Here is a 103,273-nt window from a genome sequence, read left to right as displayed (position 1 = left end):
AAACGCCCGGTTACATTCCGAACCCGGAAGCTAAGCCTCACAGCGCCGATGGTACTGCAGGGGGGACCCTGTGGGAGAGTAGGACGCCGCCGAACTCCCTTTAGAGCTCCGGCTCCTGGGCAAACAGCCCGGGAGCCGGAGCTTTTTTGCGTTGGGGTAAAGTCAGGAGGCATCGTCGGTATCTTTCCCACAGGAGGCCCCCGGGTGGAGGTCCAGGAGACCCGTGTCCAGACGGACCGGGTCCTCACCATCCCGAACATCCTCAGCATGGCACGGCTCGTAGGCGTACCCCTCTTCCTGTGGCTGATCCTCCGGCCGGAGTTCGGTGGCCCCAAGAGTGACGGCTGGGCCCTGCTGGTGCTCGCGTTCAGTGGCGTCAGCGACTACCTCGACGGCAAGCTCGCCCGACGGTGGAACCAGGTCAGCAGCCTCGGCCGGCTGCTCGACCCCGCGGCTGACCGCCTCTACGTCCTCTCCACGCTCCTCGGCCTCACCTGGCGCGAGATTCTGCCGCTGTGGCTGACCGCTCTCCTCGTGGCACGCGAATTGATGCTCCTGGTGGCCGTCGGTGTCCTCAGGAGGCACGGCTACCCGCCGCCGCAGGTGAACTTCCTGGGTAAGGCGGCGACGTTCAACCTGATGTATGCGTTCCCCTTGTTGCTACTCAGTGACGGCAGCGGATGGATCGCGTCACTCGCGGCCATTTTCGGATGGGCGTTCGCAGGATGGGGTACAACGCTCTACTGGTGGGCAGGAGTCCTCTACGTGGTACAAGTCCGCCGTCTGGTTCGTGCGGACGCCATGGCCGACTGAGTTCCCTCATCGAGGCAGCCGCAGGGGCTCCGATGGCCCGCCTGGGAAAAGTGCGGGACAATCAGAACGGGTGCAGTCGGCTAGATCGTCGTCTCTTTGGAGGAGGACGCTTCCGACATGAAGGCCGTCGTGATGGCCGGAGGCGAAGGCACGCGCCTTCGTCCAATGACCTCGAGCATGCCCAAGCCGCTCCTGCCGGTGGTGAACCGGCCGATCATGGAGCATGTGCTGCGGCTGCTCAAAAGGCATGGGCTGAATGAGACCGTCGTCACAGTCCAGTTCCTGGCCTCGTTGGTCAAGAACTACTTTGGAGATGGTGAAGAGCTCGGAATGGAGCTCACCTATGCCAATGAGGAGAAGCCACTCGGAACCGCCGGAAGCGTCAAGAACGCCGAGGAGGCGTTGAAGGACGACGCCTTCCTCGTCATCTCCGGTGATGCTCTGACCGACTTCGACCTCACCCGGCTGATCGATTTCCACAAGGAAAAGGGCGCGATGGTGACCGTGTGTCTCACGCGCGTGCCCAATCCGCTGGAATTCGGCATCACCATCGTCGACGAAGAGGGCAAGGTCGAGCGCTTCCTGGAGAAGCCGACCTGGGGCCAGGTCTTCTCCGACACCGTGAACACGGGCATCTACGTGATGGAGCCCGAGGTCTTCAACTATGTCGACCCCGATGTTCCGGTCGACTGGTCCGGCGATGTCTTCCCGCAGCTGATGAAGGAAGGCAAGCCGATCTACGGCTATATCGCCGAGGGCTACTGGGAGGACGTCGGCACCCACGAGAGCTATGTGAAGGCGCAGGCGGACGTCCTGGAGGGCAAGGTCGACGTCACGATCGACGGCTTCGAGATCTCCCCGGGAGTCTGGGTCGCGGAGGGCGCCGAGGTGCATCCGGACGCCGTGCTGCGCGGGCCGCTCTACATCGGCGACTACGCCAAGGTGGAGGCGGGCGCGGAGATCCGGGAGCACACAGTCGTCGGCTCCAACGTCGTCGTGAAGAGCGGTGGCTTCCTGCACAAGGCCGTCGTGCACGACAACGTGTACATCGGCCAGCACAGCAACCTGCGCGGCTGTGTCGTCGGCAAGAACACCGACATCATGCGCGCCGCGCGGATCGAGGACGGCGCGGTCATCGGCGACGAGTGCCTGATCGGTGAAGAATCGATCGTGCAGGGCAATGTGCGGGTGTACCCGTTCAAGACCATCGAGGCCGGCGCCTTCGTCAACACCTCGGTCATCTGGGAGTCGCGGGGCCAGGCGCACCTGTTCGGGGCCCGCGGAGTGTCCGGGATCCTGAACGTGGAGATCACCCCGGAGCTCGCCGTACGGCTCGCCGGCGCCTACGCGACCACACTCAAGAAGGGCTCCACCGTCACCACGGCCCGGGACCACTCCCGGGGTGCCCGCGCGCTCAAGCGGGCGGTGATCTCTGCCCTCCAGGCCAGCGCCATCGACGTACGGGACCTGGAGAACGTGCCGCTGCCGGTGGCCCGGCAGCAGACGGCGCGGGGCAGCGCCGGCGGCATCATGATCCGGACCACGCTCGGGGTGCCCGACTCGGTCGACATCATGTTCTTCGACGGACAGGGCGCCGACCTGTCTCAGGGCAGCCAGCGCAAGCTGGACCGGGTCTTCGCGCGCCAGGAGTACCGGCGTGCGTTCCCGGGCGAGATCGGTGACCTGTACTTCCCGTCCAGTGTCTTCGACTCGTACACCGGTTCGCTGCTGCGCAACGTCGACACCACAGGGATCGCCGAGTCGGGTCTCAAGGTCGTCGTGGACGCCTCGAACGGCAGCGCCGGGCTTGTGCTGCCCAGCCTGCTCGGCAAGCTCGGTGTGGACTCGCTGACGATCAACCCGGGGCTGAACGAGGCCCGTCCGACGGAGACCGCCGACATGCGGCGCGCGGGTCTGGTCCGGCTCGGGGAGATAGTGGCGTCCTCCGGAGCCGCGTTCGGCGTGCGGTTCGACCCGGTGGGCGAGCGGCTGTCCCTCGTCGACGAGAGGGGCCGCATCATCGAGGACGACCGCGCCTTGCTGGTGATGCTCGACCTGATCGCCGCCGAGCGGCGCAGCGGCCGGGTCGCGCTCCCCGTCACGACCACGCGGATCGCCGAACAGGTCGCCGCCTACCACGGCACGCAGGTGGAGTGGACGACGACCTCTCCCGACGACCTCACCCGGGTCGGCGGCGAGGAGGGGACGATCTTCGGCGGCGACGGCAAGGGCGGATTCATCGTCCCGGAGTTCAGCAGTGTCTACGACGGGACGGCGGCGTTCGTACGGCTCATCGGGCTGGTCGCGCGCACGCAGCTCACCCTGAGCCAGATCGACTCGCGGATTCCGCGTGCGCACGTCCTCAAGCGCGATCTGGCGACGCCGTGGGCCGTGAAGGGGCTGGTGATGCGCCGCGTCGTCGAGGCGGCCGGAGACCGCTTCGTGGACACCACGGACGGGGTGCGGGTCGTGGAGACCGACGGCCGCTGGGTGATGGTCCTGCCCGACCCGGCCGAGGCCGTCACCCATCTCTGGGCCGAGGGGCCCGACGACGCCTCCGCCCAGGCGCTGCTGGACGAGTGGGCGGCGGTCGTGGACAGCGCCGGCCGGTAGAACAGCAGGTGGATCAGCCGCTGGAGCACGGCTGCGGCCGGTAAAACGGACAGCACGCGCGCGTGCCGGACAAGTGACCTCCAAGGGTGCCTGTCCGGCACGCCGGTGGGCCCATTCGGAGGTCACGGCCACGTCGTGCGACGATGTGCGGCATGCCGCAGCATCCCCCCATTCGGAGCAACCCCGCGCGGCCCTCCCGACCGGACGCCTCCATGTCGTTGATCACCAACGTCATGGACCACAGCCTCGACGACGGTTACGCCGAGGCCGCCGCCCGGAAGAAGGCCGCGGGCGAGAGCGGCATGCCCAAAACCGTCCGGGCGAAGCTCGGCCTGGCGAGCGGGCTGGTGCTGGCCGCGCTCGTGGTCACCCTGGGAGCGGCCCAGGCGCGTGTGGCGGCCCCGGTCGTCGCCAAGGAGCGCCAGGAGCTGATCGACCGCATCGACAAGGAGACCGCGGCGGCCGACGAGCTCGAGGAGACCGTCGACAAGCTGCGTGACGACGTGAGTGCCCGGCAGCGCCAGGCGCTGCGGGACACCGGCGGCAACCCGCAGGCCGACCTGGTGACCATGCTGGCGGGCGCCGGCGAGGTGTACGGCCCCGGTGTGCGGCTCGTGGTGGACGACGCCAAGGAGGCCGGCACGAGCGGCGGCGGGAATCCGCGGGGGACGTCGGGTTTCTCCGACACCGGCCGGGTGCGTGACCGGGACATGCAGCGGGTGGTGAACGGGCTGTGGCAGTCGGGTGCCGAGGCCGTCTCCATCAACGGGCAGCGGCTGACGGCCCTGTCGGCGATCAGGGCCGCGGGTGCCGCGATACTGGTCGACAACAAGCCACTGGTGCCGCCGTACACGGTGCTCGCCGTGGGGGACGGGAAACGGCTCAGCGACCGGTTCCAGGACAGCCCCGACGGGCTGTACCTCCAGGCACTGAAGGACAACTACGGCATCCGGAGCAGCATCTCCGTGGAGAGCGACCTCCGGCTGGCCGCCGCACCGAGTGTGATCGTACGTACAGCACAGCCGAGCACTGAGAAGGGCACACCGTGATCGCCGTACTGGGCCTCGTCGTGGGAGTGGTGGCCGGCCTGTTGGTCCGGCCGGAGGTTCCGGCGGTCGTCGAGCCTTATCTGCCGATCGCCGTCGTCGCGGCGCTGGACGCCGTCTTCGGCGGTCTGCGGGCCATGCTGGACGGCATCTTCGACGACAAGGTCTTCGTCGTGTCGTTCCTGTCCAACGTGGTGGTGGCGGCGCTGATCGTCTTCCTGGGCGACAAGTTGGGCGTGGGCGCCCAGCTGTCCACGGGTGTGGTGGTCGTCCTCGGTATCCGCATCTTCTCCAACGCCGCGGCGATCCGACGGCACGTGTTCCGGGCGTGAGAGCGATGAGCAACCAGGACGAACAGCCCGGGAACGGGCAGCACGGCACTCTCCCCGAGCAGCAGCGGCTGCGTCAGGAACTGCCCGAGGAGGTGCCCGCGCGGACGGCCGCCGGTGAGAGCCGGGGTGCCGAGGAGAGTTCCGAGCCCGCGCTGACCGGTCGCCAGCGGCTGGCCCAGGGGCTGTGGCCGCCGCGCTTCACCCGGGCCCAACTCGTCGTCGCCCTGCTGCTGTTCGGCCTCGGCTTCGGACTCGCCGTCCAGGTCGCGTCCAACAGCAGCGGTGACAACGCGCTCCGCGGCGCCCGGCAGGAGGATCTCGTTCGCATCCTCGATGAACTGGACGACCGTACTCAGCGTCTTGAGGACGAGAAGCAGGGTCTGGAGAAGCAGCGCCAGGAGCTGGAGAACAGCTCGGACCAGGCCGAGGAGGCCCGCAGGCAGACGGCCGAGAAGGAGAAGCAACTCGGCATCCTCGCGGGCACGGTGGCCGCGCAGGGGCCCGGCATCACGATCACGATCGAGGACACGAAGGGAACGGTCCGGCCGGACATGCTGCTCGACGCGATACAGGAGCTGCGCGCGGCCGGTGCGGAGGCGATCGAGGTGAACGGCGTGCGGGTGGTCGCGAACACTTATCTGACCGATTCCGGCAAGGGTGTGGACGTCGACGGGAACAAGATCAACACTCCGTATCGTTTCAAGGTCATCGGCAAGCCGCAGGACCTCGAACCGGCGCTCAACATTCCTGGAGGCGTGGTGCAGACCCTGGAGAAGGAGCAGGCCACGGTGACGATCGACCGTTCGGACAAGATCATCGTGGACGCCTTGCGGGCGGCGAAGACGCCTGACTACGCTCGGTCGTCCTCGCGGTGAACCGGCGGTGCATGGCGGTCGTCCGGCAGGGGCATGAGGTTGCGGGGGGTCGGCGCACCGATTGGGTGGTGCGTGGTGGAAACTGTCTGGTGGATACGGACGTTGTGAGGATGTCCGGGTCGACCGGTGTATGCAGTCAGGGTTCGTCCTGCCCCACGGGCGGGTCTGTTTCGGTCAAGGGGAATCGCCCGTGAAGTTGTTTGCGAAGTTGTTCGGCAAGAGCGCGCGAGAGGGCGGCGAGAACGCGACGGCCCGTCACCGCGCACAGCCCGACGCGGAGGGCCAGCGTCCGCTGTTCAGGGACCAGGTGGCCGGTCAGGGCGCGCCGTCGGTTGACCCTGCCCAGTCGGGCGGCATAGGTTTCGGAGAACCGTCAACCTCAGGTACGGCTGGAGGGTTTGCCGCCGGTCCGTACGCGTCCGATGCCCCCGCGGGGCAGCCGCGGCAGGAGGATCCGTCCATGTCCGTCCTGGTGTGCACGAGGTGCGGTAACCGCAACGCGGAGAACAGCCGTTTCTGTTCGAACTGCGGCGCGCCGCTGCGGCCCGGCGCGACGCCGGAGCGCTCGTCGGAGACGACCTCGACGATCTCCATCTCCGGCCTCGAGGCCTACGACGCGGAGGCCACCGGCCAGACGCCGATGCTGTCTCCGGAGGCGCAGGCGGCCGTCGACGCGCTCCCGCTGGGCTCGGCCCTGCTGGTGGTGCGCCGCGGACCGAACTCCGGCAGCCGTTTCCTCCTGGACGGCGAGCTGACCACGGCCGGGCGTCATCCGCAGAGCGACATCTTCCTGGACGACGTGACGGTCTCGCGTCGCCACGTCGAGTTCCGCCGCAACCCGGACGGTTCGTTCACGGTGGCCGACGTCGGCAGCCTGAACGGCACGTACGTCAACCGGGAGCCGATCGACCAGGTCGCGCTGTCCAACGGCGACGAGGTGCAGATCGGCAAGTACCGGCTGGTCTTCTACTCGAGCCGGCAGGGCATCTGACCCGTCAGGGAAGGTCCATGCGTCAATCACCGAGCGGCGGTGCCGGGCACGGCACCGCCGCCACGGACAGTGGGCTGAAGAGCATCGGCACGGTGCTGAACGTGCTGCGCGGCGAGTTTCCCGAGGTCACCGTCTCCAAGATCCGCTTCCTGGAGTCGGAGGGCCTCGTCGAGCCGCGGCGCACCCCCTCGGGGTACCGCAAGTTCAGCACCGGCGACATCGAGCGGCTGGCCCTGGTCCTGCGGATGCAGCGCGACCACTACCTGCCGTTGAAGGTGATCCGCGAGTACCTGGACGCCATGGAGCGTGGCGAGGCGGTCCATCTGCCGGCGGTGGGCCGGCAGCGTGAGGGCGGATCCGTGCCGCCGCCGGCCGAGGCGCCGGCGGGAGTCCGGATCGGGCGGGACGAGCTGCTCACCGCCGCGGGCATCGAGGAGGCGGAGCTCCAGGAGTGGGAGTCGTACGGGCTGCTCACTCCGTCGGAGGACGGGGCCTACGGCGCCGAGGCGGTGACCGTGGCCTCGCTCGTGTCCGAGCTGGGGCGTTTCGGTATCGAGCCCCGGCATCTGCGGGTGATGAAGGCGGCCGCCGACCGGGAGGCCGGGCTCGTCGACCAGGTGGTGGCGCCGCTCAAGCGGCACCGCAACCCACAGACCAGGGCACATGCCGAGGCCCGCGCCAAGGAGCTCGCCGAGCTCACGGTGCGGCTGCACGCGGTGCTGGTCCAGAGCGCGCTCGGGCTGCGGCTGCCGTGAGCGGGCCGTATACGGCCGGATCCTCCTCCCAGGCCCGGCCCGACTACCCAAACGTCCCGGGCACCGCCTAGGGTTGCTGTGTGAACGAGCTCGATGTCGTAGGTGTCCGGGTCGAGATGCCCTCCAACCAACCGATCGTGCTCCTGCGTGAAGTGGGAGGCGACCGTTACCTCCCCATCTGGATCGGGCCAGGGGAGGCGACGGCGATCGCCTTCGCCCAGCAGGGCATGGCCCCCGCGCGTCCGCTGACCCACGACCTGTTCAAGGACGTGCTGGAGGCGGTCGGCCAGGAACTCACGGAAGTGCGCATCACGGACCTGCGTGAAGGCGTCTTCTACGCCGAGCTGGTGTTCGCCAGCGGTGTCGAGGTGAGCGCCCGGCCGTCCGACGCCATAGCGCTGGCCCTGCGCACCGGGACGCCGATCTTCGGCAGTGACACGGTGCTGGACGACGCGGGGATCGCGATCCCGGACGAGCAGGAGGACGAGGTGGAGAAGTTCCGCGAGTTCCTCGACCAGATCTCGCCGGAGGACTTCGGCACCAGCAGCCAGTGAAGCGTCCGAACGAGCCACGGGAGACCGCCCAGCGCCCTCCCTCCGGCACATTCGGATAGCCTTTCCCGGCGATGGGGTACGCGAAACCACTCTTAGGGTGATTATCACTCGGCGTGCCGAGTGTGGCGATCGTTGACGCACCCCTGGTGACTGCCTACCGTCGAGGAGGCAGGTCAAGGACGGAGGTCGGCGTGAGAAGCAGCGGCGACGGTACGGCTGGGGGTGCCCCCGGACACAATGCCGGGGGAAGCGGTCCGTACCCTCCCCAGGGCTCTCGGATCCGACCGAGCGGGGGGTATCCCCCTCTCGATGGCGTGGCCGGTCGTGCTCCGCAACGACCGACGGCGGTGCCGAGCAGCGGAGGGGCGGCGGTCATGGCGACCGAGCAGATCGGCTACCGCGGTCCGACGGCCTGCGCGGCCGCCGGTATCACCTACCGGCAATTGGACTACTGGGCGCGTACCGGGCTGGTCGAGCCGAGCGTGCGGCCCGCCCACGGGTCCGGCACCCAGCGCCTCTACAGCTTCCGGGACGTCGTCGTCCTGAAGATCGTCAAGCGGTTCCTCGACACCGGCGTGTCGCTGCAGAACATCCGTACCGCCGTCCAGCACCTGCGCGAGTGCGGTTTCCGTGACCTCGAGCGGATGACGCTGATGAGTGACGGCGCCACGGTGTACGAGTGCACGTCGCCCGACGAGGTGCACGCGCTGCTCCAGGGCGGCCAGGGAATCTTCGGCATTGCCGTCGGTGTGGTGTGGCGCGATGTGGAGAGTGCGCTGTCGCAACTGCACGGTGAGCGGATCGACACCGGGGAGACGCTCGTGGGGCCCAATCCGCGGGACGAGCTGGCACGGCGGCGCAACCGCGCCGTCTGAGCGGCCCTTCGGGCCGATACGGGCGTTCCGACCACCGACGCGCCGCTGACCCGGCCCGATCCGCCGGGGCGTTGTCAGTGGCGTGGTGCAGCATCGTAGATGTGAGAACCGCACCCACGATCCTCCATCTCGACATGGATGCCTTCTTCGCCTCCGCGGAGCAGGCGTCCAAGCCGAGCCTGCGCGGGAAGGCCGTGGTCGTGGGCGGGCTGGGACCGCGCGGGGTGGTGGCCACCGCGTCGTACGAGGCGCGCGTCCTCGGGGTCCACTCCGCGATGCCGATGGCCCAGGCGCGGCGCCTGGCGCCGAACGCCGCGTACCTCGTGCCGCGCTTCGCCTTCTACCGCTCCATCAGCGAGCGGGTGATGGGCCTGCTGCGGGCGCTGTCGCCGCTGGTGGAGCCGCTGAGCCTGGACGAGGCGTTCGTGGACCTGGAGGCCGGGGGAGCCGCCTGGGACGGGGATTCCGCCCGGCTGACGGGTGTGAGACTGCGCGCCGACATCCGGGCGGTCACGGGGCTCACGGGGTCCGTGGGGCTGGCCGCCTCCAAGATGCTCGCCAAGATCGGGTCCGAGCGGGCCAAGCCCGACGGGCTGGTGCTCATCGAGCCCGGCACCGAGCGGGCCCTGCTCGGTCCGCTGTCCGTGCGGACCCTGCCGGGCGTCGGCCCGGCCACGGGCGACCATCTGCGGCGGGCCGGGATCCACACCGTCGAGGAGATCGCCGAGGCCGGTGAGGACGAGCTCGTACGGCTGCTCGGCAAGGCGCACGGGCACGCGTTGTACGCGATGGCGCTGGCCCACGACGAGCGTCCCGTCGTCGCCGAGCGCGAGGCGAAGTCGGTGTCCGTCGAGGACACATACGACGTGGACATCCACGACCGCGTCCGGGTCGCCCTGGAGGTGCAGCGGCTCGCCGACCGCTGCGTGGGCCGGCTGCGCGGGGCCGGTCTGTCGGGGCGCACCATCGTGCTGAAGGTGCGCCGCTACGACTTCTCCACCCTGACCCGCTCCGAGACCCTGCGCGGGCCCACCGACGACCCCACGGTGATACGCGAGGCGGCCGCCCGGCTGCTGGACTCCGTGGACACCACCGGCGGCGTGCGGCTTCTCGGCGTGGGTGTGTCCGGACTCGCCGACTACACCCAGGAGGACCTGTTCGCGCAGGCGGCGGGCGCGCAGGCCGCGGAGGCGGAGGGCCGGGGCCCGGCCGAGGAGCGGCCCGAGGAACCCGTCGAGCAGCAGCCTGCGCCCACCGAGCGGCGGCTGCCGGCGGGCCGCGACGTACGGCACGCCGAGTTCGGCCACGGATGGGTGCAGGGCAGCGGTCTCGGCCGCGTCACCGTCCGCTTCGAGACGCCCGGCTCCGCGCCGGGCCGGGTCCGCACGTTCGCTCTGGACGACCCGGACCTGGAACCGGCCGAACCCCTGCCTCTGGTTCCCGCGGTTCCCGCGGCTCAGCTCTCGTCCGGGCCCGAGCCGGAGCCCGCCAGCTTGCCGAAGTGGTGGTCAGGGACGGCCGGGGGAGGGGCCACGTCGAGACCGTAGTGGTGATAGAGCTGCAGTTCCTGCTCGGGGGACAGATGGCGGCCCACACCGAAGTCGGGGGCCTCCTTGATGAGCGTGCGGTCGAAGGGGACGCGCAGGGCTCCCTCGACCAATTCGCTGGGTTCCAGGGGGACGAAGGCGTCCCGGGAGAACAGGCCGGTGCGTATCGCCGCCCACTCCGGCACTCCGGTGGCGTCATCGAGGTAGACCTCGTCCACCGTGCCGATCTTGTGGCCGTTGCGGTCGAACGCCTTGCGGCCGATCAGGTTGCGCGGATCGATCTCCGTCTGCACTGTCCCTCCACGTGGTCGCAACTCATCCGTAAGCACTACAAAAGAGCACATTCAGCGGGGCGGCCACTCGAAGGCCCGTGCGGCTGCCCCGCTGGTACTCTGGGCAACGGCTGCTGACCCCGTGCGGGAGAGCCCTCCGGCTTCACCGGGGGCGCCGAAGGAGCAAATCCTCCCCGGAATCTCTCAGGCCCACGTACCGCACGGACGAGGTCACTCTGGAAAGCAGAGCGGGTGCCGACGCATCCCGCTCTCACCGACGGTGAAAACCGGAGCCCTTGGGCGGCCCGGTGAAACTCTCAGGTTGAGATGACAGAGGGGGAGGCCGTCGGGGCACCCGTGCCGTGGTGTCCCTCGAAGGTCGTGTCAGACCAGGAGGCCTCCGCAATGACCGCCCAGCGCATCCCGCTCTCCGAGCTCGAACAGGGCATCCCCTTCGAACAGCGCCACATCGGGCCCGACCTGGAGGCGCGGGCCAAGATGCTCGCGCAGGTCGGCTACGGCTCGCTCGACGAGCTCACCGCCGCCGCGGTGCCCGATGTGATCAAGAACGCCGACGCGCTCGACCTGCCCGGCGCCCGCACCGAGGCCGAGGTGCTGGCCGAGCTGCGCTCCCTCGCCGACCGCAACCAGGTCCTCGGCTCGATGATCGGACTCGGCTACTACGGGACCTTCACCCCGCCGGTCATCCTGCGCAACGTCATGGAGAACCCGGCCTGGTACACGGCCTACACCCCGTACCAGCCCGAGATCTCCCAGGGCCGCCTCGAGGCGCTGCTGAACTTCCAGACCGTGGTCGCCGACCTGACCGGTCTGCCGACCTCCGGCGCGTCCCTGCTCGACGAGGGCACCGCCGCCGCCGAGGCCATGTCGCTGTCCCGGCGCATGGGCAAGAACAAGAAGGGCCTGTTCCTGGTCGACGCGGACGCGCTGCCGCAGACCATCGCGGTCATCCAGACCCGCGCCGAGCCGACCGGTGTCGAGGTCGTCGTCGCCGACCTCGCCGCGGGCATCCCCGCCGAGATCGCCGAGCGTGAGATCAACGGCGTGCTCCTGCAGTACCCGGGCGCCTCCGGCGCCGTGCGCGACCTGAAGCCCGTCATCGACCAGGCGCACGAGCTGGGTGCCCTGGTCACCGTCGCCGCCGACCTGCTCGCGCTCACCCTGCTGAAGTCGCCCGGCGAGCTCGGCGCGGACATCGCCGTCGGCACCACCCAGCGCTTCGGCGTGCCGATGGGCTTCGGCGGCCCGCACGCCGGCTACATGGCGGTGCACGAGAAGTTCGCGCGCAGCCTGCCCGGCCGCCTGGTCGGCGTCTCCGTCGACGCCGACGGCAACAAGGCCTACCGCCTCGCCCTGCAGACCCGTGAGCAGCACATCCGCCGCGAGAAGGCCACCAGCAACATCTGCACCGCCCAGGTGCTGCTCGCCGTCATGGCCGGCATGTACGCGGTCTACCACGGCCCCGAGGGCCTGCGGGACATCGCGCTGCGCACCCACCGCTACGCCACGGTCCTTGCCGAGGGCCTCGAGGCCGGCGGCTTCGAGGTCGTGCACGGCGCGTACTTCGACACGCTGACCGTCAAGGCCGAGGGGCGTGCCGCCGAGGTCGTCGCCGCGGCCCGCGAGGGCGGCGTGAACCTGCGTCTGGTCGACGCGGACCACGTCTCGATCGCCTGCGACGAGACCACCGTCCGGGACCGGCTGCGCGCCGTGTGGGCCGCCTTCGGTGTCGGGGGCGACATCGAGGCGTTGGACGCGGCCGCCGGGGACGCGCTGTCCGAGGCGCTGCTGCGCACCGACGGCTACCTCACCCACCCCGTCTTCCACCAGTACCGGTCCGAGACCGCGATGCTGCGCTACCTGCGCCGGCTGGCCGACCGCGACTACGCGCTCGACCGCGGCATGATCCCGCTGGGCTCGTGCACCATGAAGCTCAACGCGACGACCGAGATGGAGCCGGTCACCTGGCCGGAGTTCGGGCAGCTGCACCCGTTCGTGCCCGCCGAGCAGGCGGACGGCTACCTCACCCTCATCCGTGAGCTGGAGGACCGTCTCGCCGAGGTCACCGGCTACGACAAGGTCTCCCTCCAGCCGAACGCCGGGTCCCAGGGCGAGCTGGCCGGTCTGCTCGCCGTGCGCGGTTACCACCGGGCCAACGGCGACGAGCAGCGCACCATCTGCCTCATCCCGTCCTCCGCGCACGGCACCAACGCCGCCAGCGCCGTGATGGCCGGCATGAAGGTCGTCGTCGTCAGGACTGCCGAGGACGGCGAGATCGACGTCGAGGACCTGCGGGCCAAGATCGAGCAGTACCGTGAGCAGCTCGCCGTGCTGATGATCACCTACCCGTCCACGCACGGCGTGTTCGAGGAGCACGTCGCCGACATCTGCGCGCAGGTCCACGAGGCCGGCGGCCAGGTGTACGTCGACGGTGCCAACCTGAACGCCCTGGTGGGCCTCGCCAAGCCGGGCCACTTCGGCGGCGACGTCTCCCACCTGAACCTGCACAAGACGTTCTGCATCCCGCACGGCGGCGGCGGTCCCGGCGTCGGCCCGGTCGGCGTGCGCTCCCACCTGGCGCCGTACCTGCCCAACCACCCGCTGCAGCCCGTCGCCGGCCCGGAGACCGGGGTCGGCCCGATCTCGGCCGCGCCGTGGGGCTCGGCCGGCATCCTGCCGATCTCCTGGGCCTACGTCCGCCTGATGGGCGGCGAGGGCCTCAAGCGGGCCACGCAGGTCGCCGTGCTCAGCGCCAACTACGTCGCCAAGCGCCTCGAGCCGCACTACCCGGTGCTCTACACCGGCCCCGGCGGCCTGGTCGCCCACGAGTGCATCATCGACCTGCGCCCGCTGACCAAGGAGACCGGGGTGACCGTGGACGACGTGGCCAAGCGCCTGATCGACTACGGCTTCCACGCGCCGACGATGTCGTTCCCGGTGGCCGGCACGCTGATGATCGAGCCGACCGAGTCCGAGGACCTGACCGAGCTTGACCGGTTCTGCGACGCGATGATCGCGATCCGTGCCGAGATCGAGAAGGTCGGTGCCGGAGAGTGGGCCGAGGACGACAACCCGCTGCGCGGCGCCCCGCACACCGCCGCCGCGCTCGGCGGGGAGTGGGAGCACGGCTACACCCGTGAGGAGGCCGTCTTCCCGGCCGGCGTCACGGCCGCCGACAAGTACTGGCCGCCGGTGCGCCGCATCGACCAGGCCTTCGGCGACCGCAACCTCGTCTGCTCGTGCCCGCCGCTGGACGCGTACGAGGACTGAGCGAACGGCTCACAGGGCTCCCGTCCGACCCGGGCGGGAGCCCTCGCCGTGTCGTCACGCGGTGGCCAGGGCGACCTCGGTCGACTTGATCAGGGCGGTGACGTGCGTGCCCTCCGCCAGGCCGAGGTCCGTGGCGGCGTCGCTGGTGATCGCGGCGGTCAGCTCGCCGCCCTCCACGCCGACCCGGACGGACACCATGGCCGCGCCCTGGGTGATCCGGCTGACGGTGCCCGGCAGCCGGTTGCGGATGGACAGGCCCTCCACCGGCCCGGTGGCCAGGGACACCTCCGTCGACTTCACCAGGGCCCGCACGGCGGTGCCCTCCTTCAGTCGCAGGTCCTCGACGGCGTCCCGGGTGATCGCGGACGTGAGCTGTCCGCCCCCGTCCAGGCGTACGTGAACGAGGGCCATCGCATCGCCTGGGGTGACGGAGGTGACCGTTCCGGGCAACTGGTTGCGCATGCTCAGGCTCATGGGGGGACGCCTCGTGGGGTGGGGGACGTGGTGACACCCACCGTAGGGCGGCCGGTGCCTCAAGCCGGGTAGGCGTGGGTCTGCGTCGCCTTGACGGTCGCCCAGACCACCGCGCCCGGGTGCAGGTCCAGCTCGGCGGCCGCGACCGTGGTCAGGTCCGCGGTGAGGGCGAGTTCCCCGGTCAGGTCGGCGCGGATCTGGTCGCCGTGGGTCTCCAGGCCGGCGACCTCGCACTGCCACAGGTTGCGCGCGCTGGTGCCCGAGGGGCGGTCCCGGAAGAGAGTGACCGCACTCGGCGGGAAGGCCACGAACACCGCTCCCGACAGTGCCTCCGTGATGGTGACGGCGGGACCGGACGCGAGACGGACGGTGTGGCCCTCCGCCTCACCGCGGTAGAGGTTCAGGCCCACCAGCTGTGCGACGTAGTCCGTGCGCGGACGGCGGGCGATCTCCGACGGGGTGCCCTCCTGGACGACACGGCCGTGCTCGACCACGACCAGCCGGTCGGCCAGCACCATCGCGTCCAGCGGGTCATGGGTGACCAGGACGGCGACGGCCTCGAACTCGGCGAGGTGCCGACGGAGCTGGGCGCGAACCTCCAGCCGGGTGCGGGCGTCGAGCGCCGCGAGCGGTTCGTCGAGCAGCAGCAGCCGGGGCCCGGTGGCCAGGGCGCGGGCCAGGGCCACGCGCTGCGCCTGGCCGCCGGAGAGACGGCGGGGCTTGGCACCGGCGTGGTCGGCCAGCCCCATCCGGTCCAGCCACCGCGCGGCCTGCGCGCGGGCCTCGGCCTTGGACGTGCCCCGGCAGCGCGGCCCGAAGGCCACGTTGTCCAGGGCCGACAGATGCGGGAACAGCAGGTAGTCCTGGAAGACGACACCGACCGGGCGTGACTCGGGCGGCGTGCGGTCCAGCGCGGCGCCGTCCAGGCGCAGATGGCCGCCGGTGAGCGGCACCAGGCCCGCCAGGGCGCGCAGCGCCGTCGTCTTCCCGGCGCCGTTCGGGCCGAGCAGCGCCACCACGTCGCCCGGGGCGGCGGTGAGCGCGACGTCGAGGCGGAAGGCGCCGCGGTCGACGACGAGGCGGGCGTCCAGGCCCTCCCCCCTCGCGCCCCCGGCTCGCACGCCGGCCGGGGTCCGGTCGATGTCGGTCATGAGATGAACGTCCTGGATACGGGGCGGGTCGGGATCGGCGTCGTCATCACGAGGCGGTCATCCAACGGTCCCGCAGACCCGCCAGTACGGCGATCGACACCGCGAGCAGCACCAGGCTCAGGGAGATCGCCGCCGCCGGATCGTTCTGCAGGGCCAGGTAGACGGCCAGTGGCATGGTCTGCGTACGGCCGGGGAAGTTGCCGGCGAAGGTGATCGTCGCGCCGAACTCGCCGAGCGCCCGCGCCCAGGCGAGCACGGCGCCCGCGGCGATGCCCGGCGCGATCAGCGGCAGGGTGACCCGGCGGAACGCGGTGAAGCGTGAGGCGCCCAGCGTGGTGGCCGCCTCCTCGTAGCGCGGGTCGGCGGCCCGCAGTGTGCCCTCGACGCTGATCACGAGGAACGGCATGGCCACGAACGCCTCCGCGACCACCACCCCGGCCGTGGTGAACGGCAGCGTGATCCCGAACCAGGAGTCCAGCCACTGCCCGACGACGCCGTTGCGCCCCAGGGCCAGCAGCAGGGCCACACCGCCCACGACCGGCGGCAGCACGAGCGGCAGCGTGACCAGGGCCCGGACGAATCCGCGTCCGGGGAAGTCCGTACGGGCCAGCAGCCAGGCCAGCGGAACACCGAGCACCAGGCTCACGGCGGTGGCGGCGGTGGCGCTGACCAGGGACAACTGGAGCGCCTGCCACACCTCGGCGCTGGTCAGCTGGTCCGGCAGGCTGCGCCAGGGGGCCCGGATCAGCAGCGCGAGCAGCGGCAGCAGCAGGAAGGCCAGGCCGACCAGGGCGGGGACCAGCAGAGGCAGCGGCGCGCCGCCGAGCGCGCGGCCGCGCCGCGACCCGTTCCTCCGGGTCGCGACGCGGGCCTCGTCGATCCCGGTCACGGCTTCAGGAACCCGGCCCCGGTCAGTACCTTCTGGCCGTCGGCCGACGTCACCAGCTCGATGAACGCCTTGGCCGCGGCGGCGTTCGGCGCGTTCTTGAGCAGGGTGATCGGGTAGTCGTTGACGGCCTCGGCCGACTCGGGGAACTCCACGCCCTGGACCCGGTCGGCGGCGGCCTTCGCGTCGGTCTTGTAGACGAGGGCCGCGTCGGCCTCCTTCAGCTCGACCTTCGTCAGGGCGCTCTTGACGTCCTGCTCGTAGGAGACCGGGGTCAGCTTGAGGTTGCTTGCCTCCAGCACCTTCTGGGCGGCGGCGCCGCAGGGCACGGTCTTGTCGCACAGGACGACCTTCAGGTTGGACCCGGTGAGGTCCTTCAGCGAGGCGATCTTGTCCGGGTTGCCCGGCGCGGTCGCGATCTCCAGCTGGTTGCGGACGAAGGTGACCGGTGTCCCGTCCGCGTCGTTCTTGTCGGTCACGATCGCCATGGTCTTGGGGCTGGCGGCGGCGAACACGTCGGCGGGGGCACCGGAGGTGATGCTCGCGGCGAGGCTGTCGCTGCCGCCGAAGTTGAAGGTGACCTTGGCGCCGGGGTGCTGCTGCTCGAACTGCTTGCCGAGCTCGGTGAAGGTCTCCTTCAGCGAGGCGGCGGCGAAGACGGTCACGGTGCCGGACAGCTTCGGCGCGGAGGACGCCGACGTGTCGGATCCGGCCGCGGACGAACCGTCGGAGGACGAGGAGGAGCAGGCGCTGAGGGCGAGCAACGCCGCGGCCCCCGCCACTCCCGACTGCAGCATCCTGGTCCGTCGCGTGGAACGGGTCATCACGGTTCTACTCCTCTGGCTCTGCACGGGAAGAAGCTGTCGCGCCCTGCCACGACCGTTCGATGGCCGTGAAGCGATCATACTGCCGCAATTGCCAGGTGTAAGGCCCCTGTTGCATCGCATGAGCCGGTGATACGCCGGGCAGGTCCTCGCATGTGCGTTTGTGCGGTGCGGTCGCTCGGGTACGGACCCTTCGGAGGTGGTGCCCGTGACGCTCGCGGAGCTCGACCTGACCGGCGACCTCGCCCGCCCGGCCCGGCTGACCGTGCGGGATCTGCTCGGATGGCCGCAGCACGGAGTGGGAGCCGCCTTCACCTGCGCCACCAGCGGAGTGCGGCACCACCGCTTCACCGGACCGCGCCTGTACGACGTGCTGTCCGCGGCCGGGCCCGGCTTCGACCCGGCCCGGCGCAAGGACCGGCTGCGCTTCCTGATCGCGGTCACGGCCGCCGACGGACACCACGCGCTGCTGTCCTGGGCGGAGATCGACCCCGACTTCGCCGACGCGCCGGTCCTGCTCGCGGTGAGCATCGACGGCGCCCCGCTCGACAGCGCGGGCCCTCAACTGGTGCTGCCGCAGGACCGCTGCGGCGCGCGCTACGTCAGCGGCGTACGGGCGATCCGCGTGGACGGCGGCTATCGCGCGTGTGCCGAGGTGTGAACGGGTTCGGTCAGGCCCGGTCGATGTGCACGTTCGTCGACTTCACGCGGGCGGTGGCCTCCATGCCGACCTCCAGGCCCAGTTCCTCCACGGCCTCCCGGGTCAGCAGGGAGACGAGGCGGTGCGGGCCGGCCTGGATCTCCACCTGGGCGGCGACGTCGCCGAGCTTGATGGCGGTCACGATGCCGGCGAAGGCGTTGCGGACCGACGTGTACGAGGGGCCCTCCTCGCCGCCGCCGCTCCGGGCCAGCTCGACCGAGAACGCTGCGAGGTCCCGGCCGTCGATGAGCCGGCGTCCGCCCTCGTCGCGGTGGGTGGCCATCCGGCCCGCGTCCGCCCAGCGGCGCGCGGTGTCCGGGCTGACACCGAGCAGCCGGGCCGCCTGCCCGATCGTGTAGGACTGCATGCCGGTCACGATAGAGCCGCAGGTGGTGTGGGGCGGACCTGGGGGTGGGCCGTTCGCGGGCACGGCTCAGCCAGTGCGCGGAGGCCGGCCCGCGGGCACCCGTCCTCGCCCGGCGCGGCTCAGCCCGTGTGCACCCGCGGGCGCTTGGCGCGATCCGGCTCCGCCTCGCGCAGCACCTCGCGCGTGACCGGCGCGACCTCGCCCTGGCCGAAGAGGAAGAAGCGCAGGAAGTTGGCGAACGGGTTGCCCTCGGTCCACTCGAAATAGATGTGGGGGGTGCGGCCGGTCATCTCCCGGACGTGGAGGAGGAGCGCGGCCAGGCCGTTCGGGACGGACGCGGACTCCATGGCCAGCACCCGGTAGCGGTCGTGCCTGACCTCCCCGCGCACGGTCAGCCCGGCCTCGAACTCCGAGGGGTCGGTGACCGTCACCTCGACGAAGACGAAGTCCTCCGTGACCGGGATGTCGCTGTCGCTGCGGATCTGCTCGATCTTGTCGCGGTACTCGGCCTTGTCCCGCCGCTCCGGCTCCTTGGCGATGAACCGGATCTTGCGGCTGGCGATGTCCCTGACGAACCGCTCCGCCATGTCGTCCAGCGTCACGCTCGTCACCCTCAGCTCGAACGAACGGGCGAGCCGGGACAGCAGCGAGACCAGGATGATCCCGGTGATGAAGCAGGCGCCGATCTTCACACCGTCGGGACGCTCGATGATGTTGACGACGGTCGTGTAGAGGAACACGGCCGAGATGACCCCGAACGCGATGGTCCAGTTGCGCTGGCCGGCCCTGCGGGCGGCGATGGTCACCGCGATCGCCGCGGAGCTGATCAGCACGAGCACGCCCGTGGCGTACGCGCCGCCCTGCTTGTCGACGTTGGCGTCGAAGATCCAGGTGACCAGGAAGCCGATCAGGGTGAAGACGATGACCATCGGGCGGACCGCCCGCGCCCAGTGCGGCGCCATTCCGTAGCGGGGCAGGTACCGGGGCATCAGGTTGAGCAGCCCGGCCATCGCGGAGGCGCCCGCGAACCACAGGATCAGGATGGTCGAGACGTCGTAGACCGTGCCGAAGGTGTTGCCGAGGTACTCGTGCGCCAGATAGGCGAGGGCACGCCCGTTGGCCTGGCCGCCGGCCTTGAACTCCGGCGCCGGGATCAGCAGCGTCGTGATGAAGCTGGTGGCGATCAGGAAGCAGCTCATGATCAGCGCGGCCGTGGTGAGCAGCTTCCTGGTGTCCCGGATCCGGCCGGTGGGCCGCTCCTCGGTGTCGTCCGGGTTGCCCCGTACGTGCGGCATGACGGCGACGCCGGTCTCGAAGCCGGACAGGCCGAGGGCGAGTTTGGGAAAGACGAGCAGGGCCACGCCGACCATGAGGAAGACGTTGCCGTGCTGGGCGGTCAGCGCGCTGGTCCAGTCGGTGACCACGTGCTCGGCGGTGAGGACGTGCCACAGTCCGACGGCCACCACGACGGCGTTCAGCGCGAGATAGATCCCGACCAGGACGAAGGCGACGCCGATCGCCTCCACGAAGCCCTTGAGGAAGACCGCGCCGAGCAGCGCGATGAGCAGGAGCGTGATCAGCATCTGGTGGCTGTGCAGCGCGGCCGTCAGATGCGGGTTCTCCACCAGGTGGGTCGAGGCGTCCGCGGCCGACAGCGTCATGGTGATCAGGAAGTCGGTGGCGGCGAAGCCGAGCAGGGCCAGCACGAACAGCTTGCCCTGCCAGAACGACAGCAGCCGCTCCAGCATGGCGATCGAGCCCGCGCCGTGCGGGCTCTCCGACGCCACCCTCCGGTACACCGGCAGGGCGCCCGCGAGGGTGACCAGGACCAGCACGAGGGTGGCGATCGGCGACAGCAGTCCGGCCGCGAGCGCCGCGATGCCCGGCTGGTAGCCGAGCGTCGAGAAGTAGTCCACACCGGTCAGGCACATCACCCTCCACCACCGCTGCCCCTTGTGCGGGGGCTCCGGCAGGGCGTGCGGGGCCTGCTGGATGCCCTTGCCCATGTCGGACAGGCCCTCCAGCATCCAGGCGCGCAGACGACTGGGAGGGTGCTCGGTGGTCGCCATGCCCCTGCTCCTGAGGTGTGGCTCGCGTGCCGGACCGGCCGGTCCCGGACCGGGCCGTCACGCGGACGGGTCACCAGCGTATGCGGAGAGTGACGCAGGGGCTCACGAGTACCCGTGCGAGCAGGCGTCAACCTTCCGGCAGGGGTGGCCGTGGCGACCCCGATGTCACCTCATGACCAGCGGACACGCAGGTTTTACCACGCTCTGGGCCGTCCGGGTGAGAGACGGCGGCCGAACCCGCGGCGGACACCCAGCGTCATGACTCCAGTCCCGAGACCCGGAACACCGCCAGCGCGGTCTCCCGGTCCACCTGCTCGGAGATGTCGCGCAGTTCGTCCGTCCCGCACCGGAGCCGACCGGCGGCCACGCAGTGCCGGGCGTCCTCGTCGAGGCGGTACCAGACGTCGGGATGGTCCACCAGGATCTCGGGATCCAGCTCCACCCGCCCGCCGAGGGAGTCCCGCAGCACCAGCCGGCGGCAGACACCGTCGACCGCGCGCACCGACACCAGCAGGTCGGTACGGACCAGGCGGCTGCGCAGCACCGACCGGGAGGCGATCCAGCCCCGGCCGGCGCGGACCCGCGGCGGACACAGCACCACGAAGAGCAGCGCCGCGAGCGTGAACCAGAGCACGCCGCGCCACCAGGTGAGGCTGCCCGTGCCCCAGTCGATCAGGAGCAGCAGGGCGAGCAGTGCCACGGAGCAGCAGACCGAGGTGCGCAGTTCCCGCGCCCACGGGTGGACGCGGGCCGCGCGACCGGGTTCCCGCGGCACCGGTTCGGTGCCGGCTCGCTCGTCGTCGCGGAGTCCCATGTGTCCGACGTTAGGGCCCCCGGAGAGCTTCGGCACCTGCCCTTGACACGCCCCTGACGCGCCCGGGCCGGTTCTTGACGCCACCCGGCCGCCGCAGCCCGGTGGCGCGTCGTCAGGGGTCCGTCAAGGGTGGGTGTGCCGCCGTATGAGAGCCGTCAACAGTGGTCGGAATCGGGCAGAGGAGGTCGTTTCCTCGAATCGTTGATGTCCGTTCGTCCTCACTCCAGGAGTTCGCGATGGCCGATGTGGCCTTCGTCGTCGTCACGCTCGCGGTGTTCGCGCTCGTGGCCCTCGCCGTCAAGGGGGTGACGAAGCTGTGACCGCCGAGAACATCGTCGGCCTGGTCGTGGCCGTCGCCCTGCTGGGCTATCTCGTCCTCGCCCTGATCTTCCCGGAGAGGTTCTGAGCCGCCTCATGAGTCCCGTACTCGCCGGAGTGCTCCAGCTCCTCGCCCTCATGGCCGCACTGGCGCTCGCCTACGTTCCGCTCGGCACCTACATGGCCCGCGTCTACGGCGGACGGCGCCACCTGCGGATCGAGAGATGGATCTACCGGGCCACCGGCGCCGATCCGGACACGGAGATGCGCTGGCCCGCGTACATCCGCGCCGTGCTGGCCTTCTCCCTGGCCGGCGTCCTCTTCCTCTACCTGCTCCAGCGGATCCAGGGCGTGCTGCCGCTCTCGCTGGGCTTCCGCTCCGTCGCCCCCGCGCAGGCCTTCAACACCGCCGCGTCCTTCGTCACCAACACCAACTGGCAGTCGTACGCAGGCGAGCAGACCATGGGGCACGTGGTGCAGACCGCCGGTCTGGCCGTGCAGAACTTCGTCTCGGCGGCCGTCGGCATGGCCGTGGCCGTCGCCCTGGTCCGCGGCTTCGCCAGGTCCCGCACCGGGGAACTGGGCAACTTCTGGGCCGACCTGGTGCGCGGCACCGTGCGCATCCTCCTCCCGCTGGCCGCGGTCGCCGCGATCGTGCTGGTGGCCTGCGGGGTGATCCAGAACTTCTCCGGGATCCACGAGGTCGGCCAGTTCCTCGGCGGCACGCAGCAGTGGAACGGCGGGGCGGTGGCCTCCCAGGAGGCCATCAAGGAACTGGGCACCAACGGCGGCGGCTACTTCAACGCCAACAGCGCCCACCCCTTCGAGAACCCGACCCCGTTCTCCAACCTCTTCGAGATCTTCCTGATCCTGGTGATCCCCTTCGCGCTGACCCGGACGTTCGGCGTCATGGTCGGCTCGGTCCGCCAGGGCTACGCCATCCTCGCGGCGATGGCCACCATCTGGCTCGCCTTCGTCGCCCTGCTGATGTGGACCGAGTTCGCCCACCACGAGGGCGCGCTGCGGATCGCGGGCGGCGCGATGGAGGGCAAGGAGGTCCGGTTCGGCATCGGCGCCTCCTCGATCTTCGCGGCGTCGACCACGCTCACCTCGACCGGCGCCGTCGACGCCGCGCACTCCTCGCTCACCGGGTTCGGCGGCGGGATCGCGATGCTCGGCATGATGCTCGGCGAGATCGCGCCCGGCGGCGTCGGCTCCGGCCTGTACGGCATCCTGATCCTGGCCGTCATCGCGGTCTTCATCGCCGGTCTGATGGTCGGGCGCACCCCCGAGTTCCTGGGCAAGAAGATCGGCTCCCGGGAGATCAAGCTGGCCGCCGTCTACATCCTGATCACCCCGGCGCTGGTGCTGGTGTTCAGCGCCCTCTCGATGGCCCTGCCGACCCCGCCGCACTCGGCGCTCAACCCGGGCGCGCACGGATTCTCCGAAGTGCTCTACGCCTACACGTCGGCCGCGAACAACAACGGCTCCGCCTTCGCCGGCCTGAACGCGAACACCGGCTGGTTCAACACCACGACCGCGCTGGCCATGCTGCTCGGCCGCTTCCTGCCGATGGTGTTCGTCCTCGCCCTGGCCGGCTCCCTGGGCGCACAGCAGCCGGTGCCGGTCACCGCGGGCACCCTGCGCACCGAGAAGCCGCTGTTCACCGGCATGTTGGTGGGTGCCGTCCTGATCGTCGTCGGACTGACGTACTTCCCGGCCCTCGCACTGGGCCCGCTCGCCGAGGGGCTGGCGTGATGACCACCTCCACAGAGAACCACGAGGACTCCATGTCCGCAGTCACCAGGGCCCGGGCACCCCACAGCGACGTGCCCACCGGGCATCCGTCCGGCGCGAGCCGGGTCGGTGCCGGTCTCTTCGACGCCCGGCAACTGGTCAGGTCACTGCCCGACGCCTGCCGCAAGCTCGATCCGCGGGTGATGATCAAGTCACCGGTGATGTTCGTGGTGTGGATCGGCTCGCTGCTGACCACCGCGTTCTCCCTCACCCGGCCGGGCGACTGGTTCGGCTGGGCGATCACCGCCTGGCTGTGGCTGACCGTCGTCTTCGCCAACCTCGCCGAGGCGGTCGCCGAGGGCCGGGGCAAGGCGCAGGCGGAGACCCTGCGCCGGGCCAAGACGGACACCATCGCGCACCGGGTGGACGGCACCGAGGTCCCCGGCACCGAACTGCACATCGGCGACCTCGTCGTGTGCGAGGCGGGCGACGTCATCCCCGGCGACGGGGACGTCGTCGAGGGCGTCGCCTCGGTGGACGAGTCCGCCATCACCGGGGAGTCGGCGCCGGTGATCCGCGAGTCCGGCGGCGACCGGTCCGCGGTGACCGGCGGGACCAAGGTCCTGTCCGACCGTATCGTCATCAAGATCACCACCAAGCCGGGCGAGACCTTCATCGACCGCATGATCAGCCTCGTCGAGGGCGCCGCACGGCAGAAGACGCCCAACGAGATCGCGCTGAACATCCTGCTCGCCTCGCTGACGATCGTCTTCCTCCTCGCCTGCGCCACCCTTCCGCCGTTCGCCGACTACGCGGGCACGCACCTGACCATGGTCGTGCTGGTCGCCCTGCTGGTCTGCCTGATCCCGACGACGATCGGCGCCCTGCTGTCGGCCATCGGCATCGCCGGCATGGACCGGCTGGTCCAGCGCAACGTGCTGGCGATGTCGGGGCGGGCGGTGGAGGCCGCCGGCGACGTGTCCACGCTGCTGCTGGACAAGACCGGCACGATCACTCTCGGCAACCGCCGGGCCGCGGAGTTCGTCCCCGTGCGCGGTACCACCGCGGCCGAGCTGGCGGACGCCGCCCAGCTCTCCTCGCTGGCCGACGAGACCCCCGAGGGCCGTTCCGTGGTGGTGCTGGCCAAGGAGAGGTACGGGCTGCGCGAAAGGCACCAGGGCGAGCTCGCCGGGGCCGAGTGGATCGCGTTCACCGCCCAGACCCGGATGTCCGGCGTGGACGTGGACGGCCGCAGGATCCGCAAGGGCGCGACGGGATCTGTCATCGCCTGGGTCCAGGAGCGCAACGGGCGGATCGCCGAGGACACCGACCGCCTCTCGAAGGAGATCTCCGCGGCCGGCGGCACACCGCTGCTGGTCGCCGCCGAGGACCAGGACGGCGCCCGCGTACTCGGCGTCATCCACCTCAAGGACGTGGTCAAGGACGGTATGCGTGAACGCTTCGCCGAACTGCGCCGGATGGGCATCAAGACCGTCATGATCACGGGCGACAACCCGCTGACCGCCCGGGCGATCGCGGACGAGGCCGGTGTCGACGACTTCCTCGCCGAGGCCACGCCCGAGGACAAGATGGCGCTGATCAGGCGCGAGCAGAGCGGCGGCAAGCTGGTCGCGATGACCGGTGACGGCACCAACGACGCGCCCGCGCTGGCCCAGGCCGACGTCGGCGTGGCCATGAACACCGGTACGTCGGCCGCCAAGGAGGCCGGCAACATGGTCGACCTCGACTCCGACCCGACCAAGCTGATCGAGATCGTCGAGATCGGCAAGCAGCTCCTGATCACCCGCGGCGCGCTCACGACGTTCTCCATCGCCAACGATGTGGCGAAGTACTTCGCGATCATCCCGGCCCTGTTCGCCGCGGTCTACCCGGGCCTGGAGAAGCTGAACGTCATGCGGCTGTCCTCGCCCGACTCGGCGATTTTGTCCGCGGTCGTCTTCAACGCGCTGGTCATCATCGCGCTGGTGCCGCTCGCCCTGCGGGGTGTGCGCTACCGGCCGACGAGCGCGGACCGGATGCTCCGCCGCAACCTCGCCGTCTACGGCCTCGGCGGGCTGATCGCGCCCTTCATCGGCATCAAGCTCATCGACCTGCTCATCTCCCTGATACCCGGGATCGGCTGACGCACATGAACCAGTCCCTTGTGAACACCGGCCGTCAACTGGCGGCGGGCCTGCGGGCGCTGCTCGTGCTGACCCTGCTCACCGGTGTCGTCTACCCGCTCGTCGTCACGGGCGTGGCCCAGGCCTTCCTCGGGCACCGGGCCAACGGCTCGGAGGTCGGGGAGGGCGGCAGGGTCGTCGGCTCGTCCCTGATCGGGCAACAGCACTACGGCCTCGACTACTTCCAGCCGCGCCCGGCCGCCGGGCTGAGCGCGAACACCCTCAACACGCAGTACAAGCTGATCGTCTCCGGCGCCACCAACCTCGCCGCGAACAACTCGAAGCTGGTCCAGGCGGTCGAGCGGGCACGGGCCGAGGTCGTCAGGGTCAACTCCACGTCCGACTACAAGGTGAAGCCCTCCCAGGTGCCGGCCGACGCCGTGACCTCCTCGGGTTCGGGTCTGGACCCGGACATCTCCCCGGCCTACGCGCTGCTCCAGGCGCACCGGGTGGCGGAACGCAACCACCTGCCCGTCGCGCGGGTCGAGCACCTGGTGCGGGAGCAGACCGAGAGCCGCACCCTCGGCTTCATCGGCGAACCGCGCGTGAACGTCCTCCGACTCAACGTCGCACTCAGGGAGCTGACCACGGGCCACTGACATTCCTCACACGTCCTCTTCGACTGGTTCGACTACCGGCCGCGGCATCCGGAACCCGCGGCCGCGGACTGACCGCCTTCGGGTGTGGCACCCGGAAGCGCCGACCGTGTCACCGGCCGGACACCGGGAGTGGCCGTCCCCGGACACGCGTCGGGGCCGGTTCGCGCGAGTGCGCGCCGGCCCCTGATGATCCGTGGGCGGTTCCCGTGATCCGCCCGGTGGTGCTGGGCGATCCGCCGGTGGTGCTAGGCGGCGGTCACCACCCGGTCGGCGCCCGGCGGACGGTGCGGGGCGATGATCTGGCCGTCGGGCAGGAGCTCACCGGTGTCCTCGAAGAACAGGACGCCGTTGCACAGCAGGCTCCAGCCCTGCTCCGGGTGGTGCGCCACGAGACGTGCGGATTCCCGGTCGGCGGAGTCGGCTGACGGGCACGGTGGCTGGTGCTGGCACATTGATGGGATCTTTCGCTCTGTCGTGTGATCGCTGTCCATGGCCGCCCCCCGTTGTCGAGTCGGTCCGAAACCAGTGTTCCCCCACGGGCCTGATTCCGCAGGGATTTCGCAGCACCGCTTCTCACCGGTTGGAGACGCGTCACACGCACGAGCGGTTCACCCCGGCCGCACCACCTCTTGGGATGGTTCGCACTGGCCGGACGGGGCTAGTCCGATGGGACCCCTGGTCGCGAACGCGGTCGTACCCCGCCGCCGGGGTTCTCCGGCAGCGGGGTACGACGCCGATCGGCGGCGGGAGGTCAGGCGGGGGAGCTCATGAGCCGGATCGGAGTCACCCGGTGGGTGAGGACCGGGAGCAGGTCGGCGACCCGGTGCGGAAGGTGGGCCGCGATGCCCGGCGGGGCCGGCGCGAGCGGCACGAGTAGGTCGGTGGCGGCCGGGTGGCCGGTGGTGCCGTCGTCGGAGAGGTCGCCGTGCAGCCACAACGTGAGCATGTACAGGCTGGGTATGGACAGCAGACGCGGCTGGTACGGCTGGCCCAGGGCATCCGCCTGGCGCAACGCGCGCTCGGTCGAGGTGACGTAGGGGCCCTCGAAGAAGTGCGAGAAGGTCCAGCCGTCGGGGGTCAGCACGGTCTCGGCCGCGGCCACCGCGTGGTCGCCGCAGCGGATGAGGAAGCGCCATCCGGCCAGCCTGGTCGCGGTGATGCCCTCGGGGGTGATCCGGTCCAGGACGTGCACCGGCAGCGGAAGTTCGGGGGTCGCGGGTTCCTGGGCGGAGCGAAGCGCGGGGGATCCGGCCTCGCGGACCGCGGTGGGGGAACCGAGTGCCGTGAGAACGGAGCGCAGGGCGGGCGCGGGAGCCGGGGGGACATGCAGCGGCATGGTGGGTCGCCTCTCATTCGACAGGCACGGTGGCGCGAGGGGGCGGGCTGGGTGCGGACGGCGTTGTCAGCTCTCAGGGCAGGAGGAGGCTGGGGCCGGGCTCGGGTGAGCGGGGGGTGCGGGGGCGTGGCCTCCCTCACGGGCTCCTGACAGGGTTCAGGGCTGTGGGTGCCAACTTCTGCCGTGGAGCAGAGTTTATACGACAAATGTTCAGGTGGTGTTTCGCCTAGCTGTTTTCGATGTGAACGGCAAGAGCCTATTCGGCCGGAGTCAATCGGGAATCATCCCTGCTCCGCGTGAGCCGTATCGCGATGACCTCGGGTTGTGCCCGCATGGCGGTCGGCCTGATCTTGTCGGCGTTTTTCACGAGTTTCATGGGGTACCCGAATCTGCTGGCTGCCGCATGCCCCGTGAATGTGCCTCCGGTCACACAGCTCCAGAGTAGTCGGTGCGAGGCGGTGGCGGGACGTTATCGATCGCGTTGGCGGGGCATCATCCCACCTGACCACCTGACCGGGACCCCGGCGGCCGGATCTTCGGCCCGCCCTGCGAGGAGGGACGCTGCGATGGGGGAGAAGGTCGTCGCCGGCCAGCCGGACCTGTCGGACCGCAACCGCTACCGCGACAAACTGCGGCGGTGTCTGACCGGGCTGGAGCGGTTGCTGGACGAGAAGAGGTTCGACCGGCCGAAGAACCTCATGGGGCTGGAGATCGAATTGAATCTGGTCGGCCCCGACGGCATGCCGAAAATGCTGAATGCGCAAGTTCTCGAGCGCATCGCGAGTCGGGACTTCCAAACAGAACTCGCCATGTTCAATCTGGAAGTCAACATCGCTCCACACCGCTTGGGCGACCGGGTATTCGACCAGCTCGCCGAGGAACTGCGCACGTCACTGGCATATGCCGACCGAAAAGCCGGCGAGGTGGACGCCGGAATAGCGATGATCGGCATTCTGCCCACCCTCGGCCGGGACGACCTGGTCTCCTCCAACCTCTCCGACGTCGACCGCTACGTGCTGCTGAACGATCAGATCGTGGCGGCCCGCGGAGAGGAGTTCACCCTCGACATCGACGGCGTGGAGCATCTCACCTGCACCTCGAAGTCCATCGCGCCCGAGGCCGCCTGCACTTCCGTGCAACTGCACCTCCAGGTCACCCCGGAGCGCTTCTCGGACGTGTGGAACGCGGCTCAGGCCGCCTGCGCCGCGCAGATAGCCGTCGGCGCCAACTCGCCGTTCCTCTTCGGGCGGGAGCTGTGGCGGGAGTCGCGGCCGCCGCTGTTCCAGCAGTCCACCGACACCCGCCCGCCCGAGCTCCAGGCCCAGGGTGTGCGGCCGCGCACCTGGTTCGGCGAACGGTGGATCTCCTCGGCGTACGACCTCTTCGAGGAGAACCTGCGGTACTTCCCGGCCCTGCTGCCCATCTGCGACGGCGAGGACCCCCTCGACGTGCTGGACGCGGGCGGCGTGCCCAAGCTGGCCGAGCTGGTCCTGCACAACGGCACCATCTACCGCTGGAACCGCCCCGTCTACGACATCGCGGACGGAGTGCCGCACCTGCGCGTGGAGAACCGGGTGCTGCCCGCCGGACCCACGGTCACCGACGTGATCGCCAACGCGGCCTTCTACTACGGCCTCGTGCGCGCCCTCGCCGAGGAGCCCCGGCCGGTGTGGACCCGGCTGCCCTTCCAGGCCGCGGCCGCCAACTTCGACGCCGCCTGCCGGCACGGCATCGACGCCCGGTTCACCTGGCCCCGGCGCGGGCGCCACTCCGGCACGGCCGAGGTCGACGCCGTCACGCTCGTCCGCGACGAGCTGCTCCCGCTCGCCGAGGCCGGACTGCGCGCCTGGGGCGTGGAGCGCGCCGACCGGGACCTGTACCTGGGCGTGATCGAGGAGCGGTGCAGGCGCCGGACCAACGGCGCGGAGTGGCAGGCCGCCACCTTCCACCGGGCCCTGGAGCAGGGACTGGGCCGCGAGGCCGCCCTGGCGGCCACCACCCGGCGCTACCGCGAGCTGACGAAGCTCGGCGAGCCGGCCCACACCTGGCCGATCGGCCTGCCGGAACCGGTTCCGGCAGGCTAGGGCCGGCGCCCGTTCCCCGGCGACCGCGGATCCCCTGTGCCGGGGATCCGCGGGGGCCCGGTCGGCCGTGCCGCCATGCCGCCTCGCCGTGGGCGGGGGGCACTCGTGCTCCCGTGGGAGGGATCGGGCAAGCTGTGACGTCCCACGACGGTGGCGCCGCGCGTGCGCACCCGTGCCGGAATCCGGCCGTACCCGTGCGGCGGGGTGGCGGGCCCCGTGGCGGGACGACCGAACTGGAGGCAGGTGTGCTGGCGGAGTCACAGCCGGTGGGCGACTCGCAACCACAGGAGCGGCTGTCGCGGCGGATCCTGCGCGACGAGACGCTGCTCGTCCTCGGGCTCTCGCTCGGGGCGAGCGGCGTGTCCGCTCTGATCAGCTTCGTCGGTTCGGTCACCAAGCCCGGTGGGCTCAAGGACCAGGCCGCCACCCTCAACGCCTCCGCCGCTCCGGGCCGCCCCTGGCTCGACCTCGCCTGGCAGCTCTTCGGGATCGCCACCGCCCTGATCCCCGTGGCCCTCGTCGCCCATTTCCTACTGCGTGAGGGGCGCAGCCTGCGCACACTCGGCTTCGACCGCACCCGCCCCTGGCCGGACCTCGGCCGCGGGGCACTGGTCGCGGCGGTGATCGGCAGCACCGGAATCGCCTTCTACCTGGCCGCCCGCGCGTTCGGCTTCAACCTCACCGTGGTGCCCGAGGCGCTGCCCGCCGTGTGGTGGAAGTTCCCGGTGCTGATCCTGTCCGCGCTGCAGAACGCCGTCCTCGAAGAGGTCATCGTCGTCGGCTATCTGCTGCGCCGGCTAGGGCAGTTGGGCTGGACCCCGGGGACCGCGCTGGTGGCCAGTTCCGTACTGCGCGGCTCGTACCACCTCTACCAGGGCGTCGGCGGCTTCGTCGGCAACATGGTGATGGGCGTGGTCTTCGTCTGGCTGTACCGGCGGTGGGGCCGCGTGGGCCCGCTCGTCGTGGCGCACTCCCTGCTCGACATCGGCGCGTTCGTGGGCTACGCCCTGCTGGCCGGAAAGGTGGGCTGGCTGCCGACGGCGTGAGCGGTACGGGAGCCTGCGAGGGGGCGTACGACACGGTCGTACGCCCCCTCGGTGTTCCTAGACGAGCAGGTCGCCCTCGATGACGGTGACGGCGTGGCCGGTGAGCAGGGTGCGGTCGCCGCGCAGTTCCGTGCGGACGAGGCCGGAGCGGGCGGAGGCCTGGAGTCCGGTGAGGCCGGTGCGGCCGAGGCGTTCGGACCAGTAGGGGGCCAGGGCCGTGTGGGCGCTTCCGGTCACCGGGTCCTCGTCGATGCCGACGTTGGGGAAGAAGCAGCGGGAGACGAAGTCGTAGCCCCGGGCGGGATCCTCGGCGCGGGCGGTGGCGATGATGCCGCGCGCCGAGTAGGCGGCGAGGGCCTTGTGGTCGGGGGCGAGACCGCGGACGGTCTTCTCGTCGGCGAGCTCCACGATCAGGTCGCCGACGTTCACCCCGGTGTCGTGGGCGGTGCGGGGTTCGGCACCGAGGGCCCCGGCGACCCCGTCGGGGACGTCGACCGCGGTGAGCGGGGCGGTCGGGAAGTCCAGGGTGATCGCGCCGTCGCCGGCCGGGCTCGCGATGAGCACCCCGCTGCGGGTGGCGAACCGCACCGGCCCCTCGTGGGCACCCGTCGTGCGCAGGACATGGGCGGTGGCCAGGGTGGCGTGACCGCACATCGCGACCTCGGTGGCGGGCGTGAACCAGCGCAGCGCCCAGTCGGCCTCGCCGCCCTCGGGCAGTCGGTGGGCGAAGGCCGTCTCGGCGTGGTTGACCTCGAGCGCCACCTTCTGCAGCCGGTCGTCCCCGGGAAAGGCGTCCAGCAGCAGCACCCCCGCGGGGTTGCCGGCGAAGGGACGGTCGGTGAAGGCGTCGACGATTCGAATCCGCATGCCCCGACCGTACGGCCTCCGGCGAACGGCGGACCAAGGCCAATCCGGGGCCGGCGGCCTCGAATTGGGGAACGCCGCAGTTCGGAGGGGCTGGCCAAACGAACTGTTCCGATATATCGTTGAGGCATCGCGACGGATCAACGATGGAATGGAGTGGTTGCGATGCGTACCCACGGATACGAGCACGGGCACGGCGGTCCTCGGCGTGACCGCGGCGGCTTCGAGGAGCGCCGGGCGGCCTTCGGGCCCTTCGGTCCGGGCGGACCGGGGTTCGGCCCCGGTTTCGGCCCGGGGCACTGGGGCGGGCGAGGGCGCGGCGGACCGCGTGGGCGGGCCCGGCGCGGTGACGTACGGGCCTCGATCCTGGCCCTGCTGAAGGACCGGCCCATGCACGGCTACGAGATGATCCAGGAGATCGCCGAGCGCAGTGGCGGCGCGTGGAAGCCCAGCCCCGGCTCGGTCTATCCCACCCTCCAGCTGCTGGAGGACGAGGGCCTGATCGTCAGCGAGAGCGAGGGCGGCAAGAAGCTGTTCGCGCTCACCGAGGCGGGCCGTACCGCGGCCGACGAGGGGCCGGACGCGCCCTGGGAGGAGGCCTCGCGCGGTGTCGACTGGGAGGCCCTCGGTGAGATCCGGCAGGCCGGCTTCGGTCTGATGGAGGCCTTCGGCCAGGTGTGGAAGACCGGCAGCAAGGAGCAGCGCGAGAAGGCGCTCGGCGTCATCAACGAGGCCCGCAAGAAGCTGTACCTCATCCTCGCCGACGAGCACTGACGGCCGACGAGGTCCGACGGCCCGCAACGGGACCCGGGACCCCTCCGTATCGGGGGGTCCCGGGTCCCGCGTGTCTGTGCGCTCCCCGGGGAGCCGCTGTGGGGATGCGTCCCGATCTCCTCCGTAAGGAGGAGATTTCATCCCCTCGGGTCCACTTTCCGTGGGACGCCGAAATGCTCCCCGCCGGGGATGACCGGAGCCGGAGAGGCTGGTGAGCTGGACGATGTGCAATCCAGTGTTCCCCGGCAGCCGCCCTCCGGGCAGGACGCCCTCCGTCCGGACGACGACGCCCGGCTCAGCGCCGAACTGGCGGCGGTGGTCGCCGGTGCCCGCAGGAGGGCGATCCGGGACGGCGACCGGCAGACCGACACCGCCCACCTGCTGCACACGCTCCTGGAGTCCGACCCCGAGGTGCGCGCCGTGTTCGACGGCGGACCGCAGCTCGCCCGGCTGCTCGGCTACCTCGTGCAGCGCAGCATCGGATACGGCCTGCGCTGGCACGGCGCGGTCGAGGACTCGGGCGACCTGCCCGTGGTGACGGAGGCCGGCGGTCTCTCTCCGGCGGCCGGCGCCGCCGTGGAGCACGCCTGCGAGCGCGCCGCCCGGCGCGGCGACCACGTGGCACGCGGCCGGGACCTGCTCGCGGCGATCGTCGCGGACCCGCGGGCGCGCGCCGTCGAGGTGCTCACGGGCACCGCGATCGACGCGCGGGAGCTGGCCGCGCGGCTGGAGAACGATGCCGAGGAGTCTCCGGGGGAGTACGTGACGGACGGCGGGCCCGTCCGCTGAGACGGGTGGTTCCAGCTCTTCTGCCCGGCATGTCCGGTGCCGGCGCCGTCCACGCGATGAGACAGGTGCCATCGAAGGTGACGCTCATGTCATCGCCTGTCATCATGTGCCGGTGCGTAAGACTCAGATCAGTCAGGGCCGTTCCGGCAAGAGTGTCGGGCTCGGTCTCGCGCTCGTGTCCGCGGTCGCCTTCGGCGGCTCCGGCGTCGCGGCCAAACCGCTGATCGAGGCGGGACTCGACCCGCTGCACGTGGTGTGGCTGCGCGCCACCGGCGCGGCCCTGGTCATGCTGCCGCTCGCGGTGCGCCACCGCGCGCTGCTGCGCACCCGCCCCGCCCTGCTCGCCGGGTTCGGCCTGCTCGCCGTCGCCGGTGTCCAGGCCTGCTACTTCGCCGCGCTCTCCCGGATACCCGTCGGGGTCGCCCTGCTCATCGAGTACCTGGCGCCCGCCCTGGTGCTCGGCTGGGTCCGGTTCGTGCAGCGGCGGCCGGTCACCCGGGCCGCCGCCTTCGGCGTGGTCCTCGCGGCGGGCGGACTCGCCTGCGTCGTCGAGGTGTGGTCCGGCCTGAGCTTCGACGTCCTCGGACTGCTGCTCGCGCTCGGCGCGGCCTGCTGCCAGGTCGGCTACTTCGTGCTCTCCGACCAGGGCGGAGACGCGGGCGACGAGGCCCCGAACCCGCTCGGCGTCATCGCCTACGGGCTGCTGATCGGCGCCGCCGTCCTGACCGTCGTCGCGCGTCCCTGGAGCATGGACTGGTCGGTGCTCGCGCACGGCGCGGACATGAACGGCACGTCGGTCCCGGCCGTCGCCCTGCTGCTGTGGGTGGTGCTGGTCGCCACGGTCCTCGCCTACGTCACCGGGGTGCTCTCGGTACGGCGGCTCTCGCCGCAGGTCGCCGGGGTGGTGGCCTGCCTGGAGGCGGTCATCGCGACCGTGCTGGCCTGGGTCCTGCTCGGCGAGCGCCTCTCGGCCCCGCAGGTCGTCGGAGGCGCGGTCGTCCTGCTCGGCGCGTTCATCGCACAGTCCTCCACACCGTCGAAGGGCTCGGCGGAGCCGGTGGCGAGCGGCGGGGCGGAAAGGGAGTTGTCGGCCCGGGGAACCGCCGCCTAAAGTGCGGATCATGCATTCGGACGCACTCGTTCTTCCGCCTCCGGCCGCCTGAGGCGGGCCTCCGGTGAGCGTGCCCGGCCGGTGAGCCGGGCCGAACGGTGCTGCCCGCAGAGGAAGTCCGCACGACCCCGAGCGACGGGGTCCTGCCTGCCGAACTTCTGCACCTCTGCGGAGACGACTCATGTCCCATGCTTCTCTCGGCCTGCCCGTCGGGCGCGGCCTGCTCTACCTGATCGTCGCCGGTGCCGCCTGGGGCACCGCCGGCGCGGCGGCCTCGCTGGTCTACCGGACCAGCGACATCGGGCCGGTGGCTCTTTCCTTCTGGCGCTGTGCCATCGGCTTCGTCCTGCTGCTGGTCGCGCGCCTGCTGCGCCCGCGGGTGCGGCCCGCCATGCCCGTGCCGCTCGGCCGCCGGCTGCTGCGGGCCGGTGCCACCGGCGTCGGTCTCGCCGTGTTCCAGACGGCGTACTTCGCCGCGGTGGCGGCCACCGGACTTGCGGTGGCGACCGTCGTGACCCTCGGCGCCGGGCCCGTCCTCATCGCGCTGGGCGCCCGCCTGACGATGGGCGAACGGCTCGGCCGGGCCGGCCTCGCCGCCGTCGCCGGGGCGCTGGCCGGTCTCGGGGTGCTGGTGCTGGGCAGCGGCGGTGCCGCCGTACGGCCGTGGGGCGTGCTGCTCGCCGTGGTCTCGGCGGCCGGCTACTGCGCGATGACGCTGCTCACGCGGTGGTGGGGCCGCGACGGCGCAGCCGATCACTCCGGTTCGACCCTCGGAGCGTTCGCGGTCACCAGCCTGTGCCTGCTGCCGTTCGCGCTGCGGGAAGGGCTGGAAGGGCTGGTGCCGCACACCGGCGATCCCGTACGGGTGCTGTGGCTGCTGGCGTACATCGCCTCGGTCCCCACGGCCCTGGCCTACGCGCTCTACTTCGCGGGCGCGGCCGTCGTGCGGTCGGCCACGGTCTCGGTGATCATGCTCCTCGAGCCGGTCGGCGCGGCGGTGCTGGCCGTCGCCCTGCTCGGCGAACACCTGACGCCGGCCACCCTCCTCGGCACCGCCCTGATGCTCGGCTCGGTCGCGGGCCTCGCGCTGACGGAGGCGCGGGGAGCGCGGACGCCGGTGGAGGAACCGGCCCTCGCCTGAGACCGGAGGGCTCCGCGTCACGGACCCGCCAACCGGGAGGACCCCACCGGGTCGTCATCGGGGCGGGTCCGCCCGGCTGTCCCCGGGATGCGGACGTGTCTCACGCGTGAACCGGCGTCACAGTGCCGTGAGATAGCCGGGAAGCTCCGTGCCGGGGGCCAGGTCGGAGGCCGCGAGCGGGGCACCGTACCGCCTGTCGACCGGGATCACGCCGGCCCAGTGCGGGAGGGAGAGGTCCTCGGGCTCGTCGTTCACACCGCCGGTGCGCAGCTTGGCGGAGACCTCGTCCAGGTCGAGGCGGAGCACGGCGGTCGCGGCCAGTTCCTTGGTGTTGGCGGGGCGGGAGTCGGCGGAGCGGCCCGGCACCACGTGGTCGACCAGCGCGTCCAGCGCGGCGCGCTTCTCCTCGGCTTCGGTGACCTGGTGGGCGGTGCCGTGCACCACCACGGAGCGGTAGTTGATCGAGTGGTGGAAGGCGGAGCGGGCCAGGACCAGGCCGTCGACATGGGTGACCGTCAGGCAGACCGGCAGCCCGGGGTCGGGCCTGCCGGCCATCCGCAGCGGGCGCGAGCCCGTCGAACCGTGCACGTAGAGCCGCTCGCCGACCCGGGCGTACAGCGTCGGCAGCACCACGGGCGCGCCGTCGCGGACGAAACCGAGGTGGCAGACGTAGCCCTCGTCGAGTATGGCGTGCACCAATTCCCTGTCGTACGACGCCCGGTCTGCGGAGCGGGTGGGAACGGTCCGGTCGGTCGGGGCGTAGGCGGCGGACGGCGACGCCGGCGGCTGAGTCTCCCGCATTTGTGTTCTCCATTGCACTAGTGCATAATTTGCTTTGTGCTAGGAGAGTATCGGATCGAGGGACGGCGCGCAGCAGAGATCGCGGCGAGCATCGAGCGCGCGGTGGGCTCCGGAGGTCTGGAGCCGGGTCAACCGCTGCCGCCCATGCGGGAGCTGGCCGCCGAACTCGCGGTGAACCCCAATACCGTCGCCGCCGCGTACCGGACCCTGCGCGAGCGCGGGGTCATCGAGACCGCCGGGCGCCGCGGCAGCCGGGTGCGGCCCGTGCCCGCCACGACCGGGCGGGACAGCGTCCGCGTGGACGTGCCCGAGGGTGTGCGTGACATGTCGAGCGGCAACCCGGACCCGGCGCTGCTGCCGCCGCTGGCACCCGCGTTCGCGGCCGCCGCCGCGCTGGGCGACCGTGAGCCGGTGCTCTACGGGGACGTGGCCGTGGAGCCGGAGCTGGCCCGCCTCGCCCGTGCCGCGCTGGACGCCGACGGGGTGCCGGACGGTCCGCTCGCCGTCCTGTCCGGTTCGCTCGACGGGGTGGAGCGCGTCCTCGCGGCCCACCTCAGGCCCGGCGACACCGTCGCCGTCGAGGACCCCGGGTGGGGTCGCACCCTGGACCTCGTGCCCGCGCTGGGACTGCGCACGGCGCCGGTGGGTGTCGACGACGAGGGCCCACGCGCCGACGACGTCCGCCGTGCCCTCGCGGACGGCGCCCGCGCGCTGATCGTCACCGCCCGGGCGCAGAACCCGACCGGCGCCGCGGTGAGCGCCACACGCGCGCGTGCCCTGCGGGCCGTCCTCCGGGAGCATCCGGAGACGCTGCTGATCGAGGACGACCACGGCCACGGCATCGTGGACCTGCCCCTGCACCCGCTCGCCGGCGCCACCCGCCACTGGGCCTTCCTGCGCTCGGTCGCCAAGGCGTACGGCCCCGACCTGCGGCTCGCCGTGCTCACCGGGGACGGGACCACGGTCGACCGGGTGCGCGGCCGGCAGCGCCTCGGGCCCGGGTGGGTGAGCCGCCTGCTCCAGCGCGCCGTGGTGCGGCTGTGGGCGGACGGCGCCCTGGACTCGGACGCGGTGGCCGCGGCCTACCGGCGGCGTCGCGACCTGCTGACCGGCGCGCTGGCCGACCGCGGCATCGCGGCCCACGGGCGCAGTGGCATGAACGTGTGGGTGCCCGTGCCGGACGAGACCGGCGTCGTCGCGAGCCTGCTGCACGCGGGCTGGGCCGTCGCCCCCGGCGCCCGCTACCGGCTGGCCGCCCCGCCCGGCATCCGGATCACCGTCTCCACCCTGCGGGACTTGGAGACCGAGCGGCTCGCGGACGCCCTGGCAACGGCCCTGCGCCCGGCGCCGGCGCGGAGTTATGTCTAGGGAGGGTCGGGGCGTTGGGGCGTCGGGGCTTCGTGGTCCTGCGGTGGGGCCGGGTGTTCGGCCTTCGTGGTCCTCTGGGGTGGGGCGGGGCGTTCGGCCTTCGTGGTCCTGCGGTGGGGCGGGGCGTCCGGTTTTCTCGGTCCTGCGGCGGGGTTGGACGTCCGGCCCTCTTGGCTTCACGACGGATCCGTGTCCGGCCCTCCCGGTCTCACGGCGAAGCCGCGTCCAACTCTCCCGGTCCCATGGCGGATCCGCGTCCGGCCCTCTCGGTCCCATGGCGGATCCGTGTCCGGCTCTCCCGGTTCCACGGGTGAGACGCGTCCGGGTCCTCCCGGCCTTACGGCGGGTCCGGGACGACCGCTCCTCCTGGTCCCCAGGTGTCCCTAGGCCGTCGTGGCCGGCTCCGGGCGGGCCGGTGACTCGGGAGCCGTCGGGGCGGGGGCGGGGGCGGGTGCCTGGTCCGGCCTGGATGTGCCGGGCCGGGTGGACGTACCGCCGCGCTTCGGGCGGGCCTGCGTCAGCGCCGCGCCCGCCAGGACGATCACCGCGCCGACCGGCGTCGACCAGGTGAGGCTCTCGCCGAGCACGGCGACGCCGGCCGCGGTGGCGATCACCGGGACGAAGTACGTGACCATCTGGGCCGTGGTCGGACCGACCTCCGCGACCAGCCCGTACTGGACGAGCATCGCGAAGCCGGTGCCCAGGGCGCCCAGGGCGGCGATCGCGAGCAGCGGCATGACGGGCAGATGGTCCGGAGCGCTGGTGAACAGCGGTGTGACGATGGCCAGTTGCACCGTGGCCAGCAGCAACTGTCCGCCGGTCAGCGACAGGTGGGACTCGGTGGAACCCGCCAGGGTGCGGCGGACGTAGATCCAGCCGACCGGGTAGCTCAGCGAGGCCAGCAGCGCCATCGCCGTGCCGCTCGCGTCCAGTCCGTGGAAGCCCTGCCAGGCGCCGAGCACCGTCAGCACACCGAGGAAGCCCAGCCCGAGGCCGGCGACCCGGACCCGCGTCGGGCGGTCCTCGGAGAGGGCGACGAGGGACAGTGCCATGCCCCACAGCGGCGAGGTCGCGTTGCAGATCCCCGCGAGGGTGGAGGGGATCGTCAGCTCCGAGTACGCGAAGAGCGAGAAGGGCAGCGCGTTGAGGAAGAACGCCGCGACCGCCAGATGCCCCCAGGTCCGTCGGCCGCGCGGCAGCCGCTCCCGCTTCACGGCCATCGCCACCGCGAGCACCGCCGTGCCGAACACCAGCCGCCCGAGGGTCACTTGGAAGGGGGCGAAGCCGTTCGTGCCCACCTTCATGAAAAGGAAGCTGAAGCCCCAGACCAGCGACAGGAAGGCGAAACGGACCCGCCAGTGCACGGGGCGGCGGGCCGGTTCTGCGGGGGCGGGCGGGGACTGCGGGGAGGCGGACGGGGTTCTGCTCATGGTCGTACGATGCACTCCCACGACCTCTTAGCACAATCGAGAATTCGCGCGCGATATCTCGTAGCATCGCTTACATGTTGAATCTGGAGCGCCTGCGCACCCTCGACGCCCTCGCGCGGCACGGCTCGGTCAGCGGCGCCGCGGAGGGGCTGCACGTCACGACGTCGGCCGTCTCCCAGCAGATGGCCAAGCTGGAACGGGAGGTGGGCCAGCAACTCCTGGCCAAGAACGGCCGGGGAGTCCGGCTCACGGACGCCGGTCGGCTGCTCGCCGAGCACGCGACGCGCATCCTGTCCCAGGTCGAGCTCGCCCAGGCCGATCTGGAGGCACAGCGCGGGCAGGTGGTCGGCGAGCTGCGCCTCGGCGCGTTCCCGACCGCCGCGCGCGGACTGTTCCCGGCCGCTCTGTCCCATCTACGCGACCGGCACCCCGGCCTGCGGGTCGGCACCGCGGAGATGGAGCCGGCCGCCGCCGTGCGCGCCGTGCTGCGCGGTGACGTGGACCTGTCCGTCGTGCTCGACTGGTACAACAAGCCGCTGCCCGTGCCGGACGGGCTCACCCGGGCCGCGATCCTCGACGACCCCGCCGACGTGGCACTGCCCGTCGCGCACCCGCACGCCGACCGCGCCGAGGTCGACCTGGAGGACTTCGCGGACGACGACTGGGTCACCTGGGGCGAGGCCGAGTTCTGCGACGAGTGGCTCCTCGACACCCTGCGCTCCAAGGGCGTCGAGCCGCGCATCGCCCACCGGGCCGAGGAGCACGCCACCCAGCTCGCCCTGGTCGCCGCCGGTCTCGGCGTGTGCGTGGCGCCCCGGCTCGGGCGCGGGCCGCTGCCCGCGGGGGTGCGGACCGTCCCGGTGCGGCAGGCGGTGCGACGGCACATCTACGCCGTCTGGCGCGCCGACGCCGACCGCCGGCCCTCCATCCGCGCGGCCGTCGACGCCCTGCGAACGGTGGGCGCGCGGATCACCTGACACGGACCCCAGCCCCCGCCGCGCTTCCAACACCGAACCGGCCGGTCCGCCCGTCCTACCCCGAGCCCAGCTTGCGGAAGTCCCAGGAGACGATCTTTTCCGGGGTCAGCCGCAGCCACGCGTGCCGGCCGTCGTACGGCATCTCCTCCAGGCCGAAGTTCTTGCGGGCGAACAGCGTCTCGGGCAGGTCGAGTTCGGCGCACAGTTCCCCGGTGCGCGGTGCCTCGCCCACGACCTCCGCCGTGCCGGACAGCTCCGCGCCCCGCAGTTGTTCGTACTCCTCGCCCGTGTCGACGATCACGGCCACCCGCGGATCGCGCCGCAGGTCGGCCCAACGCCTGCTGCGCACCACGGAGTAGAGCCACAACGAGGTGCCGTCCCAGACGAACCACAGCGCGCTCACGTGCGGAGCGCCGCCGGGTGACACGGTGGCGACCCGGCAGGTGCGCTGGGTGGTCAGGAACTCGTCCAGCTCGCCCGGCGTCATCATGATCTTCCGGCCCCGGCGCTGAGTGACGGTCATGCGGCTCTCTCTTCTCCTCTCCCATGCGCAGGGGGCACCCTCCGACGGCCCCCCGCTACGACTCGCCCCACCCTCCGCGGGTGTCAGGCGAGCCTGATCTCCCCGTCCGCGACCGTGATGTCCTTGGCGGGCAGCGGCTTCAGGGCCGGGCCCTTCTTGACACTGCCGTCGGTGGCGGAGAACTCGCTCTGGTGGCACGGGCAGACGATCACGCCGTCGGCGATCCGGTTGACCGCGCAGCCCTGGTGGGTGCACGTCGAGGAGAACGCCTTGAACTCGCCCTTCGCCGGCTGCGTGACCACCACGCCCTGGCTGCCGAAGACCTTGCCGCCGCCCTCCGGGATGTCGGAGGTCCTGGCGAGCGCGGCGCCACCGGAACCCGCCGCGGCGCCGTCACCGCCCGAACCGCCCGTCGTGCCGGAGTCGTTCCGGGTGCTGGACGTGCCGGAGCCGGACGTGTCCCCCGATCCGCACGCGGTCAGCGCGGCGGCGAGCCCCGCCGCGCCCACCGCCGCCACCACCGTGCGGCGGGCCGGTGTCCCCTGGGGGTGAAGCGATTCGCTGGTCATACCGACGTTCCCCTCTCCATATGGTTCCGAGCGGATTCCGCGCAGGTCCAGGCGGTTCCGCGCGGGGCGTCCTGGTGTGTCCAGGGGTACGGGCGGTGGGCATCCGGTGTTCAGATGGGCCCGGGCCCCGGCCGGCGGGCGAATCCGTCGGCCGCCGAACGCACCGGCACCGCACCGGTAAAGTGAGGCGGTGCTCAAGGACGTCATCGCGACCCGATACATCACCCCGCTGCGTGAGGGCGGCTCGCTGCCGGGCCTCGTCGAGGCCGACGACTTCGGGACGTACGTCCTGAAGTTCAGCGGCGCCGGGCAGGGCCGCAAGACGCTCGTCGCCGAGGTGGTCTGCGGTGAACTCGCCCGCCGGCTGGGCCTGCGGGTGCCGGGCCTGGTGACGGTCGACCTGGACCCGGTGCTGGGGCTCGGCGAACCCGACGAACAGGTGCAGGAACTGCTCAGGTCCAGCGGCGGCACCAACCTCGGCATGGACTTCCTCTCCGGAGCGCTCGGCTTCGACCCGCTCGCCTTCCCGGTGGACGCCGAGGAGGCGGGACGGATCGTCTGGTTCGACGCGCTGGTGAACAACGTCGACCGCTCCTGGCGCAACCCCAACCTGCTCAGATGGCGCGGTGAGCTGTGGCTCATCGACCACGGCGCCACGATGATCTGGCACCACAACTGGCCCGGCGCGCAGGCCTCGGCCGGCCGGCCGTACGACGCCTCGGAGCACGTTCTCGCGCCCTTCGCTCCGGACGTCGCCGCCGCCGCGGAGCGGCTGGCGCCCCTGGTCACCGAGGACCTGCTCGCCGAGGTGACCGCCGAGGTCCCGGACGCCTGGCTGACCGGCGAGCCCGGCTTCGACACGCCCGACGACCTGCGGCGGGCCTACGCACGACCGCTGCTCGCACGGGCCGCCGTGATCCACGAGCGCATCCACGGCATCGAGGAGGCACGGTGAACGAGCGTCACCTCGCCGGAGGCGGCCGGGCGGGAGACCGCCACATCGTCCGGGCCGGCCGGACGGACGACCGCGACGTCTACGAGTACGCCCTGCTGCGTGTCGTCCCGCGCGTCGAGCGCGGCGAGTGCGTCAACGCGGGCGTACTCGTCTACAGCCGCGCCCGCGCCTACGTCGGCGCCCGCACCCACCTGGACGAGGCCCGGCTGCTCGCCCTGGACCCGGACGCGGACGTCGCGGGCGTGCGTGCCGCGCTCGCCGCGATCGAGAGCGTGTGCGCCGGGGGAGCTGCGGCCGGGCAGGCCGCGGGCGACGACGCCGGGCGGCGCTTCCGCTGGCTGGTCGCGCCCCGCTCCACCATCGTCCAGCCCGGTCCGGTGCACACCGGTCTGACCACCGACCCGGCCGCGGAGGCGGAGAGATTGCTGGACCTCCTGGTGAGGTAATGGATCACATGCACCCGGAGGGCCGTTGACACCGGGTGCCACGGCTTCTAGCGTCGCATCCACCAAAGGTACTAAGCGGTCGCTCACCATAGATCAGGTTCTCTCAAGGGCGAGGAGAAGCACCAATGTCCACCACTGAGCAGCGGGTCGCCGTCGTCACCGGTGCCGCGCGCGGCATCGGCGCCGCCACCGCCGTACGGCTGGCCGCCGAGGGGCGCGCGGTCGCCGTGATCGACCTCGACGAGGCCGCCTGCAAGGACACCGTGGAGAAGATCACCGCGGCCGGCGGCAGGGCCGTCGCGGTCGGCGCCGACGTCTCGGACGAGGCACAGGTCGAGGCGGCGGTCGCGCGCGTCGTCGAGGAACTCGGCGCGCCCACCATCCTGGTCAACAACGCGGGCGTGCTCCGCGACAACCTGCTGTTCAAGATGAGCGTCTCGGACTGGGACACCGTCATGAACGTCCACCTGCGCGGCTCCTTCCTGATGAGCCGCGCCTGCCAGAAGCACATGGTGGACGCCGGTTTCGGCCGGATCGTCAACCTCTCGTCGTCCTCGGCGCTAGGCAACCGCGGCCAGGCCAACTACTCGGCCGCCAAGGCCGGTCTGCAGGGCCTCACCAAGACTCTCGCCAAGGAGCTCGGCAAGTTCGGCATCACCGCCAACTCCGTCGCCCCCGGCTTCATCGCCACCGAGATGACCAAGGCCACCGCGGAACGCGTCGGCATGGGCTTCGAGGACTTCAAGGCCGTGGCCGCCACCCAGATCCCGGTGCAGCGCGTCGGCGAGCCGGAGGACATCGCCAACGCCATCGCCTTCTTCACCGGCGACGCGGCCGGCTTCGTCTCCGGCCAGGTGCTGTACGTGGCCGGCGGGCCGCTCGACTAGGGATCAAGGACATGACTGAACTTTCCGGCAAGGTCGCCCTCGTCACCGGCGCGAGCCGCGGCATCGGATACGGCATAGCCGAGGCGCTGGTCGCCCGGGGCGACCGGGTGTGCATCACCGGCCGCAACGAGGACGCCCTCAAGGAGGCCGTCGAGAGGCTGGGCTCCGACAGGGCCGTCGCGGTCGCGGGCAAGGCCCACGACGAGGCCCACCAGGCCGAGGCCGTCGAGCGCGTCATGGAGGCGTTCGGCCGCGTCGACTTCCTGATCAACAACGCGGGTACCAACCCGGTGTTCGGACCTATGGCCGACCTCGACCTGAACGTGGCGCGCAAGGTCTTCGAGACCAACGTCGTCTCCGCGCTCGGTTTCGCCCAGCGCACCTGGCACGCCTGGCAGAAGGACAACGGCGGCGCGATCGTGAACATCGCCTCGGTCGCCGGCCTGTCGGCCTCGCCGTTCGTCGGCGCCTACGGCATGAGCAAGGCGGCGATGATCAACCTGACCCAGCAATTGGCGCACGAGTTCGCGCCGGGGGTGCGGGTCAACGCGATCGCGCCGGCCGTGGTGAAGACCAAGTTCGCCAAGGCGCTGTACGAGGGCCGGGAGGAGGAGGCGGCCGCCTCCTACCCGCTGGGCCGGCTCGGCGTGCCCTCCGACATCGGCGGCGCGGCGGCGTTCCTCACCTCCGCGCAGTCCGACTGGGTCACGGGCCAGACGCTCGTCGTGGACGGCGGCATCTTCCTCAACGCGGGAGTGGGCTGACCGCCGTCGGACAGGGGCAGCCGGGCGCACCGGGCGCCGATTCCGCCTCTCCGTCCCTTCGTCGACATACGGCTTCGTCGACGTTTCCGGAGGCGGAATCGGCGCCCGAGCCGACGACTCGCAGACGTCCGCCGGAATGACAACGTCGTCATGTTTCGAACCGATCAAGAGCCCCCTCCGAAGCAGGTTCAGCGGGTGGGGCCCTGCGGTATGGTCTGCCGACCCCGACCCCTGGTACGGCAGATCGAGGAGCGTGCGCGTGTCCAAGCGGAACCGATGCCTGCGTCCGGCGGTGGTGACCGCGGCCATGTCCCTGGTGGCCGGCTGCGGCGTCCTCTCCCACGGCGACCCGGAGGGCGGGGGACCCATCGTCGTCGGGACCACGAGCGCTCCCAGCACCCTGGACCCGGCCGCTTCCTGGGACGGCTCCTGGGAGCTCTTCCGGAACATCTACCAGACCCTGCTGGCCTACCCCGACGGCGCGACCACGCCCCAGCCGGACGCCGCCGAGCGCTGCGAGTTCACCGACAGCGGCTACCAGACCTACCGCTGCGAACTGCGTCCGGACATGAAGTTCGCCGACGGGCACGCGCTGGACGCGCGAGCCGTGAAGTACTCGATCGACCGGATCAGGACCATCAACGTGGCCGGCGGCCCGGCGGGGCTGCTCGGCAGCCTGGCCCAGGTGCAGGTGGCCGGCGACCGGGTCGTGGTCTTCAAGCTGAACAAGCCCGACACCACCTTCCCTTTCGTGCTCGCCACACCCGCCATGTCGATCGTGGACCCCGATGACTACCCCGAGCGCTCGCTGCGCGAGGACAACGAGGTCGACGGTTCCGGACCGTACTCCCTGAAGGAGTACGACGAGGGCAGGAAGGCGGAGCTGGTCAGGAACGACCACTACAAGGGGTTCGCCGACCGAAGAAACGACGCGGTGACCATCCGCTACTTCCAGGACTCCGCCGCCATGGTCAAGGCGCTGCGGGACAAGCAGATCGACGTCACCTACCGGGGCCTGGACGCCGACGACATCATCTCCCTCCAGCGCAAGGACACCAAGGACCTCCAGCTCGTCGAGGGCGCCGGCACCGACATCAGCTACCTGGTGTTCAACCCGAAGGACCGCTGGTCCGCCAGACTGGCCGTACGCCAGGCCGTCGCCCAGGTCGTCGACCGCGCAGCCATCGCGCACAACGTCTACGACGACACGGTCGACCCGCTGTACTCCATGGTCCCCAAGGGCCTCACCGGCCACACCACGGGGTTCTTCGACGACTTCGGCGACCCCAGCGTCGCCAAGGCCCGCAAGCTGCTCACCGACGCGGGCATCACCGAGAAGGTCCCGCTGACCTTCTGGTACACCACCGACCGCTACGGCTCGGGGACGGCCAAGGAGTTCGCGGAGCTCAAGCGGCAGCTCGACGGTTCCGGCCTGTTCACCATCACGCTGAGGAGCCGCCCCTGGAAGACGTACGTGGTGGGCTATCAGAAGGGCGAGTACCCGGTGTTCGGGCGCGGCTGGTTCCCGGACTTCCCCGACGCCGACAACTTCATCGCCCCGTTCGTGGGCGAGCAGAACGCGCTCGGCACGCCCTACCCGGTGCCGCGGATCACCAACGAACTGCTGCCCGCCTCGCGCCGCGAGGCCGACCGCGCGAACGTGGTCAAGCAGTTCCAGCAGGCGCAGCAGATCCTGGTGAACGACGCGCGGCTGCTGCCGCTGTGGCAGGGCAAGGTGTACATCGGCGCCGGCGAGGACATCTCCGGCGGTGAGCGGGCGCTCGACCCGTCGACGATCATGATGATGTGGGAGCTGTCCCGGAAGACCAGCTGGTAGGCGGGACGTTCTCCCGGGCGGGAGCCCGTTGTCAGTGGTCGCCTGTAGGTTCTGAGAACGGGAAGTGACCGCACATCGTGAGGACGTTGACGTGACCGACACCGCCATGCTGCCCGAGTCCTGGCGCGGGGTTCTGGGCGACGAACTGCAGCAGCCCTACTTCAAGGAGCTGACCGAGTTCGTCGAGGAGGAGCGGGCGAAGGGCCCCGTCCACCCGCCGCGCGAGGAGGTCTTCGCCGCGCTGGACGCCACGCCGTACGACAAGGTGAAGGTGCTGATCCTCGGTCAGGACCCCTACCACGGCGAGGGTCAGGGTCATGGTCTGTGCTTCTCGGTGCGCCCCGGAGTGAAGGTCCCGCCGTCGCTGCGCAACATCTACAAGGAGATGCACGAGGAGCTGGGCACGCCGATCCCGGACAACGGCTACCTGATGCCGTGGGCGCGGCAGGGCGTGCTGCTGCTGAACGCGGTGCTCACGGTGCGCGGTGGCGAGGCCAACTCCCACAAGGGCCGCGGCTGGGAGCGCTTCACCGACGCGGTGATCCGCGCGGTGGCCGGCCGGCCCGACCCCGCGGTCTTCGTCCTGTGGGGCAACTACGCGCAGAAGAAGCTCCCGCTGATCGACGAGACCCGGCACGTGGTGATCAAGGGCGCGCACCCGTCGCCGCTGTCCGCGAAGAAGTTCTTCGGCTCCCGTCCTTTCACGCAGATCGACGAGGCGGTGGCGGGGCAGGGGCACGAGCCGATCGACTGGCGGATCCCGAACCTGGGCTGACGTGGGCGCGGGGGCGCCCTGATCGGCGGGGGTCGCGGTTAGCGTCGTAGACGTCGGTCGGGAACGGACCTGGAGGCGTGCGGTGGTGGAGCGACAGGAGCAGGCGTCGTCGGACGCCGTGCTGACACGGATCGGGCAGGGCGTCCTGCTGCATCACGCCGGGGACCGCGAGGAGGCCCGGGGGCGCTTCCTGGCCCTGTGGGCGGAGATCGGCGAGGACGGCGATCCGCTCCACCGCTGCACGCTGGCCCACTACATGGCCGACACCCAGGACGACCCCGCGGACGAGCTGGCCTGGGATCTCAGGGCGCTCTCGGCGGCCCAGGAGCTCACGGGGGACCGGCTCGCCGAGCGCGAGGGCGCGCCCGCGGCCCTTGCCCTGTACCCGTCCCTGCATCTCAACCTCGCGGCCGACTACGCGAAACTCGACCACCGCGAGGCCGCCCGGGACCATCTCCACCACGCCCGCACCGCGGCGGGCGCGCTCGGCCGCGACAGCTACGGCGACGGCGTCCGCTCGGCCATCCAGCGCCTCGCGCTGCGCCTCGGCGAGGACGGACCGGGCCCGGCCCCGGGGGGCCCACCGCGGCAGCGCTCGTAGGCCGCGATTAGGGCCCGGCGGCTCCGGCGTCAGCGGTCGTACGTCTGGCGGCAGATTCTGGTCTCCGGGCTGTCCGGTTTCCAGCCGCCGTACTGTCCGCCCAGGGCACAGAGGTCCGTGTTCGGGGGCAGGGCGTGCTGGTGGGCGCCGGGGTGGTGGGCGCGCGGCGGGGACGCGGGCCGCGGGTGCCGGGGGGCCGCGTGCGCCGGGGGCCGGCCGGGGGAGCGGGCCGGTGCCGGGGGCTGCCGCTCGCCGGGCGGCGCCGCCTCGGACGGCACCCGGGTCGGTGCGTCCGGAGTAGTGGAGCGCTGCGGCTCGCCGACGCGTTCCAGGGCCTCGCGGGCGGGTGCCTGCACGGCCGGATGCCCGGCCTTGCCGTCCGGGCTCGGGACCGACAGCGGGGTGGTGGCGGCCGCCGGGCCGGGCGCCGGCGGCCGCTGGACCGTGACACAGCCGGAGAGGGCCGAGACGGCCACGGAGACCAGGAGCGTTGCGGTGGTCGTCGTACGATGCACCCGCGCAACTCTGCTCGGTCCGGAGCGCGATCGGAACACGGCCGGGCGGAGGTTGCCACGGACGGGTGATCCTGGGGCCCGTAAGGGGTGTGCCACCGCGCCCGCGGCTGACGCCGGGTGCCGGGTTCAGTCCCCGCTCGCACCGTCGATCCGCTCGCGGAGCAGGTCGGCGTGCCCGTTGTGCCGGGCGTACTCCTCGATCATGTGGGTGTGGATCCACCGCAGGTTGAACGGTTCGCCGGTGCGCCTGCTCCTGCCCTGCGACAGCTCGTCCAGGCCGAGGCCCGCGGTGTTGCGGCGGGCGGTCTCGATCTCGGACTGCCAGGTCGCGTACGCCTCCGCCCAGGTGTCCTTGCCGGTGACGTGGAAGTCGCCGTCCGGATCCTGATCGCTGCAGTAGATCGGTCCGGCGTCGTCCTTCACGAGCACATTGCGGAACCAGTGCCTCTCCACCTCGGCCATGTGCCGCACCAGACCCAGCAGGGTCAGTTCGGAGGGCTCCACGGACGCGGTGCGCAACTGCTCGTCGGTCAGGCCCTCGCACTTCCACGCCAGCGTCCGCCGGTGGTAGTCCAGCCACCCTTCCAGCATGGCGCGTTCGGAGGCGTTCGTGGCGGGTTCTTGTCGTCGCTCGGTCGTCATGCCTCGATCCTGGCGTGCACCGGTCCGTCGCACCAAGGGTTTTCCAGCGCATGCCTGTGGGGCACGCACCGGTTCAAGGACGGCGAGGTCCCCGTATGCTGCCGTGCAGTCAGGCACGGCGGAGCGGTGAAGGAGCCCAGGTGAAGGTCGGCTGCATCGGACTCGGCGACATCGCGCGGAAGGCGTACCTGCCGGTGCTCGGCTTCCAATCCGGGATCGACCTGCACCTCCAGACCCGGACGCCCGAAACGCTCCAGCGGGTCGCCGACAGCCTGCACCTGCCCGCGGAACGTCGCCACGCCGACCTGGACTCCCTGCTCTCCCAGGGCCTCGACGCCGCCTTCGTGCACGCCCCCACGGCCGTCCACCCGCAGATCGTCACCCGGCTCCTGGAGGCGGGCGTGCCGACGTACGTGGACAAGCCGCTCGCCTACGAACTCGCCGACTCCGCGCGCCTGGTCGGGCTCGCCGAGGAACGGAACGTCTCGCTCATGGTCGGCTTCAACCGGCGCCACGCACCCGGCTACACGCAGTGCGCCGACCACCCCCGCGAGCTGATCCTGATGCAGAAGAACCGCGTCGGACTGCCCGAGGAACCGCGCACGATGATCCTCGACGACTTCATCCACGTCGTGGACACCCTGCGGTTCCTGGCGCCGGGCCAGGTCGACGACGTCACCGTACGCGCGCGCGTGCGTGACGGCCTGCTGCACCACGTCGTGCTGCAACTCGCCGGGGACGGGTTCACCGCGCTCGGCGTGATGAACCGGCTCAGCGGCTCGGCGGAGGAGATCCTCGAGGTCTCCGGGCAGGACACCAAACGGCAGGTGGTGAACCTCGCCGAGACCGTCGACCACAAGGGGCAGCCGACCGTGCGCCGACGCGGCGACTGGGTGCCCGTCGCCCGGCAGCGCGGCATCGAGCAGGCCGTGCTGTACTTCCTCGACGCCGTACGCGCCGGGAAGGTCCTCAGCGCCCGTGACGCGCTGGAGACCCACGAACTGTGCGAACGGGTGGTACGGACGGTTCTTGAGCGCTCCGGCGCCGCCTGAGCGCCCGCACGCTCTCCGTCGCGCCGAGCACGGCCAGCACCAGCAGCGCGCCGTGCGCCGGCCAGTCGCCGAAGCGGACGTACAGGGTGACGCCGTGCGCGGTCGGCACGTCGTACACGCGCGCGGTGCCCTGGTCCGTGCCCAGCCAGGAGCCGACGCGCTGCCCGCCCGGGCCGTACGCGGCGGACACGCCCGTCAGCGTCGCGTGCACCATCGGCCGCCCGGTCTCGGCGGCCCGCAGCGCGGCCAGCGAGGCGTGCTGCTCGGGAGCCCAGCTCTGCTGGAACGTCGACGTCGAGGACTGCGCGAGCAGCACCCGCGCGCCGTCCTGCGCGAGGTGCCGGCTCATGTCGGGAAACGCCGTCTCGAAGCAGATCATCGGGCCGACGCGCAGGCCGTGGCCGACGTTCATCACCACCTGCTCGGTGCCCCGCCCGCGGTCCTCGCCCGCGGCCCGGCCGACGGAGGTCGCCCAGCCGAGCACCGAGCGGGCCGGGACGTACTCGCCGAACGGGACGAGCCGCATCTTGTCGTAGCGCTCGCCGGTCGGGCCGTCCGGTCCGACGAGGACCGAGCTCTTGTATATGCCCGGCCGGTCGGAGCGCCGGGCGTCCACGTTGACCAGCACGTCGGCGCCGGTCTCGCGGGACAGCGCCGCGATGCGCCGCGCCAGGTCCGGCCGGTGGCCCAGGTCGAAGCCGACGCTGCTCTCGCCCCAGACGACCAGGTCGGGGTGTTGCCCCGCCAGCCGGCGGGTGAGCTGCTCCTCCAGGTCGAACCGCCGCTGCCCGCTCTCGATGCCGGCCACGACGCCCGGCTGCACGACGGCGATCCGGGCGTGGCCGTCGACGTCGGGGCGCGGTGCCCACACCCACACCGCGGAGGTCGCCGCGGCCACGGCCGCGAGACCGGCCACCGCGGTCACCCGGGGCGCGCGGACCGCGACCGCCCGCCGGGGCACCAGCAGCGCGACGGCGACGTTGACGGCCACCACCAGGAAGCTCAGCAGCCACACTCCGCCCACCGAGGCCAGCCGCAGCGCCGGGGCCACCTGCCACTGGCTGGAGCCCAGCATGCCCCACGGCCCGCCCAGCGCCTGCCAGGACCGGACGAGCTCGACCGCCAGCCACGCCGACGGCAACACGACCAGCGCGGCCGCGGCCCGCCCGGGCGAGGGCGTCCCCGCCAGGAACCGCCGCACCAGCCAACCCCAGGGCGCCCACAGCAGGCCCATCAGCGCGGCGAGCACGACGGTGAACACGTTCAGGTTGGGCAGCAGCCAGTGGAAGACGGCCAGCATGAAGCCCAGCCCGCCGAACCAGCCGTCGTACGCCGCCCGCTTCCCGGTCGGAGCGGAGCGGGCCAGCAGGATCCACGGGACCAGCGCGACGTAGGCGAACCACCACAGCGACGGGGCGGGGAAGGCGAACACGAACAGGGCACCCGCGAGCGCGGCGAGCACCGAGCGCCGCCACGGGGAGGTGAGCCACCGGTCGAACGCTTTCATACGGTGCCCTCCTGCCCCCGCGGATGGCTCCAGTGTGCGCGTCCCGCGGGCGCCCCGGAAGATCGCGTCCGGCGGGCCGGGGTAGGGCCCGGAATCCTCGCCTCCGCGCATGGGCGGCAGCGGTCCTAGGATGATCACATGGGGGTGTGGTCGGTCGGCGCTGCGGAGGTCCCAATGAAACGTCTCGTGACAGTCGTCACCGGCGGTGGCCGGGGCATCGGCGCCGCGATCTGCCGGCGGCTGGCGGCCGACGGACACGACGTGGTCGTGGGGTACGTCGACGACACCGCGGCCGCCGAGGCGGTGGCCGACGAGGTGCTCGAGGCCGGGGCGCGCGGGGTGACCGTGCGGCTGGACACCTCCGTGGAGGCGGACGTCGAGCGGCTCTTCGCGACGGCGGAGGAGCGGCTCGGCCCGGTGACGGGACTGGTGAACAACGCCGGGGTGAGCGGACCGCTGGGCCGGCTCGCCGATACGGACACCGCCGACCTTCGGCGCGTCGTGGACGTCAACCTCCTGGGCACACTGCTCTGTTCGCGCCGTGCGGCCCAGCTGATGGCGCCCCGGAGGAACGGCGTGATCGTGAACGTGTCGTCCGCGGCCGCCACGCTCGGCAGCCCCGGGGAGTTCGTCCACTACGCGGCGACCAAGGCCGCCGTGGACGCCTTCACCGTCGGCCTGGCCAAGGAGCTCGGCCCGGACGGCATCCGCGTCAACGCGGTCGCGCCCGGCATGATCGACACCCAGATGCACGCGGCGATGGGCGACCCGGACCGGGTGCGGCGCGTGGCCGGTGACATTCCGCTGGGCCGGGCGGGCCGGGCGGAGGAGGTCGCCGCGGCTGTGGCGTGGCTGATGTCACCGGACGCCTCCTACACGACGGGAGCGGTGCTGCGGGTGTCGGGCGGCCGCTGAGCCGGAAACGGGCCGCGGGGCCCGGCTCGGCACGGCGACCGCCCGTGGACCGGGGGCGTCAGGCGGCCGCGACGAGCTCGTCCCTCATCGCGGCCGCCCACTCGACCACCAGCAATTCGTACTCCGCGCGCTCCTGGGCCGACAGGGACCCGCTCGAGCGCAGCCACAGCGACCGGATCTGCTCGTTCAGCTCGGCGGCGGACCGCACGGAACCAGGGGCCACTGAATCGGGGAACATGGCCACAGCCTAGGGGCAAGGACTGACACTGCGCTACCGGACGGCTACAGGGGCCGTATGGACTCGGTCACGCGTACGCGTCCCGGCCGTCGCACCGGACGGACGTCGAGCACGCGTACGCGTGCGGTGCCCTCAGCGGCGCCGCAGGTGGTGGCGCTTGCGCCAGGCGACGGCCGTGCCGAGCACGGCCGGCACCACGATGGAGGCCATCGCCAGGAGGAAGGCCGGGGAGGTCGGTGCGGAGGCGCGGGCACCGGCGACGGCGTACGCGGCGGTGTTGGGGATCGAACCGAGGGCCGTGGCGACGAGGAACGCCGTCCAGCCCATGCGGGAGACGGCGGCGCAGTAGTTGGCGGCCCAGAACGGGACGCCCGGGAAGAGCCGGGCCGCCATCATCGAGCGGAAGCCGTGCCGGCTGAGCTGCCCGTCCGCCGCCCTCAGGAGCCGGCCGCGCAGCAGCGGGCGCAGCGCGTCCTGGCCCAGCAGGCGCCCGAGGCCGAAGGCCGCCCCGGCGCCCAGCACTGTGCCGGCCAGCGCCGCCGCGAGCCCCAGCCACGAGCCGAACAGGGCGCCCGCGGCCAGGTTCAGCAACGGCCGCGGTACGAACGCCACCGTGCACAGGCCGTACGCCGCCGCGAACACCACCGCCGCGACGACGCCGCCCAGTTGGGGCGGCCAGCCGTGCGCGAGGAGCTGTTGCGGTTCGAAGAGCAGCACGGACACCCCGGCCGCGGTGAGCAGGGCGAGCAGGAGACAGAGCCGCGCCCAGGGGGACAGCGGCACACGCGCCCAGCGGGCGGGAGGAGCGGACGTGGTGGACACGGACGGGACGACCGGGACCGGCGGGGCCGCGGGGACGGCGGCGGCCGGCTCGGTGGCGGCGGCCTGGGGAGAGGCCGTGGCGGTGCCCCCAGAGCGGGTGGTGGCATCGAGCATTCGGTGACATTAGCGGACGGATGCGAGTGATCGCCGCAGGGCCCGGCAGTCGGGAGCCGTCGACCGCCCTGAAAACCGTTCGACGGGCGGCGAGGGTCTCGTGGATGATCGTCCCATGTTCCGGCACGCCTTCGTCCTCGCAGCATCCGCGGTCGCGGATGCCCCGGAGGCTGCCGTCCTGATCCTCGTCGCCGCAGTCGACGGCGCCCGAAGCTGACCCTCCCCGGACCGTCCGGCGGACCCCTCAGGGGGAGGGTCGGCCATCCCGTGGGGTCCCGCAGCGCAGCACCTACCAGGCTTCGAGGTACAGCCATGCCCAAGACGGCGTACGTACGCACCAAACCGCATCTGAACATCGGCACGATGGGTCATGTCGACCACGGCAAGACCACGTTGACCGCCGCCATCACCAAGGTGCTGGCCGAGCGTGGCTCCGGCACCTTCGTTCCGTTCGACCGCATCGACCGGGCCCCGGAGGAGGCCGCGCGCGGCATCACCATCAACATCGCGCACGTCGAGTACGAGACCGACACCCGGCATTACGCGCACGTGGACATGCCGGGCCATGCCGACTACGTCAAGAACATGGTGACCGGGGCCGCGCAGCTCGACGGCGCGATCCTCGTCGTCTCCGCGCTCGACGGGATCATGCCGCAGACCGCCGAACACGTGCTGCTCGCCCGGCAGGTGGGTGTGAACCACATCGTCGTCGCCCTCAACAAGGCTGACGCAGGCGACGAGGAGCTCATCGACCTCGTCGAGCTGGAGGTCCGCGACCTGCTCACCTCGCACGGCTTCGGCGGCGACGCGGTCCCCGTCGTACGGGTCTCCGGGCTTCGCGCCCTGGAGGGCGACCCGCGCTGGACGGCGTCGATCGAGGCGCTGCTCGACGCGGTGGACACCTATGTGCCGATGCCCGAGCGGTACCTGGACGCGCCGTTCCTGCTGCCGGTGGAGAACGTGCTCACCATCACCGGCCGCGGCACCGTGGTGACGGGCGCGGTCGAGCGCGGCACGGTCCGCGTCGGCGACCGGGTCGAGGTGCCGGGTGCCGGCCTGGAGACGGTGGTCACCGGTCTGGAGACCTTCGGCAAACCCATGGAGGAGGCGCAGGCCGGGGACAACGTGGCCCTGCTGCTGCGCGGGGTGCCGCGTGACGCGGTCCGCCGCGGCCATGTCGTCGCGGCGCCGGGCAGCGTGGTCCCGCGCCGGCGCTTCACCGCGCGGGTGTACGTGCTGTCGGCGCGCGAGGGCGGCCGTACGACACCGGTGGCCACCGGCTACCGGCCGCAGTTCTACATCCGCACGGCGGACGTGGTGGGCGACATCGACCTCGGCGAGGCGGCCGTGGCGCGGCCCGGCGACACGGTCACGGTGACGGTGGAGCTGGGGCGCGAGGTGCCGCTGGAGCCGGGGCTGGGGTTCGCCGTCCGTGAGGGCGGACGCACCGTCGGCGCGGGGACCGTGACCGCCGTGATGTGAGGCGTCCGAAGGGGCTCGCGGGAGCCGCGGCCGCCGGCCGGTGTTCAGCCGGTCGGCGGTCCTCCCCACCTGGGGCGTGACGGGGCCGTCGGGGGTGTGACGGACCGGCACAATGGACGCGTGAACGAGCCGATACCCGTGACCCGAGCCGTCGATCACGGGACCGCCAAGCTGATGCCCGACGTCGACCGCGAACGGGCCTGGCTGCTGACCGTGGACGGCGCGCCGCAGTCGTACGTCGACCTGGACGCGCCCGCCCACCTGGAGTTCGAGTACACGCGCAGGCTCGGCCACGCCCTGGACACGGTCGCGGAGCCGGGCTCCCCGCTGGACGTGCTGCACCTCGGCGGGGGCGCCCTCACCCTGCCGCGGTACGTCGCCGCGACCCGGCCCGGCTCCCGGCAGGACGTCGTCGAGGCCGACCGGGGCCTGCTGGAGATGGTCGTCGCCCATCTGCCGCTGCCGGACGGAGCCGACGTCTCGCTGCACACCGCCGACGCCCGCGCCTGGCTGGAGGCCGCCCCCGACGACTCGGCGGACGTCCTGATCGCGGACGTCTTCGGCGGCTCCCGGGTGCCGGCCCACCTCACGTCCCTCGGCTACGTCCGCGAGGCGGAGCGCGTGCTGCGCCCCGACGGCGTCTATCTCGCCAACCTCGCCGACGCCGCTCCGTTCGCCTTCCTGCGCTCCCAACTCGCCACCCTTGCGGTGGTGTTCGAGGAACTCGCGCTGATCGCCGAACCCGCAGTGCTGCGCGGCCGCCGCTTCGGCAACGCGGTGCTGATCGCCGCGCACCGGCCCTTCGACGTGGCCGCGCTGACCCGGCGGACCGCCTCCGACGCGTTCCCCGCCCGCGTCGAACACGGCGCCGTGCTGCGGGAGTTCGCGGGGGGTGCCGAGCCGGTTCCGGACGACGGGGCCGTGCCGTCGCCCGAGCCTCCGGAGGGCGCGTTCGGCATCGGCTGACCAGTGCCGCCCGGGCGCCGCCGCGGGTGCGGGTCGGTTGACGGTCAGCCCCCGGTCGGGGTTCCGTGCAGCCGGACCGTGCTGAGGATCTTCATGATGGTCTCCGTCGGGACCTCCTCCTTCACGCCCTTGGCGCCGTAGAAGTTCCAGGACACGAAGTCCCCGGCGGAGTTCTTGAAGCCGAAGGTGAGCGCCTTGCCGTCGCTCGCGCACTTGCCCTTCTGTGGCGTGTTCTTCGACTGGGCCGAGGCGATGCTGCCCTTGATGCCCGACGTGGTCGTGTAGGGCTTGGCCTTCTCGTCGAACGTCAGGCTCTTCTTGTCGGGCTGCGTGTAGCCGCCGTAGACCCACCAGGCCACGGTGTTCACGGCCACCTCGTCGGTGTTCTTGGCGCCGTCGGCACCCTTGGTGCCCGCCGCGGCGAGCGAGGTGTCCTCCTCGCGGCCGTCCTTGTCGTCGTCGGACGTGCACCACTTGGACTTGTACTCGACCACCCCGGACATGATGGTGAGCGGCTTGCCGGTCTTGTGATCCTCGAAGCCGATGCTCAGGCCCGCGGACTGGACCTCCCAGTCGGCCGGCACGTCGAAGGCGACGCCCCGCTTGGGGTTCACGACGACCTTCCAGCCGGGAATCGTCGGCTTCTCGGTCTCCGTGCCGCGCGGGTTGTCGCCCGAGTCGGAGCCCGAGTCCGAGGCGGTCGGGTCGGCGGAGGCGGGAGTGGTGGGGGACGGGCTCGACTTGGTGTCGTTCGGCCCGCCGTCGGCCTTGTCGTCCTTGTTCCCGCCGAGCACCAGGAAGCCGGTCACCGCGGCGGTCAGAGCCACGGCCGTGACGCAGAGGATCGCGACGAGCTTCGTCCGGTCGCCGCCCCCGCCCGGCCGCTTCGGCGACTCGGGGCTGCCTATCTGTGTGGGCGCGCCCCACTGAGACTGCTGGGCATATGGGTTGGGCTGCTGGTAGCCGGGCTGCTGATAGGGATTCGGCTGCTGGTATCCCGGCTGCTGATACGGGTTGTTCTGCGGGTTCTGCTCGCCCCCGGGCGGCTGCTGTCCTGGCCACATGGGCAGTAACCCTAGTGGCGTCAGGGACACGATTCGGTCACCGCCTTTTGTCAGGGACGTACCAGTAAGACGTGCGTCCGCCTCGTGCGGGCTCTGGCCCGAACGAGCTACCGATGAGTAACATTCCGGCATGAGCGCTGACCAGATGTCGATCGGCGAGATGCTCGCCGCCACCGTGCCGATGGCCCGGACCCTGAACCTCGAATTCCGTCAGACCACGCCGGAACGGGCGGTGGTGGCCCTGCCGGACCAGGCCGACTACCACAACCACGTGGGCGGGCCGCACGCCGGCGCGATGTTCACGCTGGGCGAGTCCGCGAGCGGGGCCATCGTGCTGGCCGCGTTCGGCGACCAGCTCTCGCGTGCCGTGCCGCTCGCCGTACGGGCCGAGATCGCCTACCGGAAGCTGGCCATGGGCGCCGTCACCGCCACCGCGACCCTCGGCCGTCCGGCCGCCGACGTCGTCGCGGAGCTGGACACGGGGAAGCGACCGGAGTTCCCGGTGACGGTCGAGATCCGGCGCGCGGACGGAGACGTGACGGCAGAGATGACGGTCGTCTGGACCCTCCGCCCCAACGGCTGAGCGACGGCCGCCGCCTTCCGCGCGGGCGCGGAGCACCGGGGCCGCGCAACACCGCGACGGGCACCCGCGCCCGCGACGGGCACCCGCGCCGGGGTGGCGGACACCCGGCCCCGGCCCCGAACCCCCGCGCCTCGCGGCGGGCGCCCGGGCCTTGGCGGCGGACGTCCGTCGCCTCCTCGGGCGGTGGCGCCGGTCCGCCCAGAGGGGCGGTCGGGAATGACCGTGCGGCGCGGGAGCCCGGCCGTAGCCTCTGGGCAGGCGCGGAGCACCGAGGCCGCGCAACACTGAGGCGAACGCCCACGCCTCGCGGCGAACGCCCAGGCCCCGGCGTCGGACGCCCGCGCCTGTGGCGGGCACTCGCGCTCGTGGCGGACAGCCGCGCTGGGGCGGCGGTCACCCGGCCCCGGCCGAGGCTGCGGTCACTCGCGTCTCGCGGCGGCCACCCGCGCTCCTGCGGCGGACCCGCCGCCTCCCCGGGCGGTGGCGCCGGTCCGCCTCGAGGGGCGGCCAGGAATGACCGCGCGGCGCGGGAGCTGCCGGGAAAGGCGGCGCAGTGCGCGGGGGCTGCCGGGGCGCGGCTGGGGACGCGGCGGCGCGGTGTGCCGGAGCTGCCCGGTCGCGGGCGCCATCCGTGCGAGTCGCTCGGTCGGGTCGACCCGGTAGGCTTCCCGTGGGGGCGCGTCTCGCGGCGCTCCGCAGCAGTGCAGGGACGCGAAACGGGGAGGAACCGGCGGTGCACGTCCAGGAGTGGCTCGACACGGTACCCGCGGCCGCCGTCTACGCCGTGGTCGGCCTGGTCATCGGTCTGGAGAGCCTGGGCATCCCGCTGCCGGGCGAGATCGTCCTGGTCTCCGCGGCCCTGCTGTCCTCCCAGCACACGGGCATCAACCCGATCGTCCTCGGTGTGTGCGCCACCGCAGGTGCGGTCATCGGTGACTCCATCGGCTACGCCATCGGCCGCAAGGGCGGCCGGCCGCTGCTCGCCTGGCTGGGGAGGAAGTTCCCCAAGCACTTCGGCGAGGGCCACATCGCGACCGCCGAGCGCTCCTTCGAGAAGTGGGGCATGTGGGCGGTCTTCTTCGGCCGCTTCGTCGCCCTGCTGCGCATCTTCGCCGGCCCCCTGGCGGGCGTGCTGCACATGCCGTACTGGAAGTTCCTCGTCGCCAACGTCCTCGGCGGCATCTGCTGGGCCGGCGGCACCACGGCGGTCATCTACTACGTGGGCGTCGTGGCCGAGTCCTGGCTGAAGAAGTTCTCCTGGCTGGGCCTGGTGGTGGCCGTGCTCATCGGGCTCGGCTCGATGCTGGTGCTCAAGCGCAAGGCGAAGAAGGCGCAGGCCAGCGCGCGGCCCGAGACCGAGGAGCCGGAACCGGTTCCCGCCGGGGAGTAGCAGGACGCCCTCCCCGAGGGCCGCGGGCGGCCGGTCTCAGGAGTGTGCCTCGCGGTGCGCCTGCGCGAGCCGCGTGTACATCGCGCCGTTCAGGGTGATCCCCTCGCGCTCCTCCTGCGTCAGCTCCCGCCTGACCTTCGCGGGAACACCGGCGACCAGCGACCCGGGCGGCACCCGCATGCCCTGCGGCACCAGCGCCTGCGCCGCGACCAGCGAACCCGCGCCGATCACCGCGCCGTTCAGCACGGTCGCCCCCATCCCGATCAGGCAGTCGTCCTCGACGGTCGCGCCGTGCACCACGGCGTTGTGCCCGATGGAGACGCGCTCGCCGACGGCGACCGGGAAGCCGGGGTCGGCGTGCAGGGTGCAGTTGTCCTGGACGTTGCTGCCCGCGCCGACCGCGATCCGCTCCACGTCGCCGCGCAGCACCGCGCCGTACCAGACGCTCGCGCCCGCGCCCAGTGCCACGTCACCGATCACCGTGGCCGTGGGTGCCAGGAACGCCCCCTCGTCCACCTGCGGCTCACGGCCGCCGATGCCCACGATCAGCGCCTTGTCCGTCATCGTCGTTCTCCCTTTCACCGCATGGGTCCGACGGCACCGTACGTCATCCGGTGGGGTGAAGATCACAGAGGAGCGGCGCCATGGGCGTGGCCGGGGCTGAGTACGGTGAGCGAGTGCCCACGCGTAGGAACACGTTCTCATCATGGTGGCGCCGCCTCGCGCAGCGTGCCGTCCACGCGGGCTGGGCCTGGGTGCAGCGCACGGGTTCCGTCACGGCCGAGCGGCCCGGACGTCTGCGCTTCGGCTCGATGGGAACAGGTACCAGGCTGGCGTTCCCGCTCGGCACGGTCTTCGGCGAACCGTGGATCCACCTCGGCGCGCACTGCGTCGTGGGCGAGCAGGTCACGCTGACCGCCGGTCTGATGCCCGACCTGGACCTCGGCCCGGAGCCGATCCTGCGCATCGGGGACGGGGTGGTGCTCGGCCGCGGCAGTCACGTCATCGCCGACACCACGGTCACCATCGGCAGCGACTGCTACTTCGGCCCCTATGTCTACGTCACCTCGACCAACCACTCCTACGACGACCCGCACCAGCCCATCGGCAAGCAGTGGCCCCGGATGGAGCCGGTGGAGATCGGCCCCGGCTGCTGGGTCGGCACCGGCGCGGTGATCCTGCCCGGGGCGCGGATCGGGCGGAACGTCGTGGTGGCGGCCGGTGCCGTGGTGCGCGGCGAGGTCCCCGACCACGCGGTGGTCGCGGGGGCGCCCGCCAAGGTCGTACGCCGCTGGACCACCGCCGAGGGCTGGCAGCCGCCGCTGCGGACCCCGGCTCCGGTGCCGATACCGCAGGGGATGACTCCGGAGCAGTTGCTGGCGCTCGCGGAGCTGGACGGGGAGAGCGCCGCCGAGTGGGACGGAGAACCCGGTTCCCGGCTGGCCGGGCTGGAGACCGAGGGCGGCTGATCCGCCGAAGGAGCGCCGCCCGACCGGCCCGGTCCGGCTCAGCCCGTCGCCAGCAGCAGTGTCCCGACCAGCGCCAGGCCCGCCCCGGCCGCCTGGACGGCCCGCAGCCGTTCACTGAGGAAGCCACGGGCGGCGAGCGCGGTCACCACCGGGTAGAGCGAGGCGAGGACGGCGGCCACGGTGACCGGTCCGTGCTGGGCGGCGACGCAGTACGTGCCGTTGGCCGCGACGTCCGCGAGGCCCACGAAGCCGAGTGCGGGCAGCGAGCGCCAGGGGAAGCCGCCCTCCGGCAGTACGGGCCCGCCGCGCCGGGCGGAGGCGTACAGCGCAGCCCCGCCCACCGCCACATTGGTCACGCGCTGCACGAAGAGCGCGAGGAACAGGCCGGTGACGGTGGTCGAGGCCTCGGCGATCAGCGCGAACACCGTGCCGAAGCCGAGGGCCGCGACCAGGGTCAGTCCGATCGCCCGCCGCTGCACCGCGGCGCCCCCGAGGCGTGGCCCGCCGGCGAGCATCACCCCGGTGACGGCGACCGCGATCCCCGCGACCTGGAGCAGTCCAGGGCGCTCGCCCAGCACCAGGCCGACGGAGATCGGCACGGCCACGCCGAGCGAGGCCAGCGGCGAGACCACCCCCATCGGGCCAAGGGCGAGCGCCTTGTAGAAGGAGAGCATCGCGACCGGGCCGACCAGGCCCGCGGCGAACGCGAACCAAAGCCGCGGTCCGGCCTCGCTCCAGCCGCCGGTGGCGAAGACGATCACGCCCAGCACCGCCGCCGCGACGGACTGGGAGACCACGACGACCGTCAGCGCGGGCATGCGCCGGGTGAGCAGTCCGCCGCCGAAGTCGGCCAGACCCCACAGGAGGCTGGTGGCCAGGGCGAAGAATGCTGTCACGGCGTGCCTCGCAGTACAGTTCGGTGAACGATCGGGTGCAACCCACCGTAGTTCAGCGAAGTAAACTCTGTCATCCAAAATATTGGACGGAATGTGTCGGACCTCGAACTGCTGACCCAGTCCCTGGCGCGCAACGTCAAACGCTGGCGTACCGAGCGGGCTTTCACCCTGGACACGCTCGCCGCCCGCGCGGGAGTCAGCCGCGGCATGCTCATCCAGATCGAGCAGGCCCGCACCAACCCCAGCCTCGGCACCGTCGTCAAGATCGGTGACGCGCTCGGCGTCAGCATCACCACCCTGCTCGACTACGAGCAGGGCCCCCGGGTCCGCGTCGTCCCGGCCGACCAGGCCGTCCGCCTGTGGCACACCGACGCCGGCAGCTACAACCGCCTCCTGGCGGGGGTCGAGGCCCCCGGTCCGCTGGAGATGTGGGAGTGGCGCCTGATGCCCGGCGAGGGCAGTCCCTCCGACCCGCACCCCACCGGTACCGTCGAACTGGTGCACGTCACCGCAGGGGAGCTGACGCTCACCGTCGACGCGGTGGAGTACCGCGTACCGGCGGGCGCGAGCGCCTCCTTCGAGGCCGACACCCCGCACACGTACGCCAACACCGGTGCCGAGCCGATGGACATGCTGATGGCCGTGTCGGTTCCGCCCGTGCACTGAGACGCCCCGCCGCACCGCCCGGCACGGCTGTTAGCGTGCGGACATGCGCGCACCCCTCGGGAACTTCGACCAGGCCACCCCCGCCCCCGACTGCCTCGACGAGCTGACCCGCCCGGTCGCCGACGCCGTACGCCACTGGCAGTGCGCAGTCCCGGCCGATCAGATCGTGTACGTCGAGACCGACCCGCAGCTCGCCGACACCGCCGTCTTCGTCGAGCACTACGGCCAGGACCTGCTCGAGACCTCCGCGAACTGCGTGGTCGTGGCGGGCAGGCGCGGCGGCGAGACCAGGCTGGCCGCCTGCCTGGTCCTGTCCACCACCCGCGTCGACGTCAACGGTGTCGTGCGCCGCCAACTCGACGCCCGCAAGGCCTCGTTCGCGCCCATGGAGGTGGCGACCGGGGAGACCGGCATGGAGTACGGCGGCATCACCCCGATCGGACTGCCCGACGCCTGGCCCCTCCTGATCGACTCCCGCGTCGTCGACCTCCCCTACGTCCTGGTCGGCAGCGGCCGCCGCCGCGGCAAACTCCTGGTCCCGGGCAAGGCATTCGCGGAACTCCCGGGCGCGGTGGTGCTGGAGGGACTGGGCGTCTGACCACGGCGGCCCAGTAGCAGGTGATCTCCGGGTGACAGGCACGACCCTGCGCCCCGCCCGGCCGCCTGCCAGGAAGCGTCAGCCCAGGCGGGGGATCTCGATGGCCGGGCAGCGGTCCATGATCATGTCGAGGCCTGCGGCGCGGGTGCGTTCGCAGGCGGGCTCGTCGATCACTCCGAGCTGGAACCAGACGGCCTTCGCGCCCTTGGCGACGGCCTCGTCGGCGACCTGGCCGGCGAGATCGCTGTTGACGAACACGTCGACCACGTCCACGTCGAAGGGGATGTCCGCGAGAGACGCGTACCCCTGTTCGCCGTGCACCGTCTCCGCCTTCGGATGGACCGGCACGACCCGCTTGCCGAAGCGCCGCAGCACCTCGGCGACGCCGTACGCGGCCCGGCCGCGGTTCGAGGACAGCCCCACGACCGCCCAGGTGTCACCGTGCTCGGTCAGGATCTTCCGGATGGTCGCAGCGTCGCCGTGCACCAGCGGTCTCCTCGTCTCGGGAAGGGGTTTCCGTCCGGGCAACGACGGGCGCCGCCCGGCGATTCCCGGCCGGTGCGGAAGCCGCCGCCGTGTCCGGAACGCGCGCCGCCGGACTGCGCGCTGCCGTCCGGCGGCCTACGCTCGGGCCGTGCTGCGCATCATCGACGCCCGAACCGGCGAGCCCGTGGACGCCGCCCCCGCCCGGCACGGGCTGACCCGTGTCGAGGCGCACGCGTCCGGCTGCGACGCGTCGGGCCTGCGCGTGCTGCTGGTCGCCGACATCCTCGTCCGCGCCCTCGAACTGGACGGCACGCCCGTGTGGCCGCTGCTGTCCGGCGGCCGGGAACAGGCGCGGGAGCTGCGGGCGGCCGCCACCGCCCTCGGCATCCGCCCCTTCGAGGACGGCCGCGGCGCCGGCACCGCTCCGGGCCGGGCCCAGGTCGTCCATGTGGCCGCCGAGGGTGCCGACACCGCGGCCGGGGGAGTCCGCGTCGCCGTCGCGCCCGTCGACGCGGCCGTCCCCGCCGTCCCCGCGCACGACGACGACCCCGCCGCTTGGCGCCTCGCGCTGCTCATCCGCCGCCACACCCGGCCCGTACGGCTGGACCAGTCCGCGCTGGACGACGCCCGGCAGAGGCTGGCGCGATGGCGCGCGGCGGTCGCCGAGTGGGCGCGCCGGCCCTCCCGGCCGGTCCCCGACCAGGTGCGCGGACGGCTGCGCGGCGCCTGGGAGGACGACCTGGACGTGGCGGCTGTCCTGCGGGTCCTGGAGTGGGTCGGCGCCGATCCGGACCTGGCGGACGGCGCCCGCTTCGAGACGTACGCGTACGCGGACCGGCTGCTCGGGCTCGACCTCGCACGCGACCTGGGACGTGCGGCGTGATCGCCCGCTCGGGGGCCGGCCCGCTGCGCCGCCTGGTGGTGCTGCGGCACGCCAAGTCCGCCTGGCCCGAGGGCGTCGCCGACCACGACCGTCCGCTCGCGCCCCGCGGCCGCCGGGACGCGCCCGAGGCGGGCCGCGCGCTCGCCGAGGCCGACTGCCTTCCGGACCTCGCGCTGTGCTCCACCGCGCTGCGCGCCCGGCAGACCTGGGACCTGGCCTCCGCCCAGTGGGGCACCCCGCCGCCGGTGCGCCACGACCGCCGGCTGTACGCCGCCGACGTCCCCGAACTGCTCGCCGCCGTGCGCGAGGCGCCGCCGGAGGTCGGGACACTGCTCCTGGTCGGCCACAACCCGGGCCTGGAGGACCTGGTCCTGGAACTGGCCGGCGACGGTCTGGACGACACGCTGGAGCGCCTCCGGACGAAGTTCCCCACCTCCGCGATCGCCGTCCTGTCCTGGTACGGCCCCGGTTGGCCCTCCCTCGCCCCGGGCACCGCCCTCCTGACGGAGCTGATCGTGCCGAGGGGCACCAAGAAGCGGCGGTGAGCCACGCGCGCGTGCCCGGCGGCCGGGCCTTTTCCCGGACGGCCGGAGCGAACCCTCCCGCGGCACCGGCGCGGGCGCCGCATAGGCTGGACCGATGCAGGACGAGTACCGCACAGTCGCACGCGCGGGCGTGCACGAGACCGAGGTCAACCGCTCGCGCTTCCTGTGCGCCCTCGCCCCGGCGGCCACCGAGCGGGAGGCCCAGGACTTCGTCGCCGCCGTCCGCAAGGAGCACGCGGACGCCACGCACAACTGCTGGGCGTACGTCATCGGCGCCGACGCCGGGATCCAGAAGGCGAGCGACGACGGCGAGCCGGGCGGCACCGCGGGCGTCCCCATGCTCCAGATGCTGCTGCGCCGCGACATGCGGTACGTCGTCGCCGTCGTCACCCGTTACTACGGTGGCGTCAAGCTTGGCGCGGGCGGCCTCATCCGGGCCTACGGCGGAGCCGTGGGCGAGGCCCTGGACACGCTCGGCACCCGCACCCGCCGCAGGTTCCGCATCGCCACCGTGACCGTGGACCACCAGCGGGCGGGCAAGGTGCAGAACGACCTGAGGGCCACCGGGCGCGAGGTGCGGGACGTGAACTACGGCGAGGCCGTCACCCTGGAGATCGGCCTGCCGGACGCCGACGTGGACGCCTTCCGGGGATGGCTCGCGGACGCCACGGCCGGAACCGCCCGGTTCGAACTGGGCGGCGAGGCCTACGGGGACGCCTGACGGAAGGGGCGCGCCCCGTGCCGCCCCCTTTGCTCAGCGCGGTACGTGGAGCTGGACGGCACGGTACTCCGACGGGCTCACCCCGTACGAGGAGCGGAACGCGCGGCTGAACTCCGAGGGGCCGGCGAAGCCCCAGCGGCGGCCGATCGCGTGGACGGGCCGGGCGGCCAGCCGCGGATCGGCCAGATCACGGCGAGCCCGCAGAAGGCGCTGACCGCGGATGTAGGCGGCGACCGTGACGCCGCCGTCCTGGAAGAGGCGATGCAGTGTCCGCAGGGACACATGATGTGCGGCGGCCACACCGAGGGGCGTCAGTTCCGGGTCGGCGAGATGACGCACGATGAAGGCGCGGATCTCCAGGAGCTGGACCCGCTGCCGGGTCTCGACGGCCGTCCGGCTCCGCAGATCCAGGCTGTGTGCCAGCCAGGCGGTGATCAGGTCGACCAGCACGGAGCCCAGGCGTGCGCTGTCCGCCGGCCCGAAGGTACCGGAGGCGGTGGCCAGTTGACCGAGGAAGGCGGCGAGCAGACCGCCGACGCCCTCCTCCCCGGGCAGGCGGGTGGCCAGCAGCCGGTTGAGGTGATCCGCCGGCAGCGGAAGCGTCCCGGGGTCGAAGCGGGCCAGCACCGTGGCGGCCGTTCTTCGGCCGTTCACGGGCTCGGCCCGGGAGTCGTAGGGACGGGAGTCGCAGTACAGCACCAACTCGCCTGCGGTGATCGAGGCGTGACGCCGTTCCTGGGCGATCCACTGGTGGCCGCTCAGGGTCAGCGCGGCGACGTAGTGCCCGGGATCGGACCGGCGGATCAGCTTCGGGGTGCGGTGCGAACGCAGCGCCGAGTACGTCAGCGCCGTCACCTGGACGTCCCCCAGGTCCCGGGCCCGCAGGGAGGCGCGGAAGGACGCGGGATCCTCGACCAGGACCTCGTTGGGCGCCAGGGCGTGCGTCATCAGCTCACGCCACGCCTCCACCCGAAGCTCGGAAGGAAGCGTTCCACTGTCGAAGACGTCGGCCAGCATCGTTGGACCCCCCGTGAACCGGCCCGAACCGTTGTCACCAGCCTCTCTTCGGTTGTCCTGCCGGTCCAGAGCCCCTTCGGCCAACAATGACCGGAATGACCGGTCGGGGCCCCGGGCCGGGTCGTACGGCTCGTGCGGTCAGAAGTTCCGCAGGCCGTACCAGGTGTTCTTGCCGACGATCCCGTCGGCCCCGCCGGCGACCTTGTAGTCGCTCTGGAACCGCTTGACCGCGGACAGGGTGTTGCCGCCGAAGTCACCGTCGATGCCCTTCGGGCCCACGCTGTAGCCGAGGGACAGCAGGAGGCACTGGGCCTCACGGACCGTGTCCCCCTTCGACCCGTACGAGATGGTGGGCGGCGTGACCCGGTTGTCGTAGCCGCAGTACCACCCGGAGGCCTGCTGGGTGGACTTGGTCGTGGGCTGGGGAGCGGCGTGGGCGGGCGCCATGGTGGCTGCGACACCGCCGAAGGCCAGGGCGGAGGCCACCAGCGTGGTGGTGGTGAAGCGACGTATACGGCTCACGGTCACTGCCTCTCGGGTTGAAGAAGTGGAAGCGGGGTTCTGGGAGAAGAACCGTAGGCGTGCCGAAGAGGGAAGTCGTTGGCCGTCGACGCCAGGGCCTGTGCGTTGCGTGCCACCAAGCCGCGCGGTGCACGAGCAGGTTCATAACGGGCATTTCCGGCGATTCTGTGTCACGTGGCGATGACTGCCGGGGTTCGTGGTGGACCGGGTTCCGCGAGGCGTTAGCGTGGTGGGTGCTGACCACGAGCCGCTGCCGGCTTGTGCTGGTCGGGATCCGTAGGAGGGGGAGACGTGCAGGCCGGAGCGGTTTCTTGAGAGTGCTGCACACGTCCGACTGGCATCTGGGCCGGGCGTTCCACCGCGTGAACATGCTCGACGCCCAGGCCGAGTTCATCGGCCACCTCGTCACGACGGTGCGCGAGCGCGACGTCGACGCGGTCGTCGTGTCGGGGGACGTGTACGACCGCGCGGTGCCCCCGCTGGCGGCGGTCGAGCTGTTCGACGACGCGCTGCACCGGCTCGCCGGCCTCGGCGTGCCCACGGTGATGATCTCCGGGAACCACGACTCGGCCCGCCGCCTCGGCGTCGGCGCGCGGCTGATCGACCGGGCGGGCATCCACCTGCGCACCGAACCGTCGGCGTGCGGGACCCCGGTGGTCCTCACGGACACGCACGGCGAGGTCGCCTTCTACGGCCTGCCCTACCTCGAACCCGCCCTGGTCAAGGACGAGTTCGCGGTCGACGGAGCAGGCCACGAGGCCGTGCTCGGCGCCGCCATGGACCGGGTCCGCGCCGACCTCGCCACGCGCGCGCGTGGGACCCGTTCCGTCGTCCTCGCGCACGCCTTCGTCACCGGCGGCGAGCCCAGCGACAGCGAACGGGACATCACCGTCGGCGGGATCGCCGCCGTCCCCGCGGGCGTCTTCGCCGGCGTCGACTACACCGCCCTCGGCCATCTGCACGGCTGCCAGGCCATCACCGAGCGCGTGCGCTACTCCGGCTCCCCGCTGCCGTACTCCTTCTCCGAGGCCGCCCACCGCAAGAGCATGTGGCTCGTCGACCTGGACGCCGACGGCTTCGCGGGCGCCGAGCGGGTCGACTGCCCGGTGCCGCGCGCCCTGGCCCGGATCCGGGGCACCCTGGAGGACCTGCTCGCCGACCCGGACCTCGCCCGCCACCACGAGGCGTGGGTCGAGGCGACGCTCACCGACCCGGTCCGCCCCGCCGAACCCATGGCTCGTCTCACCGAGCGCTTCCCGTACACCCTCAGCCTCGTCTTCGAGCCCGAACGCGCCCCCGGCGAACCGGACGTGTCCTACACCCGACGGCTGGCCGGCCGCGACGACCAGCAGGTCGCGGAGGACTTCGTCGCCCACGTGCGCGGCGCGGCACCCGACGAGCACGAACGGGCGGTGCTCCGCGAGACGTTCGACGAGGTCCGGGCGGACGAGGCGGTACGGGAGGTGGCGCGGTGAGGCTGCACCGGCTCGACATCACCGCGTTCGGCCCCTTCGGCGGCTCGCAGACGGTCGACTTCGACGCGCTGTCGGCCGCCGGGCTGTTCCTGCTGCACGGCCCCACCGGCGCAGGCAAGACCTCCGTCCTGGACGCCGTGTGCTACGCGCTGTACGGCGCGGTCCCCGGCGCCCGGCAGAACGGACAGGGCACGACCCTGCGCAGCGACCACGCCGCCGCGGGCACCCGTACCCAGGTCATCCTCGACCTCACCGTCGCCGGACGCCGGCTGGAGGTCACCCGGCTGCCGCCCTGGGAGCGCCCCAAGAAGCGCGGCACGGGCACCACGCTCGACAAGGCCCAGAGCCTGCTGCGCGAGTACGACGCGACAGCCGGTGCCTGGAAGGACCTCAGCCGCTCCCACCAGGAGATCGGCGAGGAGATCACCCAACTGCTCGGGATGAGCCGCGAGCAGTTCTGCCAGGTCGTCCTGCTGCCGCAGGGCGACTTCGCACGGTTCCTGCGCGCCGACGCCGAGGCCCGCGGCAAGCTGCTCGGAAGACTGTTCGACACGCACCGTTTCGCCGCGGTGGAGAAGCGGCTCGCCGAGCGCCGGCGCGCCACCGAGGCCCGCGTGCGCGAGGGCGACGCCGCGCTGTTGGCCGACGCGCACCGGATGCAGCAGGCGGCGGGTGACGCCATGGAGCTGCCCGAACTCGCGCCCGGCGAGCCCGGTCTTGCACAGGCCGTCCTCACCGCGGCCGCCGTTGCCCGATCCACCGCGCGTGAGCAGCTGACCGTCGCCCGCTGCCGCCTCTCGGCCGCCGAGGCCGCCCACGCCGACGCCGAGGCGGCGCTGCACCGGGTACGCGAGACGGCCCGGCTGCAACAGCGGTACGCCGAGGCGCGGGAGCGCGCCGAGCGCCTCGCGGAGCGGGCCGGTGCCCACCGGGAGGCGCAGGCACGCATGGAGCGTGGGCGCAAGGCCGAGACGGTGGCACCGGCGCTGGAGCTGCGCGAGGCGGCCGACGCCGGCCACCGCCGGGCGGCCGCCGCCGAGGCACGCGCGCGTGCGGCGCTCCCGGCGGAGTTCGCCGAAGCCGGAGCCGCCGGACTGGCCGCCGCCGCCCGCCGGGCCGCCGAGGAACTGGGCGGGCTCGAGTCGGCCCGCCGCGCCGAGCGGCGCCTGGCCGACGTCGTTGCCGAGCGTGCCGCGGCGGACCGGCAGGAGCGTGCCGACGACGACGTGCTCCAGGACGCCGAGGCCTGGCTCGCGGGTTGGGAGACGGCCCGATCGGCGCTGCGGACCCGCATCGACACCGCCCAGGAGGCCGCCGCCCGGGCCGAGAGGCTCGCCCTGCGGCTCGAACCCGCGCGCCGGCGGCTCGCCGCCGCCCGGGTGCGCGACGCTCTGGCCGCGGACACCGAGGAGGCGCGGCAGCAGGCCCTCACCTCCGCCGAGGCCGCCGCACGCGCCAAGGAACACTGGCTGGACCTGAAGGAACAGCGCCTGAACGGCATCGCGGCCGAACTCGCCGCGAGCCTCACCGACGGAGATCCCTGCGCCGTCTGCGGCGCCACCGAACACCCCGCACCCGCACGCAAGGTCGCCGGACACGTCGACCGCGAGACGGAGGAGCACGCGCTCGGCGAGCACCAGAAGGCCGAGGAACAGCGCGCCCGGGACGAACGCCGCCACGGCGCCGTACGCGAGGAACTGGCCGCCGCCACCGCGGAGGCGGGCGACACCCCCACGGCGCGACTCGCCGAGGAGGCCGGGGAACTGGAGGACGAACTCGCCCGGGCCCGCCGGGACGCCTCCGCCCTGCACGCGGCACAGCGGGAACTGCTCAGCGCCGAACAGGAGCGCGAACGGCGGCTGACCGACCGCCGTGAGGCCGAACTCCGGGCGACCTCACGGCTGGCCCTGCGGGAGAGCCTGGACCGCGAGAGGACCGCCCTGGAGGCGGAGCTGAGCCACGCCAGGGGAGCCGCCGGTACCGTCGCCGCGCGGGCCGCGCAACTGGAGCGACGGGCGGCACTGCTCACCGAGGCCGCCGACGCCGCACGCGCCGCCGAGGACAGCGCCGAGCGACTCAAGGACGCCGACGGACGGCTCGCCGAGGCCGCGTTCCGGGCCGGCTTCGACACCCCCGAGTCCGCGTCCGCCGCCCTCCTCGACGACGACGCCCACCGCGAGCTGCAACGGCGCCTGGACGCCTGGCACACGGAGGAGGCCGCCGTGCGCGCGGTCCTCGCCGAGGCCGACACGGCGGACGCCGCCCACCGGCCGCCCGCCGACCTCACCGTGGCCCGGGCCGCCGAGGCCGACGCGGACCGGCGGCTGCGGCAGGCCGTCTCCGCGCGGGACGCCGCCGACCGCCGCCGCGGCGAACTCGACCGGCTCTCCGCGCGCGCGGCGACCGGCGTACGCCGGCTGGCGCCGCTGCGGGAGGAGTACGACCGCGTGGCCCGCCTCGCCGCCCTCACCGCGGGCACCTCGGCCGACAACGAACGCCGGATGCGCCTGGAGTCCTACGTCCTCGCGGCCCGCCTGGAACAGGTGGCCGCCGCCGCGACCGTACGCCTGCGGCGCATGTCGTCCGGCCGCTACACCCTCGTCCACTCCGACGACCGGGCCGGGCGCGGCCGCAGCGGTCTCGGACTGCACGTCGTCGACGCCTGGACGGGCCGCGAGCGGGATACGGCGACCCTGTCGGGCGGCGAGACGTTCTTCGCCTCGCTCGCCCTCGCCCTCGGACTCGCGGACGTCGTCACGGACGAGGCGGGCGGGACGGGCCTGGACACCCTCTTCATCGACGAGGGCTTCGGCAGCCTCGACGACCAGACCCTGGACGAGGTCCTCGACGTCCTCGACTCCCTGCGCGAACGCGACCGCAGCGTCGGGATCGTCAGCCACGTCGCCGACCTGCGACGGCGCGTCCACGCCCAACTCGAGGTGGTGAAGGGCAGGTCGGGATCGGCCGTACGGCTGCGCGGGGCTGGCTGAGCGGACCGGGCGCGCGGGACCGCCGGGGCGGCCGGAGGACGGCCGCCCCGACCGGGCTCAGAGCTGGGAGAGTTCGTCCACCAGGTCGTCCAGGCCCAGCGAACCCTGCGACAGCGCCGCCATGTGCCAGGCCTTCGCGTCGAACGCGGCACCGTGGCGCTCCCTGGCCTTCTCCCGGCCCAGCAGCCATGCCCGCTCGCCCAGCTTGTAGCCGATCGCCTGGCCCGGCATCGACAGATAGCGGATCAGCTCGCTCGCCACGAAGTCCGTCGGGCGGCTGCTGTGCGCGCCGAAGAACTCCAGCGCCAGCTCCGGCGTCCAGCGCTCACCCGGGTGGAACGGCGAGTCCGCCGGAATCTCCAGCTCCAGGTGCATGCCGATGTCGATGATGACGCGGACCGCGCGCATCATCTGCGCGTCCAGATAGCCGAGCCGCCGCTCCGGGTCGGTGAGGAAGCCGAGTTCGTCCATCAGGCGCTCCGCGTACAGCGCCCAGCCCTCGGCGTTGGCGCTGACCCCGCCGACGGTGGCCTGGTAGCGCGAGAGGTCGTCGGCCACGTGCGCCCACTGCGCGAGCTGGAGATGGTGGCCGGGGACGCCCTCGTGGTACCAGGTCGAGACCAGGTCGTAGACCGGGAAGCGGGTCTGCCCCATGGTCGGCAGCCAGGTACGGCCGGGCCGGGAGAAGTCGGCGGACGGCGCCGTGTAGTAGGGGGCCGCGGCACCTCCTGGCGGGGCGATGCACGACTCCACCTTCCGCACCCGCTCGGCCAGTTCGAAGTGGGTGCCGTCGAGCGCCTCGATCGCCTCGTCCATCAGGTCCTGCAACCACTGGCGGACCTCGTCGACGCCCTCGATGTGCGTGCCGTGCTCGTCGAGGTGCGCGAGGGCCGTCCACGGGGTCTCGGCGCCGGGCAGGACCTTCTCGGCCTCCTGCTTCATCTCGCCGAGCAGCCGGTGGAACTCCGACCAGCCGTACGCGTACGCCTCGTCGAGGTCCAGGTCCGTGCCGTTGAAGTAGCGCGAGAAGCGGGCGTAGCGCTCACGGCCGACCGTGTCCGGGGCGTCGCCGATCGTCGGCGCGTACACGTCGCGCATCCAGTCCCGCAGCTCCACGAGGGCCGCGTTCGCGGTACGGGCGGCCTCGTCGAGTTCCGCGCGCAGGGACTCGGGACCCCCGGAGGCGAAGTCCTCGAACCAGCCGCGGCCGTTGCCGTCGGTGTCCGACCACTCGGTGAGCTGCTCGATGAAGATCGCCGTCGGCTGCGGGCCGCCGTACAGCTTGCGGTCCAGGCCGAGGGCGAGGGACTCGCGGTAGCCGCGCAGCGCGGCCGGCACGGCTCGCAGGCGCTCGGCGATCGCGGCCCAGTCCTCGTCGGTGGCGCTCGGGGTGATCGTGAACACCTCGCGCACCGAGTGCACCGGGCTGTGGATGTTGCTCACCGTGCGCAGGCCCTCGTCGGCCTCGTGCACCGCGAGTTCCGCGGTCAGGCGCTCGCGCAGCAGACGGGCGCACCGGCGCTCGATGTCACTGTCCGCGCCGGGCTGCCGCTCGGCCTCGTCCAGCCGGGCCAGGGTGGTGCGCGCGAGGTCGGCGAGCGCCTGCTGGCCGGCGGGCGAGGTGTCGGGCAGCCTGCTCGAACTCTCCTTCACGCCGAGATAGGTGCCGGTGAGCGGGTCGAGGGCGATGAGTTCGTCGACGTAGGCGTCGGCGACCTGACGGGGCAGCGGGTTCTTGGTCTGTGACATGCCGACCATCCTCGTACGGAGGGGCGGCCCGCGTCAGCCCGGTTTACCCCGCTCCGGGCTCTGTTCGGTCCGATTTCGCCGAGAGCGTGCCCGGCTGAGCGCCGGGCGGCAGCAGCGGGCCGCAGTCCCACTGCTGGAAGATCAGCCGGGTCTCCACCCGGGCCACCTCACGCCGGGCCGTGAACTCGTCGAGGACCAGACGCTGGAGATCGGCCATGTCCGCGACCGCGACATGGACCAGGTAGTCGTCGGGACCGGTCAGATGGAACACGGTCAGCGACTCCGGCAGCGCCCGGATCCGCTCCACGAACGGCCCCACCAGCTCACGCCGGTGCGGCCTGACCTGCACCGACAGCAGCGCCTGAAGGCCCCTGCCCAGTTTGGCGGGGTCGAGCCGCAGCCGGTGGCCGAGAATGAGCCCCGAGCGGCGCAGCCGGGCCACCCGGTCCAGGCAGGTCGACGGGGCGACCCCGACCTGCGCGGCGAGGTCGCGGTAGGTGGTCCGGGCGTCGTTCTGCAACAGCCGCAGCAGATGCAGATCCACCGGATCCAGTACGACGGATTCGGCCATGTGGCGAACGTAGCACGGCCCTCGGCCCCGTGATCCCGGCCGCTGTTCACCCTTCGGTCATGGACACGCCTTTGGACTCCGCGAGCACGCCCGCGTACGACGACGTACGCCCCGCACCCAGAGCACTGGCCACCGAGGCGGTGCACGCCGGCCGTGACGACCTCGCCCGGCAGGGACTGCACGCCCCGCCGATCGACCTGTCCACCACCTACCCCTCCTACGACAGCCGCGCCGAGGCCGCCCGCATCGACGCCTTCGCCACCGACGGCGCCGAACTCGGCGGAAGCCCGGTCTACGCGAGGCTCGGCAACCCCACCGTCGCCCGCTTCGAGACCGCTCTGGCCCGGCTGGAGGGCACCGAGGCCGCGGTGGCGTTCGCCAGCGGCATGGCCGCGCTGAGCGCGGTGCTCCTCGTCCGGTCCGCCATGGGTCTGCGGCACGTCGTGGCCGTGCGCCCGCTGTACGGCTGCAGCGACCACCTGCTCACCGCCGGGCTGCTCGGCACCGAGGTGACCTGGACCGACCCGGCGGGCATCACCGACGCGCTGCGCCCGGACACCGGCCTGGTCATGGTCGAGACACCGGCGAACCCGACGCTGGCCGAGGTGGATCTGCGGGCCGTCGCCCACGCCTGCGGCTCCGTGCCGCTTCTCGTCGACAACACCTTCGCCACCCCTGTGCTGCAACGCCCCGCCGAGCAGGGCGCGCGCCTGGTGCTGCACAGCGCCACCAAGTACCTGGGCGGGCACGGCGACGTGATGGCCGGTGTGGTGGCCTGCGACGAGGAACTCGCCGGACGGCTGCGGCAGGTGCGGTTCGCCACCGGCGGGGTGCTCCACCCGCTCGCCGGATACCTGCTGCTGCGCGGGCTGTCCACGCTTCCGGTCCGGGTACGGGCCGCCTCGGCCACCGCCGCGGAACTGGCCGCCCGCCTGGCGGACGACCCGCGCGTCGCCCGGGTGCACTACCCGTCCATCGGCGGTGCGATGGTCGCCTTCGAGGTGCACGGCGACCCGCACGACGTCATCGGTGGCGTCGGCCTGATCACGCCGGCCGTGAGCCTCGGCAGCGTCGACACGCTGATCCAGCACCCGGCGTCCATCAGCCATCGCATCGTCGACGCGGACGACCGGCGCGGCGCCGGGGTCGGCGACCGGCTGCTGCGGATGTCGGTGGGCCTGGAGGACGTCGAGGACCTGTGGACCGACCTGGACCGGGCCCTGGGGACACGGCCGGAACAGCCGCAGGTGACGGGTCTGCACCAGGCGATGAGCTGAGCCGACCGGCCTCGGAGGACGGGTGACTGGGTTGTCTGGGACGGGGGGCCAGGCGCGGCTGGACTCTCTCTGGGCCGGGCCGCGGCTGGCCTCTCTTCGGCTGGGCGCTGGGCGGTCCTGGGCTGGGCACCGGGCGCCGGGCCTGTACCCGGTGATGAGCTAAGCCGAGCGGCCTCAGAGGGCGGGTGGCCGGGCCGTCTTGGACGGGGCCAGACGCGGCTGGACTATCTGGGCCGGGTCGCGGCTGGCCTGTCTTGGGCTGGGCGCCGGGCGTGGTCGGCCTGTCCTGGGCCGGGCGCGCGGCCGGGGTGTTCCGGGGCGCGCGCCCTTCGAGGTCGCGCTGATCAGTCTCGCGGGCGCGAACCCTCGTACCGCGTCTGCTCGGTGTCGTACGGCAGGCGGGAGGGCACCAGGGGCGCGTCCAGTCGGGCCGTGACGACCAGGGTGCCCTCCTCGATCTGGAAGTCGAGCGGCAGGCCGAGGCCCCGCATGGCGGCGACCATGCCGGTGTTCGCGGCCTGCGTCACGGCGTACACGCTCGCGCAGCCCGCCTCGACGGCCATCGCCACCAGCCGGCCCAGCAGTTCGCCGCCGATGCCGCGGCGCTGCCAGGCGTCCTCGACGAGCAGCGCGACCTCCGTCTCGTCGCCGTCCCACAGCAGATGGCCGAGGCCGACGATCCGCCCGGAGGCAGTGCGCGCGGCCAGCGTACGGCCGAACCGCGGGCTCAACAGGTGGTCGAGATAGCGGTCGGCGTCGCCGACCGGCCCGTGGTAACGCAGGCCGAGGGTGCGCGCCGAGCAGCGGGCGTGCATCTCCCGGGCGGCCGCGAGGTCGCCGGTACCGGCCCTGTGCACGGTGATCGCGTCGCCCTCGGGCAGCGTCAGCACGTCCTGGCCGCGCGGAACGCGCGGACCGAGCCGGGTGTCCAGTTCCACCAGGGCGCGCGCCCGGGCGAACTCAGTGGGTGTGAAGGGCAGGTACGGCCGCTCCACGGTGATCGTCCCGCCCTCCGGCGCCCGCAGCCGCATCACCGTGTCCTCCAGCGTCCCTTCGGCCGGCACCTCCCGCGAGTCCCCGGCCGGGGCCGACCGCTCCGGCAGCGAACGGATGGTGCACCGCCCCAGCAACTGCCGCAGTGTCAGCGGGAGTTCCGCCGGGTCGAGCGCCGTGCGCGTGGCCAGGCCCAGAACCCGTGTCGGCGCGTCCACCAGATCGTGCGCGTCGGCCCGCTCGATCCACGTGTCGGCGCCGCCGGCCAGCGCGACCGCCCGGGTGATGCCCGACGCCTCGAGCCCGCCGGGAGCGCGCAGCAGGAACTCGTCCACCGTGCCCTCGGCCAGCGGATGCGCCTGAAGGCTGAGGATGTCCACCTGCCGGGCGGCCAGCGCCGCGCAGAGCGCGGCCAGCGAACCGGGCGCGTCCCGCACGGTCGTCCGCATCCGCCACAGCGCGCTGCCGCCCGGCGCCGCTTCGTCCGCCGCGGGGCCGGCGGCCGACGGCCCGGCCTGCTGGGCGGTGGGCGGCCGGGCGCCGGTATCGTCGGCGGGCGGTGCGTGACCGTGGCGGCGTGCCCACCACGTGTGGAAGGCCGCCGTGGCCACCAGGGCGAACGCCGAGATCATCAGCAGGGCCGGACCGCCGGGGCCGTGGCCGATCAGGTTCGCCACCGCGTCGGCCACGGCGACCGCCGTGAAGAGCGCGGCCAGTTCGACCAGGTCCCGCCGCCAGTGATGCGCCCGGCGTCCGTGCTTCGACCACGTCGTGTTCGACACTTCTCCAGTCATACGACCACTGTGGCGGAACGGTGTTGCGTGATCGCGAACGCGCTGTGACCGATGAGTAAAGCGATGTTCGCACCTTTCGTCGCTGTTTCGTGAAGTTGTTCCTTCGGCCGTTTCCAGAGGTGCGCCGACGGGTGCCGGGTCAGGCGGCGGCAGCCGCCTCCGGGGCCAGCGCGCCGCGCAGCCGGCGGGCCTGTGCGACCAGGCGCGACGAGCCGCCCCGGTCCGCCGCCCGCGCCAGGTGCGGCAGGTCGCCCCGCGCCCCCGACCGCTCTGCGCACTCGGCCGCCACGGCCAGCAGATCACCGAGCCCCCGCACCGGCCCGTCCGGTCCGTCGGCGGCGAGGACGGAGAGCAGCGGCGGCAGGGCGTGGTTGAGCAGACCCCACACGGTGGCGTACGCCCCCGTGGCCGCGGCCGTGCGCAGTGACTCCGCCAGCCGCAGCGGCTTCACCGCGCCGTCCCGCACCAGCTCTCCGAGGTCCGCGCCGAGGCGGGAGGCGTCCAGCTGCCCGCGCGCGGCGAGGACGAGCAACGCGTCCACGGCGGCCAGCCGGTCCTCCGGGTGCCGGGCGCCCAGCCCGTACGCCACGCACAGGTGCGTCGCCTCGCCCGCCTCGCCGCCGGACTCGGCCAGCAGCGGAAGCACGGCGGCCACGCCCCGGGTGTCGTCCACGGCCACGGCGGACACGTCCTGCAGGAACCGCACGGCCACCAGCTCACGCAGTTCGGGCAGCACGGCCAGCCAGTGGGGCCGCGGGGAGTAGGCCCAGTGGTAGCAGTAGCGGCTTTCCGCGACGGCGCTGGAGGGCTTGCCCAGCGCGCGGAAGGCGTCGGGGAAGTCCTCCTGCAGCTCCAGGAGTTCACCGGACTCGACCAGTATCCGCGGGGCCGAGGTGCGACGCCGGATCGACGGCGGCACGGGAGCGCCGGCGGTCAGCCGGCGGGCGAGCCGCCTCCCCTCCGCCGTGCCCAGGGCCGCCGCCCGCTCCGCCGCAGCCGCTGCCGCCGGGCGGTCCGCGCGCCGCACCCGGAGCAGCGCCTGCGCGAAGTCCGCCTCCGACACGCGCGCCCCCAGACGCCGGTACGCGTCGAGCCGCTCCACCAGTTCGTCCGGCTCCAGCAGGCCCGTGCTCCAGGTCGGGGTCGAGAGCAGGAACGGCAGGGGATCCACGCGCATCCGGTACGCCACCTCCCACAGGCGGGCGTCGAAGGCCTGGGAGAGCGCGGTGTGCACGCAGGAACGGGCTGATTTCGTGACCCGGGCCGAGGCGCGCAGCGTGCCGGTCTTCAGCTTTCCACGCAGTGTGATGAGCAGCAGGTCCAGGCCCGCGGACGCGTCGAAGCCACCCCGGGCTTCGCCGAATTGATGGTCGAGCCGCGCGTGGTGGTACTGGCCGCCACCGTCCCACCACCGGCGGGAGATCACCGGTTCCAGCGCCTGAAGCAGGGCATCGCGGTCGCGGTGGGCGTGGCGCACCAGCCCGTCCAGGGCGCGTTCGAAACCGGTCACGTCGGAGTCGGACTCCAGCGCGGCCCCCACCTCCTCGGCGAGCTCGACGACGGAGGCCGCCGCGGGGGCGAGCCGCGCGGGCTCGGGAACCAGCGGGAGCACCTCCTCGTACGCCGAGGCCGCCTGTGCCGGTGCGGCCCCCAGCGACCCGACCGCCCGGGAACGCAGCGGAGGGATCAACTCCTCCGCCGCGAGCGCGATTTCGGCGCGCACCTCGACGGAGCTGACCTTCTTCGCATGCCGCTCGGCGAGCTTGAGCGCCCGCTCCTGCACGCCGGCGTCCTCGTGCCCGAAGGCCTGCGCGACGGCGGGCAGCAGCTCGTCGGCCGCCGCGGCGTCCCGGGCGAGCACCTTGCCGAGCAGCACGAGCTGTGCCCGCACCAGCTTGCGCTCCGGCCGGAACAGCACCGCACCGGACACCTCGGCCAGGTGGCGATGCGACATCCGCCCCTCCAGGGCCAGCGCGCCCAGCACCGACTGGGCGTGCGAAGCGACCGGGGACACCGCGTCCGAGGCGAGCGCCATCCAGTCGGCCACCCGCTCCCGCTGTTCCTCGCGGGTGAGCGCCAGGGTCGTCAGCACCCGCAGGAACGCCCGGTGGTCGGCGTTCGTGCCGCCCCGCAGCAGGCGGGCCACGCACGCGTCGACCGTGGCCCTCCGGTCGAGCCGGCCCTCCGCCGTGAGCTGCCCGAGCGCCCCGTGCCAGCTGCCGGGGCCTTCGTCGGGCCCCCATTGCAGCAGGCCGCCGATGTCGTTCACCTCGAAGAGCGCGGCCACGAGCGGTACGAGGTGCGGGTCCGTGCGCAGCCGCTCCAGCAGGGTGTTGCCACGCTGCCAGCCGCCACCGACCTGCTCCACCCAGCCCCGTACATAGGCGTCGGTCGTCGGGACCGGGCAGCCCGCCAGGCGCACCAGGGCGGACATCAGCTCGTAGGGCACACGCGCGGTGGCGGGCCGCTGGGCGAGCCGGCCCGTCAGATCGGCGAGCCAGCCGGTCTCCCGGCCGGCGAGGACACGGAGCAGTACGGCGGGGGAGACTCCCGGCCAGCGCATGTCGGCGGCCGCGATCCAACTCGCCACGCCGGCCGCGCCGGTCTGGCACGCGACCCCGGCCACGTACAGCGCCGGAGACGAGCGGCGGGACGACGAGTCCCAGCGCGCCGCTCTGAGCTCCTTGCGCAGTGCCTTCAACTCCGGGAAGAAAGACCGGCGTTCAGCGTCGGTCATGGCATCCAGCAGACCGATCACCTCGGCCGTCCGCCCGGCCCGCAGTGCCTCCATCAGCGATGTCATCGCACACCCCCGTCGACTCGTGCCACGTCCTGCTCCACCACGGGCTGCTCCCCGGTACCGCCCCGCCGCGCCATCCGCACCGACAGCGCGTGTTTGCAGGGCCCGCGCCCGCCCAGGTACTTCGCCCACCACTGGCAACTGCAACTGAGCACGCCCTGCTCCTCGCGCACCCGGTGCGCGTGCCCGTCCTCGGCCGTCACCGTCGCCAGGGCGCCGTCCAGGGCGACCGCTCCAGCGGCGACGAGTCCGCGCGCGGCCCGTAGACGCGGGTTGTGCCGCTCGGCGCGATCGGCGTCGTAGGGCAGCTCCCGGTGGAAGTACGCCGCCTCCGCGGTGTCGTACCCGACCCGGCCCGAGGTGCCGAGCCGGACGAGCGCCGCACGGACCCGCTCCGGGGGGAGCCCGGAGGAGGCGGCGAGGTCGACGACGTCGACGCGGGGTTCCCAGGCCAGCAGCACCGCGATCAGCTCCGCGTCCTCGGCCGCCTCGTCGGTGGCGAGCGCGTCCAGCACCCCGCCCTCGCCGGAGAACCCGCGGGAGGCGTCGGGCGACAGCGTCAGCGTCAGCCGCATGCCCGGCAGGACCGCCTCCCAGGCACTGGCCGTGGCGCCGACGCCCGCGACCGCCGGGCCGTACACGCGCAGGGCGGTCGCGTGCCTCAGCACCCGCTGCAGCGCGGCAAGCCGCTCGGGCCCGGGCAGGCAGACCGCGCCCGGCACGGGCCGGGTGGTCGGCCGCAGGGCGCGGCCCGCCGGAACCACCCACCGCGCACCGCCCCCGGCGCCGCGCGGCCCGCTCCGCGGCAATGACCGCAGGAACCGCACGGCCTCGGCCGCCGGCAGCTCGGCCCGCAGATCGAAGCCGGCGGCTGTGACCTGGGCCTCCGCGAACCCGCGCAGCCAACGGTCCGGCAGCGGCACCTTCTTCTCCACCACGGGTCCGTCCAGTGTGGTCACGGCCAGCTCCTCGGGGCCCACCCGCATATGGAGCGGATCGTCCGAGCCGATCCGGGACAGCGCCTCGCGCAGCGGGTTGTTGACGTCGACGTTCGTCGTGCCGTGCCCCACCTCGCCGCCGTCCAGGCCGGAGCGCAGCACATCGAGGCGCGCGTACACCCCGCAGCAGCCGGAGAAGGACTCGAACCGCAGCCGGTCGCCGTTCCCCGTCACCACCGGGTCGAGGGAGGCGCGCAACTGCGGCTGGTAGTAGCGGGCGGCCGCCACGTCCGCCACCGCCAGCAGCCCGGCCGACGCGACCTGAGGTGATGTCAGGAAGCCCGAGAAGAACCGCGGATGGTCCTGGACACCCGAGGGCGTCGCACCCCTGGACGTCTCAAGTCCCAGGAGCTGTCCGCCCGCTGAGGGCTCCAGCGCGGAGGGTCGGCAATAGGCCACGGCCTGCAAGGATCGCGTCATGGAAAAACCGTAGGAGCGACCACTGACAACGGGTCCCGACCTGCGGAAATCCCCTTCGCGGGACGGGGGGAGAGGTGGACGTGGCCGAGAACGAGTCGCCTGCGGTCGTGGTGGCCGGCCGGACGCGGGCGACGGTCAGCGGCTGCCGTCCAGGAGGACGCGCGCGACCAGGGCCGGGTCGTCGCTCATCGGGACGTGCCCGCAGCCGGGCAGACGCACGAGCCGGGCCCGGGGGATGATGTGCTTGGCGCGCACTCCCTGGCGGCGCACCAGCAGCCGGTCCTTGGTGCCCCAGGCCACGGTGACGGGGATGCCGGGCAGGACATCGGTGAAGCGGACGTCGACGCCCGCGCGGAGGGTCTCCTCGAATCCGCTCGCCCGCGCGAGGGCCAGTGTCTCGGCCACCACCGCTTCGGGCGAACGGCGGGCAGGGCGGGCGTAGATGGTGCTGGTCAAGGCGGTGCGGCCGGCCGCCGTCCGGGAGAGCCCCTCGACCAGGGGCAACGGCATCCTCCGGGCGAGCGTGCGCATCGTGCGCAGCACGCCGAAGGCGTAACGCCGCTCGGACCGCGTCCAGAACCCCGCCGGTGCCAGTGCGGTGACGGACCGTACGAGCTTCTCGCGGCCCAGTTCCAGGGCCAGAAGGCCGCCCAGGGAGTTGCCCGCCACATGGGGCCGTTCTATTTTCAGCGCCTCGCACAGGGCGCCCAGGACGACGTTCATCGTGGGCAGGTCGTGCCGGAGCCCTTCGGGCAGCGCGGGGGAGGCGCCGAAGCCCGGCAGGTCCACGGTGATCACCTCGCGTTCGGGCGCGAGCAGGTGGACCACCGGGTCCCAGGCCTGGCGGTGGTGTCCGATGCCGTGCAGCAGGAGCAGCGGTTCGCCGTCGCCCACGCGCGCGTAGGAGAGGGTCACGGTCCGCGGGCCCTGCGCGGAGGGGACCTCGAAGGAGACGGTGGCGGACATGGGGGCTCCTCGTGGGGGACGCCGGCAACGACGGCAGACAGGCTGTCAGCAATTGCTACTGACGGGTAGCCCCGTGGTGGCGTGAAACCCGAAACGCCAACGCCCTTCTTCGGCCACGGGCGGCGCACCCCGACCCGGCGCACCTGGACACGAACGCCGGACGTCGGTTGGGATGAGGGCGTGACCACCGACACCGGCACCGAGGTCTTCGCAGAGCACCGACCCGTCCTCATGGGAGTCGCCTACCGCATGCTCGGGCGGGTGGCGGACGCCGAGGACGTGCTCCAGGAGGCCTGGCTGCGCTGGTCCGCCGCCGACCGGAGCGCCGTGCGCGAGCCGCGCGGCTTCCTGGTGCGGGTCACCACCCGGCTCGCCATCGACCGGCTCCGCCGGATCAAGGCGAGCGGCGAGTCCTACGTCGGCCCCTGGCTGCCGGAACCGCTGGTCACGGATCTCGCGCGGACCGTCCCTGACCGCCTGAACCCGGCCGGATCCCGGCGCTTCCGAGGTCGTGCGAACGGCTTGTGAACACCGCGCGACATGCTCCTGTGCGCCGTCCGAGGGAACGAGGATTGGTCTTGACCAAGGGTGGGGGCCGCCTTATCGTCACAGATAAGTACAACAACCTTTAATAAACAAGGGCGCTTAAAACGCTGCCGGATCACGGCGATTGCGGAGGACAGGGTGGGGACCACGCAGCTGGAATCGGTGCCGGAGCCGAAGTACTGGCATCTCAAGACCTTGCTCAGCGAGGCACTGGACTCCGAGTTCTCGGTGGGCGAGATCCTGCCCAACGAACGAGAGCTCGCCGCCCGCTTCGGCGTGGCCCGCGCCACGCTGCGCCAGGCGCTTGAGCAGCTCGAGCTGGAGGGACGGCTGCAGCGCCGCCGCGGTGTCGGTACGACCGTCGCACCGCCACGCATGGGCGTGGCCGTCGGCACCGAGCGGCACGCCTGGCCGGGCGCGTCCGGCGACACCTGGCAGAGCGTCGACTGCGCCCGGTCCGTCGCGCCGGCCGCGATCGCCGACGCCCTGGAGACCGGCCACGAGGAGCCCGTGCACATCGTGCGCCGCTCCCGGATGAGCCACGGCCAGCCGGTCGCCGCCGAGCTGCTCTACGTTCCGGACGCGTCGGTGCCCGACCTCAGCGCGATCGACGCGCCCTCGGGGCCCGCACGCGCGCGTGCCGTGCTGCGCGAGCTGCACCGCCTCGAGCTGGAGGGCCAGGACCGCTCGGTGGAGCTGGGCTCGGCCCGCGCGGACGACGCCAAGGAGCTCGACCGGCTGCCCGGCGCCCCCGTCCTCGTCGTCACCACGCGCTTCGTCGTCGAGGGACGCACAGCCGCGATCTCCGTCGCCACCTACCGCGCCGACACCTGCCGCCTGACCTTCGGCGACTCGGGCGGCGTGGAAATACACCACGGCCCGCACCAGCAGGCGTCCTAGCCGACGGGTCTCCTGCCCGGCGTCGCACCGCCCCGGACAGGCCGGCCGTCACTGTCGCCGTCACCGTGACCGACCCCCGCCGGAAGCGGTCGGCCGTCACTGGAATGGGCGGACCCTCGGCTGCCCCTCCGGGGCGGCTCGTCGCCGGGACGGACGACCCCCCACCGGGACCGGTGGCCCTCACCGGGAGCGGCATCGGGAGGCGCGGATCCCCTCCCGTCGCCCCGTCACCGTGCCCGGCGTGTCGTCGCCGTGCCCTCGACCGCGAACAACTGCTCCTCGACGTGGTCGAGGGCCAGGCGGAGCGCGCCCGTGGCCACCGCCGCCTCGCCGAGCATCGACAGGGTCACCTTGGGCGGGCGCAGGCAGTAGCGGTCCAGTTCGCGCCGCAGCGGCTCCAGCACGCCGTCCAGCCCGGCCGCCCAGCCGCCGATGACGACGAGTTCCGGGTCCAGGGCCAGCGCGAGGGCCGCCACGTCGTGGACGAGCCGGTGGATGAACCGTTCGACGGCCGCGCCGGCCCGCAGGTCACCACGGCGGGCCAGCGCGAAGACCTCGGCCACCGCTCGCTCGTCCAGCGGATGCAGCGGCTGGTCCGTCGTCGACAGCAGCGTCTCGGGCGTCGCCTCCCGGCCCAGCAGGTGCAGCGCGCCGATCTCACCGGCGGCCCCGCCGAACCCGCGGTGCAGCCGCCCGCCGATCAGCGAACCGGCGCCCGGGCTCAGCCCGGCCAGCACGAAGACCATGTCGTCGGATTCGATGGCGGCGCCCTTCCAGTGCTCGGCCACCGCCGCCGCGTTCGCGTCGTTCTCGACCAGCACCGGGCACTTGAAAGAGCGGCTCAGCCGTTCACCCAGGTGCAGGCCGGTCCAGCCGGGCAGCGCCGTGCCGAGCCGTACCGTGCCGTCCGCCTCGACGATCCCGGGCGTGCCGACCCCGACGGCCCGCAGTGAACTGCGCGGGACACCGGCCCTGCGCAGCAGTTCGGCGACCGCGCCGCGCAGCCGCTCCAGCCGCTCGTCCGCCCCGGCGGTCTCCTCCACGTCCTTGGCCTGGGAACCCACCACGCGGCCGTCCAGGTCGGCCAGCAGCACGGCGACCCGGTGCGCGCCGATCTCCAGGCCCAGCAGATGCCCGGCCTCGGCCCGGAACCGGAACCGCCGCGCGGGCCGCCCCTGCCGCCGCGCGGCGCCCTCCTCGGCCGCCGTCTCGACGACGAGTCCCGCCACGATCAGGCCCTCCACTACGCCCTCGACCGTAGGCCGGGACAGCCCCGTCACCCGGGTGATCTCCGTGAGCGTCGCGCAGTCCGTGGCACGCAGCGCGTGCAGCACCACCGCGGAGTTGATCCTTCGCAGCAGCGAGGGATCCCCGCCGGTCAGCCGCCCCACCGTCCGTCCTCCCAGCTCGTGCGCGTGTTGGGCGGATCGTACTCGGCACGGGTCGGGGCGGCGAGCGCCGGGCACGGCACGAGCACGCGCCCGGCGCGGCGCCGCCCGCACGGCGGTGCGGTCGCTGACGCCCCGCCAGTTGTCAGTGGGGGCCGCTTTACTGGAGCACATGGACATCGCGAAGGCTCTCGCCGTCATCGACCGGCTGCGCTGCGGGGAGTATCCCGCCCGGCGCACCAGGACGGAGACCGGCACGGCCGGACCCGGTTACCGCGTGGCCGAGTTGGAGACGAGCGACGACTTCTGGGAGGACGACGGCAGCCGGCGCGAGGCGACGGCGGAGCAGTACGAACTCGACCGGGACGGACTGGGGGAGCGGCTCTCCGGACGCTGGGGCCCGCCGCAGGTGTTCAGCCTGTACAGCGTGCTCGAACGCACCCTGTCGGGCGAGGACGTGCCCGAGCCGTGGGCCTCGCTCAGCGGGCACGTACCGGACGTCCAGCTGTGGAGGGCGCGGGAAACCGGCCCGTGGATAGCGCTCGGCGTCTCCCAGTGGGACAAGGAGCTGCCGTTCCAGCTCCTCGCGGTCGTCACCGACGTGGACCCACCCTGACCCGCGCGCTACGACGCCTCCGCGGCCACCCTCAGCCGTGCGAACTCCTCGGCCATCGTCTCGGCCGTCCAATGCGCGTTCAGCCCGCTCGGGTTGGGCAGCACCCACACCCGCGTGTCGCCGAACGTCCTTTGCTGCGGCCCCACTTGGGCCGTACGGTCGCCGAACGCCGCCCGGTACGCGGTGACGCCCACCACCGCAAGCCACCGCGGCCGCAGCCGCGCCACCTTCAGCGCCAGCAGCCGTCCGCCCTCGCGGTACTCCTGGGGCGTCAGCTCCTGCGCCCGGGCCGTCGGCCGCTCCACGACGTTCGTGATGCCCAGCCCGTACGACAGCAGCTCGCCCTGCTCCGCGGGCCGCAGCAGCCTCGGGGTGAACCCCGACCGGTGCAGCACCGGCCAGAACCGGTTGCCGGGCCGGGCGAAGTGGTGGCCGGTCGCGGCCGTCATCAGACCGGGATTGATGCCGCAGAACAGCACCCGCAGGCCGTCCGCGACGACATCCGGGACCGGACGGTCGCGGGCGGCCTCGAGTTCCGCCGGGGTGAAACGGGTCAGAGGATCGCCCCCGGCGCGTAGGCCGCGGCCGCCGGGTGCTGCTTCACGATCTCCTCGATCCGGCCCACGACCTCGCCGACCTGGTCGGCCGCCGCGCCGGTGAAGGACAGCTTGTCGGCCATCAGCGCGTCGAGCCCGGCGCGGTCGAGCGGGAGGCGGTCGTCGGCGGCCAGCTTGTCGAGCAGATCGTTGCGCTCGGCGCCCTGCTCACGCATGGCGAGCGCGGTCGCGACGGCGTTCTCCTTGATCGCCTCGTGGGCGACCTCGCGGCCTACCCCGGCCCGCACGGCGCCCATCAGCACCTTGGTGGTGGCCAGGAACGGAAGGTAGCGGTCCAGCTCGCGGGCGATCACCGCGGAGAAGGCGCCGAACTCGTCGAGCACCGTCAGGAACGTCTCCAGCAGCCCGTCCAGCGCGAAGAACGCGTCCGGCAGCGCGACCCGGCGCACCACCGAGCAGGACACGTCGCCCTCGTTCCACTGGTCGCCCGCCAGCTCGCCGGTCATCGAGGCGTAGCCGCGCAGGATCACCATCAGGCCGTTGACGCGCTCGCAGGAGCGGGTGTTCATCTTGTGCGGCATCGCGGAGGAGCCGACCTGGCCCGGCTTGAAGCCCTCGGTGACCAGTTCGTGCCCGGCCATCAGCCGGATCGTCTTCGCCAGCGAGGAGGGCGCCGCCGCGAGCTGCACCAGCGCGGTGACGACCTCGTAGTCCAGCGAGCGGGGGTAGACCTGGCCGACCGACGTGAACGCCCGTGAGAAGCCGAGGTGCCCGGCGACGCGCCGCTCCAGCTCCGCGAGCTTCGACGCGTCGCCGCCGAGCAGGTCCAGCATGTCCTGGGCCGTGCCCACCGGACCCTTGACGCCGCGCAGCGGGTAGCGGCCCAGCAGCTCCTCGACCCGCCCGTGGGCCACCAGCAGCTCGTCGGCCGCGGTCGCGAACCGCTTGCCGAGGGTGGTGGCCTGCGCGGCGACGTTGTGCGAGCGGCCGGCCATGACCAGCTCGCCGTACTCGGCGGCCAGCCTGCCCAGCCGGGCGAGGACGGCCACCGTGCGGTCCCGCATCAGCTCCAGCGAGAGCCGGATCTGCAACTGCTCGACGTTCTCCGTCAGGTCGCGGGAGGTCATGCCCTTGTGCATGTGCTCGTGCCCGGCGAGGTCGTTGAACTCCTCGATCCGCGCCTTCACGTCGTGCCGGGTGACCTTCTCGCGCTCCGCGATCGAGGCCAGGTCGACCTGGTCGAGGACCCGCTCGTAGTCGGCGATCGCCTCGTCCGGCACCTCGATGCCGAGGTCCTTCTGGGCGCGCAGCACGGCGAGCCAGAGCTGTCGTTCCAGCCTGACCTTCTGCTCGGGCGACCAGAGCGTGGCGAGCTCGGCGGAGGCGTAACGTCCGGCGAGGACGTTCGGGATGCGGGGCTTGGCGGGCGCTGAAGTCACGTAGACGGAGTTTACCCGGCATCCAGAGGGCCCCCGAAGCGTCCACATAGTCCAGAGAGCCCAGGTGGAGCGCGCTCGGACCGGAACGTCTCTGTCAGTCCGTGAGACGGATGTGAGAGCAGCCGGTGTAGAGACAGAGAAGCCCCCAGCTGTCCGGCTGGGGGCTTTCGCATGCGTGGACATCACTTCTCCTCGTGCGCGCCCTCCCGTTCGTTGGCGCCGGCGTTGACGATCCTGCGTACCTGCTGCCGTGTGTAGCCGGTGGCTTCACAGATGTCCTTCTGGGCCACGCCGTCCTGGTCTGCGGCGCGGATGGCTTCAGCCAGTTCCTGGCGCAGGATCTCCGTCCTCTGCTCGGACTCCCTGAAGCGTCCGGCGATGTGCTGAAGCGAGCGCTTATCCATGACACACAGTGTTCCATCCGTCATCATGGAACCTGATGTTACCTACTCATGACTTCCTTGCCTAGGTGGAGCCACTTGACGATGGAACACGATGTTCCCTAGAGTGGAGTTGTCGGCAGGGAAACCAGCCGACAACGCAAGCGGCCCCCGGCGGTGCTACCAACACCGACCGAGGGCCTACGGAACCACCCGATGCAACCGGGAGAACCGATGCTCAACCTTCTCACGTCCCCTCGCGCCGCCCGTACCGTGCGTGGCCTGATCGGGACCCTCATCGAGACGGCCGCCGACGCCGTCCGCTCCATCGCCCCCGCCACGCCGGCCGCCACCGAGCCGGTCGTCGAGGAGGCCCCGGACCCGGCCGGCACGTACGAGGCCGACGAGATGCCCGAGGTCGACGCCATCGAGGCCGCCGCCGCCGAGTACGAGCGCGCCGCCGACCAGGCCCGCCGCGCCGACCGCGGCAAGCGCGCCGCCCGCAAGGTCCTCGACCGGCTTCCCGCCGGCATCTACGGCACGTGGCGGATCTTCCGCACCCCGTCCTCGCGGCAGACCCCGGACCTCGCCGAGATCACCCGCATCTTCAAGGCCCACGGCCTCGGCCCCGTCCCCATGAAGGCATGCGCCCCCTCGCTGAAGGTCGAGCGCGCCGCCGCCGCCGACGAGCCCGCCGCCGCGGCCGTCGCCGCGGCCGTCGCCGCCTTCGCGGCCTGAGCCGACCACCCACCCTCTCGGCCGCCGCACAAGCGGCGGCCCCGGCGGGAGCTTCCACCTTCCGCACCGGGGCCTACGGCCGAACCTCGCACCACGCAAGGAGACCGACCATGCACACCACCGTACAGACCACCCCCTGCACCTCGCTGGCCGTCGCGACCCCACTCCACGAACTCCTCGCCGACGCCGACGCCCGCCACACCCAGCCCGCGCTCGCCGGCATCGCCGCCCTCACCACCGCCGAGCACACCCGTCCGGCCGACACCGACCGCATCACCCACCAGGCCGCCGCGGTCTACGTCGCCGCCCAGATCCACGCCGCGGCCACCATGGACCCCGACCCGGCCGCCACCCTCGACGACATCGCCGACGCCCTCCCCGAGGTCCTGCCGCAGGTCTTCACCACCATGGGCACGGACCCCGGCCTCGCCGAGACGCTGCTCCCCGAGGTCACCGACCGCGTGTGGGCGTACGTGGCCGTCGAGCACGCCCGCGCCGAGGCCGGCACCGACTACGGCTACGTGTTCGAGCTGCTGGCGGACGAGCTGAAGTGCGGCGCCAACCCGGCCGCCATCCGCACGCAGGTCCCCGGCGTCCTCCGCCGCGTCTACGCCGCGAAGGCCGGCGCGTGAGCGCCCGTAAGGCCGAGCAGGCGCCCACCCCAGCGGTGGGCGCCGTGGCCGCCACCAACGAGATCCGCGACCTGCGCGCCCTCCTCCACACGGTGCTCGACGCGATCACCCTCCCCTACGGCACCCCCAACTACGAGGCCCGCCTCGACGACCGCGCCGACTGGGCCCGCACCATGCGCAAGGCCCTCGACGAGGACCCGCGAGACCTCGGCTGGAACGCCGACTGGCTGCGGTCCAAGCTCGACGCCGAGGAGAAGAAGGCCAGGCTTCGTCACCGGCCCACGCGCGAGGTGCTGCGGCTGCGCATGCAGATGCGCGCCGCCAACTACAACCCGGACCGGCCCCACGAGGTCGAGGCGCTCGCCTGCGTCGCCACCATCGACACCGACCGCCTGAAGGCGGTCCTCACCGGCCGGGCCCCGCTCGACCACCGCATCCCCGGCGAGCGTCTCGCCGAGGTCCTCGGAGTTCGGGAGGTCGGCCGGTGAGCAGCATGCCGCGCACGGCGGTCGTCGAGGTCCTCGTCGTCAAGGCCCTGGAGGTCGACGAGCCCGAGTGGTGCATGGGCCACGGGGAGGACGGCGCCCACTTCAAGGCCGACGTCCTTCACCGGGGCCCGGACGTCTCCCTCACCTTCGACGGCCGAGAGGTCAGCGTCGCCAGCCTCGTACAGGCCCCGTACTCCCAGCAGTCCAGCACCCTGCCGGGCATCGCCGTAACCCTCCTCGCCCAGACCCTCGACCCGGCCGGCGCCCGGGCGTTCGCGGACGCCCTCACCGCCCACGCCCAGCAGCTGTACAACCTGGCCGACGAACTCGCCGTGCTCCTCGCCCGAGGTGGTCAGTGACCGCCCTCGTCCACCGTCCGACCGAGCGCGCCGCCATCCGCGCGGCCGCCCGGTCGGCCCGGCCCCTCCCGCCCGTCGACTGCCTCCTCGAGGCCGTCGTCCTCGCACGCCGTACCGGCGACCGCGAAGGCATGACCCTTGCCGCGCACCGCGCCGTGCGCGCTGCCGCTCCGGAGGTCGGCACCCCATGAACTCCCTGACCCTGTGGGCTCAAGCCCACCCCTGGCCCGCTGGCGTGGCCGCCGCGCTGCTGCTGGCCGCCACGGTGTGGGCGGCCCGCGCCGGGCGTAAGGCCGCGGCCCGGACCCCGGCCGCCGTGCTGGTCGCCTCGCTCGCCGCGATGGCCTGCACCGCCTACAGCGCCGACACCAGTTGGCGGTTCGCCGAGCACCGGCTCGACATGGCGTCCACGTCGGAGCGCGGCGCGATGTTCGCCGCGGCGGAACTGGCGCTGTTCGCCTGCGGGCTGATGGCCCGCCAGAACCTGCGCACCAAGGGCGCGCCCGGTACGCCCGGCACGCTCGTGTGGCTGATCACCGGAGTGCAGGTGATCCCCGCCTACTCGGAGTCCGGGATCGTCGGCGGCACCGTCCGCGCCGTCGTCGGCCCGATCCTGGCCGCCCTGCTCTGGCACCTCTCGATGGGCATCGAGCTGCGGCACGGACAGCCCGACAGCCTGTCGGGCAGTCTGCCCGCTCTGCTCGCCCGCGAGCTGCGGGAGCGGCTGCTGTCCCGCCTCGGCCTCGCCGTCCGCGACCGCAGCGCCGAGCAGATCACCCGCGACCGCGCCACCGTGAAGGCCGTCGCCCTTGCCGCCCAGCTCGCCGACATGAAGCCGGGCGCCCGCGGACGTGCCCGGGTCGCCCGGCGCCTGTCCGTGGCCGTGGGCAAGGCCCAGGCCGGCGCCGACCGGGAGCAGCGGGCCAAGCTCCTCGACCTCCTCGCCGCCCGCCGGCACGCCGCATCCCTCGCAACCATCGAACTGACCTCCCCTTGGGAGGGCAGTGAGATCACGGTGGAGCAGGTGGCAGACGAACGGCCGGAGCTTCCGCCCGCGCCTCGCCCGGAGGTGGTGCCCGCGGGCGTGCGGCTGCTGCCGATCGTGGCCCGCGAGGTGGTCACCAAGCCCGCCGATCCGACGTTCCGTTTCGACCACGGGCGGCAGCGCTGGGTACCGGCCGAACCCGCCACGGATGACCAGCCGCAGGCCCTCCCGGAGCCCCCGAAGGTGGTCATCCCGGAGTCGGTGCGGCCGCCATGGAAGGACACCGCCACCGCAGCCCACGACCCGTTCGACATCCACCCCTGGGCCAAGGCCGCCGTGCCCGCCGAAGCACCCCGGCGAGTGGTCACCGAGGTAATCACCCTCACCCCCAGTGAGCTGCTCAAAAGGGCACACAAGCTCAACCGCGACTTGGTCCGGTCGACGACCCGCCCGGTGACCATCGACCGCCTGCGCGACGAGTTCGGGCTGAGCCGCCGCGAGGCGACCGAACTGCGCCGTCAGGTGGTCACCCCGAAGGGAGACGACCGGTCATGAAGCCGATCATCCTGGGTGCCACCCTCGCCGTGCTGTGGCTGCTGCTCGACCTCCCGACCGCGCTGCCCTCCGGGGTCCTCGCGTTCGCCTGCCAGCCGGTCACCATCGCGTTCGCGGCCGGCCTCGCCGTCCGCCCGCACCTGCCCCGGGTTGGGGGGTGGGCGCAGTGAACGAGGAAGCCCTGTCCAAGGCGCTCGCCGCCGCGTCGGACGCCGCCGACGACACCCGCCAGCTCGAGGTGATCCGCGCCGTGCTCATCGCCCAGGCCGTACAGCAGGGCTTGCAGGCGCAGCAGCCGAAGCCGTGCGAGCACCACCACCCTGGCGCGCAGCCGTTCGACACGAAGAAGTGGCTCGTGATCGGCGGCGTGGTCACCGTCGGCTCGCTGGCCGCGTCCCTGTTCGCCGTCGCGGTCGCCATCGGCGCCGTAGCCGTCGCGATCCTCGCGCTCGTCCTCCGCGGCCTCTGGGCCGACTTCCAGCGCAAGGGCCGCTGACCTGCCCTTCCGTCCCCCGCGGCTCGCCCGCGGGGGTGCGGTGGGGCCGGACAGCCCGGCCCGCCCCGAGAGGAGCCCCATGAACCGCGAGCAGCACCTCGACCTGGCCGACGTGGCCGTCACCCGCGCCGAGCGCCTCGCCGGCATCGCCGAGCGCGCCGCCCGAGACGACTCCCCGTCCCGCACCGCCATGTACGCCGAGGCCGCCAACGCCTGGTCCGACATCGCCCGCACCCACGCCGCCATCGCCGCCGCCCAGCCCGCGAACGAGACCGGGGGCGACCGTGGCTGACGACCTGACGGCCAGCGACTTCACCTTCGGCGAGAAGGCCCGCCTGGCCGGCCTGGTCGCCCGCATGGCCAAGCGTGGACTCGCCGACGACGGCTCCGGCCGGATCCTCCGCGACCTGAAGCGCCGCGTCGAGCGCATCGAGGACACCGCTCGGCGCCGCAAGCACGGCCAGTAGCTGCACCCCGGGGACAGCCCCAAACCGCCAAGCAAGCGGCCGTCCCCGGGCCTCCCGTCCCTCCGCAGAGAGAAGGAACCACCAGCATGACCGACACCGAGACCACGCGGGTCAACGGGCACGCCGACCCGAAGGTGAAGCTGCTGAAGTTCGCGCCCGAGCCGCTGGCCGCTCCCGACACCGCGCCCGAGCCGACCGAGGTGGAAGCCGTCGACCGGCCCGACAACCCCCTCGCCGACTGGCTCACCGTGCCCGACGTGCCGGTCCTCCCGCCGTGGGCCCGGTCCTGGCAGTCCCTCTCCGCCAACACCGCAGCCCTGGGACGGCTGTGCGTGTGGCACGCCCACTACCACTCGCTCCGCGCGCCGAAGTACGCGGTCCGCATGGCGTGGCTGGCCGTCAAGGGCCTGTGGCGGGCCGCCCGCGGCCTGTGGCCCACCCTGGCCGCGTCCGACCGCAGCGCCGCCGTCAAGGCCCTGCGCGCGCAGACGAAGCAGCAGCCCGAGGACGTCGACCTTGCCGTCCGCTACGCGCTGCTGCACCGCGAGCGCACCCTCGCCCGCCGCTGGCGGTGGGGCGCCGCAGCAACCGGCGTCGCCGCCACGGCGGTCGGCTGGTACCTCGCCCCGCCGCTGCTCCAGGCCGGCATGGTCGCCGCCGCCACGATCCCGCTCGCCCACCTCGGCCGCGGCGAGGACGTCCAGCTGCTCGACACCCCCACGCCGCCGCTGCGGGTCGACATGAACGCGCAGCAGCTCAACGACGCCCTGCGCGCTGTCGGCCTGCTCAAGCAGGGCAAGGGCGACGACGACGGGCCGCGCATCACCTGCGTCATGGGCCCGGTCCGGGACGGCCGCGGCTGGGCCGTCGTCTTCGACCTGCCTCGCGGCGCCGGGAAGACCGCCGCCGACGTGCTGGCCAAGCGCACCGCCATCGCGGCGGAGTTGGGCGTCGACGAGATCCAGGTCATCGCCTCCCGCGTCCGGGCGGCCGGCGGCGGCCACGCCGGACGCGTGTCCATGTGGGTCGCCGACGACGACCCCTACCTGGGCGACCCGGTGCCCTCGCCGCTGGTGAAGCTGGAGACGTTCTCCGTGTGGGACCCGATCCCGTTCGGGCAGGACGCCCGCGGCAACCGCATCACCGTGCCCGTCATGTGGCAGTCCCTGTTCTTCGGCGGCCTCCCCCGCCGCGGCAAAACCTTCACCCAGCGCCTGCTCACGGCGGCCGGCCTGCTCGACCCCTACGTGCGGCACTACGTCGCCGACGGCAAGGGCGGCGCCGACTGGATGCCAGCGAAGGCCGTCGCCCACCGCCTCGTCATGGGCGCCGAGGACGACGCCGTCGAAGCGCTGAAGGCGATGCTGAAGGAGCTCCTGGCCGAGATGGAGCGCCGCTTCGCGCTGCTGCGCGGCCTGCCCGTCTCCGTCTGCCCGGAAGGCAAGCTCACCCCGGCGATCGTGGAGAAGTACAACCTGCCCGTCATCTTCGTGACCATCGACGAGCTGCAGGAATACTTCACCGCGATGGAGAAGGACGACCGCGACCAGGTCATCAACGACCTCTGCCGCATCGCCCGCCGCGGCCCCGCCGCCGGGTTCATCAGCAACTACGCCTCCCAGCGGCCCGACGCCGACTCGGTGCCCACCAAGCTGCGCGAGATCATCACCCTGCGGTACTCGACGCAGGTCGTCGACCAGACCTCCAGCGACATGGTCCTCGGCAAGGGCAAGGCCGCCCAGGGCGCCGACGCCTCCGTACTCTCCGAGGAGCACAAGGGCACGGGTGTCCTGGTCACCGGCCCGGCCTCGTTCGTGACCGTGCGAGCCGACTTCCTCGACGGCCCGGCGTTCTCCGAGCTGTGCCAGCGCGGCCGCGCCCTGCGGCAGAAGCACGGCCAGCTGACCGGCGACGCCGCCTCCGACGTCACCGCGGCCGCCGACCAGGCCGCCGTCACCATCGCCCCCGTCCTGTCCGACTGCCTCACCGTGATGCGGCACACCGCCCGCATGCACACCGTCGACCTGCTCCAGCGGCTGGAGAACCTCGACCCCGAGTACGGCGACTGGGACGCCGAACGCCTCGCCCGCGAGCTGGAGGACGCCGAAGTGAAGCGGACCACGAAGCAGGTGAACATCGGCGGGAAGAACCTCGCCGGCTACCGGCGCGAGGACCTGGAGGCCGCCGTGCCGCCCGAACTCCTCAACGCCCGGTAGACCCCTCCCCCTCTACAACCCCCGCCCGGAACACTCCCGCGGCCCCCCTCTACCACTGCTGTGGATCTAGAGGGGGGCCGCTACCGCTGTAGTGGGGGGTGTAGAGGCCACTGACCTGCGAAGTAGCGCCCCTAGAGGGGGCCAGAAGCACCCCCTGAAAGACGCCCCAGCAGGCATCACGGAGGGCATGGAGAGCGAGATCATCCGCTGGAACCGAGCGGCAGCCCTGGTACGCCGTCTACCACGTCACCGCGCTCGCCGCCGCTTGACCGCAGGTCGGTCAGAGCCGTGTCACGACCTCGGTGAACAACTGTGCCTCGAAGCAGGCACCTCAGATGCTGCCTGACACTCAGCCCAGCTTGAACTCAACGACGACATCGCCCTCGTGAGCCTTCTTCGTCGGCACCGGCTTCTTCCCCGAGTGCTCGACCTCCACCTGGTAGAACTTCTCACCCTCAGGCACGCCAGTAGCGGCGAAAGGGAACGTGCAGTCCGTGGCGCTCGGCACGCCCTCCTGAAGCTCGCCTGTTGAGAGCACCGTCCCGTCGGCGCTGTACACCGTCACGGTGGCGCCTTCCTGGATGTCGGCATACGGGCCGCTGTGGCGCGGCATGCACTGGCCCCCCTGATTCAGTTTCTGCATCGCTTCCCGCAGGCTGAGCACCAGCTTCACGTTGCCCTCCATCGTGAAGGTCTCCACCGGTTTGGACGCCCCCGGCGCCTTCGCCTCCCCACTCCCCGACAGGCCCCACGCCAGGCCCACGGCCCCGGCACCCACCACCAGCCCCGCCACCCCTGCAGCCGCCGCCACCCACCAGACGCGGCGACGCGGCGCAGGGGGCGCCGGCGACGCGGCAGGCTCCGGCAGGGCAGCAGACGGTTCACTCACAGGCTCTTCACGCATGCCTGGCAGCATCCCAGCCACCACCGGCACCGCACCCCGCCCGTACCCGGATCGTGACTCACACCGGAGGCTCGATGGCTCGCGGGCGACCTCTCATGGTCTGCAGCGTCCCAGGCTGCCCCGATCCCACGACGCTGGCGCCCGCTGAACGGGAAGATGAACCATGGAGACCGTCATCAAGGCCCTCGTCGGGCTGAAGCTCGTCGGCCTAGTGCTCTTCGCCATCGGACTGGTCATCAGCATCGCGTACACGCTCGCCGTTGGCCCGGACGACCCCGAGACGAAGCATGGCTACACCGCGGTCTGCAAGGACGGTACCGTGCACGCACCGCCGTGGAACTCCTGCAAGGACCACGGCTACCTCGACCATTGGACGACGGGCCCAGCCGCCCCGACAGCCGAGCCCCGAGCCGAGGACTCTGGCGTGCCCAACAATCTCCCGGCTGACGTAGTCAACGACGGCCTGGGAAGCATGCCCACGCCCAGCGCCTGTACCGATGCCGACGCCCGCGGTGTCGTCCCTCGGGACCGTTGGACGCCGTGCGGTCAGATCCTCGGCTACTTCGACGACTGGGCCACACCACCACCCGGAGCGCCAGTCGTCCCGTAAGTCCTGCAGTCGCCGAACATCCGGCCCGGTTGTCAGTGGCGGCCTGTAGCCTGCCGAGATGACCGTCAAAGGTGCATTCACCGTTGAACTTTCAGGCCCCTACGAGGCCCGCGCCGCCCTCCTCGAAGCGTTGGCGGAGGCATCCATCGCAGCCCAGCACATCCCTCCCTCCGCCGCTGGCCTCGACGAGGAGGCGAAGGGCTGGGTGCGCGCAGAATTCCACGAAGGCACAGACTCCCCAAGCGTGGACTTCCAACGCGACTGCCTCGAAAAGACCACCGCAATCGGCGAACAGTACGGCTACGTGTTGAGAAGCCACGGCATAGTCGTTGGCGCTGCTGCCCAGCTCAGCCACGTCGTGGACAAGCGGACCGGTGCCCTCGTCATCAAGGGGTTCAACATGACGGAGGACGACCTTGCCGTCATCGCCGAGCAGGCCGGCGTGCCCGTCGAGTTCCTGGAGTTCCGGGAGCCCCCTGGCGTCTGGGACGTGCCTGAGACGTAACAGGCAGGCGTGCGCGGTTAGCTGGCTGCCCTCGCCCGGGTACGAACCTCGGGCGGGGGCTTTTCGCCGTTTCAGGGCCCGGTGAGCAGCAGGTGCCCGTGCGCGTCGAGGACGGTCCGCACCTCGGGCACGTCGTCGTACTCCTGCAGCCGAGTAAGGACCGTGCGGGTCCGTGCGGCCGTGCGGTCGGAGGTGAGGTCTCCGGACAGCTCGATCACCCGTACCGCTTCTGCTGCGGCCTGCTCGGGCTCGTTGGCGTCCGCCAGGGCCACCGCGAGCCACGACCGGTACAGGGCCAGCTCCCGGGCGTGCGTGGCGTCGTACCGGGCCAGGACGTCGGCGAGCAGGGGCACGGCGCGCAGCGGCCGGCGCAGCTCCGTGAACACGCGGGCGTCCATCACCTCGAGTTCCTCCCGGCTGACCCAGTACGCCCACAGCGGCGCCTCGCCGTGCCCGTCGTCGCCGAGGGCGTCGTGCGCCTCCCCGAGCGCCCGCAACGCCTCCTGAGCGTGTGCGCGGCCCGCCTTCGCGTGGGCCCACGCCACCCGGTCCAAGAACAGCGCACGCGTCTTCCCGGGGACGTCGTCGCCGGCCTCGTCGACCGCGGCCTGCGCCAGGCCGATCCCGTCCTGCACCCGCCCCGCGTTCACCCACTGGTAGGCCAGGGACCCGGCGAGGTTCGAGGTCAACGGGCCGTCACCTGCCTGCCGTGCCGCAGAGATCCCGAGCCGGTAGGCGCGCTCTGCGTCCGCGTGGCGGCCCGCGTCGGAGGCGATCCATCCGGTGATCTGCGCGAGCTCCCCGATCTGCACGAGCAGGGAACGCCCGACGTCGTCCGGGTAGGACGCCTCGCGGTGCAGGGTCACGGCCGCGGACAGCTCCCGGAAGGCGGGGGCGATCAGGTCCCCGCCCGACAGGACGTCGTCGGCGAGGCGCAGGGCGTGCACCCGGGCGGCCAGGCCCTCGACCTTGGCCGCGTCGATACGGTGCCCCGTACGGGCTGCCAGCGGCTCCAACGGGTCTCCGGGCGGCAAGAGTTCGGCCAGGGTCGCGGCGGCGCCTGGGAGCTGCGCCAGGCGGTCACCGCGGGCGTAGGCGACCGCCTGCTGTAACTGCGTTTCCGGGGTGCGCAGGGCGGCGGCGAGGAACGGCAGCCACGCTTCGGGCACACGGCCGCCTCGCTCCCATCGGGACACCTCGTTACGGGTGACCGACTGGACGCCGGACAGGGCGCACAGCAGGCCTGCGAGTTGGCGTTGCGACTTGCCGGTGCGGCGGCGCAGCCCTGCGAGGTACTGGCCGAACTCGCGTCGTCTGCGGTCCTCTGCCATCGGGCCCCCCTTCAGGCTGCCAGTGTGGCCCCTCCCTGGCCCCCTGTGTGGCTCCTTCCCTGCTGGTTCACCCGCGATTCGATAGCGGGCACAAGCAGCGCCCCGGCGACCGCGCGAAGGTCCCGGGGCTGGCCGACTACCAGGAGTCGACATGCAGCACGCTACCGCCCGCCCGGCCGCCACGGCAGAGGCAGACCAGCCCCCGCCGGACCTTGCCACCATGCGCGCCACCGTGCGCCGGCTCCTCGCCGACGACGCCGAACCCCCGAGCCCGGACGACCTGGACACGCTCACGCTCCGGCTGCGCGGGCACATCATGGTGCTCATCCCCGTGGTCGAGTCGGCGGCCGGCCGCATGCCGAAGGACGACGCGCCGCGGGCCTGCGCCCAGGCGTGCATCGGCGAGGCCCGCATGCGGCTGGGCCTTGAGCCGGGCCGCGGCCTGCCCGCCGGCATCGCGCACGCGCAGCGCCTGGCCCGCTCGGTGAACGCGCTCGCCGACCACCTCGACAACCTCAGCCAGTGAGAGCCGCCGTCGGCCTGCTCGCGTACGTGCTGGCCGTGACCGCCCCGGTCCTCGCCGTGGTGCTGGCCCGAACCCCGCACTGACAAGCACCCCACCAGCCCCCGCCCCGGGCGCCCACCATGGACGGTCCAGCCCGGGGCGGGCCGTAAGACGGCGCGGGGACCGTATCCCCGCAGCAGCAAGACGAAGGGATCAGCACATGACCGCAGCAGTCCCCGAGTACGAGTTCCACACGTCGACGACCTGCCAGTACAACAACAACGACCCGCGGTGCGTCGAGGTGGCGACGAACGTTCCCGGCAAGGTGGCCGTCCGCAGCTCCGTGACCGGCCGGACGGTCGAGTTCACGGCCGCCGAGTGGAACGACTTCCTGAGCGGTGCCAAGCTGGGCGAGTTCGACGTCACGGCGTAGGGAGTCGTCATGGGGCAGTGTCCGCAGTGCGGCAGCAGCGCAGAGCCGGACCCAGAGCACTCTGGCATCCTGCGGTGCATGACCTGCTGGCACGCCTGGACACTGCCCCGTGAGCCGCAGCCCTGCCCCGGCTACCGGCCGACGCTGAACGCTGCACTGCGCATGCTGGACGCGTACCGGAATCTGCACCGCTGACCGCCACAGTCGACCTGCCCGCTGCGTACCCCAGCACCATGCGGCGGGCGGGTTGCACGCCCGGCCGTCTCCCTCGTCAGCGGGTCAGCCGCAGCCGCCACCCGCCCCTTCCCCCGTCGTCGTGGCGCTCGAGCGACGGACGGTACGTCTCGGGCGCCGGACGTCCGGCACGCTCCCAGGCGTCGAGCCAGCCGCGTAGGACCGTGAGGGACGGGGAGTTGGGGCTGTCGGCGACGAGCGTGCCGTCCTGCTGGACCACAGCGACCGCGGCGGGCGTGGAGTGGCCGATCGCCCACAGGTCCGGCCGGAGCCCCGCCATCGTGAGCTGCGGATCAGCCAGAGCCGCAGCGAATGTCCGCCATGACGGCCAGTCGACCTCGCCCCCGGCGTACGGCTCGCAGTGAGCATCCTTCAGCAGCCGGGCAAGCGCGGTGCGGGCACCGGTGTGGAGGTGGTCGTCCTGCTCGCGCCAGGCGATGGAGATCCACGACGGACCGGGGACGCGGTTCTCCCAGTCCACCCACCGTCCCGGGAGATCCAGGTCGGTCTTCGGTGAGGTGGTCGCCTCGATGTAGCCGCCGGTGAACACCGCCTCGACGACAGGCTCGCCGCCGCAGACGCGGATCTTGGCGACCACCGTCATGTTGGGCACGGCCGCGACCGGCAGCGGGGCGACGATCAGACCGCCGTCAGCGACCTGGTCCAGCCACGCCTGGGGCAGCAGCGGCGGCGTGCACCAGGCCACCATCCGGTCATACGGGGCCCGCTCCGGGAAGCCCGCGGTGCCGTCAGCGACGTGGCAGCGGACGTGATCGAGGCCGCGCTCATGATGGATGACGTTCGCCCACGCCACGAGGTAGGCGTCGATGTCGAGGCTCGTCACTGTGCCGGCCGGGCCGACGAGCTCGGCGAGGAGGGCGCCCGAGTAGCCGGAGCCGGTCCCGAACTCGACGACGTGGTGGCCGGGCTGGACGTCGAGGGTGGTCAGCTCGCGGTGGATCACGGCCGGGTTGGAGCGGTGCGGGGTGGCGCCGCGGCCGTCGTGGTGGGTGTAGTGGCGTTCGGGAACGGTTGCGGCGACGTCGTCGACGGCGGTCACAGGTCACTCCTTCGAGGGTGGTGGTGCACTCGTATGCGACAACTGCTTCAGACGGACGAAGGACACCCATGGGAACGGGTTCCCCACGGTGTGAAGCCAGTTGTTGGCCGTCTCCTCAGCACGCTGGCCCGACTGCCATCTGCACCTTCTTGAGGCGCGCGGCCGGCGTGGCGTCGGCGTCATACCCGGGGTTGTCGCTCGCGTACGCCGCCTTCGTGCAGTACCCGGCCTGCGTCGGCGACGTCATCCGCAGCATCTCGAACGTGGACTCGCAGCCCCCCGGGCCGTGACTCCCGAGTACCTGCGCGCTGTCCGGGAGGCCGGGGACCTTCATCCACACATCGATGTCCCGGACAGGTCCGCAGTTCTCCGTCGAGGACGGCGCGGGCGCGTTCGGGTGGCTGGTGGCGTGCGAAGCGGCAGGGCGCGATACGGCGGGCCCGGCGCTGCTCCCGCAGGCGGCGGTCAGCAGAACGGCGGAGATGGGCAGGACGAAGCGGCGCACGAAGGTCCCCCTTGGCAGTGCGGTGGTCGGTGCGGCCACAGTGGCAGGGGGACGCGGGGCACGAGGGCTTGTTGCCGGGCTGTGACGGACGCCCGGCCGCCATGGGGAGCGGCCGGGCGCGCAGGCGCCCTGAGGGCGGCCGTGCTGTCTACCGCTTGTACTGCGTGTACGTCAGAGGGTTCCGCATGCCCCGTCGGAGGAACGAGGCCTCGACGTCCTTGGCCAGCTTGTCCACAGTCGCCACGTTGCCCTCGATCTGGAACTCCATGTGGTAGTGGTTGTTGACGACCGTCCCACCCCCGCCGCCGGCCATCGCCAGGCCCGACCCGACGAACGAGCCCGCGCCCGTCACCGACGTCGCGAGCCGGTCCACGGCCCGCGTGGCATGGTGGGCCGCGCCCTCCACGCCGGCGGCGAGCCCGCGGGGGATCCACTGGCCGATCCCCATGAACACCCGGCTGGGGCTCTTGATGCCGAGGGCTTGCTTGATCGCCTTTTGCATCGCTTTGGCGATCTTCAGCATCTGCTTCTCGATCGCCTTCTCCTGCGACTGCAGGCCCTTGACGAGGCCCTGGGCGGCCTTGATCCCGGACCCGTACATGCTGTCGGCGACCGCCTTGCCCGCCGTGTCGGCCGCCGAGACGGTCGTCTTCTGGAGCTTGTTGATCTCGGCGATCTGCCCCTTCGAGGCGCCCGAGAGCGCGGCCGCGGTGGCGCCGCCCTGCTCGACTCCGGCGGCCGCGATCTGCGCGATCAGGTCTGCGGAGAGGCCCTTCTTCTTCAACGCCTGCAGCTGCGCAGCGAAGTTGACCGCCTGCGACATCTGGTCGCGCATCTTGTTGACGACGTCCTGAGCCGTCAACGCGAACCCGATCTGCGGGGCCTCCGTGACAACGCTGAAGCCCTGCATGATGCCCTGCGAGACGGACTTGACCTCGTCCGACCACGCCTTCTGCAAGTCCTTCAGCTTCTTCTGCGCGTCCTTCAGCTTGCCCGCGACCGCGTCACGCTTCGCCGCGAGCGACCGCATGACCTTGTCCTCGCGCTTGACGTAATCCTCGACACGAGACAACGCCCGCAGCTTGGCGTCCACCCAAGCGTTGGTGTTGCGCGCGGCGGCATTGTTCGCGGCGGCCTTACGCGCGGCGGCCTTGCCCTTACGCGCGGGGGCCTTGTATGCCTTCCGCTGGTCCATGAGCCGGTTCCGGGTCTGCATGAACAGGCTCTCGATGCGCCGCGTGGCGGCCTTCACACTCGCCGTCGATCCGGTCATACCGTCGACCAGACCCTGGACCACGTAGATACCCAGCGACCGGAACACCTTCGACGGGGAGGCGATACCGAGCGTGCGCGCGAAGCTGTCGGCCGTGGCCTGCGCAGCCCCCTGCATCGTCGCCGTCGCCCCCGGCGCCCCGTCTCGGATGCCCTGTGAGAGCCCGTCCATCAGCGCGCGCCCAGAGTAGAGGGTCCACCCGCTCCCCGAGAACGGGCCCTTCTTCGCCGGGGAGTGCGGGAAGAAGTCCCTGATCCCCGAGAGGACGTGCTTCGCCTCCGAAACCGCGGACCCGAACATCGACTTGATGCCGTCGATGAAGCCCCGCATCAACGCCTTGCCGGATGCGAGAAGCAGGGCGCCCAGATTCCCAAGCTTGTCCTTGATCCTCTGCGGCAGTCCCTGCACCCACGTGACGAGCTCGAGCGCCTTCAGCGTGGACGCGATCTTGAATTTCTGCCACGAATCGTGCGCGACCAGGATCAGGTGCACCGCCAGGCGCGCCATGTAGTCCCGGATCCGCCCCGGCAGCCCGGCCACCCACTGAATCAGGCTCGTTCCGACGGCGATCGTGCCGTGGTAGGCAGTCAGGAAACCAGACTTGATCTGGTCCCAGTATTTGACGATCAGCCCGACCGCGATCCCGATCGGCCCCGTCAGCAGCGCCAACAAGAGCGGCCAGTGCGCCTTCACGAAATCGACGACCCAGCCGATCGCGGCACCGATCACCTTGAACGCGCCGTCGCAGAAGTCCCGGAACCAGCCGATCTTGTTGTACGCGAGGACGATCCCGGCGACCAGCGCTGCGATCCCCAGGATGATCAGTCCGAGCGGATTGGCGTTCATTGCGACGTTCAGCAGCCACTGCGCGGCCGTGAGCACGCCCTCGGCCACCGCAGCCGCGATCATCCGAACCTTTTGCAACGCCCAAGCGACCGCCGCCCGCAGCGCGGCAGCCGTCGCCATCGCCGTCTTCTTGGCCAGGCCCAGAGCGGCGGTCCCCGCCGTGCGCATGGCCGCACCCGCGCCACGCACCGCGGTCGCGAGACCCGACCACGCCGCGCGCCCGCCCCGGGCCGCGGCGGACGCGAGAGCTTTCCCCGCCTTCCCCGCGGCACGGGCCGCCGTCTTCGCGCCGCTGATCGTGCCGTCCCACATCTTCCGCAGGGCGCCGCCGAAGCTGCCCGCCTTACCCGAGAACGCCGACCCGGCGACCTGTGCCGAGCGGAAGCCCTGCACAACCCGCGCGCCGGCCTTCGTCGCGCTGACGCCCAACTTGGCGAATGCGCCGATCGGCTTGAGTAGCGTCATGGTCGTCTTCGCCGCAAACGCCACTACCGACAGAGCGAGGACGCCGCCGATGACCGCGGCGAGGCCAGCTGCCGCAGTCTTGTGACGGCCGAAGAAGTCGATGACCTTCACCACGACCGGGATGAGCTTCGTCCCGATCTCGATCGCCAGCCTCTGCGCATAGTTCTTGACCTGCGCGAGCTTCACGCTGAGCTGCTGCGAGGTTTCCTTCCAGCCCTCAACGTCCTTGCTGCTGTTGTGGAAGGACTCTCCGACCTTCTTGACCCGCTCCTTGAAGCCCTCCGTGTTCTCGCCCGTCAACTGGAGTGTGGTGTTGAGGCCGATCGCGCCGCCGGTGAGCTTCTTCATCGCATCGGAATACGTCTGTGCCGCCGGGCCACCCCTCTTGAGCTCGGCGGAGAACCCGTTGGTCTTGTTCTGGAGCGTGGCGTACTGGCTGAGCAGGTTGGCCTGCTCGGGCGGCAATGCCTTGAGCTTCTGCCGCCAGTCACCCAAGCTGATGGTGCCCTTGGAATAGGCGCCAGCCAGTTTCTGCAGGTTGGGCGGCATG

Annotated in this window: 105 protein-coding genes, 1 rRNA gene, 1 pseudogene and 1 riboswitch (1 of these 108 only partly in view); of the genes and pseudogenes, 66 read left to right on the top strand and 41 right to left on the bottom strand. The window is 72.2% G+C overall.

Annotated features, from left to right (window positions below; all coding sequences use genetic code 11):
• The 11 genes from rrf to ACIP4X_RS14460 all read left to right on the top strand — a co-directional run.
• Positions 1 to 95: ribosomal RNA gene (gene rrf / locus ACIP4X_RS14510) — 5S ribosomal RNA — on the top strand; the annotation flags it as partial.
• A 109-nt stretch (positions 96 to 204) separates the two neighbouring features.
• A complete protein-coding gene (locus ACIP4X_RS14505; protein WP_358737973.1) occupies positions 205 to 813 on the top strand; it encodes a CDP-alcohol phosphatidyltransferase family protein in 609 nt (202 codons plus the stop codon).
• Positions 814 to 930: 117 nt separating this feature from the next.
• Positions 931 to 3,426, top strand: a complete 2,496-nt coding sequence (locus ACIP4X_RS14500; protein WP_401348515.1) for a sugar phosphate nucleotidyltransferase — start codon at positions 931 to 933, stop codon at positions 3,424 to 3,426.
• Positions 3,427 to 3,578: 152 nt separating this feature from the next.
• Entirely contained in the window at positions 3,579 to 4,475 is an 897-nt protein-coding gene (locus ACIP4X_RS14495) for a DUF881 domain-containing protein (RefSeq protein ID WP_358737976.1), read from the top strand.
• Positions 4,472 to 4,804: a small basic family protein gene (locus ACIP4X_RS14490; RefSeq protein WP_003988855.1), complete on the top strand. Its 333-nt coding sequence runs from the start codon at positions 4,472 to 4,474 to the stop codon at positions 4,802 to 4,804. Before ACIP4X_RS14495 ends, ACIP4X_RS14490 begins: the two co-directional genes overlap by 4 nt.
• A 5-nt stretch (positions 4,805 to 4,809) precedes the next feature.
• Complete coding sequence (locus ACIP4X_RS14485; RefSeq protein ID WP_358737978.1) at positions 4,810 to 5,679, top strand: DUF881 domain-containing protein; 870 nt, start codon at positions 4,810 to 4,812, stop codon at positions 5,677 to 5,679.
• 130 nt (positions 5,680 to 5,809) lie between these two features.
• Positions 5,810 to 6,670 carry an FHA domain-containing protein gene (locus ACIP4X_RS14480; RefSeq protein WP_358738010.1) on the top strand — a complete coding sequence of 287 codons (861 nt, stop codon included), beginning with the start codon at positions 5,810 to 5,812 and terminating at the stop codon, positions 6,668 to 6,670.
• Positions 6,671 to 6,687: 17 nt separating this feature from the next.
• On the top strand, positions 6,688 to 7,425 hold the full coding sequence (locus tag ACIP4X_RS14475; RefSeq protein ID WP_401348511.1) for a MerR family transcriptional regulator: 738 nt from the start codon (positions 6,688 to 6,690) through the stop codon (positions 7,423 to 7,425).
• 80 nt (positions 7,426 to 7,505) lie between these two features.
• A complete protein-coding gene (locus ACIP4X_RS14470; protein ID WP_037684412.1) occupies positions 7,506 to 7,979 on the top strand; it encodes a bifunctional nuclease family protein in 474 nt (157 codons plus the stop codon).
• 191 nt (positions 7,980 to 8,170) lie between these two features.
• Positions 8,171 to 8,854, top strand: a complete 684-nt coding sequence (locus ACIP4X_RS14465; protein WP_358737980.1) for a MerR family transcriptional regulator — start codon at positions 8,171 to 8,173, stop codon at positions 8,852 to 8,854.
• Positions 8,855 to 8,955: 101 nt separating this feature from the next.
• Positions 8,956 to 10,401 (top strand): DNA polymerase IV, encoded by a 1,446-nt coding sequence (locus ACIP4X_RS14460; protein WP_358737981.1) that lies wholly within the window; start codon positions 8,956 to 8,958, stop codon positions 10,399 to 10,401.
• Here ACIP4X_RS14460 and ACIP4X_RS14455 read toward each other — a convergent pair.
• Positions 10,311 to 10,694 carry a PRC-barrel domain-containing protein gene (locus tag ACIP4X_RS14455; protein WP_358737983.1) on the bottom strand — a complete coding sequence of 128 codons (384 nt, stop codon included), beginning with the start codon at positions 10,692 to 10,694 and terminating at the stop codon, positions 10,311 to 10,313. The two genes, ACIP4X_RS14460 and ACIP4X_RS14455, sit on opposite strands and share 91 nt — an antisense overlap.
• Positions 10,695 to 10,808: 114 nt before the next feature.
• Positions 10,809 to 10,903, top strand: a riboswitch (glycine riboswitch).
• Positions 10,904 to 11,078: 175 nt separating this feature from the next.
• Between ACIP4X_RS14455 and gcvP the strand changes: the two genes are divergently transcribed.
• Positions 11,079 to 13,964, top strand: coding sequence for an aminomethyl-transferring glycine dehydrogenase (gene gcvP, locus ACIP4X_RS14450; protein ID WP_358737984.1), 2,886 nt, complete (start codon positions 11,079 to 11,081; stop codon positions 13,962 to 13,964).
• Between the two features lie 54 nt (positions 13,965 to 14,018).
• Here the strand turns inward: gcvP and ACIP4X_RS14445 are convergent, their stop codons facing one another.
• Genes ACIP4X_RS14445 through modA form a run of 4 tightly spaced genes read right to left on the bottom strand, consistent with a single transcriptional unit; the run spans position 14,019 to position 17,299 of the window.
• Positions 14,019 to 14,438 carry a TOBE domain-containing protein gene (locus tag ACIP4X_RS14445; protein WP_358737986.1) on the bottom strand — a complete coding sequence of 140 codons (420 nt, stop codon included), beginning with the start codon at positions 14,436 to 14,438 and terminating at the stop codon, positions 14,019 to 14,021.
• Between the two features lie 59 nt (positions 14,439 to 14,497).
• On the bottom strand, positions 14,498 to 15,589 hold the full coding sequence (locus tag ACIP4X_RS14440) for an ABC transporter ATP-binding protein (protein WP_358737988.1): 1,092 nt from the start codon (positions 15,587 to 15,589) through the stop codon (positions 14,498 to 14,500).
• A gap of 46 nt (positions 15,590 to 15,635) precedes the next feature.
• A complete protein-coding gene (gene modB, locus ACIP4X_RS14435) occupies positions 15,636 to 16,478 on the bottom strand; it encodes a molybdate ABC transporter permease subunit (RefSeq protein ID WP_401348503.1) in 843 nt (280 codons plus the stop codon).
• Positions 16,475 to 17,299 (bottom strand): molybdate ABC transporter substrate-binding protein, encoded by an 825-nt coding sequence (modA, locus tag ACIP4X_RS14430; RefSeq protein WP_358737990.1) that lies wholly within the window; start codon positions 17,297 to 17,299, stop codon positions 16,475 to 16,477. The genes modB and modA overlap by 4 nt, the downstream gene beginning before the upstream one ends.
• Positions 17,300 to 17,498: 199 nt before the next feature.
• Here modA and ACIP4X_RS14425 point away from each other — a divergent pair, with 199 nt between their 5' ends.
• Positions 17,499 to 17,960, top strand: a complete 462-nt coding sequence (locus tag ACIP4X_RS14425; protein ID WP_358737992.1) for a molybdopterin-dependent oxidoreductase — start codon at positions 17,499 to 17,501, stop codon at positions 17,958 to 17,960.
• A gap of 10 nt (positions 17,961 to 17,970) precedes the next feature.
• Here the strand turns inward: ACIP4X_RS14425 and ACIP4X_RS14420 are convergent, their stop codons facing one another.
• The 3 genes from ACIP4X_RS14420 to ACIP4X_RS14410 all read right to left on the bottom strand — a co-directional run bounded on the left by ACIP4X_RS14420 (position 17,971) and on the right by ACIP4X_RS14410 (position 21,249).
• On the bottom strand, positions 17,971 to 18,366 hold the full coding sequence (locus tag ACIP4X_RS14420; protein ID WP_358737994.1) for a helix-turn-helix transcriptional regulator: 396 nt from the start codon (positions 18,364 to 18,366) through the stop codon (positions 17,971 to 17,973).
• A 119-nt stretch (positions 18,367 to 18,485) separates the two neighbouring features.
• Positions 18,486 to 20,435: an amino acid transporter gene (locus tag ACIP4X_RS14415; protein WP_358737995.1), complete on the bottom strand. Its 1,950-nt coding sequence runs from the start codon at positions 20,433 to 20,435 to the stop codon at positions 18,486 to 18,488.
• 256 nt (positions 20,436 to 20,691) lie between these two features.
• The gene (locus ACIP4X_RS14410) at positions 20,692 to 21,249 is read right to left on the bottom strand and encodes a hypothetical protein (protein ID WP_358737997.1); all 558 of its coding nucleotides are present in this window, start codon (positions 21,247 to 21,249) and stop codon (positions 20,692 to 20,694) included.
• Between the two features lie 161 nt (positions 21,250 to 21,410).
• On the opposite strand from ACIP4X_RS14410, the gene ACIP4X_RS14405 reads away from it, so the two are divergent.
• Genes ACIP4X_RS14405 through kdpC form a run of 5 tightly spaced genes read left to right on the top strand, consistent with a single transcriptional unit; the run spans position 21,411 to position 26,086 of the window.
• Positions 21,411 to 21,569, top strand: coding sequence for a hypothetical protein (locus tag ACIP4X_RS14405; protein ID WP_358737999.1), 159 nt, complete (start codon positions 21,411 to 21,413; stop codon positions 21,567 to 21,569).
• Positions 21,566 to 21,655 (top strand): K(+)-transporting ATPase subunit F, encoded by a 90-nt coding sequence (gene kdpF / locus ACIP4X_RS14400; RefSeq protein ID WP_016434100.1) that lies wholly within the window; start codon positions 21,566 to 21,568, stop codon positions 21,653 to 21,655. Before ACIP4X_RS14405 ends, kdpF begins: the two co-directional genes overlap by 4 nt.
• 8 nt (positions 21,656 to 21,663) lie before the next feature.
• A complete protein-coding gene (gene kdpA, locus ACIP4X_RS14395) occupies positions 21,664 to 23,325 on the top strand; it encodes a potassium-transporting ATPase subunit KdpA (protein WP_358738000.1) in 1,662 nt (553 codons plus the stop codon).
• Positions 23,325 to 25,448, top strand: a complete 2,124-nt coding sequence (kdpB, locus tag ACIP4X_RS14390; protein WP_358738002.1) for a potassium-transporting ATPase subunit KdpB — start codon at positions 23,325 to 23,327, stop codon at positions 25,446 to 25,448. The genes kdpA and kdpB overlap by 1 nt, the downstream gene beginning before the upstream one ends.
• Before the next feature lie 5 nt (positions 25,449 to 25,453).
• Entirely contained in the window at positions 25,454 to 26,086 is a 633-nt protein-coding gene (gene kdpC / locus ACIP4X_RS14385) for a potassium-transporting ATPase subunit KdpC (RefSeq protein ID WP_358738004.1), read from the top strand.
• Between the two features lie 245 nt (positions 26,087 to 26,331).
• On the opposite strand, the gene ACIP4X_RS14380 is transcribed toward kdpC, so the two are convergent.
• Both ACIP4X_RS14380 and ACIP4X_RS14375 read right to left on the bottom strand, forming a co-directional pair.
• Complete coding sequence (locus ACIP4X_RS14380; RefSeq protein ID WP_358738006.1) at positions 26,332 to 26,538, bottom strand: DUF5999 family protein; 207 nt, start codon at positions 26,536 to 26,538, stop codon at positions 26,332 to 26,334.
• 299 nt (positions 26,539 to 26,837) lie between these two features.
• Positions 26,838 to 27,422, bottom strand: coding sequence for a hypothetical protein (locus tag ACIP4X_RS14375; RefSeq protein WP_358738008.1), 585 nt, complete (start codon positions 27,420 to 27,422; stop codon positions 26,838 to 26,840).
• Between the two features lie 566 nt (positions 27,423 to 27,988).
• Between ACIP4X_RS14375 and ACIP4X_RS14370 the strand changes: the two genes are divergently transcribed.
• Entirely contained in the window at positions 27,989 to 29,506 is a 1,518-nt protein-coding gene (locus ACIP4X_RS14370; protein WP_391454903.1) for a glutamate--cysteine ligase, read from the top strand.
• Positions 29,507 to 29,754: 248 nt separating this feature from the next.
• Entirely contained in the window at positions 29,755 to 30,552 is a 798-nt protein-coding gene (locus ACIP4X_RS14365; RefSeq protein ID WP_358736558.1) for a type II CAAX endopeptidase family protein, read from the top strand.
• A 57-nt stretch (positions 30,553 to 30,609) separates the two neighbouring features.
• On the opposite strand, the gene ACIP4X_RS14360 is transcribed toward ACIP4X_RS14365, so the two are convergent.
• Complete coding sequence (locus ACIP4X_RS14360) at positions 30,610 to 31,419, bottom strand: PhzF family phenazine biosynthesis protein (RefSeq protein WP_358736554.1); 810 nt, start codon at positions 31,417 to 31,419, stop codon at positions 30,610 to 30,612.
• Positions 31,420 to 31,581: 162 nt separating this feature from the next.
• On the opposite strand from ACIP4X_RS14360, the gene ACIP4X_RS14355 reads away from it, so the two are divergent.
• From ACIP4X_RS14355 to ACIP4X_RS14340, 4 genes are all read left to right on the top strand, one after another.
• Entirely contained in the window at positions 31,582 to 32,190 is a 609-nt protein-coding gene (locus ACIP4X_RS14355; protein ID WP_358736553.1) for a PadR family transcriptional regulator, read from the top strand.
• Between the two features lie 189 nt (positions 32,191 to 32,379).
• Positions 32,380 to 32,979 carry a peptidase gene (locus tag ACIP4X_RS14350; protein WP_401348492.1) on the top strand — a complete coding sequence of 200 codons (600 nt, stop codon included), beginning with the start codon at positions 32,380 to 32,382 and terminating at the stop codon, positions 32,977 to 32,979.
• 112 nt (positions 32,980 to 33,091) lie between these two features.
• Positions 33,092 to 34,090 carry an EamA family transporter gene (locus ACIP4X_RS14345; RefSeq protein WP_391454901.1) on the top strand — a complete coding sequence of 333 codons (999 nt, stop codon included), beginning with the start codon at positions 33,092 to 33,094 and terminating at the stop codon, positions 34,088 to 34,090.
• Between the two features lie 181 nt (positions 34,091 to 34,271).
• The gene (locus ACIP4X_RS14340; protein WP_401348489.1) at positions 34,272 to 35,231 is read left to right on the top strand and encodes a DMT family transporter; all 960 of its coding nucleotides are present in this window, start codon (positions 34,272 to 34,274) and stop codon (positions 35,229 to 35,231) included.
• A 117-nt stretch (positions 35,232 to 35,348) separates the two neighbouring features.
• On the opposite strand, the gene ACIP4X_RS14335 is transcribed toward ACIP4X_RS14340, so the two are convergent.
• Positions 35,349 to 36,032, bottom strand: a complete 684-nt coding sequence (locus ACIP4X_RS14335) for a pyridoxamine 5'-phosphate oxidase family protein (protein WP_358736545.1) — start codon at positions 36,030 to 36,032, stop codon at positions 35,349 to 35,351.
• 36 nt (positions 36,033 to 36,068) lie between these two features.
• On the opposite strand from ACIP4X_RS14335, the gene ACIP4X_RS14330 reads away from it, so the two are divergent.
• A complete protein-coding gene (locus ACIP4X_RS14330) occupies positions 36,069 to 37,400 on the top strand; it encodes an aminotransferase class I/II-fold pyridoxal phosphate-dependent enzyme (protein ID WP_358736543.1) in 1,332 nt (443 codons plus the stop codon).
• 383 nt (positions 37,401 to 37,783) lie between these two features.
• Here the strand turns inward: ACIP4X_RS14330 and ACIP4X_RS14325 are convergent, their stop codons facing one another.
• Complete coding sequence (locus ACIP4X_RS14325; protein WP_391454898.1) at positions 37,784 to 38,830, bottom strand: EamA family transporter; 1,047 nt, start codon at positions 38,828 to 38,830, stop codon at positions 37,784 to 37,786.
• Positions 38,831 to 38,904: 74 nt separating this feature from the next.
• Between ACIP4X_RS14325 and ACIP4X_RS14320 the strand changes: the two genes are divergently transcribed.
• A complete protein-coding gene (locus ACIP4X_RS14320) occupies positions 38,905 to 39,807 on the top strand; it encodes a LysR family transcriptional regulator (protein WP_358736539.1) in 903 nt (300 codons plus the stop codon).
• Positions 39,808 to 39,862: 55 nt separating this feature from the next.
• Here the strand turns inward: ACIP4X_RS14320 and ACIP4X_RS14315 are convergent, their stop codons facing one another.
• Together ACIP4X_RS14315 and ACIP4X_RS14310 are read right to left on the bottom strand one after the other, a co-directional pair.
• Positions 39,863 to 40,330 (bottom strand): pyridoxamine 5'-phosphate oxidase family protein, encoded by a 468-nt coding sequence (locus ACIP4X_RS14315; RefSeq protein WP_358736537.1) that lies wholly within the window; start codon positions 40,328 to 40,330, stop codon positions 39,863 to 39,865.
• An 83-nt stretch (positions 40,331 to 40,413) separates the two neighbouring features.
• Positions 40,414 to 40,899, bottom strand: a complete 486-nt coding sequence (locus ACIP4X_RS14310; protein ID WP_358736535.1) for a Rieske (2Fe-2S) protein — start codon at positions 40,897 to 40,899, stop codon at positions 40,414 to 40,416.
• A gap of 190 nt (positions 40,900 to 41,089) precedes the next feature.
• Here ACIP4X_RS14310 and ACIP4X_RS14305 point away from each other — a divergent pair, with 190 nt between their 5' ends.
• From ACIP4X_RS14305 to ACIP4X_RS14275, 7 genes are all read left to right on the top strand, one after another.
• Positions 41,090 to 41,854: a HipA family kinase gene (locus ACIP4X_RS14305; RefSeq protein WP_358736533.1), complete on the top strand. Its 765-nt coding sequence runs from the start codon at positions 41,090 to 41,092 to the stop codon at positions 41,852 to 41,854.
• Complete coding sequence (locus ACIP4X_RS14300) at positions 41,851 to 42,300, top strand: DUF3037 domain-containing protein (protein WP_358736532.1); 450 nt, start codon at positions 41,851 to 41,853, stop codon at positions 42,298 to 42,300. The genes ACIP4X_RS14305 and ACIP4X_RS14300 overlap by 4 nt, the downstream gene beginning before the upstream one ends.
• 125 nt (positions 42,301 to 42,425) lie before the next feature.
• Positions 42,426 to 43,187, top strand: a complete 762-nt coding sequence (fabG, locus tag ACIP4X_RS14295; RefSeq protein ID WP_358736530.1) for a 3-oxoacyl-ACP reductase FabG — start codon at positions 42,426 to 42,428, stop codon at positions 43,185 to 43,187.
• 11 nt (positions 43,188 to 43,198) lie between these two features.
• On the top strand, positions 43,199 to 43,951 hold the full coding sequence (locus ACIP4X_RS14290) for an SDR family oxidoreductase (protein WP_358736528.1): 753 nt from the start codon (positions 43,199 to 43,201) through the stop codon (positions 43,949 to 43,951).
• 259 nt (positions 43,952 to 44,210) lie between these two features.
• The gene (locus tag ACIP4X_RS14285) at positions 44,211 to 45,788 is read left to right on the top strand and encodes an ABC transporter substrate-binding protein (RefSeq protein WP_358736526.1); all 1,578 of its coding nucleotides are present in this window, start codon (positions 44,211 to 44,213) and stop codon (positions 45,786 to 45,788) included.
• 91 nt (positions 45,789 to 45,879) lie between these two features.
• Positions 45,880 to 46,563 (top strand): uracil-DNA glycosylase, encoded by a 684-nt coding sequence (gene ung / locus ACIP4X_RS14280; protein ID WP_358736525.1) that lies wholly within the window; start codon positions 45,880 to 45,882, stop codon positions 46,561 to 46,563.
• A gap of 82 nt (positions 46,564 to 46,645) precedes the next feature.
• Positions 46,646 to 47,164, top strand: coding sequence for a hypothetical protein (locus tag ACIP4X_RS14275; RefSeq protein WP_358736523.1), 519 nt, complete (start codon positions 46,646 to 46,648; stop codon positions 47,162 to 47,164).
• Between the two features lie 29 nt (positions 47,165 to 47,193).
• Here ACIP4X_RS14275 and ACIP4X_RS14270 read toward each other — a convergent pair whose 3' ends face one another.
• Both ACIP4X_RS14270 and ACIP4X_RS14265 read right to left on the bottom strand, forming a co-directional pair.
• On the bottom strand, positions 47,194 to 47,679 hold the full coding sequence (locus ACIP4X_RS14270) for a hypothetical protein (protein ID WP_358736521.1): 486 nt from the start codon (positions 47,677 to 47,679) through the stop codon (positions 47,194 to 47,196).
• A gap of 126 nt (positions 47,680 to 47,805) precedes the next feature.
• Positions 47,806 to 48,321 (bottom strand): DinB family protein, encoded by a 516-nt coding sequence (locus tag ACIP4X_RS14265; RefSeq protein ID WP_358736519.1) that lies wholly within the window; start codon positions 48,319 to 48,321, stop codon positions 47,806 to 47,808.
• A 140-nt stretch (positions 48,322 to 48,461) separates the two neighbouring features.
• Here ACIP4X_RS14265 and ACIP4X_RS14260 point away from each other — a divergent pair, with 140 nt between their 5' ends.
• Positions 48,462 to 49,373 carry a Gfo/Idh/MocA family oxidoreductase gene (locus tag ACIP4X_RS14260; protein WP_358736518.1) on the top strand — a complete coding sequence of 304 codons (912 nt, stop codon included), beginning with the start codon at positions 48,462 to 48,464 and terminating at the stop codon, positions 49,371 to 49,373.
• Here the strand turns inward: ACIP4X_RS14260 and lnt are convergent.
• Positions 49,291 to 50,880, bottom strand: coding sequence for an apolipoprotein N-acyltransferase (lnt, locus tag ACIP4X_RS14255; RefSeq protein WP_358736516.1), 1,590 nt, complete (start codon positions 50,878 to 50,880; stop codon positions 49,291 to 49,293). The genes ACIP4X_RS14260 and lnt overlap by 83 nt on opposite strands.
• A 174-nt stretch (positions 50,881 to 51,054) precedes the next feature.
• Between lnt and ACIP4X_RS14250 the strand changes: the two genes are divergently transcribed.
• A complete protein-coding gene (locus ACIP4X_RS14250) occupies positions 51,055 to 51,795 on the top strand; it encodes a glucose 1-dehydrogenase (RefSeq protein WP_358736514.1) in 741 nt (246 codons plus the stop codon).
• 58 nt (positions 51,796 to 51,853) lie between these two features.
• Here ACIP4X_RS14250 and ACIP4X_RS14245 read toward each other — a convergent pair whose 3' ends face one another.
• Positions 51,854 to 52,033 (bottom strand): hypothetical protein, encoded by a 180-nt coding sequence (locus tag ACIP4X_RS14245; protein WP_358736513.1) that lies wholly within the window; start codon positions 52,031 to 52,033, stop codon positions 51,854 to 51,856.
• A 132-nt stretch (positions 52,034 to 52,165) separates the two neighbouring features.
• On the bottom strand, positions 52,166 to 52,969 hold the full coding sequence (locus ACIP4X_RS14240; protein WP_358736512.1) for a VTT domain-containing protein: 804 nt from the start codon (positions 52,967 to 52,969) through the stop codon (positions 52,166 to 52,168).
• 312 nt (positions 52,970 to 53,281) lie between these two features.
• Between ACIP4X_RS14240 and tuf the strand changes: the two genes are divergently transcribed.
• Both tuf and ACIP4X_RS14230 read left to right on the top strand, forming a co-directional pair.
• The gene (tuf, locus tag ACIP4X_RS14235) at positions 53,282 to 54,451 is read left to right on the top strand and encodes an elongation factor Tu (RefSeq protein WP_358736510.1); all 1,170 of its coding nucleotides are present in this window, start codon (positions 53,282 to 53,284) and stop codon (positions 54,449 to 54,451) included.
• A 120-nt stretch (positions 54,452 to 54,571) separates the two neighbouring features.
• Complete coding sequence (locus ACIP4X_RS14230; RefSeq protein ID WP_358736509.1) at positions 54,572 to 55,417, top strand: fused MFS/spermidine synthase; 846 nt, start codon at positions 54,572 to 54,574, stop codon at positions 55,415 to 55,417.
• A gap of 44 nt (positions 55,418 to 55,461) precedes the next feature.
• Here ACIP4X_RS14230 and ACIP4X_RS14225 read toward each other — a convergent pair whose 3' ends face one another.
• A complete protein-coding gene (locus tag ACIP4X_RS14225) occupies positions 55,462 to 56,481 on the bottom strand; it encodes a hypothetical protein (RefSeq protein WP_358736508.1) in 1,020 nt (339 codons plus the stop codon).
• Between the two features lie 130 nt (positions 56,482 to 56,611).
• Between ACIP4X_RS14225 and ACIP4X_RS14220 the strand changes: the two genes are divergently transcribed.
• Together ACIP4X_RS14220 and ACIP4X_RS14215 are read left to right on the top strand one after the other, a co-directional pair.
• The gene (locus ACIP4X_RS14220) at positions 56,612 to 57,064 is read left to right on the top strand and encodes a DUF4442 domain-containing protein (protein WP_358736507.1); all 453 of its coding nucleotides are present in this window, start codon (positions 56,612 to 56,614) and stop codon (positions 57,062 to 57,064) included.
• Between the two features lie 733 nt (positions 57,065 to 57,797).
• A complete protein-coding gene (locus ACIP4X_RS14215; RefSeq protein WP_358736505.1) occupies positions 57,798 to 58,454 on the top strand; it encodes a DedA family protein in 657 nt (218 codons plus the stop codon).
• A gap of 36 nt (positions 58,455 to 58,490) precedes the next feature.
• Here the strand turns inward: ACIP4X_RS14215 and ACIP4X_RS14210 are convergent, their stop codons facing one another.
• Complete coding sequence (locus ACIP4X_RS14210) at positions 58,491 to 59,018, bottom strand: gamma carbonic anhydrase family protein (RefSeq protein WP_358736503.1); 528 nt, start codon at positions 59,016 to 59,018, stop codon at positions 58,491 to 58,493.
• Between the two features lie 80 nt (positions 59,019 to 59,098).
• Between ACIP4X_RS14210 and ACIP4X_RS14205 the strand changes: the two genes are divergently transcribed.
• Positions 59,099 to 59,923, top strand: a complete 825-nt coding sequence (locus tag ACIP4X_RS14205; RefSeq protein ID WP_358736501.1) for an acyltransferase — start codon at positions 59,099 to 59,101, stop codon at positions 59,921 to 59,923.
• Between the two features lie 38 nt (positions 59,924 to 59,961).
• Here ACIP4X_RS14205 and ACIP4X_RS14200 read toward each other — a convergent pair whose 3' ends face one another.
• Positions 59,962 to 60,819, bottom strand: a complete 858-nt coding sequence (locus ACIP4X_RS14200; protein WP_358736499.1) for a DMT family transporter — start codon at positions 60,817 to 60,819, stop codon at positions 59,962 to 59,964.
• A 93-nt stretch (positions 60,820 to 60,912) separates the two neighbouring features.
• On the opposite strand from ACIP4X_RS14200, the gene ACIP4X_RS14195 reads away from it, so the two are divergent.
• Together ACIP4X_RS14195 and ACIP4X_RS14190 are read left to right on the top strand one after the other, a co-directional pair.
• Entirely contained in the window at positions 60,913 to 61,485 is a 573-nt protein-coding gene (locus ACIP4X_RS14195) for an XRE family transcriptional regulator (RefSeq protein ID WP_358736498.1), read from the top strand.
• A gap of 43 nt (positions 61,486 to 61,528) precedes the next feature.
• Complete coding sequence (locus tag ACIP4X_RS14190) at positions 61,529 to 62,083, top strand: YbaK/EbsC family protein (RefSeq protein WP_358736496.1); 555 nt, start codon at positions 61,529 to 61,531, stop codon at positions 62,081 to 62,083.
• Between the two features lie 78 nt (positions 62,084 to 62,161).
• Here ACIP4X_RS14190 and ACIP4X_RS14185 read toward each other — a convergent pair whose 3' ends face one another.
• Positions 62,162 to 62,569, bottom strand: a complete 408-nt coding sequence (locus ACIP4X_RS14185; RefSeq protein ID WP_358736494.1) for a CoA-binding protein — start codon at positions 62,567 to 62,569, stop codon at positions 62,162 to 62,164.
• A 148-nt stretch (positions 62,570 to 62,717) separates the two neighbouring features.
• On the opposite strand from ACIP4X_RS14185, the gene ACIP4X_RS14180 reads away from it, so the two are divergent.
• The 3 genes from ACIP4X_RS14180 (at position 62,718) to ACIP4X_RS14170 (ending at position 64,718) form a co-directional block, all read left to right on the top strand.
• The gene (locus ACIP4X_RS14180) at positions 62,718 to 63,452 is read left to right on the top strand and encodes a hypothetical protein (RefSeq protein ID WP_401348469.1); all 735 of its coding nucleotides are present in this window, start codon (positions 62,718 to 62,720) and stop codon (positions 63,450 to 63,452) included.
• Positions 63,449 to 63,997, top strand: a complete 549-nt coding sequence (locus ACIP4X_RS14175; protein ID WP_401348466.1) for a SixA phosphatase family protein — start codon at positions 63,449 to 63,451, stop codon at positions 63,995 to 63,997. Before ACIP4X_RS14180 ends, ACIP4X_RS14175 begins: the two co-directional genes overlap by 4 nt.
• Positions 63,998 to 64,091: 94 nt before the next feature.
• The gene (locus ACIP4X_RS14170) at positions 64,092 to 64,718 is read left to right on the top strand and encodes a YigZ family protein (RefSeq protein ID WP_358736489.1); all 627 of its coding nucleotides are present in this window, start codon (positions 64,092 to 64,094) and stop codon (positions 64,716 to 64,718) included.
• 33 nt (positions 64,719 to 64,751) lie between these two features.
• On the opposite strand, the gene ACIP4X_RS14165 is transcribed toward ACIP4X_RS14170, so the two are convergent.
• Positions 64,752 to 65,735 (bottom strand): helix-turn-helix domain-containing protein, encoded by a 984-nt coding sequence (locus ACIP4X_RS14165; protein ID WP_401348462.1) that lies wholly within the window; start codon positions 65,733 to 65,735, stop codon positions 64,752 to 64,754.
• A gap of 138 nt (positions 65,736 to 65,873) precedes the next feature.
• Positions 65,874 to 66,257, bottom strand: a complete 384-nt coding sequence (locus tag ACIP4X_RS14160) for a peptidoglycan-binding domain-containing protein (RefSeq protein WP_358736485.1) — start codon at positions 66,255 to 66,257, stop codon at positions 65,874 to 65,876.
• A 311-nt stretch (positions 66,258 to 66,568) separates the two neighbouring features.
• Here ACIP4X_RS14160 and ACIP4X_RS14155 point away from each other — a divergent pair, with 311 nt between their 5' ends.
• Positions 66,569 to 67,732, top strand: coding sequence for an exonuclease SbcCD subunit D (locus ACIP4X_RS14155; protein WP_358736483.1), 1,164 nt, complete (start codon positions 66,569 to 66,571; stop codon positions 67,730 to 67,732).
• On the top strand, positions 67,729 to 70,722 hold the full coding sequence (locus ACIP4X_RS14150) for an AAA family ATPase (RefSeq protein WP_401348458.1): 2,994 nt from the start codon (positions 67,729 to 67,731) through the stop codon (positions 70,720 to 70,722). Before ACIP4X_RS14155 ends, ACIP4X_RS14150 begins: the two co-directional genes overlap by 4 nt.
• Before the next feature lie 57 nt (positions 70,723 to 70,779).
• Here ACIP4X_RS14150 and ACIP4X_RS14145 read toward each other — a convergent pair whose 3' ends face one another.
• Entirely contained in the window at positions 70,780 to 72,471 is a 1,692-nt protein-coding gene (locus tag ACIP4X_RS14145; RefSeq protein ID WP_358736480.1) for a DUF885 domain-containing protein, read from the bottom strand.
• A 43-nt stretch (positions 72,472 to 72,514) separates the two neighbouring features.
• Entirely contained in the window at positions 72,515 to 73,042 is a 528-nt protein-coding gene (locus ACIP4X_RS14140; protein ID WP_100567281.1) for an Lrp/AsnC family transcriptional regulator, read from the bottom strand.
• 59 nt (positions 73,043 to 73,101) lie between these two features.
• Here ACIP4X_RS14140 and ACIP4X_RS14135 point away from each other — a divergent pair, with 59 nt between their 5' ends.
• Complete coding sequence (locus ACIP4X_RS14135) at positions 73,102 to 74,319, top strand: PLP-dependent transferase (RefSeq protein ID WP_358736478.1); 1,218 nt, start codon at positions 73,102 to 73,104, stop codon at positions 74,317 to 74,319.
• 344 nt (positions 74,320 to 74,663) lie between these two features.
• On the opposite strand, the gene ACIP4X_RS14130 is transcribed toward ACIP4X_RS14135, so the two are convergent.
• The 4 genes from ACIP4X_RS14130 to ACIP4X_RS14115 form a co-directional block, all read right to left on the bottom strand.
• A complete protein-coding gene (locus ACIP4X_RS14130) occupies positions 74,664 to 76,106 on the bottom strand; it encodes a GNAT family N-acetyltransferase (RefSeq protein WP_401348453.1) in 1,443 nt (480 codons plus the stop codon).
• Positions 76,107 to 76,245: 139 nt separating this feature from the next.
• Positions 76,246 to 78,909, bottom strand: a complete 2,664-nt coding sequence (locus tag ACIP4X_RS14125; protein ID WP_401348450.1) for a DUF6493 family protein — start codon at positions 78,907 to 78,909, stop codon at positions 76,246 to 76,248.
• Positions 78,906 to 80,324 carry an SWIM zinc finger family protein gene (locus tag ACIP4X_RS14120; protein WP_401348447.1) on the bottom strand — a complete coding sequence of 473 codons (1,419 nt, stop codon included), beginning with the start codon at positions 80,322 to 80,324 and terminating at the stop codon, positions 78,906 to 78,908. Before ACIP4X_RS14120 ends, ACIP4X_RS14125 begins: the two co-directional genes overlap by 4 nt.
• 135 nt (positions 80,325 to 80,459) lie before the next feature.
• Positions 80,460 to 81,290, bottom strand: a complete 831-nt coding sequence (locus tag ACIP4X_RS14115; protein WP_401348445.1) for an alpha/beta fold hydrolase — start codon at positions 81,288 to 81,290, stop codon at positions 80,460 to 80,462.
• A 180-nt stretch (positions 81,291 to 81,470) separates the two neighbouring features.
• Here ACIP4X_RS14115 and ACIP4X_RS14110 point away from each other — a divergent pair.
• Positions 81,471 to 81,764 (top strand): annotated as a pseudogene (locus tag ACIP4X_RS14110) (sigma factor); the annotation flags it as partial.
• Between the two features lie 210 nt (positions 81,765 to 81,974).
• Entirely contained in the window at positions 81,975 to 82,736 is a 762-nt protein-coding gene (locus ACIP4X_RS14105) for a GntR family transcriptional regulator (RefSeq protein WP_358736468.1), read from the top strand.
• 227 nt (positions 82,737 to 82,963) lie between these two features.
• Here ACIP4X_RS14105 and ACIP4X_RS14100 read toward each other — a convergent pair whose 3' ends face one another.
• Positions 82,964 to 84,127: an ROK family transcriptional regulator gene (locus ACIP4X_RS14100; protein ID WP_358736466.1), complete on the bottom strand. Its 1,164-nt coding sequence runs from the start codon at positions 84,125 to 84,127 to the stop codon at positions 82,964 to 82,966.
• Between the two features lie 169 nt (positions 84,128 to 84,296).
• Here ACIP4X_RS14100 and ACIP4X_RS14095 point away from each other — a divergent pair, with 169 nt between their 5' ends.
• Positions 84,297 to 84,740 carry a hypothetical protein gene (locus ACIP4X_RS14095; RefSeq protein ID WP_391454890.1) on the top strand — a complete coding sequence of 148 codons (444 nt, stop codon included), beginning with the start codon at positions 84,297 to 84,299 and terminating at the stop codon, positions 84,738 to 84,740.
• Positions 84,741 to 84,748: 8 nt separating this feature from the next.
• Here the strand turns inward: ACIP4X_RS14095 and mug are convergent, their stop codons facing one another.
• The 3 genes from mug to ACIP4X_RS14080 form a co-directional block, all read right to left on the bottom strand.
• The gene (mug, locus tag ACIP4X_RS14090; protein WP_401348540.1) at positions 84,749 to 85,297 is read right to left on the bottom strand and encodes a G/U mismatch-specific DNA glycosylase; all 549 of its coding nucleotides are present in this window, start codon (positions 85,295 to 85,297) and stop codon (positions 84,749 to 84,751) included.
• Positions 85,294 to 86,736 (bottom strand): adenylosuccinate lyase, encoded by a 1,443-nt coding sequence (gene purB, locus ACIP4X_RS14085; RefSeq protein ID WP_401348440.1) that lies wholly within the window; start codon positions 86,734 to 86,736, stop codon positions 85,294 to 85,296. The genes mug and purB overlap by 4 nt, the downstream gene beginning before the upstream one ends.
• Before the next feature lie 182 nt (positions 86,737 to 86,918).
• On the bottom strand, positions 86,919 to 87,140 hold the full coding sequence (locus ACIP4X_RS14080) for a hypothetical protein (RefSeq protein WP_401348437.1): 222 nt from the start codon (positions 87,138 to 87,140) through the stop codon (positions 86,919 to 86,921).
• A 210-nt stretch (positions 87,141 to 87,350) separates the two neighbouring features.
• Here ACIP4X_RS14080 and ACIP4X_RS14075 point away from each other — a divergent pair, with 210 nt between their 5' ends.
• The 11 genes from ACIP4X_RS14075 to ACIP4X_RS14025 all read left to right on the top strand — a co-directional run bounded on the left by ACIP4X_RS14075 (position 87,351) and on the right by ACIP4X_RS14025 (position 94,052).
• Positions 87,351 to 87,854, top strand: coding sequence for a hypothetical protein (locus ACIP4X_RS14075; RefSeq protein WP_401348434.1), 504 nt, complete (start codon positions 87,351 to 87,353; stop codon positions 87,852 to 87,854).
• 110 nt (positions 87,855 to 87,964) lie between these two features.
• Positions 87,965 to 88,486 (top strand): hypothetical protein, encoded by a 522-nt coding sequence (locus ACIP4X_RS14070; protein WP_401348431.1) that lies wholly within the window; start codon positions 87,965 to 87,967, stop codon positions 88,484 to 88,486.
• Positions 88,483 to 88,974, top strand: coding sequence for a hypothetical protein (locus ACIP4X_RS14065; protein ID WP_401348429.1), 492 nt, complete (start codon positions 88,483 to 88,485; stop codon positions 88,972 to 88,974). The genes ACIP4X_RS14070 and ACIP4X_RS14065 overlap by 4 nt, the downstream gene beginning before the upstream one ends.
• A 5-nt stretch (positions 88,975 to 88,979) precedes the next feature.
• Positions 88,980 to 89,333 (top strand): DUF6907 domain-containing protein, encoded by a 354-nt coding sequence (locus ACIP4X_RS14060; RefSeq protein ID WP_401348537.1) that lies wholly within the window; start codon positions 88,980 to 88,982, stop codon positions 89,331 to 89,333.
• A complete protein-coding gene (locus ACIP4X_RS14055; RefSeq protein ID WP_401348426.1) occupies positions 89,330 to 89,524 on the top strand; it encodes a hypothetical protein in 195 nt (64 codons plus the stop codon). Before ACIP4X_RS14060 ends, ACIP4X_RS14055 begins: the two co-directional genes overlap by 4 nt.
• Positions 89,521 to 90,873 (top strand): hypothetical protein, encoded by a 1,353-nt coding sequence (locus ACIP4X_RS14050; RefSeq protein ID WP_401348423.1) that lies wholly within the window; start codon positions 89,521 to 89,523, stop codon positions 90,871 to 90,873. Before ACIP4X_RS14055 ends, ACIP4X_RS14050 begins: the two co-directional genes overlap by 4 nt.
• Positions 90,870 to 91,043 carry a hypothetical protein gene (locus ACIP4X_RS14045; RefSeq protein WP_401348420.1) on the top strand — a complete coding sequence of 58 codons (174 nt, stop codon included), beginning with the start codon at positions 90,870 to 90,872 and terminating at the stop codon, positions 91,041 to 91,043. The genes ACIP4X_RS14050 and ACIP4X_RS14045 overlap by 4 nt, the downstream gene beginning before the upstream one ends.
• Positions 91,040 to 91,369 (top strand): hypothetical protein, encoded by a 330-nt coding sequence (locus ACIP4X_RS14040; protein ID WP_401348417.1) that lies wholly within the window; start codon positions 91,040 to 91,042, stop codon positions 91,367 to 91,369. The genes ACIP4X_RS14045 and ACIP4X_RS14040 overlap by 4 nt, the downstream gene beginning before the upstream one ends.
• Positions 91,370 to 91,448: 79 nt before the next feature.
• Positions 91,449 to 91,661, top strand: a complete 213-nt coding sequence (locus ACIP4X_RS14035) for a hypothetical protein (protein WP_401348414.1) — start codon at positions 91,449 to 91,451, stop codon at positions 91,659 to 91,661.
• Positions 91,654 to 91,836, top strand: a complete 183-nt coding sequence (locus ACIP4X_RS14030; protein WP_401348411.1) for a DUF6257 family protein — start codon at positions 91,654 to 91,656, stop codon at positions 91,834 to 91,836. Before ACIP4X_RS14035 ends, ACIP4X_RS14030 begins: the two co-directional genes overlap by 8 nt.
• An 86-nt stretch (positions 91,837 to 91,922) precedes the next feature.
• Positions 91,923 to 94,052, top strand: a complete 2,130-nt coding sequence (locus ACIP4X_RS14025; protein WP_401348410.1) for an FtsK/SpoIIIE domain-containing protein — start codon at positions 91,923 to 91,925, stop codon at positions 94,050 to 94,052.
• 349 nt (positions 94,053 to 94,401) lie between these two features.
• On the opposite strand, the gene ACIP4X_RS14020 is transcribed toward ACIP4X_RS14025, so the two are convergent.
• On the bottom strand, positions 94,402 to 94,956 hold the full coding sequence (locus ACIP4X_RS14020; protein WP_401348407.1) for a hypothetical protein: 555 nt from the start codon (positions 94,954 to 94,956) through the stop codon (positions 94,402 to 94,404).
• A gap of 163 nt (positions 94,957 to 95,119) precedes the next feature.
• Between ACIP4X_RS14020 and ACIP4X_RS14015 the strand changes: the two genes are divergently transcribed.
• Both ACIP4X_RS14015 and ACIP4X_RS14010 read left to right on the top strand, forming a co-directional pair.
• Entirely contained in the window at positions 95,120 to 95,566 is a 447-nt protein-coding gene (locus ACIP4X_RS14015) for a hypothetical protein (protein WP_401348404.1), read from the top strand.
• Between the two features lie 58 nt (positions 95,567 to 95,624).
• Positions 95,625 to 96,071, top strand: coding sequence for a hypothetical protein (locus ACIP4X_RS14010; protein ID WP_401348401.1), 447 nt, complete (start codon positions 95,625 to 95,627; stop codon positions 96,069 to 96,071).
• A gap of 71 nt (positions 96,072 to 96,142) precedes the next feature.
• Here the strand turns inward: ACIP4X_RS14010 and ACIP4X_RS14005 are convergent, their stop codons facing one another.
• The gene (locus tag ACIP4X_RS14005) at positions 96,143 to 97,402 is read right to left on the bottom strand and encodes a helix-turn-helix domain-containing protein (protein WP_401348399.1); all 1,260 of its coding nucleotides are present in this window, start codon (positions 97,400 to 97,402) and stop codon (positions 96,143 to 96,145) included.
• A 151-nt stretch (positions 97,403 to 97,553) separates the two neighbouring features.
• Between ACIP4X_RS14005 and ACIP4X_RS14000 the strand changes: the two genes are divergently transcribed.
• Both ACIP4X_RS14000 and ACIP4X_RS13995 read left to right on the top strand, forming a co-directional pair.
• Positions 97,554 to 97,928 carry a DUF6415 family natural product biosynthesis protein gene (locus ACIP4X_RS14000; protein WP_401348397.1) on the top strand — a complete coding sequence of 125 codons (375 nt, stop codon included), beginning with the start codon at positions 97,554 to 97,556 and terminating at the stop codon, positions 97,926 to 97,928.
• Between the two features lie 199 nt (positions 97,929 to 98,127).
• Complete coding sequence (locus ACIP4X_RS13995; protein ID WP_401348395.1) at positions 98,128 to 98,340, top strand: DUF397 domain-containing protein; 213 nt, start codon at positions 98,128 to 98,130, stop codon at positions 98,338 to 98,340.
• A 271-nt stretch (positions 98,341 to 98,611) separates the two neighbouring features.
• Here ACIP4X_RS13995 and ACIP4X_RS13990 read toward each other — a convergent pair whose 3' ends face one another.
• The 3 genes from ACIP4X_RS13990 to ACIP4X_RS13980 all read right to left on the bottom strand — a co-directional run.
• A complete protein-coding gene (locus ACIP4X_RS13990; protein ID WP_401348393.1) occupies positions 98,612 to 99,634 on the bottom strand; it encodes a protein-L-isoaspartate O-methyltransferase in 1,023 nt (340 codons plus the stop codon).
• A 115-nt stretch (positions 99,635 to 99,749) separates the two neighbouring features.
• Complete coding sequence (locus ACIP4X_RS13985) at positions 99,750 to 100,139, bottom strand: hypothetical protein (RefSeq protein WP_401348391.1); 390 nt, start codon at positions 100,137 to 100,139, stop codon at positions 99,750 to 99,752.
• A gap of 148 nt (positions 100,140 to 100,287) precedes the next feature.
• A protein-coding gene (locus tag ACIP4X_RS13980; protein WP_401348389.1) for a phage tail tape measure protein crosses the window boundary here: on the bottom strand, positions 100,288 to 103,273 show its 3' portion. The gene runs 884 nt beyond the window's last position; the window shows 2,986 of its 3,870 coding nt (coding positions 885–3,870); its start codon lies beyond the right edge, outside the window; the stop codon is at positions 100,288 to 100,290.

Origin of the sequence: Streptomyces sp. NPDC088817 (assembly GCF_044750345.1) — a bacterium.
Lineage (GTDB): Bacteria > Actinomycetota > Actinomycetes > Streptomycetales > Streptomycetaceae > Streptomyces.
The sequence above is the reverse complement of the archived record's forward strand: the minus strand, read 5'-3'. Positions and strand labels throughout refer to the sequence as shown.

Bases quoted from the DNA above. Each gene is read 5' to 3' on its own strand.
- ACIP4X_RS14500 (WP_401348515.1), top strand. From the start codon at position 931: ATGAAGGCCGTCGTGATGGCCGGAGGCGAAGGCACGCGCCTTCGTCCA.
- ACIP4X_RS14495 (WP_358737976.1), top strand. From the start codon at position 3,579: ATGCCGCAGCATCCCCCCATTCGGAGCAACCCCGCGCGGCCCTCCCGA.
- ACIP4X_RS14485 (WP_358737978.1), top strand. From the start codon at position 4,810: ATGAGCAACCAGGACGAACAGCCCGGGAACGGGCAGCACGGCACTCTC.
- ACIP4X_RS14480 (WP_358738010.1), top strand. From the start codon at position 5,810: ATGCAGTCAGGGTTCGTCCTGCCCCACGGGCGGGTCTGTTTCGGTCAA.
- ACIP4X_RS14475 (WP_401348511.1), top strand. From the start codon at position 6,688: ATGCGTCAATCACCGAGCGGCGGTGCCGGGCACGGCACCGCCGCCACG.
- gcvP (WP_358737984.1), top strand. From the start codon at position 11,079: ATGACCGCCCAGCGCATCCCGCTCTCCGAGCTCGAACAGGGCATCCCC.
- ACIP4X_RS14445 (WP_358737986.1), bottom strand. From the start codon at position 14,438: ATGAGCCTGAGCATGCGCAACCAGTTGCCCGGAACGGTCACCTCCGTC.
- ACIP4X_RS14440 (WP_358737988.1), bottom strand. From the start codon at position 15,589: ATGACCGACATCGACCGGACCCCGGCCGGCGTGCGAGCCGGGGGCGCG.
- modA (WP_358737990.1), bottom strand. From the start codon at position 17,299: ATGACCCGTTCCACGCGACGGACCAGGATGCTGCAGTCGGGAGTGGCG.
- ACIP4X_RS14420 (WP_358737994.1), bottom strand. From the start codon at position 18,366: ATGCAGTCCTACACGATCGGGCAGGCGGCCCGGCTGCTCGGTGTCAGC.
- ACIP4X_RS14415 (WP_358737995.1), bottom strand. From the start codon at position 20,435: ATGGCGACCACCGAGCACCCTCCCAGTCGTCTGCGCGCCTGGATGCTG.
- ACIP4X_RS14410 (WP_358737997.1), bottom strand. From the start codon at position 21,249: ATGGGACTCCGCGACGACGAGCGAGCCGGCACCGAACCGGTGCCGCGG.
- kdpA (WP_358738000.1), top strand. From the start codon at position 21,664: ATGAGTCCCGTACTCGCCGGAGTGCTCCAGCTCCTCGCCCTCATGGCC.
- kdpB (WP_358738002.1), top strand. From the start codon at position 23,325: ATGACCACCTCCACAGAGAACCACGAGGACTCCATGTCCGCAGTCACC.
- kdpC (WP_358738004.1), top strand. From the start codon at position 25,454: ATGAACCAGTCCCTTGTGAACACCGGCCGTCAACTGGCGGCGGGCCTG.
- ACIP4X_RS14380 (WP_358738006.1), bottom strand. From the start codon at position 26,538: ATGTGCCAGCACCAGCCACCGTGCCCGTCAGCCGACTCCGCCGACCGG.
- ACIP4X_RS14375 (WP_358738008.1), bottom strand. From the start codon at position 27,422: ATGCCGCTGCATGTCCCCCCGGCTCCCGCGCCCGCCCTGCGCTCCGTT.
- ACIP4X_RS14370 (WP_391454903.1), top strand. From the start codon at position 27,989: ATGGGGGAGAAGGTCGTCGCCGGCCAGCCGGACCTGTCGGACCGCAAC.
- ACIP4X_RS14360 (WP_358736554.1), bottom strand. From the start codon at position 31,419: ATGCGGATTCGAATCGTCGACGCCTTCACCGACCGTCCCTTCGCCGGC.
- ACIP4X_RS14355 (WP_358736553.1), top strand. From the start codon at position 31,582: ATGCGTACCCACGGATACGAGCACGGGCACGGCGGTCCTCGGCGTGAC.
- ACIP4X_RS14350 (WP_401348492.1), top strand. From the start codon at position 32,380: ATGACCGGAGCCGGAGAGGCTGGTGAGCTGGACGATGTGCAATCCAGT.
- ACIP4X_RS14340 (WP_401348489.1), top strand. From the start codon at position 34,272: ATGTCCCATGCTTCTCTCGGCCTGCCCGTCGGGCGCGGCCTGCTCTAC.
- ACIP4X_RS14335 (WP_358736545.1), bottom strand. From the start codon at position 36,032: ATGCGGGAGACTCAGCCGCCGGCGTCGCCGTCCGCCGCCTACGCCCCG.
- ACIP4X_RS14325 (WP_391454898.1), bottom strand. From the start codon at position 38,830: ATGAGCAGAACCCCGTCCGCCTCCCCGCAGTCCCCGCCCGCCCCCGCA.
- ACIP4X_RS14320 (WP_358736539.1), top strand. From the start codon at position 38,905: ATGTTGAATCTGGAGCGCCTGCGCACCCTCGACGCCCTCGCGCGGCAC.
- ACIP4X_RS14315 (WP_358736537.1), bottom strand. From the start codon at position 40,330: ATGACCGTCACTCAGCGCCGGGGCCGGAAGATCATGATGACGCCGGGC.
- ACIP4X_RS14310 (WP_358736535.1), bottom strand. From the start codon at position 40,899: ATGACCAGCGAATCGCTTCACCCCCAGGGGACACCGGCCCGCCGCACG.
- fabG (WP_358736530.1), top strand. From the start codon at position 42,426: ATGTCCACCACTGAGCAGCGGGTCGCCGTCGTCACCGGTGCCGCGCGC.
- ACIP4X_RS14290 (WP_358736528.1), top strand. From the start codon at position 43,199: ATGACTGAACTTTCCGGCAAGGTCGCCCTCGTCACCGGCGCGAGCCGC.
- ACIP4X_RS14265 (WP_358736519.1), bottom strand. From the start codon at position 48,321: ATGACGACCGAGCGACGACAAGAACCCGCCACGAACGCCTCCGAACGC.
- lnt (WP_358736516.1), bottom strand. From the start codon at position 50,880: ATGAAAGCGTTCGACCGGTGGCTCACCTCCCCGTGGCGGCGCTCGGTG.
- ACIP4X_RS14250 (WP_358736514.1), top strand. From the start codon at position 51,055: ATGAAACGTCTCGTGACAGTCGTCACCGGCGGTGGCCGGGGCATCGGC.
- ACIP4X_RS14245 (WP_358736513.1), bottom strand. From the start codon at position 52,033: ATGTTCCCCGATTCAGTGGCCCCTGGTTCCGTGCGGTCCGCCGCCGAG.
- ACIP4X_RS14240 (WP_358736512.1), bottom strand. From the start codon at position 52,969: ATGCTCGATGCCACCACCCGCTCTGGGGGCACCGCCACGGCCTCTCCC.
- tuf (WP_358736510.1), top strand. From the start codon at position 53,282: ATGCCCAAGACGGCGTACGTACGCACCAAACCGCATCTGAACATCGGC.
- ACIP4X_RS14225 (WP_358736508.1), bottom strand. From the start codon at position 56,481: ATGTGGCCAGGACAGCAGCCGCCCGGGGGCGAGCAGAACCCGCAGAAC.
- ACIP4X_RS14220 (WP_358736507.1), top strand. From the start codon at position 56,612: ATGAGCGCTGACCAGATGTCGATCGGCGAGATGCTCGCCGCCACCGTG.
- ACIP4X_RS14210 (WP_358736503.1), bottom strand. From the start codon at position 59,018: ATGACGGACAAGGCGCTGATCGTGGGCATCGGCGGCCGTGAGCCGCAG.
- ACIP4X_RS14205 (WP_358736501.1), top strand. From the start codon at position 59,099: ATGGGCGTGGCCGGGGCTGAGTACGGTGAGCGAGTGCCCACGCGTAGG.
- ACIP4X_RS14190 (WP_358736496.1), top strand. From the start codon at position 61,529: ATGCGCGCACCCCTCGGGAACTTCGACCAGGCCACCCCCGCCCCCGAC.
- ACIP4X_RS14170 (WP_358736489.1), top strand. From the start codon at position 64,092: ATGCAGGACGAGTACCGCACAGTCGCACGCGCGGGCGTGCACGAGACC.
- ACIP4X_RS14165 (WP_401348462.1), bottom strand. From the start codon at position 65,735: ATGCTGGCCGACGTCTTCGACAGTGGAACGCTTCCTTCCGAGCTTCGG.
- ACIP4X_RS14145 (WP_358736480.1), bottom strand. From the start codon at position 72,471: ATGTCACAGACCAAGAACCCGCTGCCCCGTCAGGTCGCCGACGCCTAC.
- ACIP4X_RS14140 (WP_100567281.1), bottom strand. From the start codon at position 73,042: ATGGCCGAATCCGTCGTACTGGATCCGGTGGATCTGCATCTGCTGCGG.
- ACIP4X_RS14135 (WP_358736478.1), top strand. From the start codon at position 73,102: ATGGACACGCCTTTGGACTCCGCGAGCACGCCCGCGTACGACGACGTA.
- ACIP4X_RS14130 (WP_401348453.1), bottom strand. From the start codon at position 76,106: ATGACTGGAGAAGTGTCGAACACGACGTGGTCGAAGCACGGACGCCGG.
- ACIP4X_RS14125 (WP_401348450.1), bottom strand. From the start codon at position 78,909: ATGACATCGCTGATGGAGGCACTGCGGGCCGGGCGGACGGCCGAGGTG.
- ACIP4X_RS14120 (WP_401348447.1), bottom strand. From the start codon at position 80,324: ATGACGCGATCCTTGCAGGCCGTGGCCTATTGCCGACCCTCCGCGCTG.
- ACIP4X_RS14115 (WP_401348445.1), bottom strand. From the start codon at position 81,290: ATGTCCGCCACCGTCTCCTTCGAGGTCCCCTCCGCGCAGGGCCCGCGG.
- ACIP4X_RS14095 (WP_391454890.1), top strand. From the start codon at position 84,297: ATGGACATCGCGAAGGCTCTCGCCGTCATCGACCGGCTGCGCTGCGGG.
- ACIP4X_RS14080 (WP_401348437.1), bottom strand. From the start codon at position 87,140: ATGGATAAGCGCTCGCTTCAGCACATCGCCGGACGCTTCAGGGAGTCC.
- ACIP4X_RS14075 (WP_401348434.1), top strand. From the start codon at position 87,351: ATGCTCAACCTTCTCACGTCCCCTCGCGCCGCCCGTACCGTGCGTGGC.
- ACIP4X_RS14070 (WP_401348431.1), top strand. From the start codon at position 87,965: ATGCACACCACCGTACAGACCACCCCCTGCACCTCGCTGGCCGTCGCG.
- ACIP4X_RS14060 (WP_401348537.1), top strand. From the start codon at position 88,980: ATGCCGCGCACGGCGGTCGTCGAGGTCCTCGTCGTCAAGGCCCTGGAG.
- ACIP4X_RS14050 (WP_401348423.1), top strand. From the start codon at position 89,521: ATGAACTCCCTGACCCTGTGGGCTCAAGCCCACCCCTGGCCCGCTGGC.
- ACIP4X_RS14045 (WP_401348420.1), top strand. From the start codon at position 90,870: ATGAAGCCGATCATCCTGGGTGCCACCCTCGCCGTGCTGTGGCTGCTG.
- ACIP4X_RS14035 (WP_401348414.1), top strand. From the start codon at position 91,449: ATGAACCGCGAGCAGCACCTCGACCTGGCCGACGTGGCCGTCACCCGC.
- ACIP4X_RS14025 (WP_401348410.1), top strand. From the start codon at position 91,923: ATGACCGACACCGAGACCACGCGGGTCAACGGGCACGCCGACCCGAAG.
- ACIP4X_RS14020 (WP_401348407.1), bottom strand. From the start codon at position 94,956: ATGCGTGAAGAGCCTGTGAGTGAACCGTCTGCTGCCCTGCCGGAGCCT.
- ACIP4X_RS14015 (WP_401348404.1), top strand. From the start codon at position 95,120: ATGGAGACCGTCATCAAGGCCCTCGTCGGGCTGAAGCTCGTCGGCCTA.
- ACIP4X_RS14010 (WP_401348401.1), top strand. From the start codon at position 95,625: ATGACCGTCAAAGGTGCATTCACCGTTGAACTTTCAGGCCCCTACGAG.
- ACIP4X_RS14005 (WP_401348399.1), bottom strand. From the start codon at position 97,402: ATGGCAGAGGACCGCAGACGACGCGAGTTCGGCCAGTACCTCGCAGGG.
- ACIP4X_RS14000 (WP_401348397.1), top strand. From the start codon at position 97,554: ATGCAGCACGCTACCGCCCGCCCGGCCGCCACGGCAGAGGCAGACCAG.
- ACIP4X_RS13995 (WP_401348395.1), top strand. From the start codon at position 98,128: ATGACCGCAGCAGTCCCCGAGTACGAGTTCCACACGTCGACGACCTGC.